Below are 115,343 nucleotides of genomic sequence, written 5' to 3' on the forward strand. Positions count from 1 at the left end.
TGCCATAGAAATATGATCTGTTGTACATTTTCCAAAGGCTTTAATTAATAATTTTGCACCTCTAATCTCATTACCAATTGGTTCAAAAGGAGTTAATAATTGTAATCTTTCTGAAGTAGGACTTACAGAAACTTCTACATTACTACCATCTTTTACAGGCTCTACATAGCCGGAATCTTTAACATCGAAACCTAATGGAGGCAACTCAAGTCCTTTTGGCTCATCTAATTTTACAGCTTCCCCATCTTCATTAATAAGTGTATCATTCATTGGATCAAAATCTAAACGCCCAGAAATTGCAATTGCAGCTACCATTTCTGGAGATCCTACAAACGCATGTGTATTAGGATTTCCATCTGCACGTTTTGAAAAGTTTCTATTAAATGAATGTACTATCGTGTTTTTTTCTTCACCTTTTAAATCACTTCTATCCCATTGTCCAATACAAGGGCCACAAGCGTTTGTAAATATAGTTGCATTTAAATCCTCAAAAACTTTTAAAATTCCATCTCTTTCAGCTGTATAGCGAACTTGTTCTGAACCTGGATTAATTCCAAAATCGGCCTTAGTAACTAATTTTTTATCAACAGCTTGCTTTGCTATTGAAGCTGCACGAGATAAATCTTCGTAAGAAGAATTTGTACAAGAACCTATTAAACCCCAATCTACTTTAATTGGCCAACCATTTGCTTTAGCCTTAGCACCTAATTCTCCTACAGGTGTTGCTAAATCAGGTGTAAATGGTCCATTTAAATATGGGCGTAATGTGTCTAAATTTATTTCTATTACTTGATCAAAATATTTTTCTGGTTCCGCATAAACTTCTGGATCACCAGTTAAATATTCTTTTATTTTATTTGCCTCATCAGCAACTTCATTTCTATCTGTAGCACGTAAATAACGTTCCATTGAAGCGTCATAGCCAAAAGTAGATGTAGTTGCTCCTATTTCAGCTCCCATATTACATATAGTTCCTTTACCTGTACAAGATAAATTTTTTGCTCCATCACCAAAATACTCTACTATAGCACCAGTTCCTCCTTTTACAGTTAAAATTCCAGCTACTTTAAGAATAACATCTTTTGCAGAAGTCCAACCATTTAATTTTCCAGTTAATTTAACACCAATAAGTTTCGGAAATTTAAGCTCCCAAGCCATACCTGCCATTACATCAACTGCATCTGCTCCTCCTACTCCTACAGCTACCATTCCTAATCCACCTGCATTTACAGTATGTGAATCTGTTCCTATCATCATTCCCCCAGGAAAAGCATAATTTTCTAGAACAACTTGATGAATGATACCTGCTCCTGGTTTCCAAAAACCAATTCCATATTTATTAGATACTGACGCTAAAAAGTCAAACACTTCTTTACTTACATCATTGGCGCGTTTTAAATCTAAATTAGCTCCTTGTTTTGCTTGTATTAAATGATCACAATGAACTGTTGTTGGTACTGCTACTTTATTTTTACCAGCTTGCATAAATTGCAATAATGCCATTTGAGCAGTTGCATCTTGACAAGCAATTCGATCAGGAGCAAAATCTACATAATCTTTCCCTCTTATATATCCCTTGGCTGCATTGCCATCCCAAAGGTGATTGTATAATATTTTTTCAGCTAAAGTTAAAGGTTTCCCTACTTTGTTACGCGCAATATCTACACGTTCTGCCATGCGGGCATATACTTCTTTAATCATTTTAATATCAAAAGCCATAATATTTATATAATTTTAATTCAATTTCTAATATACAAAATAATTAGATGATTAAAAAAATATATTTCTTTACTTAATGTTAAAAATAAACAACGAATTTTAACTACATAAAAAAGCCTGAATATTAATTCAGGCTTTTGTAATATAATTAGTTTATATCGAAATTATTTAACGAGTAATTTATGTGAAGGTTTAAACTTAGTTAAATTAATTCCAGCAACTGCAGCTTCATATTCTTCTAAATTAGGAGTTCTTCCTAAAATTGTTGAAATTACTACTACAGGTGTTGATGAAAGTAAAGACTCTCCTTTTTTCTCACCAGAATCTTTAACAACTCTTCCTTGGAAAAGACGTGTTGAAGTAGCCATAACAGTATCACCAGGCTCCGCTTTTTCTTGGTTACCCATACATAAGTTACAACCTGGACGTTCTAGGTATAACATATTCTCATACTTTGTACGAGCTGAAGCTTTTGGATCACTATCATCAAACTCAAATCCAGAATATTTCTGTAAAACTTCCCAATCTCCTTCGGCTTTTAATTCATCTACAATATTATATGTAGGAGGCGCAACCACTAAAGGAGCTTTAAATTCAACTTTTCCTTGTTGCTCTTCAACATTCTTTAACATTTGAGCTAGTATTTTCATATCTCCTTTATGAACCATACAAGAACCTATAAATCCTAAATCCACTGTTTTAGTACCTTTATAATAAGATAGAGGTCTAATAGTATCGTGTGTGTATCTTTTAGATTCATCTTCATTATACACATCTGGATCCGCAATCATTGGTTCAATAATCTTATCAAGATCAACTACAACTTCTGCTGCATATTTAGCATTTGCATCTGGAGTTAATGCAGGTTTTTCACCCGATTTAATCTCTGCAATTCTTTTTTCTGCAATAGCAATTAATCCTTTCAGAACTTCTAATTTATTATCCATTCCTTTATCAATCATAATCTGTATTCTGCTTTTAGCAATCTCTAACGATTCAATTAACGTATCATCTTCAGAAATACAAATAGAGGCTTTTGCTTTCATTTCAGCAGTCCAATCTGTAAATGTAAATGCTTGATCTGCGGTAAGTGTTCCAATATGAACCTCAATAACTCTACCTTGGAAAACATTATCACCTCCAAATTGAGATAACATTTGTTGTTGTGTTGCATGAACAACATCACGGAAGTCCATATAACTTTTCATTTCACCTTTAAAGGTAACTTTTACCGATTGAGGGATTGGCATTGATGCTTCACCAGTTGCAAGTGCTAAGGCTACTGTTCCTGAATCTGCTCCAAAAGCAACACCTTTAGACATTCTTGTATGCGAATCTCCACCAATTATAATTGCCCAATCATCTACTGTAATATCGTTTAAAACCTTATGAATAACATCTGTCATAGGTTTATATTTATTTTCAGGATCTCTAGCTGTAATTAAACCAAAATCGTTCATAAATTTCATCAACCTTGGAATATTTGCTTTGGATTTATTATCCCAAACAGATGCTGTATGGCAACCAGATTGGTATGCTCCATCAACAATTGGAGAGATAATAGTTGCAGCCATCATTTCTAACTCTTGTGAAGTCATTAAACCTGTAGTATCTTGAGAACCTACAATATTAACTTCAACACGGACATCAGAACCTGCATGTAATACTTTTCCTGGAGTTGTACCAACGGCATTTTTATTAAATATTTTTTCTACCGCAGTTAAACCTTGACCTTCAATAGAAATTTCTTTTGAAGTAGCATATACTGGAATAACATCAATTCCTAATACTTTAGAAGCAAATGTTTGTAATTTCTTTCCAAATACAACTGCATAAGAACCACCTGCTTTTATAAATTCTACTTTTTGTGGAGTTAATGAATCAGAAATATCCATTAATTCTTTATCTCCATTATATAATTTTTTTTCTTTAGTATTAACGGTAAGTACAGTTCCTGTTGCAACAGAATAAACTTCTTCTAATATTGGTTCTCCTACTTCATCTCTTAAAGTATTTCCTTCAGCATCTTTTACTTTTACCCAATTTTTTAAATCAATACCAATACCACCAGTTACACCAACTGTTGTTAAAAATATTGGAGAAATTCCATTTGTACCTGCAATAATTGGAGCAATATTAATAAATGGTACATACGGACTCGCTTTAATACCTGTCCACAGTGCTACATTATTTACACCGGACATTCTAGAAGAACCAACTCCCATTGTACCTTTTTCAGCAATAAGCATTACGCGTTTATCTGGATGTTGTTTTTGCAATTCCAATAATTCGTTTTGCTTTTCTTTATTATGTTCAAATATACATTGCCCATGTAATTCTCTATCTGATCTAGAATGTGCATCACCACCAGGTGATAATAAATCTGTAGAAATATCTCCTACTCCAGCAATAAATGTAACCACATCTATTTTTTCAGGAATGTCTGGAAGTTTTGTAAAAAATTCTGCTTTAGCATAACTTTCTATAATTTCTTTAGCTATTTCATTACCATTATTAAATGCTTTTTCTAATCTATCTGTATCTACCTCATAAAGAAAAACTTGTGTTTTTAAAACATCTGCAGCTTGCTTTGCTAAAGAAAGATCTTCACCTAAGGCTATATCTAATAAGACTTCAATAGATGGACCACCTTTCATATGAGATAATTGTTCAAAAGCAAAATCAGGTGTAATTTCTTCAACTACAGCCTCTTCTAATATAATTTCTTTTAAAAATATAGCTTTTACACTTGCAGCACTTGTTGTTCCTGGTAACACGTTATAGATAAAAAAGTTAAGAGAATCTTCCCTATATTTATTATCTACATCTTTTATTTGTTCAATAATTTCGCTTAATAACTCAGCTCCATCAATAGGCTGTGGATGCAGTCCTTGCTCCTTTCTTGCTTCAATCTGCTCAATGTAATCTTTATAAGTGTTCATAATATTTCTATAAATTTGAATGTAATATTTTTGATTTTTTCAATATCAAAACAATATTTTATTAATTTTAGTTTATAATTTTTTAATCAGGCGAAGTTACAAAAAATGATTATTTTAAAAACACGTTTGTAATATCTGCTATATTTTTACATATATGTATTATTAAATCGCTATTTATTTTAAATATAAAAATTAAGTCTCCGAAAACGTTATAGCAATTAAGAATATAATAAAAAAAGTAGGTCTATAAGCCGGATTCTGTTCTTTAAAAAAGCTCTTATCATTTATCTAGACTATAAATTACTTTATAGTTCGAGCTGCCTACCCCTTGAAATAAAGCGAGTAACTTTAAAATTTCAATATACGTGGCATTTCACCGCATAGAGTTTACCTGGTTTCACTACAGCCGAACTGTACTTGCTTTCTGTTGCACTTGTCCTCAACTTACGTTGGACGGATGTTATCCGCTATGCTACTCTATGGTGTCCGGACTTTCCTCTTTAATAAAATTAAAGCGATAAGACGACCTACTTTTTTTGCAAAAATACATTATAAATTGGTATAAAAAAACCCACTCAAAGTTTGAGTGGGAAAATTGCTATGAAAAAGAAAAAGTGTTATTAGGTATTTCACTAATAACACTTCAAATATATTTAAATTTTGTTAGTAATAAAATTATTACTGCTTTTTTTTATGAAAACATATCTTTAACCTTTTCAAAAAATGATTTATCGAATTTAGAAGGGTTTGGTGTAAAGTTTTCATCATCTTTCATTTTACTAAAAAATGCTTTTTGCTCTTTTGTAATATTTTGTGGAGTCCATACATTTACATGTACTAATAAATCTCCGTTTCCATAATGATCTATACTCGGTAATCCCTTACCTCTTAAACGCAATATTTTTCCAGATTGAGTTCCTGGTTCAATTTTAATTTTTACTTTACCAGTAACAGTATCTATAAATTTATCTGCACCTAAAATAGCTTCAGAGAAATTAATATATAAATCGAAATGCAGATTGGTACCTTCACGTTTTAAGGTATCGTGTGTAATTTCTTCAATTACAACTATTAAATCTCCATCTATTGCATTATTTCCAGGAGCCGCATTTCCTTTTCCGTTCACTTTTAATTGAACACCTTCTGTTACACCTGCTGGAATTTTTATTGAAACGGTTTCTTCTTTTTGTTCTAAACCTTGAGCATCTGCATTTTTAGGCCTTTTATCAAGTACTTCTCCTGCTCCTTGACAAGTTGGACAGGTAGAAGCTGATTGCATTCTTCCTAAAATAGTATTAGTAACTCGCATTACTTGTCCAGAACCATTACAAGTTGTACAAGTTTTAAAAGTTACACCGGCTGCTTGTACTTTTCTTCTTACTTTTACTTTCTTTTCTATACCACTGGCTATTTCTTCAAGAGTAAGTTTTACTCTAATTCTTAGGTTACTTCCTTTAACACGTGCTCTGCCTCTAGATCCACCGCCAAAGCCACCGCCGCCGAAACCACCAAAGCCACCGCCTCCAAAAATATCTCCGAACTGACTAAATATGTCATCCATATTCATTCCTCCGCCTCCAAAACCACCGGCACCGCCGCCGTTTTCAAAAGCTGCATGTCCATATTGATCGTAACGAGCTCTTTTATTTTCATCGCTTAAAACTTCATAAGCTTCTGCTGCTTTTTTAAAGTTTTCCTCAGCTTCTTTATCTCCTGGATTTTTATCTGGATGGTATTTAATTGCCATCTTTCTATATCCTTTCTTTATTTCTGCAGAGGTTGCATTTTTTGAAATGCCTAATATTTCGTAATAATCTTGCTTTGCCATATTTTATTAAATCTCAGTTATCAGTTTCAGTTTTAATTTTTAAAGTTTACTGTTACTGTATACTTTTATTGCCCTATTACTACTTTAGGGTATCTTATTATTTTATCTCCTAATTTATAGCCTTGCTCAACAACATCTATTACTTTTCCTTTTAAATCTTCAGAAGGTGCAGGTATTTGAGTAATAGCTTCATGTAAATCAACATCAAAAATAGCTCCTTGTTCAACTTGAATATGGCTTAAACCTTTTTTAGTTAAAGTATCATAAAACTTATTTTTGATAAGTTCCATGCCTTTTAAAAGAGCTTTGTCTTTTGCTTTTTTTATTTCAGATAAACCTCTGTCAAAATCGTCTAAAATAGGCAGTAAAACTGTCATTAAATCTTCATTGGCAGTCTTAAATAATTCTATACGCTCTTTTGATGTACGTTTTTTATAATTTTCAAATTCTGCAAACAATCGTAAAAATTTATCTTTTTCTTCAGTAACTTCAAGTTTTAACTGCTCTTCAACACTTATTTCATTAGTATCTTGGGCTTCTTGAGTTTCTTGTTGAGTTTTCTCTTTATCTAGGATTTCTTTTTCTTCTTTTGAATCTTTCTTTGTGCTCATAATTTCATCTAAAAAATTTATCAACTAAATTATAAGCAAAAGTATTGCCAATTTATAAAATTATGACATTATGACATTTGACTGTATTTGTTATTGAAAAATTTAATAATTAAAAGATTTAAAAAATTGAAGGATTGAATTAAATTAAAAAAAAACTCCGTAAAATATTAAACTTTACGGAGTGGTATTTTTAAATTTTAGCAAGTTATGCTACTCTAGTAATTTTGGCACCAATTGCACGCAAACGTTCATCTATATTTTGGTAACCTCTATCTATTTGTTCAATATTATGTATGGTACTTGTTCCATTAGCAGATAATGCTGCAATTAATAACGAAATTCCGGCTCTAATATCTGGAGAAGTCATAACAGTTCCTTTTAAACTTGATTCATGATTCATACCAATTACGGTAGCTCTATGTGGATCGCATAAAATAACTTTTGCACCCATATCTATTAACTTATCTACAAAAAACAAGCGACTTTCAAACATTTTTTGATGAATTAAGACACTTCCCTTTGCTTGTGTAGCAATAACTAACACAATACTTAATAAATCTGGAGTAAATCCAGGCCAAGGAGCATCAGATATTGTTAAAATAGATCCATCTATAAAGTCTTGAATCTCGTAACTATTTTGTTCTGGAATAAAAATATCGTCTCCTTTTCTTTCTAAATTAATTCCTAATTTTTGAAAAACTCGTGGAATTAATCCTAAATCATCCCAGCTTACATTCTTAATTGTTATTGAAGATTTTGTCATAGCTGCCATACCAATCCAACTACCAATCTCAATCATATCTGGTAAAACTCTATGATTACAGCCATTTAAAGTTGTTACACCTTCAATAGTAAGTAAATTAGAACCAACTCCTGTAATTTTGGCTCCCATACTATTTAACATTTTACAAAGTTGCTGTAAATATGGTTCGCAAGCGGCGTTATAAATTGTAGTAATACCTCTAGCCATTACTGCAGCCATTACAATATTTGCAGTTCCAGTAACTGAAGCTTCATCTAACAGCATATTTGCACCTATTAAAAATTTAGCTTCAACACCATAAAATTTTTCGTCTTTATTATATCTAAATTTGGCTCCTAATTTTATAAAACCGTCAAAATGAGTATCTAAACGTCTTCTTCCAATTTTATCTCCTCCTGGTCTAGGAATATAACCTTTTCCAAAACGAGCTAATAATGGACCAACAATCATAATAGAACCTCTTAAAGAGCTACCATCTTGTTTAAATTTTTCTGATTCTAAATATTCTAAATTTAAATCATCTGCTTGAAAAGTATAGGTGTCACTTGCAATTTTTTCAATTTTCACACCCAATTCTCCAAGAATAAATATTAGTTTGTTAACATCTCTAATATCTGGAATATTACTAATTGTAACTTTTTCTTTAGTTAATAAAACAGCACAAATTACTTGTAATGCTTCATTTTTTGCTCCTTGAGGTGTAATTTCTCCGCTTAACTTATTTCCTCCTTCAATTACAAATGTTGCCATTTTTTACGTGATTATTTATATTTGTAAGATTTTTTTCTAGAATCAGATTGTCTATTTTTAGCTGATGGTTTTCTTTTTCGCATCAAATCTTTAACTTCAGACAATTTCTCATCACTTTCGGTAAGGTCTATTTTATCATGCGATAATTCTTTTAAATGCTTAAATATGACTTTATCTTCAACGGTATCTTTGTTCCAATTTAAGTAGCATTTTTTCATATGATTGGCTATTGCAAAATATAATGCTTCTCTAACTTCATCTTCTTCCCAAGTTAATGCTACATCTATCATAATTTGGATATTATTTCCATAAAATCTGTATTTAGATGCCGCTTTTGGATAGGCTAAAGGTTCTGGTTTTGCTTGTAATTCCTCTTTTAAAGGTTTATCGTAAGGGGAATCTACTTCTAATTTAAAATCTGACATTATAAATAGTTGATCCCAAAGTTTGTGTTTAAAATCTGGTACATCACGTAAATGAGGCTGTAAATTCCCCATAACATCAACTATAGCTTTTGCCATTTTATTACGCTCATCAACATCTTCTAAAGCTACACAATTGTCTACCAATTTTTGAATATGTCTTCCATACTCAGGTATAATTAAATGAGGTCTTTCCCCATTGTATTCTAAATCAAATTCCATCTATCTTTTCTCTTTTTATTTTATGCAAATTACACTATTAATATTGATTTTACAATGTTATTTTAGCTAATAATTGTAAGCTTGGCAAATTGTAATAGTAATTTTTTTACGCCAACAGAGGCAAATCTAATCTCAGCTTTTTGATTTGCACCACTACCTTCTAAACTCAACACTTCTCCTTTACCAAACTTGGTATGATTTACAACGTTTCCAACAACAACATTATTATCGAATAAATTTGCTTTTGATGCAGTTGTTTTAGAAACTTTCTTTAAGTTTTTTGGCGGTTGAAATTCAATTTTAGGTACTGTATTTTTTTTTGCGGGTTTACGTTGTATTGGTTTTTTAAATCTAATTTTATTTTGAGGTACACTTCCAAAAATATCTTCGTTAACAAATTTATTTTGAGAAGGTTTAGTTTCTTTTACCGTTAAATATTCTAAGTATTTATCATCAATCTCTTCTAAAAAACGACTCGGTTCACAATCTACTAATTTACCCCAACGATACCGTGTTTGTGCATATGTTAAATAGGCTTGTTTTTCTGCTCTAGTAAGTGCTACATAAAATAACCTACGTTCTTCTTCAAGTTCGCTACGGGTATTCATACTCATTGCAGAAGGAAATAAATTTTCTTCCAAACCAACTACATATACATACGGAAATTCTAGTCCTTTTGCTAAGTGAATTGTCATTAATGAAACTCTTGGAGTTTCATCTTTTTTATCGCTATCAAAATCAGTTGCAAGTGCTACATCTTCAAGAAAAAACGCTAAAGAATCATCTTCATCCTTTTCTTTTTGAACATCTATAAAATCTTTTATTCCGTTTAATAATTCTTGAACATTTTCTACTCTACTTACTCCTTCTGGTGTACCATCTTTTTCTAAATCACGGATTAAGCGTGTTTGTTTTACAACTAATTCTGCTACTTCAAACGCATTTTTAGTTTGCGCTTCAATTTGAAAATGCTGAATCATTGTTATAAAACCGTCTAATTTATTTTTTACTCCCGAATTTAATTTTAAATCGTAATTATTTAAATTCTTTATTAATTCAAAAATTGAAATTTTATAATGATTTGCAGCTACGGAAAGTTTATCAACTGTACTCGCTCCAATACCTCTAAGTGGATAATTTATAACTCTTTTAAGCGCTTCTTCATCGTTTGGATTGATTAACAAACGTAAATAAGCCAAGGTATCTTTTATTTCTTTGCGTTGATAAAAAGACAATCCTCCATAAATTTTATGCTTAATATCTTTTTTTCTAAGTGCATCTTCAAGCGCTCTAGACTGTGCATTTGTTCTGTAAAGAATCGCAAAATCTGAGCTTTTCAATTGCAAATTCATCATATTCTCAAAAATAGAATCTGCTATAAAACGCCCCTCTTCACCTTCGGTATAAGTACGCATTACTTTTACTTTTGGTCCTTCGCTATTTTCTGTCCAAACTTCCTTATCTAATTTGGTTTTATTTTTTTCTATTACAGAATTTGCAGCTTGTACAATATTATTAGATGAACGATAATTTTGTTCTAATTTAAAAATTTGAACCTTTTCATAATCTCGTTGAAAATTTAAGATATTCTGAATATTTGCACCCCTAAACGCATATATACTTTGAGAGTCGTCTCCAACAACACAAATATTTTGAAAACGATCTGCCAAGGCTCTTACAATTAAATATTGAGAATGGTTGGTATCTTGATACTCATCAACCAAAATATATTTAAATCTATCTTGATATTTAGCTAATACAGCAGGAAAACGTGTTAATAACTCGTTAGTTCTTAACAATAAATCATCAAAATCCATTGCACCAGCTTTAAAACAACGCTCTACATATTGATGGTAAATTTCACCCATTTTAGGACGTTGTGCCATTTTATCAGCTTCAATTAATTCTGGATCGTTATAATACGCTTTAACAGTTATTAGGCTGTTTTTAAAGGATGAAATTCTGCTTAAAACCTGTTTTGGCTTGTATTTATCCCTATCTAACTGCATTTCTTTAATAATAGAAGATAGCAATCTAACAGCGTCTTGTGTATCGTAAATTGTAAAATTTGAAGGATACCCTAAATGCCCACCTTCAGAACGTAAAATACGTGCAAAAACCGAGTGAAATGTACCCATCCACAGGTTTTTAGCTTCTGAAGCGCCAACAACATCGGCAATCCTTTCTTTCATTTCTCGTGCAGCTTTATTAGTAAAAGTTAACGATAAAATATTAAACGAATCAACACCTTGATTCATTAAATGAGCTATTCTATACGTTAACACACGTGTTTTACCAGAGCCTGCTCCGGCAATTATAATCATTGGTCCTTCTTTATGAACAACCGCTGCTCTTTGAGATTCGTTAAGATTTTCTAAGTAATTTATCACAGGAATTCTTTAAAATTCAAAAGTACTATTACATATTTAGTTTAGCAATAAAAGTTATTGACAAAAAATTATTTATTAGAAATTATAGGTTTTGTAAACTGACTTATAAAAATTTGAATGATGCCAATAACAATAAAAAAACTAAAAATAAACATAAAAATTGTGTAATTCGGTATTGTTTTTTGTTTTATCAAAATTAAAAAACCTTGAAGAAATAACAATAATTCAGTAAAAAATACGCCTGTTAAAAAAAATGCTACCCCTATTTTTGAAAAGCTGGATTTTAGCTGCACAACTTTTAACTGTTTCAAAATTAAAAATAACAAAACACTCATAAATGCCAATGTAAAAAGATGTAAATAACCAATAATAAAATATGGTTTTAAAGCAAGTGATTTTTTAACAAAATATGGAAAAGCTGAAACTATTTGTGCTAAAATTTTTAAAGAATATGCCACTAAAGCAAATTTCAATAATAATTTTGAAATAAAACTCCATTTAATTTGTGCTAAAACTTGTTTCAATATTTTAAAAAGAAATAGTAACGAGATTAATTGTAAAATAGCAGCTATAAAACCAATAATATTAAGCATATTGTTTGTTGTACTCCATAAAATAGATAATATATAGGCTGGAATACAAGCGCTATTTAAAAATATAAAAAAGTATTTTATTAAGGAATTTGAAATTTTAATTCCTTGATTTTCAAAGATTTTAAAAAGCACTCCAAATAAGATAAATACAAAAAATCCATTGTATAAAAAATGCATATAAAAATAAACCGAATTATAATACAAATTAGTTTTGCCTTGCGTAACAATTACAAACGCTAAAAACCATGTTGCTAAACTAGAAATTAAGTAGTAATACATTCCAAATTTAACCAGTTTAGTTGAAGTGTTTTGACCATCAATATCTTTTAACATACTAAATAGTAACACATAAGATGTAATGCCAAATATAGAAAGTAACACTATAGAAAACACCTTATAACCAGTTAAAACAAAGCTAAATAGCATTAGAACTATTGTTAAAACAACAATAGATAGACTAATTTTATAAATTGCTGAATTTCTTTTTTGTATAGGAATAAATAATTTGAAAACTGCAAAAATAGTAGCTAAATATCCCCAACCTAAAAATGCTACATGCGAATGCCCTTGCAACAAGTTTTTATATGAAATTAATGCAGAAGGAAAGGCAAAATTCCATCTTAAAATCAATCCATAAAAAGCTGAACATAAAAATAAAAGCAATGCATACACTACAAGCTTTTTATAATTTTTTAATAGCATTATTTAATCAATTTTAATAGCAAATAAACATTAAAAATACTGAACAAAAAAATTAAACTTTCAAATGCATTGCCGGTTATATATTTATTTTAACACATTTGCTCTAAATGAATTCATAATTTCATTATCCTTGCTTTTTGCATATTTAAATCCTGCTTTCCACCATTTAGACATTAAGGTTTTATCAAAAATTAACGAGTTAGTAGTTAAAACAGTTGGTGTATAATATAAATTTAGTTTAACATCTTGGTGTTTTGCAGATAGTTTTCCAATGGTAATATTATGACGTTCTACATGTTCTAACATAAAATCAAACACGCTAAAGAGTAAAGAAAATGCATTTTTAGAATGCAATCTATTAATTTGAGTTACCTCAGTTTCTAAAATAATAGCATCAATTTCTTTTGCTCCTCGTGAAATGGCTTCTTTTATAGGAACCAAACAACCAAAACCTCCATCGGCATACTGACACCCATTTTTAACTAATAAACTCATAAACGGAACATAATTACACGAACCCCAAATCCAATCACAAAAATCGTTATAAGTACAATCTCTAATAGATTTATATTCCATTTGATTTAAAGATAAATTAGAAACTGCAACAACAGCATCTACATCTGTTTTTAGAATTTCATTATATATTTCTTCAGTAATTTCCTTTTTAATTAGTTTTCTTAAATTTTTACTTTCACCAAAGGTTTTTCTTCCATTAATAAAATTCCATAAGGTGTTAAAATGATTAATAGTAATAACTTTTTCTCCGTGTTGTTTTTTTATAACAAACGGATTGTTACTAAAAATTGTATGTTGATTTACAGAAGTGTATACTCTTTTTAAATCATCAACTCTACCAAGAGCTAAATGAGAAACCATTAAACTACCTGTTGAAGATCCAACAAATAAATCGTATTTTTTTTGTTTGTTTTTAAGTAAATATTGAGCAACTCCACCTGCAAATGCACCTTTACTCCCACCTCCTGAAATTACCAACGCTTTTTTCATTAATTTATCATTGTTTTAGTTAATTTAGTCGCATAAAAATATTAAAAATGAAAAGAACTTTGTTGCTAATTCCAATCTTATTTTTTTTAATTTCTTGTAATAATGATTATAAACCTCGTGAAAAGCTTTCTATTTCAATAAATAAATTTAAAATAGACAGTTCTAGTATTCGTGCTATTGAAATTGTTAACGATTCTTCAATTGTATACGCTGGCTCCAATGGAGATTTAGGTGTTTTAACAAATTTAGGAGAAATAGAGGGTAAAATAAAAATAATTACAGATACAATTATTCCGCATTTTAGAGCTTTGTCCTATACTAAAAATGCTGTATTTGCTTTAAGCGTAGGAAATCCGGCATTACTTTACAAATATAAAGATAACCAACTTGAAATTGTTTATAAAGAAGAAAACGAAAAAGTTTTTTACGATTCTATGCATTTTTTTAATGAACTAAATGGAATAGCAATGGGAGATCCAACCGATACTTGTTTGTCTATTATATTAACTAAAGATGGTGGAAATACTTGGAAAAAAATACCGTGTGAAAATTTACCTAAAATTATAGAAGGTGAAGCCGCTTTTGCCGCTAGCAATACCAATATTGCAATTGTTGGTACGCACGCTTGGATTGTAACTGGAGGCTTTAAAGCAAGGGTTTTTCATACTTCAGATATGGGTTTAACTTGGAATGTTTACAATACACCTATTGTTCAAGGAAAAAATACTACAGGAATTTATTCTGTAGATTTTTACAATGAAAAGCAGGGTATTATTTGTGGTGGTAATTATTTAGATAAATTTGGAAATTCTGCAAATAAAGCAATTACTAAAAATGGAGGTAAAACTTGGGAAGTTGTTGCAAAAAATGCTGCCCCAAAATATGTTAGTTGTGTACAATATGTTCCAGAAACAGAAGGAAAAGAAGTGTTTGCTGTTTCTACAAACGGAATCTTTTATTCAAAAAATTACGGTAAAGAATGGGAAAAAGTTAGTGATGAAGGATTTTATTCTATTCGTTTTTACGATAAAAATACTGCTTGGTTATCTGGAAATACTAAAATTGCTAAAATGACAATTGAGTAAAAAATCAATGTCATTCCTATGAAGACAAAATCCATACGCTACAAAAATAGATACATGCCTCGCAGGTATGACAAAATTAAAATATAAAAATTATAACAATAATATAAAATTCCAAAATGAAATATACTTTATATTTTTTCACTTTAGTATTTATTCTTGCAAGTTGTACAAAACAATCAGAATTAAGTAAAAAACTCAACTGTAATGCTTCAAAAACAACTAATTCTGAAGTATATACAGACTTTAAAAACAACTTTAAGATAAGTATTCCAACTAACTGGAAAATAGAATTGTACTATAACGACTATCAATCTGAAATTTTTACAGCCGATACTACAAAACAACTAACTGAAACATTTATTATATATGCTGCTTTTAATTATGGAAATTTAGAATTCACCGAAGATTTTTATAAAAAAACAGATTCTATTTTAGCTATTTCTAATCTAAAAAAAATAAAAGGAGACAGACTTAAATTTAAATCTAAACCAGCATATTACTACCTTGTTACTGGCTCCAAAAATGGTTTTGTTTACAATCAATTAAATTTAATGGTAAAACTTTCACAAGCAACCTATTTTACCGCATATTCAGAAATTTATGGAACACCTACTGTAGAAGAACGTATTTGTGAATCAATTGCATTGCTAAATAGTATTGAATTTTTGCAATAAATTAAGACAATTAGATTGCAAATCCTTAATTGAATACTTACTTTTGATAAAAATTAAATAAAATGCAAAAAATAATAGATAGATTCGTTAAGTATGTTAAAATAGATACTCAATCTGACGAAAATAATCCTGCGTTTCCAAGTACTGAAAAACAATGGGATTTAGCTAAGGTTTTGGTTGAAGAACTAAATGAAATTGGAATGCAAGATGTTACTTTAGATGACAATTGCTATATAATGGCAACTTTGCCTTCAAACGTAGATTTTAAAGTGCCAACTATTGGTTTTATTGCGCATATAGATACCAGTCCAGATTATTCAGGTACAAATGTAAATCCACAATTTCACCCAAATTATGATGGAAAAGATATTGTTTTAAATAAAGAAGAAAACATTGTTTTATCTCCTAGTTATTTTGATGATTTATTACAATATAAAGGTAAAACATTAATTACAACAGACGGTACTACTCTTTTAGGAGCTGACGATAAAGCTGGTGTTACGGAAATAGTTTCTGCAATGGAATTTTTAATTAAAAACCCAGAAATTAAACACGGTAAAATTAGAATTTGTTTTACACCAGATGAAGAAGTTGGTAAAGGTGCACATATGTTCGATGTTGAAAAATTTGGTGCAGAATGGGCTTATACAATGGATGGTAGCCAGGTTGGAGAACTTGAATATGAAAACTTTAACGCTGCTGGTGCAAAAGTAACTATTAATGGTAAAATTGTACACCCAGGTTATGCAAAAGGTAAAATGATAAACTCTATGCTAATTGCAAATGAATTTATAGCTGCTTTACCTAAAAATGAAATTCCACAAGAAACTGAAGGTTACGAAGGTTTTTACCATTTACATACAATGTCTGGTGTAGTTGAAAAAACTACTTTAGAATATATTATTAGAGATCACGATTTTGATTTATTTGAAGCACGAAAAAATACCTTTAAACAGGTTGCAGACTCTTTAAATACAAAATTAGGCAGTGATTTAGTTCAGGTTGAAGTTAAAGATCAGTATTTTAATATGCGTGAAAAAATTGAACCTGTAATGCATATTGTAGATATTGCTGAAGAAGCAATGAAACAATTAAAGATTAAACCATTAATTAAAGCAATACGTGGTGGTACAGATGGCTCGCAATTATCTTATAAAGGCTTACCATGTCCAAATATTTTTGCTGGTGGACATAATTTCCATGGTAGATACGAATATATTGCTGCAGAATCTTTACAATTAGCAACAGATGTTATTATTAAAATTGCTGAACTTACTGCTGAAAGAGAAAAAAATGCTTAAGTTTTTTTCTTTTAATCTATAAAATTAAAAGAGACTGTTTAAAAACTATTTTTAAACTGTCTCTTTTTTATTAAAAAAGGAATTACAAATTATTTATGTCTTCCTTCTAAAACTTTTACAATATCTTTTAGGGTATAACCTTTAGCTTGTAATAAAATTAAAAAGTGAAATAATAAATCAGCTCCTTCATTTAAAAATAAATCATCATTATCATCTTTAGCTTCAATCACAATTTCTACAGCTTCCTCTCCTACTTTTTGAGCAATTTTATTAATTCCTTTTTCAAATAAAGAAGCTACATAACTTTTCTTAGAATCTGCACTTAATCTTCTACCTGCAATTACACTTTCTAATTCAGAAAGAAATCCAAAAGAAGATTCGTTTTTCTCATCCCAACAAGTATCAGTTCCTTTATGACAGGTTGGACCTTCTGGTTTTACTTTTATTAAAAGCGTATCGTCATCACAATCGTTTTTAATAGAAACTAAATTTAAAAAATTACCACTTTCTTCACCTTTAGTCCACAATCTGTTTTTTGTTCTACTAAAAAAAGTAACTTTTCCTGTTTCTACAGTTTTTTCATAAGCTTCTTTGTTCATATAACCCAACATTAAAACTTGTCTTGTAACAAAGTCTTGGATTATAGCTGGTACCAAACCATCGCTGTTTTTATTAAAATCTATATTCATTATAAATGATGTTATTATTATTTAATTTTTTATAAACCTATTTTACTTTGAACAACTAACAACACATAAACTCTAGGTAGCTCCATAAGAATTGGTCTTTTTTTTAAGTTTATCCTTCGTAATTCTGAATTAATTTCAGAGTAAAGTAAATTATAACCTAACAGGTATATTTTGTTGTTTTAATTCGTTTTTTAAATCTACTATTTCAATTTCTTTAAAATGAAAAACACTTGCGGCTAAAGCTGCATCAGCTTTTCCATCAATAAAAGTATCTGCAAAATGTTGCATATTCCCTGCACCACCTGAAGCTATAATAGGAATATTTACCAAGTCACTTAAATAAGCCAATGCTTCGTTTGCAAACCCGTTTTTTGTTCCATCGTGATCCATTGATGTAAATAAAATTTCACCTGCACCACGTTTTTCTACTTCTTTTGCCCATTCAAATAATTTAATTTCGGTTGGTACTTTCCCGCCTACTAAATGCACCATCCATTCTCCATCAATTTGTTTTGCATCTATGGCAACTACAACACACTGACTTCCAAATTTAGCGGCTAAATTATTTATTAATTGTGGATTTTTTACTGCTGAAGAGTTTATAGAAACCTTATCGGCTCCAGAATTTAATAATATTTCAACATCTTCTACCGATGAAATTCCACCACCAACGGTAAACGGGATATTTACTTTTTCGGCCACATGCATTACCAATTCAACCAATGTTTTTCTTTTTTGTTCAGTTGCTGTTATATCTAAAAAAACCAGTTCATCTGCACCTTCATTTGCATATATTGCTGCTAATTCTACTGGATCTCCAGCATCTCGTAAATCTACAAAATTTACACCTTTTACGGTTCTTCCGTCTTTAATATCTAAACAAGGTATTATTCTTTTTGTTAACATTATTATAGCTTTTGGCTCTTGGCTTCTGGCTGTTAGCAAAAGGCTAACTGCTAGAAGCAAATTGCTAATTATTTAAAATAAAATTCTCTAACTGCTTCATACTAATTTTATGTTCGTAAATGGCTTTTCCAACAATAGTACCTTCACAACCCATTTCTGCCAATCGAGGTAATTCTTCAAAGGTAGAAATTCCTCCAGATGCAATTAATTTAATATTTGTTGTTTCATTTAATATCTTTTGGTATAAATCGAACGACGGACCTTGTAACATTCCATCTTTAGAAATATCCGTACAAATAACATAGCTTACACCTTCTTTTTCATAACTTTGAATAAAAGGAATTAATTCTTTATCAGATTCTTCTAACCAACCACCAACAGCAACTTTTTCGTTATTTGCATCAGCTCCTAAAATAATTTTATCTGCTCCAAATTTCTGCAACCAGTTTTTAAATATTTCAGGATTTTTAACAGCAATACTTCCACCAGTAATCTGATTTGCACCACTTTCAAACGCAATTCTCAAATCTTCATCCGATTTTAAACCACCTCCAAAATCAATTGAAAGATTTGTGTTTGATGCAATGGTTTCTAATACTTTATAATTTACAATATGACTTGCTTTTGCCCCATCTAAATCAACCAAATGTAAATGTTGTATTCCGTGTGCTTCAAACATTTTTGCAACCTCTAACGGGTTTTCATTGTACACTTTTTCAGTTGCATAATCGCCTTTTGAAAGACGTACACATTTACCATTGATGATATCTATTGCTGGAATTATTCTCATTTTATTAGTTTAATGTTTAATAGTTATCGTCTTGCTGAATTTATTTCAGCATCTCATCATCTGTGTCTTATTATGATGAGACCCTGAAACAAGTTTAGGGTGACGGCGTTGTAAACTTACAACGCTAAAAAATTCTGTAATATTTGCGCTCCTGCTTTACTACTTTTTTCAGGGTGAAATTGTACTCCGTAAAAGTTTTTTTCTTGTAATGCCGAAGCATATTTAAATCCATAATTAGTAGTTGCAATTGCTTCATTATTCATTGGGACATAAAAACTATGTACCAAATACATATATTCTTTTTCTTTAATTCCTTTGAATAAATTGGATTTTAAATTTTCAATTTGATTCCAACCAATTTGTGGTACTTTCACAGAAGTATCAAATTTTAGCACATCGCAATTAAAAATATTTAATCCTTTCGTATCTCCCTCTTCACAATAAGCACACATCAGCTGCATTCCTAAACAGATACCTAAAACAGGTTTTTTTAACGTTGGAATTACTTTATCTAAACCTGTAGCTCGTAGCTTTTCCATAGCACTACTCGCCTCTCCAACTCCTGGAAAAATAACTTTATCTGCGTTTCTTATTTCTTCTTCATCATCTGTTAAAATCGCTTCAAAACCTAAACGTTTAATGGCGAATTTTATAGATTGAATATTTCCTGCTCCGTAATTTATGATTACTATTTTCATTTAATTTTAGTATTGGGAATTGAGTACAAAGTATTGAGAAAATCTAATATCTCATTTCTAACATCTCCATTCTATTTTAAAGCATCCCTTTTGTACTTGGTAAAATCATTTTTTCTGAATCTCTTTTTACTGCTACTTTTATTGCTTTTGCAAATGCTTTAAAGATCCCTTCAATTTTATGGTGTTCGTTATCTCCTTCTGCTTTTATATTTAAATTACAACGCGCTCCGTCAGTAAACGATTTAAATAAATGATAAAACATTTCTGTTGGCATTTTACCTATCATTTCACGTTTAAAATCGGCATCCCAAATCAGCCAATTTCTTCCACCAAAATCAATTGCTACTTGCGCTAAACAATCGTCCATTGGTAAACAAAAACCGTAACGTTCTATTCCTAATTTATTTCCTAAAGCTTTGGCAAAAACTTCACCCAACGCAATCATTGTATCTTCAATAGTATGGTGCTCATCAACTTCTAAATCTCCTTGAACTTGAATAGTTAAATCCATATTTCCGTGACGCGAAATTTGATCTAGCATATGGTCAAAAAAAGCTATTCCTGTTGAAATTTCACTTTTGCCCGTTCCATCTAAATTTAATTTGATGTAAATTTTAGTTTCGTTGGTATTTCTAGTCAATTCAGCAGTTCTATTTTCAAGTTTTAGAAACTCGTATATTTTTTGCCAATCGTTACTTTCTAAAGCAATAAAAGCATCTAACTCATTTCTTTTTACAGAAATTTCATCCGTTCCTAAATTAGTATTATCGTTGATGAAAATTCCTTTTGCTCCTAAGTTTTTAGCCAACTCTATATCTGTTAATCGGTCACCAATTACAAAAGAATTTTCTAAATCGTATTCTTCAGAAAAATACTTTGTTAACAAACCAGTTTTAGGTTTACGTGTTTCTGCATTTTCATGTGGAAAAGTTTTATCTATAAACACTTCTTCAAATACAATTCCTTCATTTTCAAAAGAATTCATTATAAAATTATGTACAGGCCAAAAAGTATTTTCTGGATATACTTCGGTACCTAAACCATCTTGATTGGTAATCATAGCCAATTCAAAATCTAATTCTTTTGCTATTTTACCTAAATAAGTGAAAACTTTCGGATAAAAAACCAATTTATCAAATGCATCTATTTGTTCATCAGCAGGTTCTTTAATCATAGTTCCATCACGGTCAATAAACAATACTTTTTTCTTCATTTTAAATCGCTTTTAATGCTTCAATTAATTTCTTATTTTCACTTTTTGTTCCAACTGTTAATCGCAAGGTATTTTCACACAAGGGTTGTGTTGTTCTATTTCTTATAACAATTCCTTTTTCAATTAGTTGATTGTATCTTTTTACAGCATTATCTACTTTAACAAGTACAAAATTGGCGTCTGTTGGATATATTTTTTTAATAAATGAAATTGAAGCTAATTTTTTTATCAATTTATTGCGTTGTTCTAAAATTTTCTCAATTTCGTGTTTCACTTTATTTTTATTCAACAATTTTTTTAAAGCTTTTTTCTGCGTTAATTCGTTAATATTATAAGGTGGTTTTATTTTATTTAGAATTGCAATAATTTCTGAAGAGGCATAACAAATACCCAATCTAATTCCTGCCATTCCATAGGCTTTTGATAAGGTTTGAGTTATAATTAAATTTGGAAATTCATTTAATCTTGAAAGCCAACTTTTTTCAGAAGAAAAATCGATATAAGCTTCATCAATAACTACCAATCCTTTAAAATTTAACAATAATTCTTCTACTGTTTTATTTGAAAATGAGTTTCCGGTTGGATTGTTAGGAGAACACAAAAACAATATTTTAGAAAATGTGTCTGTTACATTTAAAATTTGAGCTACAGCAGGTTCAAAATTTTTGGTTAATAAAACCTCTCTTTCTTCAATATTATTAATATTTGCCAATACTTTATACATTCCATATGTTGGTGGTAATGTAATAATATTGTCTTGCTTTGGCTCGCAAAATGCTCTATATATTAAATCTAAAACTTCATCACTTCCATTTCCTAATAAAATTTGATTTTCAGGAATTTCTCTTAAGTTAGATAAAGCTTGTTTTACAGAAATTTGCTGAGGATCTGGATACCTATTTACGCCATTATCAAACGGATTTTCGTTAGCATCTAAAAAAACCATCTCCGTAGTAAATTCTTTAAATTCATCTCTTGCAGATGAATATGGCTTTAAAGATTTTATATTTTCACGAACTAAGTTAGTTATGTTCATTTTTGTTTTTTTTATTTCGTCATTGCGAAGCAAATTTTTCATTTGCTGTGGCAATCTGTATATTTTTATCTTTTGTCATTCCTCTGAAAATAGGAATCCATACGTTGTGAAAATAGATTCCTACCTGCGCAGGAATGACAATACTACTCCTTACTCTAAACTTTTCAACCTTAAAGTTACAGCATTTTTATGCGCATCTAAACCTTCAGCTCCAGCAAGTGTTTCAATAGCTTTTCCAATATTTTTAATTCCTGTTTCAGAAATTTTTTGAAAAGAAATAGCTTTTAAAAACGAATCTAAATTTACCCCAGAATATGCTTTTGTATATCCATTAGTTGGTAAGGTATGATTTGTTCCTGAGGCATAATCTCCAGCACTTTCTGGCGTATAATTTCCTATAAAAACAGAACCTGCATTTTCAATTCCAGATACATAAAAATCGTTATCATTAGTGCATACAATAAAATGCTCTGGACCATATTCATTAATTAAATCTAATGCAATTTCTTTAGTTTCAACAAAAACTAACTTTGAATTTTCTATTGCTTTGGTTGCTATTTTTTTTCTTGGTAACTTTTCTATTTGAATTTCAATTTCTGAAGCAACTTTATTTAAAATTTGCATAGAAGTTGCCACCAAAATAACTTGACTATCGGTACCATGTTCAGCTTGACTTAACAAATCTGAAGCTACAAATGCTGGATTTGCTGTTTCATCTGCAACTACTAATAATTCACTTGGACCTGCTGGCATATCTATTGCAACCCCAAATTTTGTTGCTAATTGTTTTGCTACAGTAACAAATTGATTTCCTGGCCCAAATATTTTATAAACTTTAGGTATTGTTTCTGTACCAAAAGTTAAGCCTGCAATAGCTTGAATTCCTCCAACTTTTATAATTTTTGTTACACCACATTGTTGTGCTGCATAAATTATTGCTGGATTAATTTTTCCTTTTTTATTTGGAGGTGTAGCTAAAATAATTTCTCTACAACCAGCAATTTTAGCAGGAATTGCTAACATTAATACTGTTGAAAATAAAGGAGCTGTTCCTCCTGGAATATACAATCCAACTTTTTGAATTGGTCTTTTTTCTTGCCAACATTCAACTCCATTAGTTGTTTCAATTAAAACTTTTTCGGTTTTTTGAGCAGCATGAAATTTATAAATATTTTCCTTAGAAAGTTTAATAGCCTCTTTTAAATCATTAGAAACTAGACTTTCTGCTTCAACAACTTCTTCATCTGTAACAAAAAGATCATCTAAAATAACACCATCAAAAATAGAAGTATATCGCTTTACAGCATCATTTCCATTTTGTTTTACATCATCAAAAATAGTGTTAACAGTTTCCTCTACATCTTCTATAGTTTGCGTTGGTCTTTGTAAAATATTTAACCAATTTGATTTTGGAGGATTTATAATTGTATTCATTTTTTATCTCGTTTATAATTATGAGATTCCTACCTACGCAGGAATGACAGTTTTTTTGAAAGTTAAAAAGTTTATAGTTAAACAAAATAACTATTCAATATAAATTACAGTACCATTTTTTCAATAGGAACTACTAATAAACCTTCTGCTCCATTTGCTTTTAAAGCATCTACAACTTCCCAAAAAGAATTTTTTTCAACTACAGTGTGTATAGAACTCCATCCTTCTTCTGCTAATGGTAAAACCGTTGGACTACGCATTCCAGGTAATAATTTAATAATGCTTTCTACTTTGTCATTTGGAGCATTCATTAAAATATATTTAGATTTTCTTCCTTTTAAAGCTGCTTGAATTCTAAATTGTAATTTATCTAATATTTGTTTTTTTTCTGAAGAAATTGATGGTGAAACCGCTAAAACTGCTTCACTAGTTAACATTTTTTCAACTTCTTTTAAATTGTTTTTAAACAGTGTGCTTCCACTTGAAACAATATCACAAATTGCATCAGCTAAACCAATATTTGGAGCAATTTCTACAGAACCGTTAATTATATGAATGTTTGGTTTTATGTTAAACTTATTAAAATAATTACGTACGGTATTTGGGTAAGATGTTGCAATACGTTTTCCGTCCAAATCTTTAATACTTGTATAAGTTACATCTTTTGGAACGGCAATAGAAACTCTACATTTAGAGAACCCTAGACGCTCTGCTATACCAATATCTTCACCTTTCTCTATAAGTACATTTTCTCCAATAATAGCAATATCTACTACTCCATCTCTTAAATATTGAGGAATATCACCATTTCTAAGGTATAGAACTTCCATAGGGAAATTACTTGCAGAAGCTTTTAACTGGTCTTTTCCATTGTCTATAGAAATTCCACAGTCTTTTAATAATTTTAGGGAGTCTTCGTTTAACCTTCCTGATTTTTGAATTGCGATTTTAATTTTATTCATTTTTGTTTTTCTTGTGTTTGATAAATTAAAATGAGCTCAATAAAAAACCCGCTTGAATTCATCAAACGGGTTTAAATATATCTATAATTTACTCAATACATCTTCAGCTCGCTTGATTGCAAGTATGTAAATGATGATGATGAAATTGAGTTGTTGTCATTTTTTTAATTTCGATAAGCAAATATATAAATAACTTTATAAAATTATTATGGATTTGTATAAAATTTACAAAAATTTAATATTTGTTAAATTACTTACATTATATTAAAGTTCAAAATTATGTCCCTTAGCTATATAATCCTCAAATTTTTCTTTATTAAATTTATATAAAAATGCTCCTTTTTTAGAACCTGATCTGTCTTTTTCTTCTGTTTTAGTTAAAATATTGAATGATAGAATTTTTTTTCTAAAATTACGATCATCTAATTTTTTTTGATAAATGCATTCGTATAAAATTTGTAACTGAGGAATTGTAAATTTTTCAGGAAGTAATTCAAAAACAATAGGCTCAAAACGCGCTTTTTTTCTTATTTTTAAAGTTGCGTCTTCAACCATTTCTTTATGATCTATTATTAATTCTGGAACTTCATCAATATTAAACCAGCGAGCATCAAATTTTTCAACACTATCTATATCAAAATCATTAATTCTAATTAAGCTGTAATGGGCTACAGAAATAACTCGTTCACCAGGATCCCTATCTACTTTACTATAGGTTTGTAATTCTTCTAAAAAAATATTATCGAGTCCCGTTAAATCAAAAACTATCTCTTTAGCAGCATCACTTAAACTTAAATCTTCATTAACAAATGCACCAATTAAAGACCAAGCACCTTTTAATGGTTCTACTTTTCTTTTAAACAAAAGCAGCTTAAGTTGTTCAGAATCAAAACCAAAAATTACACAATCTACTGCTATTAGTATTTTTTTTTGGTGTTTATAGGCATTTTTATTATTAAGTAATTGCATCTTTTATTTTAAAACAATTTTTATTTATTAACCAAAGATAATAAATGTATTAAATACATTTAGTAATATTTAAAATTATAAATTATTTTTAATGTAAAAATGATTTTAATTTCTCTTAAAACTTATGTTCTTAAACCATTATAATTGTCGATAAAATTTAAATATTTTGTTATTTTTTTTGATTTATTGTATTAAAATTTAGCAATTAATAAAAAAATATCTATTTATTAATAATTACTATTTTAAATAACAGAACTATTATATTAAATAATATTACCTTTATTTTTAAAAATTAATTGAAACTATTAACCATAATAAAATTTCAACCTTATATATTGAGAGAAATTTATTATTTTTACGATAAATAAGCCCCATTAATGAGAAGAAAAATAATTTTATTCCTAATAATTGCAACAATCTCAATTTGCAAAATTAATGCACAATATCAAGTTAGATTTAGCAATAATTACCCACCTTATAATTATTTAAATGAAAATAATGAACTTGTAGGCTTTAATGTTGAAATATTAAATGCAATAAAAGAATTATATAAATCTGACATTCAAGTAGATGGTGATGAATGGGGTGTAATTATTAATGCACTTAAAACCAATAAAATTGATGCCATTGGAGGTTTTCATTTTCCTGGTGGACCCGACCCAGATTATATTTATACTAGAGCTGCAATAAATACCTCACATTGTTTTTTATACAATAAAAATTTTCATAATAAATTTTCTCTTGAGTTTTTAAGAACCTCAAAAGAACCTCTGGTTGCTATGTGGAAGCATGATGTATTAATACATTATATACAATCCATAAATCCTGCCACAAAGTTTTTATTTGTTAAAAGTTATGAAGATCTAATAAAAGCAACGGACAGAGAAGATGTTACTTGTGTTTTTGGACAACGAACTAGTGCAATGTATTATGCAAAAAAACTTAATAGAACAAATGTTAGAGCTTTAGAACATAGAATTCTTGAACGCTCTATGGGGTTTAGAGTTTCAAAAGAAACTCCTGAATTGGCTAAAATTTTAAACAATGGATTAGAAGTTATTTTAGCCAATGGAAAATACCAAGAAATATATGATACTTGGATTGCCGAATACAATAAAAATAATGACGATTGGCACAATTATTTAAAATATTTATTAATCGCAAGTGGAATTATATTTCTATTGTTCCTAATATTACTAATTATAAATTGGATATTACAAACTAAAATTAAAAACAAAACCAAAGATCTTACAGAACAATTAGCTTTGAACTCTAAAATTATGGTTGAGCTTAAAAATGAAAAAGATAAAGCTGAAGAAAGCGATAAAATGAAATCGGCTTTTTTAGCAAATATGAGTCACGAAATAAGAACACCTATGAACGGTATTCTAGGTTTTACAAGTCTTTTAAAAACAGTTGATTATTCTTCTGAAAAACAAGCACAATTTATTGATATTATTCAAAAAAGTGGTCAAAGAATGTTAGAAACTATCAATAATATTATTGAAGTTTCTAAACTTGAATCTGGACTAGAAAAACCAATAATTAAAGAAGTAGATATTGAAAAAAACATAAAAGAACTCTGTGACTTTTTTACTCCAGAAGCAGCAACAAAAGGAATAAACTTATTTTTTAATCAAAAAAACTCAACTATAACAACACCTTTTTTTACCGATGAATATAAACTAAATTCAATACTTACAAATCTAATTAAAAACGCTTTAAAATTTACACATAAAGGATCTATAGAAGTAACTTATAAACTAAGCAATACTACTGCAGAATTTTGGATTAAAGATACAGGAATTGGTATTCCACTAGAAAAACAGCATTTTATTTTTAATGAATTTGTTCAAGCAGATTACTCACATTCTAGTGGTTATGAAGGTTCTGGCTTAGGCTTATCAATTTCTAAAGGTTATGTACATTTATTAAACGGAGAAATTAAATTAACTTCTGCACCAAATGAAGGAACTACGTTTTATGTGAGTATACCAAATACTACTACAACTACAAAAACAACTAAACTAAAAAAAACTGTTATAAAAAAAACAACTTCTGAATTACAAAATTACAAAGTGTTAATTGCAGAAGACGATGAAACATCGTTCTTTTATATAACTAGTGTTTTAGAAAATTTAACAAAACAAATAATACGTGCTAAAAATGGTGCCGAGGCAGTTGAGCTAGTTAAAAATAATAATGATATAGATGTTGTTTTAATGGATATTAAAATGCCTGTTTTAAATGGTTTTGAAGCCACTAAACAAATTAGAAAATTTAATAGTACTATATACATAGTTGCGCAAACTGCTTATATACAAGAAAGCTTTAAACTACAAGCCCAAGAAGCTGGTTGCAATAGTTATATTTCTAAACCTATAGATAAACAACAATTAATTAAGTTATTAACTAAAATTAAGGAATAATAATTAGTTAGTCTTGTAACTCAAAATTATCTTTCAATAACTTATAAATACTTTTTTAAATATATAAGCAATAAAAAAAAATAAAATTTATTCATATTTTTTTTGTCTCATAAATCATTAATCGTAATATTGCAATTAACTAATAAAAGAAAATTATGGGTTTAGCAAAATCAGAAATGTTTACCGATTTACAAAATGAAATTGCATTGTTTGCAAAGGTATTCGGACATCCGGCTAGAGTGGCAATTTTACAACAACTTTTTAAAATAGACGCTTGTTATTGTGGTGATTTGGTAAATGAAATTGGCCTGGCACAACCAACAATTTCTCAGCATTTAAAAGAATTAAAAAATTTAGGTTTAATAAAAGGAAATGTTGAAGGCACAAGCGTTTGTTACTGTATAAATACTGAAAATTGGACAAAAATGAAAGAAACTATGTTACAATTTTTAAATCAAGATATCTCTAAAAACGAAGGTTGCTGCTAAAAATTTCTTCCTAATAAAATTAATAATCTCACATAATTTTAATATGAAACTATCAGAAATAAAAACACATTTAAATAAACTAGAAACTATTTCTTTTAAATTACCAAATGGTGAATTAGTACCTAATCATTTTCATGTAACAGAAGTTGGTAAAATAACTAAACACTTTATAGATTGTGGTGGAACAGTTAGAAATGAAGAAGTTGTAAACTTTCAACTTTGGAACGCAAACGACTACGACCATAGGTTGCATCCAGAAAAATTATTAAATATTATAGAACTTTCAGAAAAAGTTTTAGGCATAGAAAATTTAGAAATTGAAGTGGAATATCAAGCAAGTACTATTGGTAAATTTGGACTTGATTTTGACGGTACAAATTTCTTATTAACAAATAAACAAACAGATTGTTTAGCTAAAGATAAATGCGGAATCCCAGTTGAAAAACAACAAATAAAATTAGCAGATTTTGGTAATAACTCTTGTTGTACACCTGGAAGTAATTGTTGCTAAAAATTTAAAATAAATAAAATACCAATACAAGTTATGCTATTTTCAAAAATAGAACATTTAATTAAAAATTTAAATCCTGAAACAATTTCAGAAGAACGGAAAACAGTTTTACAACCGTTAGCAGATTTTATTCAAACTAAGGTTTCAAATAACCAAGAAATTAGAATAAACTTTATTTGCACACATAACTCTAGAAGAAGTCATTTATCACAAGTTTGGGCTCAAACAATGGCAAATTACTTCAAAATTAAAAATGTATTTTGTTATTCTGGAGGTACAGAAAGCACTGCACTTTTTCCAATGGTTGCAGAAACATTACAAAATTCAGGTTTTGAAGTTAAAACACTTTCTGAAGGAAATAATCCAATTTACAGTATTAAATATGCTGAAAATCAACATCCAATTATCGGGTTTTCAAAAAAATTTGATGATGATTTTAATCCGAAAGCAAAATTTGCAGCAATTTTAACCTGCGATTCTGCTAATGAAGCTTGTCCGTTTGTACCTGGAGCAGAAAAACGTACTCCAATAACTTTTGAAGATCCAAAAGCATTTGATAATACACCAAAACAAGCAGAAAAATACAACGAAAGAAGTATACAAATTGCAACTGAATTATTTTATATTTTTTCACAAATAAACTCATAAAAAATGGCAACAAAAAAATTAAGTTTTCTAGATAGAAACCTAACTCTTTGGATATTTGTAGCAATGGCAATTGGTGTAGGTCTCGGATATTTTATTCCAACATTTCCAAATATTATAAATTCATTTAACAGCGGAACAACAAATATTCCAATAGCAATTGGTTTAATATTAATGATGTATCCACCTTTGGCAAAAGTAAATTATGCCTTATTACCAAAAGTTTTTAAAAACACAAAAATACTTTCTATTTCTCTTGTTCTTAATTGGATAGTAGGTCCTGTTTTAATGTTTATTTTGGCTATTACGTTTTTAAAAGACTATCCAGAATATATGGTAGGACTAATTTTAATTGGTTTGGCACGCTGTATTGCAATGGTTTTAGTTTGGAACGATCTTGCAGATGGAAGTAGTGAATATGGTGCTGGTTTAGTAGCATTAAATAGTATTTTTCAAGTTTTTGCATACAGTTTTTATGCGTGGATTTTTATAACTGTGCTTCCACCCTATTTTGGTTTTGAAGGAGCAATTGTAGATATTTCAATTGCAACAATTGCCGAAAGCGTAGCTATTTACTTAGGTATTCCATTCTTTTTAGGAATTTTAAGTCGACAAATTTTAGTTAAACTTAAAGGTGAAGAATGGTACACTAAAAAGTTTATTCCAACAATTTCACCACTAACATTAATTGCACTGTTATTTACAATTATAGTTATGTTTTCTTTAAAAGGAGAATTAATTGTAGAAATTCCAATGGACGTACTAATTATTGCTGTGCCGTTACTTATTTATTTTTCATTAATGTTTATTATTGGTTTTTTCGTAACAAAAGCTATGGGTGCAACATATGATAAAACTGCAGCAGTAGCATTTACAGCTGCTGGAAATAATTTTGAATTAGCCATTGCAGTTGCAATTGCAGTATTTGGATTAAATTCTGGACAAGCTTTTACTGGTGTAATAGGACCTTTGGTTGAAGTACCAGCATTAATTTTATTAGTAAGAGTTTCATTTTGGTTAAAAAAGAAATATTACGATTCACCTAAAACAGCCACAAAATGAGAATAGCGTTCTTTTCAGATATACATGCTAATTTACCTGCAATTGAAGCTTTTTTTAAAGATGTTGAGTCTAAAAACATAGATATAATCTATTGTTTAGGAGATTTGGTTGGCTATAATGTTTGGCCTAATGAAGTTGTAAATGAAATTAGAAAGAGAGGGATTCAAACCATTATGGGAAATCATGATGAAGCTCTATTAAATCCTATTGTAAAACATACAAAACCAACAAATAAAGAGTTAACTCGTTTATTAATAAATGATGAAAATAGAGATTATTTAATAAACCTACCTAGACATTTAACGCTCTCTTTTGTTACAAATAATGAGCCTTTTAAATTGTTAATGACACACGGAAGTATGAAAGCTATTAATGATTATATGGTGGTTGATTATCCAGAGCAAGAAGTGCTAGATATGTTACATGAACAACAGGCAGATATGCTTTTATGTGGACATACGCATAAGCCTTTTCATAGAATACTTAAAGATGGTGAGGTTTATAAACATGTTGTAAATATTGGTTCAATTGGTAAACCTAAAGATGGTGACACCAGAATTTGCTATGCCATAGTAGAACTTAACCAATCAACAACAACTGCTAAACCCGAAACTATCCAAGTTTCTTTTAAAAGAGCTGAATACAATATTGAAAAAGCAGCAAAAGCGATTGAAGATAGTTCGTTTAATAATGCATTTGCAAAAGCACTAAGAATTGCAAAATAATACAAAATGAGACCTTAAAAAGTCTCATTTTTTTGATTTTATGACTTTCATCATTAATAATTTTAAAATCTATCGTATATTTGCGATAAGAAATATGAAGCGAAGTTTAGAACATATAATTTATAAAGAAGATACCGAAGCACTAGCAAAGTTTGCTAAAGCTTTAGGGCATCCTACTCGTATTGCAATTTTAAAACAATTAGAAGAACAATCTTGTTGTTTTACTGGAGATTTAGTTGAAATTCTTCCTTTAGCACAGTCTACAATTTCGCAACATTTAAAAGAATTAAAAAATGCTGGTTTAATTCAAGGAGAATTAAAACCACCAAAAATAAAATACTGTATCAATCAAAAAAATTGGAAAATTGCTAAAGCTTTATTTCATAATTTTTTTGATTGATATTTTTTTAACAACTATATCGTTTATTGTCGATATACAAATATAAATCTATTATGACAAAAATAATTAAAGTACTAGGAACAGGCTGTCCAAAATGTAAAACTATGACAGGGGTTGTAAATGAAGTAGTTTCAGAAAACAATATTAATGCAACTATTGAAAAAGTTGAAGATATTGTAGAAATTATGAAGTTTAATATAATGATAACACCTGCATTGGTAATTGATAATAAAGTTACAATAAAAGGTAGAGTACCTTCAAAATCAGAAGTTTTGGAACTTTTAAGCTAATAAAAAATACTTATGAATTATGCTATTAAAGCTTATTCTGTTTCAAATCAAGATGCTAAAATTATAATTAAAGAAGCAACAATAAATTTTGGTACAACGGTTAAAACAGCTGAAAAATTACCAAACGCTGCAGAACTATTTTTAAGTTCATTTGCAGCTTGTATGCTTAAAAATGTAGAGCGTTTTTCTACTATTTTAAAATTTAACTATACAAAAGCAACAGTTAGCGTAACAGCTACTCGTCTTGAAAAACCACCAAGAATAGATAATCTAAATTACAATTTGACAATATACAGTAACGACAAAAAAATGAATACACAATTACTGAAAAAAAATATCGAAAAATTTGGTACTATTTACAATACCATACAACAATCTTGTACTATTACTGGAACAATTAAAACTATAGAAAATGTTTGATTGGTTACAAAGTTTTGCAGATTGGCTTATATTCTCCATTTTTAAAATTGGAGCGGAATCTCATTTAGGAAAAGCGCTTAATTTCTTTGTGTACGATACACTTAAAATTTTAATTTTATTATTCTTTATTGTTTTTATAATGGGAATAGTAAATGCATATTTCCCTATAGAACGCTTAAAAGATTATCTAAATAAAAAGAAACTTTACGGTTTAGAATACTTTTTTTCTTCAATTTTTGGAGCAATAACTCCTTTTTGTTCTTGCTCTTCAGTACCTCTTTTTATTGGTTTTGTACAAGGTGGAATCCCTTTAGGTGTAACATTTTCTTTCTTGATTACTTCGCCTTTAGTAAATGAAGTTGCAATAGCAATGTTTTTAGGTATGTTTGGAGTTAAAGCTACTTTAATCTATGCAATTTCGGGTATTTTATTAGGTACCATTGGAGGTTGGATACTCGGTAAATTTAACTTAGAACCTTTACTTTCAGATTGGGTAAAACAGATTCTTAAACTTAAAATGCAACAAGCAACGTTTGAAGAAGAAAAATTAACGTTCTACCAACGATTACCCGAAATTACACAAAGCGCTTGGGACATTGTAAAAGGTGTATTGCTTTACGTAATTATAGGTATTGCTATTGGTGCAGCCATGCACGGCTATGTTCCAGAAAACTTTTTTAGTGAATACTTAGGTGGTGGTGAATGGTGGACTGTTCCACTTGCAGTAATTGTTGCTGTACCAATGTATGCAAATGCAGCAGGAATTGTTCCTGTAATTCAAGTTTTTGTAGCCAAAGGAGTACCTCTTGGTACTGCCATAGCTTTTATGATGGCAACTGTTGGCTTATCAATACCTGAAGCTACACTCCTTAAAAAAGTAATGTCTTTAAAATTAATCGCCATCTTTTTTGGTGTAGTTACCGTAGCAATTATTATTTCAGGATTTCTATTTAATGCAATATTATAAACCATAAAAATTAATAAAAATGAGTAAAACAATTAAATTTCTAACAATTTTAACAATCGGTTTAATATTTACAGCTTGTAATGGCCAAAACAAAAGTAAAGACCAATCTGTAGATCAATCTATTTCAAAAATAGAAGTTATAGACTTCCATTCTACGCATAGATGTATGACGTGTAATGCTATTGAAGCAAATACAAAATATACCTTAGATACATATTTTTCAAACGAATTAAAAGGAAATAAAATCACTTTTCAATCTATTAATGTAGATGAAAAAGCAAATGAGGTAATTGCTGAAAAATTTGAAGCTGCTGGAACATCATTATTCTTAAACGTAATAAAAGACGGAAAAGAAACTCAAATAAATTTAACAGATTTTGCTTTTATGAATGGAACTAATAAAGAAGGTTTTTCTGAGAAATTAAAAGCTAAAATTGACACCGAATTAAAAACACTTTAAATGGAATTTTTACAATCTCTTTTAGAGAACTACAATATTCCAATTCTATCAGCCTTAATACTCGGACTAATGACCGCCATTAGTCCGTGTCCTTTAGCTACTAATATTACTGCAACTGCTTTTATATCTAAAAATATATCGAGCAAACAAAAAGTCTTTTTAAGTGGTATTCTATACTCCTTTGGAAGAAGTTTTAGCTATACTGCAATTGGATTAATATTATATTTTGGAGCTAGTCAATTTCATATTGCACGTTTTTTTAATCAGAACGGTGAAAAATATTTAGGTCCATTATTAATTATAATTGGGTTGATAATGCTAAACATTATCAAACTTAATTTTTTGGGGAAATCTAATTTTCAAGAAAAATTAACCGAGAAATTTAAGGACAAAGGTTTACTAGGTTCTTTTTTAATTGGAGTTATTTTTGCGCTAGCATTTTGCCCGTATAGTGGTGCTTTATTTTTTGGTATGTTAATTCCTATGACAATTGGTTCAGTAGACGGTCTTTATTTACCAATAGTTTTTGCATTTGGAACAGGTTTACCAGTAATTCTTTTCACCTATTTATTAGCATTTACAGCTGGAAAAGTAGGTGTATTCTATAATAGAATTACTAAAATAGAAAAAGTAATGCGTATAGTTGCAGGTGTAGTATTTATAATTACTGGGCTATATTATCTAGCTATTTTTGCTGGTTTATTGTAGAAATTAAATCTAAAAAATATATAGTTTGAACAATTTAGACTATTGCTCGATAAAAAATCGAGAACTGATTTTAAATAAGTTCTCGATTTTTAATTTAAAATTATGAGTAATTAGATTATCATTTATTCACTTGTCATTATAAATAAAGGATTCATTTCAAAACTATTATATGTTGGACAAAGTCTATCTGTATTATAGAATTTTTCAATATTAACAAGTTTAGATTTACCTGTAACAACATCAATAGGGACATTGTCATAACGTCCATTTTTCAATACTACCAATCTACCATGTACTCCTTTTAAAATTAAATCTAAAGCAAGGTTTCCATAAGCCATAGGTACTATAGAATCAATAGCATCAGGATCTCCACCTCTAACTAAGTATCCTAATCTTTGATTGATTACATTTACTCTTTTTCCTTTGTTGTATTTTGGAGATAGTTCTTTCAAACGTTGCGATACTAATTCTCCAATACCACCAAGTTTAGCATGTCCAAATTGATCTTTTTCGCCATCTTTAAAAACCATTTCACCACCTTCAAACATAGCTCCTTCAGAAACTAATACTACAGAATATTTACTCGGATTTTCATTTCTATCTTCCAACAAACGTTCTGTAAGTTTATTTATATTAAATTTATATTCTGGAATTACACAGCGGTTTGCAGCACCAGCCATTGTAGGTAACATAGCGGTAAAACCTGCATACCTTCCAAAAACTTCTAATACTAAAAATCGTTCGTGAGAACCAGCTGAAGTTCTAAGCGTATTGGTCATATTTATTGTTCTTGTTACACAAGTACTAAAACCAATACAATAATCTGTTCCAGGCACATCATTATCCATTGTTTTTGGGATTGCAACAACTTTCACTCCTTCTTTATACAACCGAACTGCATAACTTAGTGTATCGTCACCTCCTATTGGTATTAAATAATCTACACCTAAATAATTTAAATTTTCTAAAACAACTTTAGTTAAATCGTTATATTCTTCTTTATAAGAATCTTGTAAATGTTTTGGAACATTTGCTTTTGGTAAATGACTTGGGCGAGTTCTTGAACTATGCAAAAATGTACCTCCAGTTCTACCTGCTCTATTTACAATAACTTGTGTTAGTTCTACAAAATTATTACTGTTATCGGCTTTTTTATCTTGTATAAGTTCTACAATACCTGCCCAGCCTCTTCTTAAGCCAATAACTCTATAACCTTCTCGTATTGCTCTAATTGTAATTGCTCTAATTGCAGGATTTAAACCTGGAACATCTCCTCCACCTGTTAATATTGCAATTGTACCTTTAATTGTTTTTGCCATAATATTTAAAAATTTAAGTGAACATTATTATCTTAATAAATTAATTTGCAATTGATAAATATTTTACAAATACTAAAAAACACACCATCAAAAGTATTATTCGTAAAAAAACCCTCTCAAATTTACATTTTTATTCAAAAATATCATACTAAATTATCCTAAATTTTATTCAAAAAAACATCTAATTTATTTGTATTTTTTTTCTCTTAAAAAATGTTCAATATTTCTAAAAATCATTAGTAATATTATATTTTTTTATTACTTTAGCTAAAAACATAAGCAAAATAAGCTTACAAATTTAGCGTAATGAATTTCTTATCACAAAACATTAAACATCTTAGAACTTTAAAAGGCTTAACGCAAGAACAATTTGCTGTAACTTTAAATGTTTCACGCTCTAGAATTAGTTCATATGAAGAAAATAGAGCCATCCCTCCTATTGATTTTTTAATGGAACTATCAGATTATTTTGATATTTCCATAGATCTATTAGCTAAAAATGATTTAACAAAAGCAACAGACCTAAATTTTCTTAAAATTGGTAATAAAAGAGTGTTATTTCCTATTATAGTTGATACTAAAAACGAAGATTTAATAGAAGTTATACCCGTAGAAGCATCTGCAGGTTACTTAAGAGGCTATTCGGATCCTGAATATATTGAACATTTAAATAAAATAAAACTACCATTTTTGCCCACCGGAAAACACAGAGCTTTTCCAATTAAAGGAGACTCTATGCTTCCTGTAAAAAGTGGCTCTTATATTGTTGCTCGGTTTATTGAAGATATTAGAGAATTAAAAAATGGTAAAACATACATTGTAATTACTTTAAACGATGGTATTGTATATAAACGTGTTTTTGATAAAATTGAAGAACACAATATGCTTTTATTAGCTTCAGACAATAAAAAGTACGACCCTTATTATGTACACGTAGATGAAGTTTTAGAACTTTGGGAATTTACTTGTAGCATAAATACACAAGAATATGACGAACAAGAATTAAAAATTAGCAGTATTGCAAATATGTTAACACAATTAGGAGTGGAATTAAAAGAACTGAAAAAAACTATAAATTAATGTATGCAATTGTTGATATAGAAACTACTGGACATAGTTCTAAAATTACAGAAATTTCTATTTTTATATTCGATGGTAAAAAAATTATTGATGAATACAGTACCCTTGTAAATCCAGAATGTATAATACCTCCATTTATTACTAATTTAACAGGAATTAGCAATGCAATGGTAGGCGGTGCTCCAAAATTTTATGAAATCGCAAAAAAAATTCAAAAAATTACTGAAGATTGCATTTTTGTAGCACATAATGTTAATTTTGACTACAATATTATTAATCAAGAATTTAAAGACCTTGGTTTTGAATTTAAGCGAAAAAAACTATGTACCGTACGCTTATCTCGTAAATTAATTCCAGGATTAAAATCGTATAGTTTAGGGGCACTTTGTAGTTCTCAAAATATTGTTATTAAAGACAGACACAGAGCTAAAGGAGATGCTGAAGCAACTACAATATTGTTTGAAAAACTTTTAAAATTAGACAGTTCATTAATTACAATAAATTCATTTTTAAACCCTAAATCTAGACAAGCTACTCTGCCACCATTATTACCAAAAGAAATTATTGATAACCTATCAGAAAAAACAGGTGTATATTATTTTAAAAATTCTAATAATGAAATAATTTATATAGGTAAAGCAAACAACATAAAACAACGCGTTATCAGTCATTTTTACGATAAAGCAAAAAAAGAAGTTACAATGTGTTTAGAAATAGCTAATATTACTTTTGAAGAAACCGGAAGTGAATTAGTTGCCTTATTATTAGAATCTTCTGAAATAAAAAAACACTTTCCAAAATTTAACAGAGCACAACGTAGAACCCAAGAAGTTATTGGTTTATTTAGTTATGAAGATAGAAACGGAGTGTTACATTTAGCGTACAACAGATTAAAATTAGTTTCTAATCCGTTATTAAAATTTTACAATCTAACAGAATGTCGCACATTTTTAGAAAAATTATGCGAAACTTTCGGATTATGTCCTAAATATTGCCATTTACAAACCAATGTAACAACCTGCTTTCATTATCAAATAAAAAAATGTAAAGGTATTTGTAAAGATGAAGAAACTGCAAAAAATTACAATAAAAGAGTTTTAAAAGCCATAGAATCTATTAAATATAAATCGGAAAATTTTGTTATAAAAGAAACTGGAAGAACAAAAAAAGAAACTGCATACATCCTTGTTTTAAATGGAATCTATAAAGGTTTTGGATATGCAAATTCAAATGTAGATCCTAAAAATGTAGACGATTATAATAGCATTATTACAAGTCGAAAAGATACGAATGATGTAAAACAAATTTTAAACAATTATCTTAAAAACAATACAGATACTATTTACACTCTAAAAAAAGAACAATTAGTTGAAAACACATTCGATTTATTTGCAAGTTAAAATCTTATAAAAAAAGTCATTTTTAAATTACGAACTACTGTAAATTTAACAAACTGTTAAATAATGTTATTTTGAAGAAATATATTTTAATAACTAAAAGCATTTTCTATTTTTGGCCTTCATAAAAAATATTGAATGGAAACACAGACATTACGATCACTTTCAGAAAAATATGGAAACCCATTATATGTTTACGATTCTGAAAAAATTATTTCTCAGTACAACCGCATGACCAATGCTTTTTCAGCTGTACCAAAATTAAAAATCAATTATGCTGTTAAAGCTAATTCAAATATTAATATTTTAAAGATTTTAAACACTTTAAAATCTGGTGTAGATTGTGTTTCAATTCAGGAAGTAAAACTTGCTTTAGAAGCTGGATTTAATGCAAAAGACATATTTTTTACCCCTAGCGGTATTTCATTTGAAGAAATGGAAACTGCTACAAATTTGGGGATACAAATTACATTAGATAGTTTATCTGTTTTAGAAAAATTTGGTGCTAAATATCCAAATATTCCTGTTTGTTTAAGAATTAACCCTCATGTTATGGCTGGTGGAAATCATAAAATTTCAGTGGGCCATATAGATTCTAAATTTGGTATTTCAATTTATCAAATTGATGGAATTAAAGATATTGTTAATAAAACAGGTTTAAAAATTAATGGTATTCATATGCATACAGGTTCAGATATTTATAATATTGATGCCTTTTTAACTGCAACAGAAATACTATTAAATACAGTAAAAGAATTTGATACTATTGAATTTGTTGACTTTGGAAGTGGATTTAAAGTACCATATAAAGAAGGTGACAATGAAACTAATATTGAAGAAATGGGTGCTACTTTAAGCAACCGCTTTAATGAATTTTGTAAAGAATACGGTAGAGAATTAACCATGATTTTTGAACCTGGTAAATTTTTAGTGAGTTCTGCAGGAAATTTTTTAGTAAAAGTAAATGTAGTAAAACCAACTCCTAACATTGTGTTTATTGGTGTAAATAGTGGTTTAAATCACTTATTGCGACCTATGATGTATGATGCTTACCACCATATAACAAACATTTCTAATCCAAGTGGTGAAGAAAAAATTTATGATGTAGTTGGTTATATTTGCGAAAACGACACTTTTGGCTCTAACAGAAGCATTAGTGAAGTTTCAGAAAACGATATTTTATGCATTCATAATGCTGGAGCATATTGTTTTTCTATGGCTTCTAATTACAATTCTCGCTATAGACCTGCAGAAGTTTTAGTACATAACGGAAAAGATTACCTTATAAGAAAAGAAGAAAATTTTGAAGATTTATTACACAATCAAATTATTTTAGATATCTAAAAACACAAAACTCCGAACATATGTTTGGAGTTTTTATTTTTAGAATAAATTCTAATAACTTAAAGCTGCTATTATTTTAATGAACACATTTAAGAATTCATAAAAAACAACAACAATTTAAGCTAAGAATTTAGATTAACTTGCAATAAAATAAAATTTTATTAAATTTCATGTAAAAGTATTGTGGTATTAAAAATAAAAGTTAATTTTACACTATGCAAACAGCAACTTCATATAAGTTAAAACAAAACGCAACTCAAATGCGCAGCTTAAATATTGCTACAACTACTACAACAACCCTTTAGGGGTTATATTCTATTATACTATCCGTACACATTGGTTTTCATTTTTTGAAAACAAAAACATAATTCAAAAAAAAATATAATTATAAAATATTAATATGAAAGTATTAAAATTTGGAGGCTCATCAGTAGCTTCTTCAGAAAGCATAAAAAAAGTAATTAACATAGTTAAAGAAAGTTCAAATAACAATAAAACTGCTGTAGTTGTATCTGCACTTGGTGGTGTAACAGATTTATTATTAGAAGCAGGAAATTTAGCTTGTAATGGTAATAACAGCTATCTTGACACTTTTAAAACTATTGAAGAAAAACATTTACAAGTTGTTAGAGAATTAATACCAATAAACAATCAGAGTGGTGTTTTAGGTCAGATAAAAAAGATGTTAAACCTATTAGAAAACACTTTAGAGGGTGTATTTTTAATTAATGAATTATCTAATAAAACATCTGATAAAATTGTAAGTTTTGGAGAACTTTTTTCTTCTTTCATTATTGCAAATGCACTACAAAACAACAATTTAGATGCTGTATTAAAAAACTCGCAAGAATTAATTATTACTAATGAAAACTTTTCTAATGCAAGCGTAAAATTTGATAAAACAAATGCTAATATTGAAGCCTTTTTTAAACAAAATACAAACAAAGTAGTAGTATTTCCAGGTTTTGTAGCTAAAACAGAAAACGGAGAAGTTTCTACATTAGGACGTGGTGGTTCAGACTATACAGCAGCAATAATTGCTGCTGCAACTAATGCTTCTGTGTTAGAAATTTGGACAGATGTTAGCGGAATGTACACTGCAAATCCTAAATTTGTTCGTGAGGCATTTCCAATACCAAACATTTCATACCGAGAAGCTATGGAATTATCACATTTTGGAGCAAAGGTATTGTACCCGCCTACAATTCAACCGATACTTAAAAAAGAAATTCCTATCTGCATAAAAAATACTTTTGAACCAAGTGCAGCAGGAACTTTAATCACAAAAACAGCATTAAACAGTAATCCTATTAAAGGAATTAGTCATATAGAAAATATGGCATTAATAACATTAGAAGGTAGTGGAATGGTTGGTATTCCTGGTATTTCTAAACGTTTATTTGGAGCTTTATCTTTAGAAAAAATTAATGTTTCATTAATAACACAAGCATCATCAGAACATTCAATTTGTTTTGCAATAAGCAATAATGATGCTTCAAAAGCTAAAAACGTTATTAACCAAGAGTTTAGTTACGAAATTGAACAGGCAAAAATTGATCCTGTAATTATTGAAGAAAATAATGCAATTATTGCTTTGGTTGGTGATAATATGAAAAGCCATCAAGGTATTAGCGGTAAAATGTTTAGTACTTTAGGTAGAAATAATGTAAATATTAGAGCTATTGCTCAAGGTGCTTCTGAAAAAAATATTTCAGCAGTAATTTTACATAAAGACATAAAAAAAGCACTTAACACTTTACATTCAGAATTTTTTGAAAATCAAACAAGACAATTAAACTTATTTGTTGTAGGTGTTGGAAATGTTGGTGGTAAATTATTAGAGCAAATTAAACAACAACAAGCATACTTATTAAAGAATTTGAGATTGCAAGTACGTGTAATTGCATTAACAAATTCTAAAAAAATGTTTTTTAATGAAGATGGTGTAGATTTAGAAAATTGGAAAACTGCTTTAGGTAATGGTGAAACTTTAGATATGGATTTATTTCATCAAAAAATAGTTGATTTAAACTATAGAAATAGCATTTTTGTAGACAATACTGCTAACGAAAATATCTCTAAATTATATGCAAGTTATTTAAAGGAAAGTGTAGCCGTAGTAACTTGTAATAAAATTGCTTGTTCATCTAACTACACTAACTACTTAAATTTAAAACAATTATCTAGAACATACAACGCTCCTTTCTTATTTGAAACAAATGTTGGTGCTGGTTTACCTATAATTGATACACTTAAAAATTTAATTGCTTCTGGTGATAAAGTTAATAAAATACAAGCAGTACTTTCTGGAAGTTTAAACTTTGTATTTAATAATTTTAATGAAGAAAATTCGTTTTATAATGTTGTAGAACAAGCCGGAGCTCAAGGATATACAGAACCAGATCCTCGTATAGATTTAAGTGGAGTTGATGTAATGCGTAAAATTTTAATTTTAGCGCGTGAAAGTGGTACACAATTAGAGTTAAGTGATATTGAAAATGATTCGTTTTTACCTGAATCTTCTTTGGCCGCTATCACAGTTCCAGAATTTTTAGAAACTTTAAAAGCAGAAGCTACACATTTTAACAAAATCTATAACAAAGCCGCTAAAAATAACTGTAGACTTAAATTTGTTGCAGAATTCGATAACGGAAAAGCCAAAGTTGGTTTACAAGAAATACCTTCAGGTCATCCTTTTTATAATTTAGATGGAAGTGATAATATTGTATTATTTTTTACTGAAAGATATCCTGTACAACCACTAATTATTAAAGGTGCTGGTGCTGGTGCAGATGTTACAGCTTCTGGTTTATTTGCTGATATTATTAAAATTGGTAACAATTAATTTCAAATTAAGAATGTACTATAATACAGAATACTAGATAATGAAAAATGAAGAACTAAAAATATTTGCTCCTGCTACTATTGCCAATGTTTCTTGTGGTTTTGATGTACTTGGATTAGCATTAGACAATGTTGGAGACGAGATGATTATTAGAAAAGTTGCAAAAAAAGGAGTAACTATTACCAAAATTATTGGTCAAGATTTACCTTTAGAAACGCACAAAAATGTTGCTGGTGTAGCAGCTCTAGCTTTATTGGCTGAAACAGAAAGTGAATTCGGTTTTGAAATTGAAATTGACAAACGTATTAAACCAGGAAGTGGTATTGGAAGCAGTGCCGCTAGCTCTGTCGGAGCAGTTTGGGGAATTAATAAATTATTAGGAAACCCTTTTAGCACCAACGATTTAGTGCGTTTTGCTATGGAAGGTGAACGCTTAGCAACTGGTGTTGCTCATGCAGATAATGTTGCTCCTGCCCTTTTTGGTGGATTTACTTTGGTTAGAAGCTACAATCCACTAGATATTATTAGTGTAAATACACCTTCAGAATTATATGCAACAGTTATACATCCACAAATTGAAGTTAAAACTTCTGATGCTCGTGAAATTTTAAAAACAACTATTCCGCTTAAAGAAGCCATTAAACAATGGGGAAATGTAGGTGGTTTAATTAGTGGTTTATATACTGAAGATTACGAATTAATCGGACGTTCATTAGAAGATTATATAATAGAACCAATTCGCTCAATTTTAATTCCTGCTTTTGATGCTGTAAAACAACAATCTCTTAATGCTGGAGCTTTAGGTTGTGGAATTTCTGGTTCTGGACCTTCAATATTTGCTTTAAGTAAAGGTGAAGAAACTGCTTTAAAAGTAGCTGAAGCAATGAAAAATGTCTATCAAAAAGTTGGAATTGAATATGATATTCATGTCTCAAAAATAAATCAACAAGGAATAAAAGAATTATAAAATCAACATAAATACGCAATGCAATACTATAGTTTAAATAAAAAAGCACCAAATGTATCCTTTAAAGATGCTGTTGTTAAAGGACTAGCTCCAGACAAAGGATTATATTTTCCTGAAAGTATCACTCCTTTATCAGAAGATTTTTTCAATAATATAGAAACTTTAAGTACTACAGAAATTGCTTATCAAGTAATTAAACAATTTGTAGGTGATGAAATTCCTGAAAATGATCTAAAATCAATTATTGAAGACACCTTAAGCTTTGATTTCCCTGTGGTTCCAATCAACGAAACTATTTCTACATTAGAACTATTTCACGGACCTACAATGGCTTTTAAAGATGTTGGTGCACGATTTATGGCGCGTTGTTTTGGTTATTTCAATAAAGATAAAGCAACAACAAAAGTAACGGTTTTAGTAGCTACTTCTGGAGATACTGGTGGTGCAGTTGCTAGTGGTTTTTTTGGTGTTGAAGGTATTGATGTTGTAATTTTATACCCAAGTGGTAAAGTTAGTGATGTACAAGAAAAACAATTAACAACCTTAGGAAAGAATATTAAAGCACTTGAAGTTAATGGTACTTTTGACGATTGCCAAACAATGGTTAAAACTGCTTTTTTAGATGAAGAATTAACTTCTCAAAGAAATTTAACTTCAGCAAACTCTATTAATGTTGCACGCTGGTTACCTCAAATGTTTTATTTCTTTTTTGCTTACAAACAATTAAAAGATAAAAATAAAGATCTTGTTTTTTCTATACCAAGCGGTAATTTTGGTAATATTTGCGCTGGTATTATGGCACAACAATTAGGTTTACCGGTAAAACAATTTATTGCTTCAACAAATGCAAATAACATTGTGCCTAATTATTTAGAAACAGGTATTTATACTCCTAAACCTTCAAAACAAACCATTTCAAATGCAATGGATGTTGGTGACCCTAGTAATTTTATTAGAATTCAAGAAATTTATGGTACAGATACCAAATTAAAAAAACACCTTACCTCCTATTCTTTTTCTGATGATGAAACACGAGAAGCCATGCTAGAAATAAAAAACAATTCTGGCTATATTGCTGATCCACATGGTGCTGTAGGTTATTTAGGTTTAAAAAAATATTTAAGCAATCATAAAGCACAAGGTATCTTTTTAGAAACAGCACATCCAGTAAAATTTTTAGATGTAGTAGAACCTGTTTTAAATGAAACTATAAAATACCCACAACAAATTTTAAATGTTATTGATAAAGAAAAAAAATCGATAAATATTTCAACATATCAAGAGCTTAAAGAGTATTTAGTAAGCACTAAATAATTGTTTATATAAATAAAAAGAGTAGTTTAGTCAGGTATTTTAAATTAAAAAAATGAAAAACTACCTGACTTTATTATTGTTTATAGTAACAACTTCAATAATATCACAAAACACTTTAAAATTAGGCGATAAAATAAGTCCGAATGCCTCTATTAATGATGTTTCTTGGATTACTGGTTATTGGGAAGGTGAAGCTTTAGGCGGAATTACCGAAGAAATTTGGACAGCACCACTTGGAAAGTCTATGATGGGATCTTTTAAATTAGTAGTTGAAGATACCGTTCAATTTTATGAATTATGCACAATTACTGAAGAAAACAATAGCCTCCTACTTCGTATCAAACATTTTGATAAAAATTTAAACGGATGGGAAGAAAAAGATACTTCAATAGAATTTCCACTTGTAAAAATTGAAAAGAATAAAGTATATTTTGACGACCTTACTTTTGAAAAAATTTCTGAAAATGAATTAGTCATTTATGTAATTTTTAAAGAAGAAGGAAAAGATGAAATTGAAATGAAATTTAATTACAAATTGGCTAAATAATTTTATGCTTAAAAATCTCTCTATAACTGATTTAGTTGGTGATTATTCTATAATTGGTAGCAATCAAGATGAAACAGACGAAACCTATAAGGGAACATTAAACTTAACAATTGATAATAACAATAGAATAATTGCAAAATGGCTAATACAAAATACTCAAAAACAGTATGGAACTGGCTTTTTTAAGGATAATATACTGGTAATTAACTTTAATTACCTATCAGATGACAATAAAACTTATAAAGGTGTAGTTGTTTACCGCTGTATTTCTAATGAAATTTTAGATGGATTTTGGTCTGAAGAATTTGGTGATCCAGCTTATTTAGGCAAAGAACGTTGCTTTAAAATTAAAGAGAAAACTATAATTAATTAAAGTCTTATTTAACATAAGTTAGAGCGATTTTTAAAAATGAAATAGAAAAAAATTGTATCTAGATCTTTTAATTACAGTTAAAATTCCAGATTCTTTCCAATTTTAAGTATTATTTTTATCCTATGAAAATTTTAATAATTGAAGATGAACTAGAGTTGTGTAAAACATTAGCTACTTCGCTTCAAAAAGAATTGTATTTAGTAGAAATTGCAAATAATTATAATGATGCATTTGAAAAAATTTCAATGTATGAATACGATTGTATTTTATTAGATATTATGTTACCTGATGGTAGCGGATTAGACCTACTAACTGAACTTAAAAACCTTGGTAAATCTGAAAATGTTATTATTATTTCAGCTAAAAATTCAATCGATGATAAGGTAAATGGATTGTCTCTTGGCGCAGATGATTATTTAACCAAACCGTTTCATATTGCAGAATTAAATGCGCGTATTAAGGCTGTTTTTAGAAGAAAAAACTTAAACGGTAAAAACACTATTGAACTTAAAAACATTGTTTTAAATCTTGATGAAAGAACGCTCTTAATCAACAGCAAAAATATACATTTAAACAGAAAGGAATTTGATATTTTAAAATATTTTCTATCAAATAAAAACCGTTTAATAACAAAAACAGCTTTAGCAGAATATGTTTGGGGAGACCATATAGATCAGGTTGATAATTTTGATTTTATCTACTATCAAATTAAAAATCTTAGAAAAAAATTACAAGAAGCAGAAGCGCTTATTGAAATAGAATCGGTTTATGGTGTTGGATATAAACTTATAGAAAAATGAAACTTCTAAACCGTTCTTTATTATACCTTTCAGTTACCTTTTTAATTATTATTGGTGTATGGTCTGTTATCTTTTATTTCAATTTAAAAAATGAAATTAGAGACAGTATAGATGATGGTTTAGATAATAATAGAATTTTAATTATAAAAAAATTAGAGCAAGACACCTCGCTCCTATCACAAAATGAATTTGGTGGAAATAACTTTGAAATTCATCCAACTTCAAAACAAATTGCATTAGAATTTAAAGATATTTATAAAGATACGTTAATGTATCGCATTAATGAAGACGACCTTGAACCAGTACGTATTCTACATTCTGCTTTTAAGCATAAAAACACTTATTATCACCTAAAAGTTATTTCTTCATTAGTAGAAGAAGACGATTTAATTGAAGATTCTTTTTGGAGTGTTGTGTGGTTATTCATAATTTTAATAGCAACTATATTTATTATTAATAACGTTATATTACGTAAAGTTTGGAATCCTTTTTACGATATTTTAAACTTACTAAAAGCTTATAGATTAGATAAAAATGAAGATTTAATAAACGTAAAAACTAAAACCAAAGAATTTATAGAGTTACAAAATGCCTCAAATACGTTAATCAAGCACTCTAAAGATGTATTTTCTTCTCAAAAGCAATTTACTGAAAATGCCTCACATGAATTACAAACACCATTGGCTATTATTACCAATAAATTAGAACTTTTGTTAGAATCTGAAGACCTAACAACATCAAATGCACAAACTATTGCAGATGTAATTGATAGTACACAAAAATTAACACAACTTAATAAATCGCTATTACTTTTAGCTAAAATTGAAAATAAACAATTTGCTAATACAACAGTGCTTTCCGTAAACGATACAGCAAAAGAATTTATTTCTAATTTTCAAGATTTTATAACATTTAAAGAAATTACAATTGAGTTTGTAGAAAAAGCAATATTAACAGTAAATATAGATGCATCTTTATTAGAAATTCTAATTACCAATCTAATAAAAAATGCAGTTTTTCATAACAGCAATAAAGGAAAAATAACTTTAGTTTTTTCAGAAGAAACATTTTCTATTTATAATATAGGAAGTTCAACTGCATTAAATACCAAAACTATTTTCAATAGATTTCAAAAGGAAGCTTCAAGTACCAAAAGTACAGGTATTGGATTGGCAGTTTGTAAAGCAATTTGCAAGTTATACACTACTCCAATCACCTATTCATTTATTAAAAATCAACATTGCTTTACCATTAATTTTAAAAATATTATTGCTGAAAATTAGATTCCAAAATCTTTCCAGAATCTACCAATATATTTGTTTTATAATTTAAAAAAATCATTATAAAATGAAATCAAAAATATTTTTTTTAGCAATTGCACTATGCATGAGTTCAACAATAATAACAGCTCAAGACATACGCCAAGATGAAGTTCCATCATTAATACTCAATAATTTTAAAAAGAAATTTCCAAAAGCAAAAGACATTGAGTGGGAATACAAAAAGAACAATTATAATGTTGAATTTGAAATTGGACTCTTTTCAGAATTTGAAGCTTGGTATGATAAATCTGGAAAATTAATTAAATATTCTGAAGAAATATCAGAAAGAAAATTACCAAAAGTTATAAAAAAAAATATCAAAAAAAATTATACAACTTATAAAATAGATGATATAGAAAAAGTAACTGAAAATAAACAAGTTATTTACCATATAGAATTAGAAAAAGGTAATGATGAAATAGACTTGAAATATTTAGAAAACGGAAAACTAATTTAATAAAATCATAAAAAATGAAAATCTTAAAAATATCAATTATAGCCCTTTTTACAACTTTTTTTGCTTGTAACTCTGATGATGATAACGAAGTAAAATTATCTACTACCGAAATTCCGGTTACAATTACAGACTTTGTAGAAACACACTTTGCTTCTAACACAATTAATAACGTTTATAAAGATATTGATACAAATGAAACTACATATGAAGTACATTTAAGTAATAATTTAGAATTAGAATTTAATAGTAACTTCGAAATTTTAAGTATTGATGGAGCTTCTAAATTACCAGATACAGTTATTCCAGAATCTATATTGAATTATATTACAACTAATTATCCTAATAATTTTATTACCGATTGGGAACTTGAAACTAATTATCAACAAATTGAATTAGACAATAATGTAGAATTAGATTTTACGCTTGAAGGTGATTTTATAAAAATTGATAACGACAAGAACAAAGATGAAATAGTTTTAAATGAAACTGAATTTCCAACCAGTTTAAAAGATTATATTTCAACTTATTTCCCTTCAAATGACATTATTTCGGTTATAAAAGATACGGATGATAATCTAATAACTTATGAAGTATATTTAAAAAATAATTTAGAATTAGAGTTTAATAATGATTTTGAAATTATAAGTATTGATGGAACATCTAAATTACCAGATACTGTTATTCCAGAATCAATATTAACTTATATTACTGCAAATTATCCTAATAATTTTATAACTGACTGGGAACTTGAAACTAATTACCAAGAAGTTGAATTAGACAATAATGTAGAATTAGATTTTACGCTTGAAGGAGACTTTATAAAAATTGATAAGAATTAGTAATTAAGATTCTAATTAAATAAAAAAAGCTTTCAGTTAGATTATTGTAAATAATTAAACTGAAAGCTTCTTATTTTAAATTTTAGTTTACTTTAGATGTTTATAATTCTAACATAAATAAACTAAATTAAGGAAAGCTATGAGCAGAGTCTTTTGATTTAAAATTAAACCCCTCTACTTTTAAATCTTTTAGATTCCCCCCTGAACCCATAGCTTTATTATCATAGTATTTTATATATTTAGACACTAAATAATTTAATCGGTCACATAATGAAACCAAAATTTGAAACTTTAGCTATTAAAAGTACAGAGAACAATTTTTCAGAAGTTAAATCAGTTAGCGTACCTATTTATTTATCAAGCACTTATAAAAGAAATACAGATGGTTCTTATAATAATAATTTTGTGTATTCTAGAAATGATAATCCAAATAGACAAATTATTGAAAAAAGTATTGCTAAATTAGAAAATGCAACTTATGGATTCGCTTTTTCATCAGGAATGGCAGCTGTTAGCACTATTTTACAAAGTTTAAAAACAGGTGATCATGTATTATTACCCGATGATATTTATTTTACAATAAAGAATTTATTTAAAGAAGTTTTTACATCTTGGGGTTTAAGTTACAATCAAATTGATATGAGTAATTTAGAAACCATTAAAAGTGCAATTAAATCAAATACTGCCTTAATTTGGGTTGAAACGCCTTCTAATCCACAATTAAAATTAAGTGATATAAAAGCAATTTCAGAAGTTGCACATAAAAATAACGCTTTATGTGTTGTAGATAACACTTGGTTAACTCCCGTTTTTCAAACTCCTTTAAATTTAGGGGCAGATATTGTAATTCATTCTACAACAAAATATTTTGGAGGACATAGTGATGTTTTAGGTGGTACCGTTGTTTTAAATGATGAAAAAATTGCCTCTAAAATAAAAGCAATTCAACAATTAAATGGAGCTGTACCTTCTCCTTTCGATTGTTGGCTTATTGGTAGAGGAATACAAACATTACATTTAAGAATTTCTAAACAAAGTGAAAATGCATTTAAATTAGCTACCTTTTTAGAAGAACACCCAAAAATTGAACAGGTAAATTACCCTGGTTTAAAAAGTCATCCACAATATAAATTAGCATTAAAACAACAAAATAACGGTTTTGGAGCAATGCTTTCTGTTTTAATAAAAGGTTCTAAAGAACATGCGTTTAAAGTTTCAACAAAATTAAATTATTTTACTTCAGCAACAAGTCTTGGTGGTGTTGAAAGTCTTGTAGAGCATAGAAAATCTGTTGAAGGCCCTAATAGTTCAACACCTAGCAATTTAATTAGAATTTCTGTTGGAATAGAGCATATAGACGATTTAATAGCTGATTGGGAACAAGCATTAAACTAATCGATTTTTATAAAAAACTCTGTATTGCCAAATCATAACTTTTTAAACCAAAACCAGCAATTACACCTTTTGCGTTTGGCGCTATAAACGAAATATGTCTAAAATCTTCTCTAGAATGTACATTTGAAATATGCACTTCAATAACAGAAGTTTCTATACCTTTTATGGCGTCGCCTATTGCAACAGAAGTGTGTGTGTAAGCACCTGCATTTAAAATAACACCGTCAAAACTAAAACCTACTTCGTGTAATTTATCGATTAATTCACCTTCAATATTACTTTGGAAATAATGTAAATCAACTGTTGGAAAATTATTTTTTAAACTTTTAAAATAGGATTCAAAAGTTAAACTTCCATAAATTTCTGGCTCACGTTTTCCTAATAAATTTAGGTTTGGACCATTTAAAATTAATATTTTCATAAGTAGTTTTGCTATAAATAAATTGAAGATTAGACTTCTTACATCAAATTTAAAAATTATTATCTAATTGAAGAATTTAACTAAATTAATTATCAAATTTATAAGTCAAACCTATTTGTATAAAATTTAATTTAGTGTTCTGATGATTGCCACTATCAATATAATTAGAAACTGCTAAATTATAACGTGCATCAATTGCAAATTCATTTGAAATTATAAAACCAACACCTGCAATTGCGGATAAAATAAACTTTTTATATGATTTATCTTTATTAATATCAATTCCATATACCGACAATAAAAACTGAGACTCTGGACCTCCATAGAGTTCAAATCTATTTCCTAATTTATATTTTAAAAGTATTGGGATGTGTAGTAATCCAATATTTTCATCTTTTCTATTTTTGTTTGAAGAATAGTAGATTTCTGGTTGAATAGAAAAGTTTACACTTCTTCTAAATTCCATAAAAGCACCTAAATAAAACCCATTTTTATTTACATGAGTTACACCATCATCGCTAAGCTTATTCCTAATATCAACAAAATTAATTCCTGCTTTTAATCCGAATTCATTTAAACTTTGTGCTTTTCCAAAATTAAAATTCAGAATAAAAATTAAAATAAAAATACTTAAACTATAAGTTTTCATAAATAATAAATTTAAAGCAACTAATATACTTATTTTATATGTAAACTCTAATTTTAAAATTGTTTTAAAATCAGCTTTTTAAAATGATTATATTTACAAAATGAAATGGAATAGCGCATTAACAGACTATATAACCTATTTAAAAATTGAAAAAGGGTTAGCAAAAAACTCTATAGAAAGTTATGCTCGTGATGTAAAAAAATTAATCTTATTCTTAGAAAAAAACGAGCTTATTTATACACCTATAAATATTCATGAAGATTGTATTCAAGAGTTTATTTATACAACTGCAAAGACGATAAATGCACGCTCACAAGCTCGATTAATCTCTGGAATACGTAACTTTTTTGATTATTTAATTTTTGAAGATTATAGAAAAGACAATCCTACAGATTTAATTGAAACACCTAAAATTGGCTTAAAATTACCCGATACTTTATCTATAGAAGATATTGACAAATTAATTAACGCTATTGATTTAAGTGAACCTCAAGGCGAACGCAATAGAACTATAATTGAAACACTGTATAGTTGTGGATTAAGGGTTTCTGAATTAGTTGATTTACAGCTTTCAGATTTATTTTTTGAAGAAGGTTTTATTCGAGTTTTAGGAAAAGGTAACAAGCAACGTTTTGTTCCAATAAATACACAAACTCAAAAATATATTACTAATTATATTAACGATATTAGAGTACATATAGATGTTAAAAAAGGCTTTGAAGATACCGTATTTTTAAACAGAAGAGGTAAAAAATTAACACGTGTAATGATTTTTACCATTGTTAAAAATTTAGCCATTAAAATAGGTTTAAAAAAGAAAATAAGCCCGCATACTTTTAGACATTCTTTTGCCACTCACCTATTAGAACGCGGAGCTGATTTAAGAGCTATTCAACAAATGTTAGGACACGAAAGTATAACTACTACAGAAATTTATATGCATTTAGATAGAAGCTTTTTAAAAGAAGTTGTTAATACATTTCATCCACGAAAATAGAAAAGGATATCTAAATAGTAAATTGTTTAGGTCAACCTGAACTTGTTTCAGGTTCTCTCTATACTAATAATCAATCATTTTGCGATTCTAAATCAAGTTCAGCATTACAAATTTTTATTATTTCAATTAAAAAAAGCATTCATTTTAATTTATAAAACAAAACCTAACAGATTTAAAAAACCTGTTAGGTTTGTAGTATTATTAGTAAAATATTCGTGAACCTAGAGTTAATTAAGATACTCAAATTCACTGATTATCAACTTAATGAGACACTAAATTAAGTTGAGTATGATGAGCTTTTATTACTTTTATAAAATTATAATTATTATTTTCTATACAAAGGATCTGCTCCAATAGTACCTTTTAAACTCTCTATATAATTATCAGAATTTGCTTCGTCTAATAATGTTTTTACATTTTTAAGTTTATTTATTAAATCTAATTCAGTAACAATATCTATATTGTTAGGATTTGCAATAAACGTTTCTAAATATGTAAGTTGTTTTGTATAAAAAACTATATCTTTTTGTTGTTTAATAATTAAACGCTCTTTATACCAATCACTATTTAAAATAGTTTCTCTATCAAAATAAGCTCTTAATTCAGGATTGCTAATATCTTTTCCTTCAAATTCACCATAAGCCATTATATGCAATAATATTTTTAAAGGTGGAATTGCTGCATCAACACTTCCATCTTCAAAATAACGAAGTGCTACTTTTTGTTGTGCTTCAACAATATTATTTATTCCATCTACAAAATCTTCTAAACCTTGTAATTCTGGTTTTAACATTTTTTCATTAAAAACTGCATTTGGCTCATCAAATAATCTGTTTAAACATCTTAAAGAAAAGTTACTTGTAATTCTATATCCTAAACGACTTGCTAAAACTTTTTTCCCTTCGTATTCAAAATCTTCTAATTTTTCTAATGAACCGTTTTCAATTAATTTTTTAGGATCTCTATCATTCGGTTCTAAACGTGCCCAAATCTCAGGAATTAATAAACTTATATCGTGATCTACTTTATTATCCCCACCAACATAACCAGCAGCTGTACTAAATGCATTAGATTCTGTTAAAATATGTGATAACAACGCATTGTTTAAATCGGTTGTTGGAGTTAACATATTAAAAGGTCCTTTGGTTAAAGCTCCTTCTGAACCAGCTCCTGTTGTAGATGGTGATTTTCCTGTAAGACTACAAATAAAATCCATAAACATTTCTGGAGCTTCTTGGTAATGAATTGGATTGTAAACAGCTAACGGACGAATACCTGCTTCTCTTTCGGCTGGATTGTTTCTTCTACCTGGCAATACGGCGTTTACAACGTTGATAACTGGATCTTCAGATTTTATTTTTCGGCACAAACGCACTCCAACATCTCCAAGGTAACTATCTTCTGTTTCATTAATAAAAATATTACGTTCTAAATAACGTGGATTTTTGGTTGGCTCACCATTTACAATACGTGTATGTGATGGTAATGAAAAATATTCTTCTTCATTTGGACTGTTAACAATACTAATAATAAGGTCTTTTACAGGCTGTGTGTATTTGTCAAAATTAATAGTGTCTTCATAAATTTCAATGGCATCTTTTTTAGTTAACAATTCGTAATTTGTTAAGAAAACATTGTTTGAAACTAAATCGCGTTCAGCTCCTTCATCATAACCTCTTACAATTGCTTCATCAGGTCTTTGGAATAAATGACTTTCACAATTGGCAACAACTTTTAAACTCTTATTTTTAAACTCTGGATTTAAATTTTTAAAGTCTCGTCTAGGCAATGTTATTGAAGCTGAAATATCATCTTCTAATTGAATTTTTTGACTTGCAGAAAAATCGGATCTTAATTTATTTAACAACCATCTTCCTTCTTGATTAAATCCAATACGCACATAACTTCCAACAACATCTGTATTAAAGTATTTCAATCCAGTTCCTTTTTGTCCATTTACAATTTCAACAGACATACAATCTTTCCAATTTAAAGATTCGTGATCTTGACGGTATAAACGTTTTACAAATAATACTAAAGAACGAATATGAACAGGGATATTTCTTACAAACTCATTAAATTCATCTGAATTTTTTGATGAAGGTGTTAGTAATTTTACTGCTGAACCTAAAGTTCTTCCTTTATCTAAAAATGATCTAGAAGGTGGTAACGTTGGATCGTAATTTTTCCATCGTTTTGAATAATCGTACTCAATAACTTCATCTGCTTTTTTAAAATCTTCATCAATATCAATAATATTAAATGAACTATACGTAATTGCATTTAACATAGATTTTGAAATTTCAGATTTTCCACCACCAGAAACCGTACAAGGCTTGTGACAAAAAATACCTTCTGGAGCAGTATTTACAATTCTCCATAAAGAAATTGCCTTGTGTTTTTCTAATTTAAATTTATTCCCTGTTGGGTGAATGTATGTTTTAAGTGGAGATAAAATTATTTTTTGTTCCTTATTATTATAGTCCCAAGTAATACTATTTGTATTGGTATTTATATATGCATTTTCAGGAATGTAAACTAAATTTGGATATTTTTTATCTACAGCATAATTTGATTCTTTAATATCAATTCTATCACCTAGTAATTCTTTTACATCATTAAAAGTGAATCTATTTCCATATTTTTCAGAAAAAGCAGCTCCATCAACAATATCCCCCATTACACCTCTAGGAAACGCAATTGCACCACCTGAATGTTCTTCTTCAACTAAACCAAATAAATTAGCTGAATAACTAATTTGTGTTTTAATTTCTTTTTTTGAATATCCAAAATAATTATCTGCAATTATAGTAACTACTACTCCTCTATCATCTCTGCAAGTAATTTTAAAAGCACCACCATCATTATAAAGTTCGTCTGCCATTTTCCAACACATGCCTTCTCTTTTTTGACGTTCAGTTGCATTGTCCCAATGCGGTAAACCAACATCTTTTTTCTTTAAGGTTTTTAATTGAGGTGCTAAAATTATACACCCTGTATGTCCAGTCCAATGTTCTGTATCTAAAGCTGCATCATTATGCGCTAAATTAGGATCACCTGCATTGCCAAAAATAGATTCAACAAAATCTAAATTACTTACCAAACTACCTGGGGCAAAAAAGCGAACTTCCATACTCTTTTCAGTAATTACACCTTTAACTTCTGGGCAAACAATTGGACGTAATAATAAAGAAACTATTACTTTTGCTTTTTCAGATTGATTTGCCGTAAACGGTAATGTTTTTAATTCATCTGAAGGATTAAATGCAGCATTTAAAAAATGTGCAAAGGTAATTTTAGGTACTTCTTTTTTATCTAAAGGAACAGGTAAATCTCCTTCAACAATATGAAAAGTCCCTTTAGTTGTTCTTTTATCGTTAATAGGATTGTTTAAAATACCTTGTTTAATTCTATATGAAGTAATATTTTCACTTACAAAGGAAGTTCCATCAGGTGGTAAACTAATTTCTCTTGCATGACCTTTTTGATTTAACACCAATGTATTGTTTGGTATCGCACATTTTTCTTTAATATCAACTTCTTTTAAATAATCGTTTAAATACTCTTGAATTCTAGAATCTGCTGGTGAAAGGTATTGTGAAAGCAATCTAGATTTTTCTCTAAATCCTTTTGTAAAGGAACTCGTTAACTCCTGAAGTTTTGGATTACAAAATTTTTCTATTGCAGTTTCACTATCCTTAAAAAGTGGCTGCCCTAAAGAAGCTAATTGAAGGTTAATGTATTGTACTATGTCTTTTCTAATTTGACTAATTTTACCCTGATTCAAACTCATTTTTTAGTGTGTTATACTTGTTCTTAAAAGCTATTTTTTAATTAAAATGACTGAAAAAAAATTGTATTTAATCAGTCTTAAAAATTGGTTAACCAATTTTATTTTTCTAAAAATAAGAATTAAATGTGATATATAAACTATAAAATGTTGATAATTAACAATTAATTAAATTATAGATAAAAATTTTAAATTTATAGATAAAAAAAATCCCGTGAAAACGGGATTTATAATTCTATTATTGTTGTAAGTAATCTATTTAGCAATATTTACTGCTCTTGTTTCTCTAATAACAGTTACCCTAACTTGACCTGGATATGTCATATCATTTTGAATTTTTTGTGAAATTGTAAAAGACAATTCAGCGGCTTTAGCATCATTAACTTTTTCACTTTCTACAATAACACGTAATTCTCTACCAGCCTGTATAGCATACGCTTTTTGAACTCCATTAAAGCCAAAGGCAATATCTTCTAAATCTTTTAAACGTTGAATATACGAATCTAAAACCTGACGACGAGCACCTGGCCTTGCCCCTGAAATAGCATCACAAACTTGTACAATTGGTGCAATTAACGATTTCATTTCAATTTCATCGTGGTGTGCTCCAATAGCATTACAAATTTCTGGGTTTTCATTATATTTTTGAGCCCACTCCATACCTAATAAAGCATGTGGTAAATCACTTTCAGTTTCTGGCACTTTACCTATATCGTGTAATAAACCAGCTCTTTTAGCCAATTTAGCATTTAAGCCAAGTTCTGCAGCCATTAAGCCACAAAGGTTTGCAACCTCACGCGAGTGTTGCAATAAATTTTGACCGTAAGAAGAACGATATTTCATTCTACCAATAGTTTTAATAAGTTCTGGATGTAAACCATGTATTCCTAAATCTATAACCGTACGCTTACCAACTTCTATAATTTCTTGTTGAAGTTGTTTTTCTGTTTTCTTTACAATTTCTTCTATACGTGCTGGATGAATTCTTCCATCTGTAACTAATTTATGTAATGATAAACGTGCAATTTCTCTACGTACTGGATCAAAACACGATAGTATTATTGCTTCTGGAGTATCATCAACAATTATTTCTACTCCTGTTGCAGCTTCAATTGCTCTAATATTTCTACCTTCTCTACCAATAATTCTACCTTTTACATCATCAGATTCTATATTAAAAACAGAAACACAATTTTCAACTGTTTGTTCTACTCCAACGCGTTGAATTGTGTTTAAAATAACTTTTCTAGCTTCTTGTTGTGCTGTTAATTTAGCTTCTTCAATCGTGTCTTGAATATGTGCCATTGCATCAGATTTAGCTTGATCTTTTAAAGAACTAACTAATTCTTTTTTAGCATCTTCAGCTGATAAACCTGATATTACTTCTAAATTTTCTACTTGTTTTCTATGCAGTTTTTCTACTTCTTCTGTTCTGCGTTCTAAGAAATTAATTTTTTTATTATAATCTTCTATTTTAGATTTTACTTCAATATTTAATTTTTTGTTTTTATCGAGTTCTTGAGAAACTTGAGATTCTTTATCTCTTACTCTTTTTTCGGTTTCTGCTATTTTTTTATCACGGCCAATAATTACTTTTTCGTGTTCAGATTTTAATTCAATAAATTTCTCTTTTGCTTGAAGAATTTTATCTTTTTTAATAGCAGCTGCTTCTATTTGAGCTTCTCTAATTATAGAAGTTGCTTCTTTTTTTGTGTTTCTTAAAATTTTAGTTGCTTTCTTTTTTTCAAGTGATTTAGCAATTACATAACCTATTGCTAATCCTATTGCTATGCCAATAATAATTGACACTATATTTTCTACCATATTTCAAATTTATATATAAAAAAACCTACACTAGTTGGGTTTTATATTAAACTCCTAAAAAACAAGTTTAGAGCTAACTAACTGGTCGAGGATCCGTTCTAGACGGCTTGCTCTAATAGTATAGACTCACTCTTTTTAAAAATGTGACGTTGAGTTTAACAAACAATAACTAATGTAGGCAGTATTATTAATTAATATTATTTTAAAGAACTTATTTATTTAAATGTTCGTCTAACAAAACATTTAGTTTACTTATTTTTTTTATTGCTTCTGTTAAATCTTCCTCTTTATTAATAGCTTTTATTTCAATTAATGACGCAAATTGTAAAGCACACATTGCTAAAACATCTTGTTTATCACTAACTGCGTAATTTTTTTCAAAATTACTTACCAAATCATTAATTTTAGTTGCTGCCTTACGCATACCTTCTTCTTCATTTGCGTTTTTTACCTTAAGAGGATATACTCTTCCTGCAACTGTTACTTTAATTTTTAATGATTCTGCCATTATTTAAAAGATCTTATTCGCTTAGTTGGGTTATACACGTATCAATTTCGCGAATTAAAGCATTTATTTTGAGTTTCGTATTTCTACTATTTTCCTTACTGCCTTCTATAGTTTTAGCAATTTTTAATGTTTGATATTTTTTTTCAATTTCACTATTAAACTGCTTCTCTTTAGTAACTTGCTGTTCTAAAACTGCTATTTTATTATATAAAACTTCATTTTCTTCTTTTAAGAAATTATAATTTTCTAAAAGAATTCTCAGTTTTTTCTCAAATAAATTAACAACTTCATTTAAACTATTCATATATATCTAAAGAATATAAACTATAAATACAAAGTTAGTGTTAGTCAGCCAATATTACAACTGTTTTTTTTGCATTTTGTAAAAAAATTGTAATAGCTATTAATAATTCATTGAATTTTTAGACTTTACAACAAAAAAAGTTTTAGTATTTTAGCATAAAATAATGAATGTGAAAAAAGCTATTTTAATACTATTTTTATGTACCTACGTTATAAGTTTTAGCCAAGGTAACGCAAATACCGGTAAAAATTACCCTACAGACTATTTTAGCAATCCTCTAAAAGTTCCTTTAATTTTATCTGGTACTTTTGGAGAACTTAGAAGTAATCATTTCCACGCTGGATTGGATCTTAAAACATTAGGAAAAGAAGGTTTAGATGTTGTTGCACCTGCTGATGGTTATGTTTCTAGAATTAAAGTTTCTCATTGGGGATATGGTAAAGCATTGTATATTACACACCCTAATGGCTATACAACTGTATACGGACATTTAAAAAAGTTTAATGCTAAAATTGAAGCTTACGTAAAAAAACAACAATATAATAAAGAGAGTTTTGAAATACATTTATTTCCATCTGCTAGTACTTTACCCGTTTCAAAAAATGAAATTATAGCATATTCTGGGAATACTGGTGGTTCTGGAGGTCCACATTTACATTTTGAAATTAGAGATACTAATACAGCAAAACCAATTAACCCAATGTTATTTGGAATAAAGGTTAACGATTCTAAAAAACCTCGAGTTAATACTTTAATCGGGTATTCTTTAAGTGAAAATTCTCATATTAATTCCATTTCTAAACCAACACAAATCACTTTAGTTCCTCAAAAAAATGGAGATTTACTTGCTAATAAAATTAAAGCTTTTGGCTCAATTGGATTTGGTATTAATGCTTACGATCAACTAGATGGTGCATACAATAAAAATGGTTTGTATAGTTTATCGCTATTAGTTAATGGTAAATTAGCACACCAATTTAATGCAGACTCCTTTTCGTTTGCAGAAAGTAAATACATTAATTTATTAATTGATTATGAAAGATATTCAAATTTAAAACAACGCATTCAAAAATGTTTTATTGAACCTGCTAACAAATTAAGTGTCTATAAAAAAATCAATAATAAAGGTTATTTATCTATTGAAGATGGAATGGATTATACTGTTGAAATTATTGCAAAAGATTTTAAAGGTAATAGTCAAAAAATTATAATTCCAATTACTGGAAGTAACGAGCGTATTTTAGTAAAAGAAACAATAAATACAACGCCTTATAAAATTAAACATAACATTTTTAATGTTTTTAAAAAGGATGGAATTACAGTAGCATTTCCTAAAAATACTTTTTACAACGACTTCTATTTAAATTTTGAAGTTCAGAAAGATTCTTTGGTTAAAGTACATACTCCAACTGTTCCTTTAAATAAAAATTACACTTTAACTTTTGATGTTTCAAAGTACACCGAAAGTCAAAAAAAATTAATGTATATAGCTTCTATAGATGCTAGAGGAAGATCTAATTATCAAACTACAGTTAAAAAAAGCACTACATTTTATACTTCTACAAAAAATTTAGGTAAGTTTACATTATTAACTGATAATAAGAAACCTAACATCTATATAGATAATTTTAAAAATGAACAATGGATAAGTAATCATAAAGAATTAAAGATAAAAATTACAGATAATGAATCTGGTATAAAATCATATAGAGGAGAAATTGACGGCGAATGGATTTTATTAGAATACGAACCAAAAACAGACGTATTAACTTATAATTTAAGCGATAAAAAATTTACAACAGCCAAACACAATCTTAAAATTACAGTAACAGATAATGTTGGAAACACCAATATATTAAACACTACATTTTTTAGAAAAATATAAGCGCTATCGTTTGAAAAATTTTAAATTATTACTTGTTTTTGTATTTACTTCGGTTACTTTAACTGCTCAAAAAGCAACCATTAAAGGTACTGTTAAAAACACTTCAAAAAATCCCATTGAAGGTGTTTCAATTAGGTATGCAAATTACGGAACAACTTCAAATAAAAATGGAGAATACGTTTTGCAAGTATCTGCTGAAAAAGAAATTTCAATTGAATTTAGTCATGTTTCTTATAAAACGCTTATAAAAAAAGTTACAATTCCCAAGAACAAAACATTCCGTTTCTCCCCTACTTTAACTATTAAAATTGAAGAAATTGAAGAAGTACTTGTTGAAGATCGAAAAAAAAATGCTCAGGGAACTTTAACTATTAATACAGAGTCTATTACAAAAATACCAGGTGCAAATCAAGGTGTAGAAAATATTTTAATGACGCTTCCTGGTGTAAATAACAATAACGAATTAAGTACTCAATATAATGTAAGAGGTGGAAATTTTGATGAAAATTTAATTTATGTTAATGGCATTGAAATATACAGGCCTTTTTTAGTAAGATCTGGACAACAAGAAGGTTTAAGTTTTGTAAATAGTGCTATGGTACAAAATGTGAATTTTTCTGCTGGTGGATTTCAAGCTAAATACGGAGATAAATTAGCGTCTGTTTTAGATATAACGTACAAAACACCGAAAGAATTTGGTGCTACTGTAAATGCAAGTCTGTTAGGTGGAAGCATTACCGCTGAAGGAGTTTCAGTTAATAAAAAACTAAGTGCTCTAATTGGAGTGCGTTATAGAGACAACAGTCTTTTTATTAATAGTAAAGATATTGAAACAAATGCTAAACCTAACTTTACCGATGTTCAAGCATTTTTATCATATGTAGTAAATCCTAAATTAAAAATAGACTTTTTAGGTAATTATTCATTAAATAATTATAAATATATACCTACAACTAGAAGAACCAAATTTGGAACTATTACAGATCCTCAAGAATTAATAGTTTATTATAACGGACAAGAAAAAGATAAATTTGAAACCGTATTTGGTGCTTTAAAAGGAAGTTACAAGGTAAATAACAATTTAAATCTCACTCTTACAACATCTACTTATCATACAATTGAAGAAGAATATTATGATATACTTGCAAGTTATAATATTGGAGAAGTAAATAACGATTTTGCTTCAGAAGATTTTGGTGAAGTTGAATTTTCTGAAGGAATTGGCTCACAATTAAATCATGCAAGAAACGCCATAGATGCGCTTATTAGTAATTCAGAATTTAAAGCAAGTTATAAAAAAGATAACTATCAATTAGATGTTGGTTTAAAATATCAATATGAAGACATAAAAGATCGTATTAAAGAATGGGAAGTTATTGACTCTTTAGGTTTTAATGTACGACCACCAAGTTTTACGGGTAATAATCAGCCTTACGAGCCTTTTACAGGAGAATTAACACCTTACCAAGGTATAGATACCGAAAATCATATTAAAATAGATCGGTTAATTTGGTTTGCTCAATACAGCCAAAATAGGGAATGGAACAATCATAAAATATGGTATAATTTAGGGCTACGTTCTCATAATTGGAATGTAAATGGTGAAAACCTTGAAACTTCAAATCAAATTATTTATAGCCTTAGAGGACAGTTTGCAATAAAACCAGATTGGGAAAAAGATATGCTTTTTAGAATTGCTGGTGGAATGTATAACCAACCACCATTTTATAAAGAATTAAGAGATTTTAATGGAGCAATAAATACCTCTGTAAAAACACAAAAATCTACTCAAATTGTTTTAGGAAACGATTATAGCTTTAAACTTTGGAACAGACCTTTTAAATTAATTTCAGAAATATATTATAAAAATTTAACCAATATAAACATTTATACTGTTGATAATGTTAAAATTAGATACAGCGCAGATAATAATGCTAAAGGTTATGCTACCGGTTTAGATTTAAGGTTAAACGGTGAGTTTGTTCCTGGCACAGAAAGTTGGGTAAGCATTGGTTTTTTAAAAACTGAAGAAAATTATAACAATCAAGGCTATATTGCTAGACCTACCGATCAGCGTTTTAAATTTGGAATGTTATTTCAAGATTATGTACCAAACATTCCCAATATTAAAATGTATTTAAATTTAGTTTTCAATTCAGGTTTACCTGGCGGTGCTCCTTCCTATTCAAACCCTTACAACTACCAAAACAGATTAAATGCTTACAAAAGAGCAGATATTGGAATTTCGTATGTTTTTGCAGACACCAACAATATACACACATCTGGTTGGTTAAAAAACATTAAAGAATTAGCTCTAGGTTTTGAAATATTTAATATGTTCGATGTTCAAAACTCAATTACCAATACTTGGGTTAGAGATGTTTATTCTAAGCAATTTTATGGAATTCCAAATTATATGACTCCAAGAGTTTTAAACATTAAAATGGATATAAAATTTTAGTACAACATCTATAATTCCAAAAAACATGTTAAAGCAACACAAAACAGTGTTTACTCTTCTTCGTAACGCTTCATTTCTCTATCGTAAAATTCACTAGCTTGGTCAATAAGCGCAGCAACTTCTAGTTCTAATTCTTCTCTATCAGCGCCTTCAAAATCTTCTAACCATTCAATTTCATCATCAATTAAATTAATGATGAATCTTGGAAATTCTGTATGAATTACAAAAATATCATTTGAACAATCTGTATTATCTCCCATTAAAAATTTAGGTAACTCCATTTTTTTCTTGAATTAGTTTATTTGTTAAATAATTAAACCTTATAAATAATAATATTGCAGATGTAGTAAGCCCGACTAAAAGTCCAATCCATATTCCAAAGGTACCTAAACCTGCTTTAGTACCAAAATAATAACTTATTGGAAAACCTATAATCCAATAGGCAACAAATGTTAACGCAGAAGGTACATTTACATCTTGTAAACCTCTTAAACCTCCTAAAATAACAGCCTGAAGACCATCTGACAATTGAAAAAGTCCTGCAATTATTAATAATGTTGATGCTATTTTAATTACTTCCACATTTTCAGTAAATATTAAAGGTAAAAAATCTTTAAATACCATAAATCCTACTGAAAAGGAAGCCATTAAAATTAAAATCATTAAAAAATTTGAAAAAGCAATACGCCTCAATTCTTTATAATTTTTTAAACCTTTTTGATTTCCAACTCTTATGGTTGCTGCAACGCCTACTCCAACTGCTACCATAAATGTTGACGATGATAATTTTAAAGCAATTTGATTTGCTGCTTGTGGAAATGCGCCTAAAGTACCAGCTAACAAAACAGAAGATGTAAATAAACCTACTTCAAAAAGCATTTGTAAAGCAGTTGGAAAACCTAATTTTAAAATTTTTGAAAAGCGTTCTTTTTTCAACTCATCAAATTTTAGCCTTTTCAGATAAACGACAAATTTTTCTTTTCTCGCTATCATAATGTATATAAAAAACACCATAACAAATCTAGAAATTAGTGTACCTAAAGCTGCACCTACCAATTCTAAACGCGGAAAAATCCAAAAACCATAAATTAGCGTAAAATTTAAAACAACATTTACAACATTGGTTAAAATTGTTGCCCACATTGCATATTTTGTCTGCGATAAACCATCTGCAAATTGTTTAAAACCCTGAAAAAGCATTAATGGAATCATAGAGAAAGCAACAATCTCGTAATAAGGAATTGCTAAAGCAACCACTTCTTCTGGCTGATCAAGATGATATAATATTGGTTTTAAAAACAACAAACCAATAAACATTATAAGTCCAATAATTGCTGTTAAAATAATACCATGTTGAAAAATACTTCTACCTTTTTCTTTATCTCCTTCACCATCAGACTCAGCAATTAATGGAGTTATTGCAAAAGAAAATCCTAAACCTACAGAAAGTGTAATAAAAAAAATACTATTTCCTAAAGATGTTGCAGCCAATTCTACAGCACCTAATCTTCCAACCATAATATCGTCGATTAACCCAACTAATAAATGACCTAAAGAGCCCATCATTATTGGAGTTGCCAACTTAATGTTGTTTTTAAATTCTGAAGTGTATTGTTTTAATTTCAATTCAATTATTTTAGGCTGCGAATATACAAGATTTTATAGCTTTCCACAGTTTTAACTATCAAATAATTAAAATCGTTGAAAAATTATAAATAGCACTAAATAATAAGGTATAAAAGTTGGTTAAAAATTAAATTTTTAAATAGATTCTAAATATTTTCATAAAATACTTTAATTTAATTCATATATTTTAGTTTTTAAACTAACTTTGATTTTTTAACTAAAAAACTATAAATATGAGTAAAATAACATTAAAAGGAAATCCTTTTAAAACTTCAGGAAAATTACCAAAAGTAGGTAAAAATGCACCTAAATTTTCTTTAATTAAAGCAGATTTATCTAAAGCTAAATTAAAAGATTTTAAAGGTTCTAAATTAATTTTAAACATATTTCCTAGTTTAGACACTGGTACTTGTGCTGCTTCGGTAAGAAAATTTAATGAAGAAGCTTCAAAATTAGAAAACACAAAAGTACTTTGTATTTCAAGAGATTTACCATTTGCTCAAGCACGTTTTTGTGGTGCTGAAGGTTTAGAAAATGTAATTACACTTTCAGATTTTGCAAAAGGGAAATTTGGAAAAAATTATGGATTAACAATTAAAAATGGACCTTTAGCTAACTTACATTCTAGAGCAATTGTAGTTATTAACGAAGAAGGTATTGTTACTTATACAGAGCAAGTTCCAGAAATTGCTGACGAACCAAATTATGAAGCTGCTATAAAAGCACTTTAATTTATGAATTCTGAAAGTAATTTTATTTTAAATAGAATTAAGGCTGTAAAATTTGCAGCTAAAGGATTTTGGATTTTAATTACATCAGAAAAAAGTATTATAGCTCAAGTAATTATTGCTGTAATAATGACCATTTTTGGTTTTATTATGCATATTTCTGCTACCGAATGGATGTTCCAAATTTTTGCAATTGGACTTGTTTTGGTAGCAGAATCTTTAAATACAGCTATTGAAAAATTAGCTGACTTTATACATCCAGAATATCATAAAAAAATTGGAACCATTAAAGATATTTCTGCAGGTGCATCTTTTTTTGCTGCAATATTTGCGGTTATTATTGGTTTTATAATCTATATTCCTAAATTATTTTAGTAATACAACTGCAATCACAATAATTTTATATTTTTGCGGCATATAAATTCCTATGGCTAAAAAGAAAGAAACAATGTCTAAAACAAAGCGTAAACCACGTTTTCAAAAAATAAAAACATTTTTTGGAAATAGGCAAACACAAACTTTAATAGGTGCTTTTATAGTATTATTTGCGGTATTTTTAATTATTTCTTTTTTATCCTACCTATTTAATTGGCAAGAAGACCAAAGTCAACTTTCTAGTTTTACGGATAAAAACATTACTGTAAAAAATTTATTAGGCAAAATTGGTGCTAGTATCAGTCATTTTTTTATTTATGATGGTTTTGGAATTGCATCATTGTATATTCCTTTTATTTTATACTTAACCGGAATTGCTATTTTTTTAAAAGGAAGCATTAAACATGTAAGAAAATATTGGGGATGGGGAATTTTAGGTATTATTTGGTTTTCTGTAACTACGGGCTTTTTTAGTTCAAAAAATGCATTGTTACCGGGTATAATAGGTTTCGAATTAAACAATTACTTACAACAATTTTTAGGAAAAACAGGATTACTATTAGTACTACTATTTTTATTAATTTCGTATTTAGTAATACGATTTAAATTAACACCAGAAAAAATTAAAAACCTTTTTCCTGAGAAAAAAGTAATAACTAATTCAGATTCAAAAACTTCACCAGAAAAAATTAAAAAACCTATAGAACCAACTATATCAACACCTACTTCTACAGAAGTTAAAGAAGAAATTATAGAACCAGAAATAACAACCGATTTTGATTTAGAATTAGATACTACAAAACCTACTTTAGAAAAACCTAAATCTAATAAAACTAAAGATCAAGTAACAATTGATGTAGAAAAAGTTGTTGAAGAAAGCCATGTTGAAGAAAATATACCTAATAAATTGGTTGAAGATTATGGCGAATTTGATCCTACATTAGAATTGGGTAGTTACACCTTCCCTACTTTAAATCTTTTAAAAGATTACGACGAAAGTATTTCTATTGACCAAGAAGAATTAGAAAATCATAAAAATAGAATTGTTGAAACATTAAACAACTATAATATTGGTATCGCAAAAATTAAAGCTACTGTTGGTCCAACTGTAACACTTTATGAAATTGTACCAGAAGCAGGTATTCGAATTTCTAAAATTAAAAATTTAGAAGACGATATTGCGCTATCACTTTCTGCAATGGGTATTCGTATAATTGCGCCAATACCTGGTAAAGGAACTATTGGTATTGAAGTTCCAAATAAAAAGGCAACCATGGTTTCAATGAAATCGGTAATATCTTCAGCAAAATTTCAAAACTCTGAAATGGAATTACCAGTAGCAATGGGAAAAACAATTTCTAACGAGACATTTGTTTTTGATTTAGCTAAAATGCCGCATTTATTAATGGCAGGTGCTACAGGACAAGGAAAATCGGTTGGTTTAAATGCTGTATTAACTTCACTTTTATATAAAAAACATCCTGCTGAAGTTAAATTTGTATTGGTAGATCCTAAAAAGGTAGAACTAACATTATTCAATCATATAGAGCGCCATTACCTTGCAAAATTACCAGATACAGAAGACGCAATTATTACAGATACTGCAAAAGTAATTAATACCCTTAATTCTTTATGTATTGAAATGGATAACCGTTACGATTTGCTTAAAAAAGCTATGGTTCGTAACATTAAAGAATACAATACAAAATTTAAAGAACGAAAATTAAATCCAGAAAATGGCCATAAGTTTTTACCATATATAGTATTGGTAATTGATGAGTTTGCAGATTTAATTATGACTGCTGGTAAAGAAGTTGAAACACCTATTGCACGTTTAGCTCAATTAGCACGTGCAATTGGAATACACTTAATTGTTGCAACACAACGTCCGTCTGTAAATGTAATAACAGGTATAATTAAAGCCAATTTCCCTGCAAGAATTGCATTTAGAGTTACTTCAAAAATAGATTCTAGAACTATTCTAGATGGAGCTGGCGCTGATCAATTAATAGGTAAAGGTGATATGTTATTTACTAATGGAAATGACGTAATACGCTTACAATGTGCATTTGTAGACACGCCAGAAGTAGAAAGAATTACTGATTATATAGGTTCTCAAAGAGCATATCCAAGCGCTTATCTATTGCCAGAATACAATGGTGAAGAAGTTGGCACAAGTCTTGATGTGGATATTAGCGAAAGAGATGTTTTATTTAGAGATGCAGCATTGGTTATTGTACATGCGCAACAAGGTTCTGCTTCTTTATTGCAACGTAAACTAAAATTAGGTTACAATAGAGCAGGTAGATTGATAGATCAATTAGAAGCCGCAGGCATCGTTGGTCAATTTGAAGGTAGCAAAGCAAGACAGGTGTTGGTTCCAGATGAAATGGCTCTAAATCAATTATTAGACGGGGAAAAATAATATAAAAAGTTTATTAACAAATCATGAAAAGAATTATACTAGTACTAAGTGTTTTTTTATTATCTATAAACGTATTTAGTCAAGATGCAAGTAAAGCAAAAGCCTTATTAGATCAAGTTGCTCAAAAAGTAGAAGGATACTCTAACATTTATCTTGAATTTAACCATCGCATAGATAACTATGATGCTGATGTACACCAAGAAACCTTAGGAAGCGCTACACTAAAAGGAGACAAATACCATTTAAAATATATGGGCACAGAACAAATTTTTGATGGTAAAAAAACATATATTATTATTCATGAAGATGAAGAAGTAATCATTCAAAAAGCTTCAAACAATAATAATTCTACACTAACTCCTTCAAAAATATTTTCATTTTATAAGAATGGGTTTACGTACGAAATGGGCGATTTAAAAAATCTAAAAGGAATTAAAATTCAATATGTAAAATTAACACCTACAGACAGTAACTCTGAAATTAAAAATGTTATGGTTGGTATTGATAATAGAACAAAACACATTTACAATATTATTGAAACTGGAAAAAACAACACAATAACAACACTTGAAGTAAGAACTTTTAAAACAAATCAACCTATTTCGGAAAAGCTTTTTATCTTTGACGAACAAACTTTCAGAAATAAAAAAAATTACACCATTTCTGAACCAAATTAATAGCGTTGAAAATATTTGATAAATACATTTTAAAAAGCTTTCTACGGCCACTATTAGCCACATTTTTTGTGGTTCTTTTTGTGCTTGTAATGCAAGCACTCTGGTTAGCTTTTGACGAAATTGCAGGTAAAGGAATTGATATTTTCTTTATTTTAAAATTTCTTGGATATTTATCCTTAATACTTACACCTACTGCCCTACCAATTGGTATATTGTTATCATCAATTATGGCTTTAGGCAATTTATCTGAAAATTACGAATTTGCCGCTATAAAATCTTCTGGTATTTCTTTAAAAAGAGTTATTAGACCATTGGTTATATTAACAATTCTTTTAAGTGCCTTAAATTTTGTTTTCTTAAATAATGTATACCCTTGGGCAACATTAAAACAAAAAAACCTGTATTTAAATATGAAAAAAAAGAAACCAGCTTTGGCACTGGTTCCTGGCGCATTTAATACAGAAATACCTGGATTTAACATTAAATTTGATGAAAAATATGGCGAAGAAGAAAATTTGCTTAAAAATGTTCAAATTGCAGATTTAACTCTTAATCAAGGAAAAGTAAAGATAATTACAGCTGAAAAAGGTGAAATCTCTACCGAAGAAGGTAGTAAATACATGACCTTAACATTGCAAAATGGTAATTATTACGAAGAACATAGCAAAAGAGCTATGACTCAAAAAGAACGAAAAAAAATGCCTGCTTCTGCAGCTAAGTTCGATACTTATACCATTAATATAGATATTTCTTCATTTAATGATGATGAAAATCTCGACAATGAAGATGTAACACAACATCACGGAATGTTAAGTATATATCAATTAGATTCTATTTCTAAAATAGAAAAATCTAGTTATGACAAACACTTAGAATTACGTTCAAATAACTTTTATAAAACCATAAAAGCTAATAGACTGTATAAATACCCAGATTCTATTAGAGATACTATTTTAAAACCAGAAATTTTAGATAACTTCTCTACTGCTAATAAAACAATTATCACAAGAGATGCATTACAAAATCTAAAAAGATCAACAGATAGAATTAACAATCAAAAAGAAAAAATTAAAAGAGATAGAAAGCGTCTAAATTTATATGATTACGAATATAATTACCGCTTCTCTTTTTCATTAGCTTGCCTAGTACTCTTTTTTATAGGTGCTCCTTTAGGTTCAATTATTAGAAAAGGAGGTTTTGGATTACCAATGATAATGGCAATTACAATTTTTGTAATTTATTTTTTCATTTCACAATTTGGAAAAAATCTATCAGAGGAAAGTGCAATTACAACTTTATTAGGTGGGTGGATTTCTACACTAATATTATTACCATTTGGTTTATTATTAACCCGAAGAGCTACACAAGGAATGGGAGTATTTAACATAGATTCCGTTTTAGAATCCATAAAAAAGTTTTTCAATAGATTTACTAAAAATTCAACTAAACAACCATGACAATCTTAACAAAAGAAATAAAATTAAACACAATTGAAGAAGCAATTTCAGATATAAAAAATGGAAAAGTAGTAATTGTTGTTGATGATGAAAACAGAGAAAATGAAGGTGATTTTGTAGCTGCTGCAGATAAAGTAACTCCAGAAATGATTAACTTTATGGCTACTAATGGTAGAGGTCTTATCTGTGCTCCTATTACTGAAAAAAGGTGTAAAGAATTAAATTTAGACCTAATGGTTGGACTTAATACCGATCCGTTAGGAACAGCTTTTACAGTTTCTATAGATTATCATGGAAAAGGTGTTACTACCGGAATTTCAGCTCATGACAGAGCTATTACTGTAAAATCTTTAACTGAAAGTGAAACCAGACCACACGATTTAAGTAGACCTGGACATATTTTTCCTTTAAAAGCACGTGAAGGTGGTGTTTTAAGAAGAACTGGGCATACAGAAGCAATTATAGACTTAGCGCGTTTAGCAGGTTTAAATCCAGCTGGTGTTATTGTTGAAATAATGAATGAAGACGGTACGATGGCACGTCTTCCTCAATTAGTAAAAATTGCAAAACAATTTGATCTAAAAATTATTTCTATAGAAAAATTGGTTGAATATAGAATGCAACACGATTCGCTAATAGAATTAACAGAAGACTTTACCATAAATACACGTTTTGGAGATTATAGATTAAGAGCCTACAAACAAACAACTAACAATCAAGTACATTTATCTTTAACAAAAGGAACTTGGACTGAAGGTGAAGAAGTTTTAGTTAAAGTAAATTCTACGTTAGTAAACAATGATATTTTAGGTACATTAACCAAAAACCCTGATGACAAATTAAAAGGTGTTTTTGAGGCCATTAATAAAGCTGGTAAAGGAGCAGTTGTTTTTATTAATCAAGAAAATCAAAATTTTAATTTACTTACTAGATTGGCAATTTTAAAAGAAAGTCAAGCTAACAACCAAACATACACTCCTAATTTAAAAATGGATGAAAAAGATTTTGGAATTGGTGCGCAAATTTTACACGATTTAGGTATTACAAAATTAAAAGTACTTTCAAACGCTACATCTTTTAGAAAAAGAGTTGGTATGACTGGTTATGGAATTGAAATTATTGAATACGTAAATTATTAGATTAATACTAATCTAATATTTTTAAACCCATATTTTAATTGATAATGGGTAGCTGAGCAAGGTAGAAATTGAGTCGGAATTTTTTATCGCTGTCATTTCTGCCAAAGCTGTAATTTAATTTCATATCGTATGGATTCCTACCTTTGCAGGAAAAGACAAATTTAGAGCTAATTTTATGTTCATAAAACAACTATTTTTTTACAACTAACAATGAAAAAAATTAATACAACTCTAATAAAATGCTTAATTTTAGTTTGTAGTTGTTCTTATATTTTAGTTGCTTGTAAAAAAGAACATCTTCAAAAAAAAGAAGCTGTTGCTATAAAAAACGCCTATACAATTAATGGTACTTTAAAGAACTTTCATCCACGAGAAGTTTATTTAAACAAAATAATTGAAAATTCTATATATGTAATTGATTCTTCAAAAGTTGTAAACAATACATTTTCTTTTAAAGTTTTTGTAGAACACCCAGAGCGTTTTGCTATTAGTTTTAAGCAATATTCTTCAACAGTAATATTAATAGTAGAAAATACAGATATATCTATAACAATTGATGCTGAAAATTTTGAAAACACTCAAATAGAAGGTTCGAAATTAAATTCAGAACTTAAAAATTATCAATCTAAATCTAAAAATATATTTAAAAAAATAACCTATCTATTTCCTCAGTTTCAAAAATATAGATTGGAAAATAATGCAAATCAATTGGCTAAAATCAATGCTAAAATGAAAGAAATTGAACAAGAATATATAGATTTTAGCTACAATTATATTGAACAAAATAACAACTCTTATATTGCTGCAATGATTTTAAGAGATCAATTAAAAAATACCGAAATTGACACTCTAAAAATTATAAATTCGTACAATAAATTAACCGACAGCATTAAAAAATCACCTGATGCACATATAATTGCACTAACTTTAAACTTACATTAAAAAATTTAAATCTGAGTTTGGAGGCAACTCTATAGGTTGTTTTCCTTGCTGAAACAAACGCGCAAATAACGGTCCTTTTAAAACAGCTTTACTTCCATTTACATGAATCCAACTCCCCTCTCTTAAACCTAAAACAGGTATTTTATTTAAGGTATGAAACTCATTAATACGTGTTTCTCTAGTTTCTCCCATATGTGTTGAGTTTGGATCAGGATCTAAATAATGAGGGTTAATATTAAAATTAATAAAACCAAAAGATTTAAAACTTGGTGGGTAAATTATTGGCATATCATTGGTGTTTTGAATGGTTAAACCAGTAATATTACTTCCTGCACTAGTTCCAAAATAAGGTGTACCATTTTCTACAACATTTTTTAAACTCGAAATCACTTTAGTATCATACAATTGTTTTAGCAATAAAAACGTATTTCCTCCTCCGGTAAAAACTCCTTTAGCACTATTAATTGCTTCAAACGGGTTTGTAAATTCGTGAATACCTCTAACTCTTATATTAATTTTTTCAAAAGCAGCACTTGCAATTTCAGTATAAGCATCGTGTGAAATTCCTCCAGGTCTTGCATACGGAATAAATAAAATTTCGCTAACACCTTTAAAAAATTCAGACAATTCAGGTAAAATATATTCTAAATATTTTTTACCATGTACTGTAGAAGTACTTGCTATTAGTAATTTTTTCATAAAAAATAAAGTTTTATCAAATATACTATTTTTATTGCTTTTAACATTAATTTACAATAGCCTTAGTACTATTTTAAGATTTCAATTACGTTCTTTGTTATAATGAAATTAAACTTAACCAACTTAACTTTTTTCATTTTAATAACTACAAATGCTTTTTCACAAGAAAAGTCTGCTACAATAATAGGAACCATATATAACGCAAATAAACCTATTGGCAATATTCATATAGTAAACTTAAATAATAAACTTGGTACCATTAGTAATAACGATGGTACATTTAAAATTTTAGCAAAACAAGGAGATATCTTATTATTTTCATCTATTGAATATCAAAATAAAAAAATTACTATTTCAGAGTTTCATCTACTTTCAAATGTATTAATTGTAAAATTAGTACCAACTGTAACTATCTTAGATGAAGTTTTTTTACATGGATTAACAGGTAGTTTAGAGACAGATTTTAAAAAAACACCGAAAGATACAGCTGTAAAGCCTAACTTTGTATACAAATTAAGTGATTTAGATAAAAAATTACCTGGTGATGAATTTGGATATAAAAAAAAGGTAAATGCTGAAACGTTTACAAACCCTTTATATATTGCTGGTGGTGGTCAAGGAAGTAAATATAATAGACAGTTAGAAAACGAAAGAGCATTAAAAAGAAAACTTAAAAAAAAGAAAGATTTCCCTTTTCAACTTAGAAAACGACTGGGTGATGATTTTTTTATAGCAACCTTAAAAATACCCAAAGACAACATTTATTTGTTTATAGATTATTGTGAATCTAAAAATATTTCTAATAAATACTACAATAATAAACTATTAGAAATTATTGAGATTTTAAAAGAAGAAAGTACCAATTATAATGAAATTAAAAATTAAAAAACATCATTTAATTTGTTTTTTTGTTGTGTTTCAACACATAAACACAAATGCTCAAATTAAATATATTACATTTTCTGGAACTGTTTTTGACACAACAGAAACATTAGCAGACGTACATATTGTTAATTTAAACAACAAAATAGGAACAATTAGTAGCGCCACCGGAACTTTTAGTATTACAGCTTCAGTAGGTGATGTTTTATTAATTTCTTCGATTCAATATGAACCTTTAAAAATTAAAATAACCGAAGAACATGCACTCACCAAAAATCTAAGTATTTTATTAGAACCAAATATAAATAAGCTAGATGAAGTTTTTTTAAACGGTTTAACAGGCGATTTAAGTTTTGATTTAGCAAATAAGCCAAAAGAAACACTGCCTAAACATTCATTTTCTTTTGATAGAAGTCAGGTTAATAAATTAGGAGCAGATTATGCTAGCGATTTTTCAAAAGCTCCTGATGCAAGAAAATTAACAGACCCTACAGCTGCGGGCGCCGGTGTTGGTACTGGTTTTTCGTTACCTGACAGAAGACTTGAAGTAGAAAAAAAATTAAAAAGAGAACTAAAAGAAGATCTTAAATTTCCTGATAAACTAAAAAGAAAATTAGGAACATCATTTTTTGTAAACGATTTAAAGATTCCTGAAGATAAAATTTATAACTTTATTAATTATTGTGAGCATAGAGATCTCGTTAAAAAATTCAACGAAAATAAAATGTTTCAAATCATAAAAATTTTACAAGAACAAAGCATCCTATATAATGAAATTCAAAAATAAACTTACAGCATTATTACTATTTCTTTTATGTACAAGTACACAATTATTTGCTCAAAAATCACTTGTAGTAATTGAAGGTATTGTAAAATCTGACTCTACATTTTTAGAGAGTATAAATGTTTTAAACCGCACCCAACAACTTGGCTCTGCCAGTAATGCTAAAGGAGAGTTTACATTACATGCAAAACTTGGAGATTCTATTTTATTTTCTTCTATAAATTATAAAAATAGGGTTATTAAAATTTCAGAAAAACATATTAACGAAAAAAAAATACTTGTTTACTTAGAACAAAATTTTAATGAATTAGATGAAGTTTTATTAAATCAAAAAATAAGATTAAATTTTGGAAACATTGATGTTCAAAAAGGAATGATTTTAAATACCACAGAAAACAGTAAGAAAAAAGGACCGGATTTACGTAGAATGACAGATCCTACTTATGGAAATACTGGCGTTGACTTTATTTCAATTTTAAGTTTAATTACAAAAGGTATACGAAGTAAAAATAAAGCAAGAAAAGCTTCTGAATTAGAAAATCAACGTCTTTTAGAAGAATTTCCAACTAAATTATATACACTTTATAAAGCAGATTTTTTTATTGATGAATTAAAAATCCCAGATCATAAAATTTATTTATTTTTAGAATATTGCCAAGAAAATGGATTAAGCAATCACATAAACAGTACAGAATTTCAAATTAAAAACTTTTTAATAGTACAAAGTAGAAAGTTTAATAAAATAAATGAATAATATATTTTAAAGCTACTTAACCATATTTTTAAATCATTTTTTGTTTCTTGCAACTTATTATTTTTAAAAATAAGTAACTAAAATAAAATCAATGCTTTTTGAAACAGAACGCTTGCTAATTAGAACATTAAAAATAACGGACTCAGACCCTTTTTTTGATATGATGGGAAATCCAAATGTTATGAATCCCATTCCTCTAGAAGCCATGTCTAAAACAGAAAGTGATCTTACTTTAAAAAAATTAATTGCCCTTAAAAAAAACGCTACAAAAAAAATATGGAGCTTAATTGAAAAAGAAAACTCTAATTTTATTGGTATTTGTGGATTATTAAAAAATAACGAAGACGAACCCGAAATTGCCTATCGTTTAAGAGAGCAATACTGGGGAAAAGGTTATGGTACAGAAACAGCAAAAGGTTTAATTAATTTTAGTTTCGAAACTTTAAATTTTAATATAATTACTGCAGACGTAAATATTATAAATACAAAATCTGTAAAAATTTTAGAAAAATTTTTTGATAAAGATCACGATTTTTTTAATAAACGAGACAATTGTACTGATAGAAGATATAAACTTACCAAAGAAAATTGGGTAAAAAGACAAGAAAATAATACTAACTTTAATAATATTTAACCTATGAAATTTAAAAATTATCTATTATTAATACTCATAATCCCCTTATTTTCATTTACAATGCATAAATATTATTTAAGTTTATGTGAAATTGAATACGTAGAAGAGAAACAATCTATACAGATTATTATTGGCTTTTTTATTGATGATATTGAATTAACATTAAATAAAGATAATAACACAAGTCTTAAATTAGCTACAGAAGATGAAGCGCCAAATATTGACCACTATTTTAAAACGTATTTAAATAACAATTTTAAATTAGCAGTAAATAACAATTCGGTTTCTTATACATACATTGGAAAAGAGTATGATGATGATATTGTACGGTTTTATTTAGAAATTACAGATATTGCAACTTTAAATTCAATAGACATTTACAATACCTGTTTAATTAGAGATTTTGAAGATCAACAAAATATTGTTAAAATATACGCAAACAAAACTCAAAAAACATTCTATTTAAACAACAAAACACTTAAAGCTTTGTTAAAATTATAATTTTTATCAAAAAATATTGTTAAAATTATTAATTTACACGCTTAAATTTTATTCATAAAATTTAATATAACTAAGTAGGTTAAAAACTAATCAAATAATTTAGCTATAATCAACTAATAACAAGTGAGCTTAAAAAAAACAATCTATAAAATATGAAACAATTTTACCTATTATTACTTTCTACCGTAATAATCTCTTCTACAACTTTTGCCCAAGAAATACAACAAAAAAATGAACAAAAAGGGCACTATAACATTAGTAAATTTAAACAATTAAATGAAGAATTACCAACACCAAACAAGCAACATACAGCTTCTGGTGCTCCTGGTTATCAATACACACAGCAACAGGTAGATTATAATATGGACATTGTTTTAGATACCGAAAATCATAGAATTTCTGGATATCAAACTATAACATACCACAATAATTCTAAAGATTATTTAGACTATTTATGGGTACAACTAGATCAAAATGTACGTGCAGCAAATTCAAAAACTAAAGATATAAATGGTGATCGTCCAAGAGCAGCATATACGCCTTCAAGTTTTACAAAAAACTTTATGGGAAAACCTTTTGATGGAGGTTTTAAAATTGAAGCCTTAAAAGATGCTGGTGGAAACGATTTAAATTATACAATTAACAATACAATGATGCGTATTGATTTATCAACAGCATTGGCTCCAGGTAACACTTTTACTTTTGATATTAAATGGTGGTATAACATCAATAATTATAAAGAAGATAGAGGAAGATCTGGTTTTGAAATATTTGAAGATGGCAATACCGCTTATGCAATTGCACAATTTTATCCTCGTTTAGCGGTTTACAACAATGTTGAAGGATGGCAAAACCTACAATTTTGGGGATCTAGTGAATTTGCTTTAGAATTTGGTGATTTTGAAGTTTCAATAACTACTCCTAAAAATTATATATTAAATGCAACTGGAGAATTACAAAACCCAAAAGAAGTTCTATCTAAAACTCAATATAAAAGATACGTAGAAGCACAAACCACCTATAATAACCCAATATTTATTGTTACCCCAGAAGATGCTTTAAAAGCTTCAAAAGAAAAAAGCAACAAAACAAAAACGTGGAAATTTAGTGCCAAAAATGTTCGTGACTTTGCATTTGCAACTTCAAATAAATACATATGGGATGCTATGGCCGTTAAATTAAACAACAAAACTGTAATGGCATACTCTTTATACCCAGAAGAAGGAAAAGCACTTTGGCAAGAACATTCTACCAGAGTTGTTGCAAATACATTAGAGGTTTATTCTAAACATACTTTTGATTATCCTTATCCGCATGCTTCATCTATAAATGTTGAAATGGGAATGGAATATCCAATGATCAGTTTTAATTTTGGTAGAGGCGATAAAAACGGAAACTTTACGGAAAGAACAAAAAAAGGAATGATTGGTGTTATTACACACGAAATCGGACATAATTTTTTCCCTATGATAGTGAATTCTGATGAACGTCAGTGGACTTGGATGGATGAAGGTATTAATTCTTTTGTTGAAATTTTAGCAGAATATAAATACGATTCTATTATGTTTCCTATGACAAAATATCCAAAAAATATTGTTGGTTATATGAAAGGAGATCAAAGTAGATTGGCTCCAATTATGACACAAGGAGATAATACTTTTAATTTTGGTGCGAACGCATATTCAAAACCAGCAGCAGGTCTTTTTATTTTACGCCAAACTATAATGGGACCAGAATTATTTGACCATGCTTTTAAAACATATGCAACCCGTTGGAAATTTAAACACCCTACTCCTGCTGACTTCTTTAGATCTATGGAAGATGCTTCGGCAATGGATTTAGATTGGTTTTGGAGAGGTTGGTTTTACACAACAGGTAATAACGACATTGGTATAAAAGAAGTAAAAAAATACCACATAACAGACAAACCAACAGAACAAGCAATAAAAAGATACGCTCGTTTTGGAATTAGTAAAGATGACATGCCACCATCATTATATTTAGTTTCTGAAGACAGTGACGAATTTACAGCTGATTTAAAAAATAATAAGGCCGAAGATTTTAGCACTTTAAGCAATTATATTGATGAAAACTTTTCTTCAGAAGAAAAAGCAACACTAAAATCTCCTAAATATTTTTATGAATTAAAATTTGAAAAACCAGGTGATTTGGTAATGCCAATTATTGTTGAATTTGAATATGAAGATGCAACCAAAGAACGCAAACAATATCCAGCGCAAATTTGGAGAAAAAACGATGCAGAAGTAACCAAAGTTTTCCCTACAAGTAAAGCTATTAAAAAAATTACTGTAGATCCAGATCAACAAACAGCTGATGTAGATTTAAGCAATAACAGTTGGCCTAAAACAACCGAAACTAAATTCGAAAAATTTAAAAAGAAACAAATTAAAAGTTAACTATACTTCTACGCTATTTAGTAACCATATTTACTAAATGAAGTATCGTAAATTATTAACTAACAAACTCAATTTTAAAAAATCGTAAATCTCTAAAATGAAAAAAGCATTTTTACTCTTTCTAACAATTTTACTAATTTCACCCGTTGTTTTAGCGCAAGAAATTGAAAAAAAAGAAGCACAAAAAGGACACTATAATATAAGTAAGTTTAAACAACTTAATGAAGAATTGCCAACACCAAACAACCAGCACACTGCGTCTGGAGCGCCCGGTTACGAATATTCTCAACAAAAAGTGGACTATAAAATGGACATTGTTTTAGATGATGAAAATCAGCGTATTTATGGCGAAGAAATAATTACTTACCACAATAACTCTCAAGATTATTTAGAATATTTATGGATTCAATTAGATCAAAATGTACGAGCTGCAGATTCTAAATCACCTGAAATTCAATCTCGTGGCTTAAATACATTATATACACCATCTCAATTTTCAAAAACTTTTATGGAAGACAAATTTGATGGTGGTTTTAAAATTGATTTTGTAAAAAACATGGACAATAGCGATGCTTCTTACCTTATCAACCAAACAATGATGCGTTTAAATTTAGAAAAACCGTTAGCTCCTGGTCAAACACATACGTTTAAAATAAAATGGTGGTATAATATTAACAATCACGTAACACAAGGTGGTAGATCTGGTTTTGAACATTTTCCTAAAGACAATAATAATAGCTACGTAATAGCACAGTTTTTTCCAAGATTGTGTGTTTATAACAATGTAGAAGGTTGGCAAAACGATCAATTTTGGGGGCGCAGTGAATTTGCTTTAGAATTTGGTGATTATGATGTCTCTATAACAACTCCAGCAGATCACATTCTTGGTGCTACAGGAGTTCTAATGAATGAAAGTGAGGTACTTACTAAAACACAACAAAATAGATTAGCAAAGGCACGAACAACTTTTGACAATCCTGTGTTAATTGTTACCCAAGAAGAAGCAACAAAAGCTGAAAAACAAAAATCTAAAAAAACAAAAACCTGGAGATTTTTCGCAGAAAATGTTAGAGATTATGCATTTGCAACTTCAAGAAAATTTATTTGGGATGCTATGGCGGTAGATATTAATGGTAGAACTGTAATGGCTTATTCTTATTATTCTAAAGAAGCAAATCCTTTATATGGAGACCATTCCACCAGAGCAACTGCACAAACTTTAATCACATATTCTAGACATACTTTTGATTACCCTTACCACAAAGCAATTTCTGTTGATGGACAAATGGGTATGGAATATCCTCAAATTTGTTTCAATCCAGGAAGACCAAATCCAGATGGAACCTATAACGACCGTACAAAATACAGAATGATTGGTGTTACAATTCACGAGGTAGGTCATAACTTTTTTCCAATGATTGTAAACTCAGACGAGCGTCAATGGACTTGGATGGATGAAGGTTTAAATTCTTTTGTACAAATGTTAGCTATGATGGATTATGAAGAAGGCTATCCATTAAACAGAGGTTTACCAAAAAACATTGTTGGTTATATGAAAGGTGATCAATCTAAATTAGCACCTATTATGTCTAAAGGAGATGATGTGTATCAATTTGGAAATAATGCCTATGCAAAACCTGCAACCGCGCTTTGGATTCTAAGACATACAATTATGGGGCCAGAATTATTTGACCATGCTTTTAAAACATACGCAACGCGTTGGAAATTTAAACACCCTACTCCTGCTGACTTTTTTAGAACTATGGAAGATGCTTCTGCAATGGATTTAGATTGGTTTTGGAGAGGTTGGTTTTATACCACCGGAAACACAGATATTGGAATAAAAGAAGTGAAAAAATACCATATAACAGATAAACCAACAGAACAAGCAATTAAAAGGTATGAACGTTTTGGTATTAGTAAAAACGATATTCCACCATCATTATATTTAGTTTCTGAAGACAGTGATGAGTTTACTGAAGATTTAAAAAATAATACTGCTAAAGATTTTAGTTCTTTAAGTACCTATATTGATGAAAACTTTTCTTCAGAAGAAAAAGCAACACTAAAATCTCCTAAATATTTTTATGAAGTAAAATTTGAAAAACCAGGAGATTTAGTTATGCCAATTATTGTTGAATTTGAATATGAAGATGGTACTAAAGAACGCAAACAATACCCAGCACAAATTTGGAGAAAAAACGATGCAGAAGTAACCAAAATTTTTCCAACAAGCAAAGCAATTAAAAAAATTACAATAGATCCAGATGAAGAAACTGCCGATGTTGATTTAAGCAACAACAATTGGCCAAAAACAACCGAAAATAAATTCGATAAATTCAAAAAAAAACAAATTAAAAGCTAAAATTCAACTTATTTTAAAAGGTTTTCTTAGTGTAAATAGGTGCTACCATAACTATTTGAATAATAAGTAGTTTTATTTAGGTTATCTCATAACTTGGGGCTATATTTGCCACAATAATATAATAATATAAAATTTTTTAAGATGAGTAAAGGAACAGTAAAATTCTTCAATGAAACTAAAGGTTTCGGATTTATTACAGAAGAAGGTTCAAACAAAGAACATTTTGTTCACATTTCTGGATTAATTGACGAGATTCGTGAAGGCGATGAAGTTGAATTTGATTTACAGGAAGGTAAAAAAGGATTAAACGCAGTAAATGTAAAAGTAATTTAATATATACTTCTTAATTTTTTACAAAAGCTCATCTAAACAGATGGGCTTTTTTTTGTGGTTATATTTAAAATGTTTTATGTAATTTTAAAAAATGAATGACAACTACATAGATAGTAAAACTTTTAAAGGAAAAAATTATTCGCTAAATAAATTTATAAAAGGAGAATATGATAATTGTACTTTTATTAATTGTAATTTTTCTAACCTATACTTTTCAAATACTGAATTTATAGAGTGTGAATTTAAAGATTGCAATTTTAGTAATTCTAATGTAAAAAACACTTCATTTAAAGATGTTATTTTTAATACATGTAAATTAGTTGGTTTAAATTTTAATGAGTGTAATCCCTTTTTATTAAGTTTTACTTTTAATAATTGTCAGTTAAACTTAGCTTCATTCTATCAATTAAAACTTAAAAACACTACGTTTAAAAATTGTAATTTGCAAGAAACTGATTTTGTAGAGGCAGAAGTTTCAAATTCTATCTTTGAAAATTGTGATTTAAATAAAGCCATTTTTGAAGATACCGATTTACAAAAAACAGATTTTAGATCCTCATACAGCTACTCTATCAACCCTGAAATAAACAATATAAAAAATGCTAAATTTTCTTTAAATAGCATTGCTGGCTTATTAGAAAAATACAACCTTACAATTGAATAATAATGATAACATCTCACTTCGATAAAAAAGCAAAAAATTGGGACAATAATATTGAAAAAATAGAAAGAGCTTCTGCTTTTGCAAAAGAAATAATTAACTTTATTAAACCTTTAAAAACAACAAAAGCATTAGAATTTGGCTGTGGAACTGGTTTATTAAGTTTTCAATTACAAAATTATTTTAAAGAAATTACGCTTATTGATACTTCGGAAGGAATGATAAACGTATTAAAAGAAAAAATTGAAACACTTAAAATAAATAATTTTAAACCAATATTAATTGATATTTTAAAAGACTCTAAAAACATTTCTAAAACAGATGTAATTTACACATTAATGACCATGCATCATATAGAAAAAATTGATAAAGCCTTAGAAAAATTTAGTTTATTACTAAATGAAAACGGCTATTTATGTATAGCCGATTTGGTTGAAGAAGATGGCTCTTTTCATAATACAACACCTAATTTTACTGGACATAATGGATTTAATAAAGAAACAATAATAAATATGCTTTCTATAAATGGATTTAAAACAGTCCATTACACAATTTGTTATCAAATAAAAAAGAATGCAAAAGAATACCCATTATTTTTATTAATTGCTAAAAAAATATAGCTTTAATCAACCTCAATAACAAGTTCATCATAGGCTAAAAAAACATTTTCAGGTAAGTTTTTTTCAACGTCGGCATGAAAACCTAAATCTTGACTTATATGTGTTAAAAATGTTTTTTTAGGTTTTAATTCTTCAATTAAAGCTAAAGCTTCATCTAAATTTAAATGAGAATGATGTGGTTTATGGCGAATAGCATTAATAATTAATACTTCTAAATTTTTAAGTTTTTCTTTTTCAGCATCTTCAATTGTCTTAACATCGGTTAAATAAGCTATATTTTTAAACCTATATCCATAAATTTTCAATTTTCCGTGATAAACTTCAACTGGAATTACTTCCAAACCACCTAATAAAAAAGGTTTATTTTCAACTACATTTTGATGTACACTTGGCGCCCCAGGATATTTATTTTCATCAATAAAAATATAATCAAACCGTTTTGCTAAATTAGTTAGAACACGTTGTTTTGCATAAATTGGTACGCCTCCCATTTGAAAACTATATGGGCGTATATCGTCTAAACCAGCTGTATGATCTGAGTGTTCATGTGTAAACAATACACCATTAATAGCATTTACATTTGCACGTAACATTTGATATCTAAAATCTGGACCACAATCTACTATATATTTATAATTATTCCATTCTACAATAATAGAAACACGCAAACGCTTATCTCTTTTATCTTTTGAAAAACATACTGGGTGCTTAGAATTTATTACTGGAATTCCTTGTGATGTACCTGTTCCTAAAAAAGTAACTTTCAATTTTATTTTTTTATTAAAAGTACATTTAATATTTAAAAAAACAAGAAATCCTAAAAAAAGATAGCCAAAATTTAAAGAAATAACTTAATTAATAAAAAATGTTATTTATGTTACTTTTTTATAAAATAAAAAACATTAATGGTTTCTTTGTACTGTAAAAAAACAGATATACATAAATGTGATTTTTATCAACCTTTTATAATTCTTAAAAAATTACTTTTATGCCACTGTAAAATTATGAAAAACGTAAATATTTAGTAAATGAATTGCACATGTTAAAAATCTACTATCCAATGTAATTACCAACTTCCTTTTGGTAAGTATAAGCATGTAAACTTTAAAATTAATTTAAACATGAAAATAGGCATATTAAAAGAGACTCCAAAAAGTGAAAAAAGAGTATCTATTTCACCAAATATTGCTAAACAACTTATTGGCCTAGGCTTTGAAGTTTTAATGGAAAAAGATGCTGGTTTTGCATCTGCTTACAAAAATTCGGACTACAAAGAGATCGGCGTTAAAATTGAAACTAAAGAAGTTGTTTTTAAAGAAGCTAAAATTTTAATTAAAATTAATCCTTTTACTCAAGAAGATTTAAAACTAATTAATCCATCTCATATTTTAATGAGTCAATTATACCATAAATCTAATGAGGAACTAATAAAAGCCATTGCCGCTACTGGTGCAACAGCTTTTTCTATGGATGCAATGCCTCGAATATCTAGAGCCCAAGATATGGACGTTTTAAGTTCTCAAAGCAATCTTGCAGGCTACAAAGCAGTTATTTTAGGAGCAAATGAAATGACTAAGATTTTTCCATTAATGATGACTGCAGCAGGTACAATTACGCCTTCAAAAGTATTAATTTATGGTGTTGGTGTTGCTGGTTTACAAGCAATTGCAACGGCAAAAAGGTTAGGCGCTGTTGTAGAAGCCACAGATATTAGATTAGAAACTAAAGAGCAAACAGAATCTTTAGGAGCAAAATTTATTTCTGTTGACAATTCAAATGAAGAAAAATCTGAAGGCGGTTACGCAAAAGCTGCTTCAGAAGACTATGCACGTAGACAAAAAGAAGCGGTAAATAAATCATTATTTCAAGCAGATTTAGTAATTACAACTGCTATGGTTCCAGGTAGAAAATCGCCTGTATTAATTACTGAAGAACAAGTAAAACAAATGAAAAATGGTGCTGTTATAATAGATTTAGCTGCTGCTCAAGGTGGTAATTGCGAAATTAGCGAAATGGATAAAACAGTAATTAAACACGGTGTAAAAATTATTGGTACTTCTATAGCTCCAGAAAGCGTTTCTACAAATGCAAGCGAATTATATGCTAAAAATATGTTTAATTTTTTGAAGCATTTAACTGATGATAAAAATGAATTTAAATGGGAGTTAGAAGAAGAAATAACTGACGAAACATTAATAGTTCAAGAAGGAAAAATAAGAAAAAACTAAAAACAAAATAATATGGATAATTTTATTGAATTTATAAATAGTAACCTACAGCTAATATACATTTTAATACTTGCTATATTTATTGGGGTTGAATTAATTAAAAATGTTCCAACAGTTTTACATACACCTTTAATGTCTGGCGCTAATGCCCTTTCTGGGGTTGTAATAGTTGGGGCTATTTTAGTAATGTTACAAGCTGATCCAACAAACTATGTAGCTTTAGCTTTTGGATTTGTTGCCATAGTATTAGGAATTATAAATGTTGTTGGTGGTTTTGCAGTTACCGACAGAATGTTACAAATGTTTAAAAAGAGAAAATAATGAATATCGCTTTAGGAATTATATATTTAATAACAACAGTAACTTTTGTTATTGGTTTAAAAATGTTAGGTCATCCAGAAACTGCCAAAAAAGGAAACCTTTTATCTGGTGGTGGTATGGTTTTAGCAATTCTTGCTACATTATATTTACACGATTTTGAAGTTCCTGCTTTAAACTATATTTTAATATGGACAGCTTTAATTATTGGTGCAGTAATAGGATACCTTATTGCTATAAAAGTAGAAATGACTAAAATGCCAGAACTTGTTTCTTTATTTAATGGTTTTGGTGGTGCTAGTGCAACTTTAATAGGATTGGTAGAATTTAGTAAAAATATTGGTGTAGAAAACACTGCAAAAGTTTCTTCTGAAATTGCAACTACAATTATTGCTGCAATAATAATAGGAAGCATTACTTTTACCGGAAGTTTAGTTGCTTGGGCAAAATTAAACGGATCAATAAAAGACATACGTTTACCAAAATACAACCTTATAAATAATGTATTGTTTTTAGTTTTAGTTGCTTTTGGAGCATATATAGTATTATTAAATACAGATAGTTATGCTTTAATGTATATTTTATTACTTGCTTCATTAGTTTATGGATTCTTATTTGTAATCCCAATTGGAGGTGCAGATATGCCAGTTGTAATTTCTTTGTTAAACTCTTTAACAGGTATTGCTGCCGCAATTACAGGTATTTTATATGGTAATATGGTAATGTTAGTTGGTGGTATTTTAGTTGGTTCTGCCGGTTTAATATTAACATTTGCAATGTGTAAAGCTATGAATAGATCTTTAGCAAGCGTTATTTTTGGTGCCTTTGGTGCTGGGGCTGCAGCTATTGCAGGTACTAGTAAAACGGGAGGTAGTATTAAAAAAACAAGCGCAAGTGATTCTGCAGTAATGTTAAATTATTCATCAAATGTAGTAATTGTACCTGGTTATGGTTTAGCTGTAGCGCAAGCACAACATGTAATTCACGAATTAGAAGAAATATTAACTGAAAAAGGAGTCAACGTAAAATACGCAATTCACCCAGTTGCAGGAAGAATGCCCGGACATATGAATGTACTTTTAGCTGAAAGTAACGTAGAATACGATAAATTAGTTGAAATGGATGACATTAATCCTCAATTTCCAAATACAGACGTAGTATTAGTTGTTGGTGCAAATGATGTTGTAAATCCAGCAGCACATAACGACCCTTCAAGTCCAATATACGGAATGCCAATTCTAGATGTTGAAAATGCAAAACACATAATTGTCAACAAAAGAAGTATGAATGCAGGTTATGCTGGAATTGAAAATGAACTCTTTTTTAATCAAAAGACTTCAATGTTATTTGGTGATGCAAAAGCAGCTTTAACAGAGTTAGTTGCAGAATTAAAAAATATGTAAAACACTTTTTTACCAGTTACCTCGATTTATTACAAATTAAATACTAAAATTTTAACTTAAATAAATAAATCGAGGTAATTTTATATACTATTTTTACAAATATGCTAAAAATTTAAAGTAACATTTAACATAGTTTTTTTCAAGAAATTATTTTACTATTTTTGTGAAAACTAAAAAAATGGCTTTAATATTAAAAGGAGATAGAGAGATTAATGAAGTAAAATCCAGTAAAGCAAAAGCTTTAAAAGTTAATCTAAATAAACATACTTATGGTACTTTTGCTGAAATAGGTGCAGGTCAAGAAACCGTTCGTCATTTTTTTAGAGCTGGAGGAGCTTCAGGTACAATAGCAAAAGCCATGAGCGCTTACGATAAAGATTTCTCTGATGCCATTTATGGTGTAGAAGAAGATGGTCGTTACGTTACTGAAAACAGGCTTAAAAAAATGCTTACCTATGAGGTTGAAATTATTGAAGACCGATTAAGCCGAAAAACTCACCCTAATAATATATTTTTCACCTATGCAAATACAGTAACAACCATAGATTTTGTTAAAAAATTTAAAGGACATGGTTGGGTAGGTATTAGATTTCAGTTATCTCCATTAGAAGATTATAGTGAAATAATCTTACACATCCGATTTAAAGAAACAGATGCTAAATTACAACAAGAAACCCTAGGGGTATTGGGTGTTAATTTAATTTATGGAGCATTTTATTTAAACGATAAGCCTAAAGAATTATTAAAATCATTATACGATAATTTACACGAAGTACAGTTAGAAATTGATATGATTAATTTCTCTGGCCCTCGATTTTCTTACGTAGATAATAGGTTAATGAGTTTGCTGCTGGTAAAAAATGGCATGACAAATGCAGTAATGTTTGGCCCAGATGGTAACAACTTACTACCGGCACAACAATTATACAAAGCCAATATTTTAGCTTTAAGAGGTAGTTTTAGACCTGTTACAAAAGTAAACATGGATATGTTTAAACTTGCCGAGCAAATGTTTTTAAACGAAAGCAAGGTAAAAGCTGAAAACACTAAAATTATTTTTGAAATCACCTTAACAAATTTAAGTTCTGATGGAGAAATTGATGAAAGAGATTTCTTAGATAGAGCGGAATTATTATGTTCTCTAGGACAAAATGTAATGATTACCAATTATCAAGAATACTATAAATTAGTTGAATACTTTTCAGAATTCACCAAAGAAAGAATTGCTTTAGCAATGGGTGTTCAAAGTTTTGTTCAAATATTTAACGAAAAATATTACCGTAATTTAAGCGGTGGAATTTTAGAAGCTTTTGGTAAATTATTCTTTAAAGATTTAAAAGTTTACCTATACCCTCTTAAAGATGAACGCACTGGAGAAATTAAAACTAGCGAAAATTTAAAAGTGCATCCTCGTATGAAAGAATTGTATAAATTCTTTAAATACAATGGTAAAGTTATTGACATTAAAGATTTTGACCCAGAAATTTTAGATGTCTTCTCTAGAAAAGTATTAGACATGATTGCTAATGGAGAACATGGTTGGGAAGAAATGCTTCCTGTTGGTATTGCTGAAACTATTAAAAGTGAGCGTTTATTTGGTTACTCCAAAAGAAAATTTTTGAAAAAAAACTAATTTTTCATCATCAATTAAACCTTTATTAATTTTAAGTGTCTTATAATAAATATTGATAAGTGGATAATGATGCATTATTAGTAGCGCAGCTAAAAGATAAAAAAACACAAGAACAAGCTTTTAGAAAATTAATGTCTTTATACAAAGAACGTTTGTATTGGCATATACGTAAAATTGTATATGTACATGATGATGCAGATGATGTTCTACAAAATACTTTTATAAAAATTTTCAGAAATATTCATTCATTTAAAGAACAAAGCAAATTATATTCTTGGATGTATAGAATTGCTACTAATGAAGCAATTACATTTATCAATAAAAAAGCCACTAAACAACAAATAGATTTAAGTGAATTACAATTAAAATCTGTTGAAAATTTAAGTAACGACATCGATTTTACAGGTGACGAAATTCAATTGTTGCTTCAAAAAGCAATTATTACATTACCGCATAAACAGCAATTGGTATTTAATATGAAATATTTTGATGAAATGAAATATAAAGAGATGTCAGAAATTTTAGATACTTCTGTTGGCGCTTTAAAAGCATCGTATTTTCATGCAGTAAAAAAAATTGAAGATTTCTTAAAAAACCATTAAACCTTAAAACTTTAAGTAAGTCTAACTAATAAAAAATGAACAAAGAAGAAGTACATAAAATGGCACCAACATTAAGGAAAATAGCATCTAAAAACCACGGTTTTAATGTACCTAAAGCGTATTTTAATACTGTTGAAGATGGTGTTATGGCTCAACTATATGCTTCTAAAATTAAAGTAAATAAAACAATTTATAAAACACCTAATGGTTATTTTAATACTATAGAAAATGTTACAGTTGCTAAACTTAAAGCTCAAACTCTAAAAAATAATGCAACAGAAACTATTCCAAAAGATTATTTTGAAACTATTGAAGACCAAGTTTTAAGTAAAATTAAAACAACTTCTAAAGTAAGAACACTTAAAAAGGTTTCAAAATTTGCAATTCCAATTGCAATTGCAGCTTCGTTTTTACTAATATTTATATTAAGAAATACAGAAAACACAATTACTTTTGACAATTTAGCTACTTCAGAAATAGAAGAATTTATAAATAATGATATGCTTCATTATGATGCAGAAAGTTTAGCTGCTATTTTTCCAGAAGTATCTTTAGATGATATTAATTATACAGAAACCATATCCGATACAGATGTTGTAGACTATTTAAGTGAAAACGATATAGATGCATTACTATTAGAAAATTAAACCTATTTAAAATGAAAAAATTAATATATATATTACTAATTTTATTAATTGCTACAAATACTGTAGTTGGTCAAAAAAAGAATAGACAAAATATAAAATTATTAAAAACTGCATTTATTACAGATGCTATTGCTTTAAAACCAGTTGAAGCTGAAAAATTTTGGCCAATTTACAACCTATACACAAATAAAATTCAAGAGTTAAAATTTAATCTTGAAAATAGCAAAACTCAAGAGTTTAAAAATTCTGGAGGAATTAATAATATGTCTGAAACCAATGCTCAAGAAGTTTTAAATCAATATTTACTTTATGAAAAAGAAGTTTATGAAGCTAAAATTAATATGATTAAAGAACTTTCTACTATAATTTCTGCTCATCAAATTGTAAAACTACAAAAAGCCGAACGCGACTTTAATAAACGAATGCTACAAGAATACGGCAGAAGAAAAAGAATGGGACAATAGTATTTTAAACCCTACAACTCCTACTCTACTCACAATTTTACTTTGGTAGCTTCACTTTTAAAGCTTCAACAATATTATATGCAGCCGGACAAATTCCTGTGTTTTTTATAGTTAAATCCGTAATTTGAATAAATTTTCTTCTATCTGTATGTGGGTATTCACTACAAGCTTTTGGTCGTACATCGTAAATCATACACATATTATCATTTAAGTCTAAAAACGAACAAGGAGCTGTTTTTAACACATAAAAATCATCCGAATCAAGTTCTAAATACTGATTTATAAAATCTAAAACTTTCATTCTAAAATGTTTAGAAATTCGTTCAATATCTTTATTTGTAAATATTGGACTTGTAGTTTTACAACAGTTACCACAAGTTAAACAGTCTGTTTTATTAAACTCTTTTTCATGCAAATCTTGCATTATTAAGTCTAAATTTTTAGGGGTACGTTTTTTTAACTTTTGAAAATACTTTTTATTTTCAACAAGTTTATCTTGAGCTAATTTTGGCAATTCTTTTAAAAATTCTTCCATTTTACAAATATATAAATCTTATTACTACAAGCACTAATTAGAATTGCTATAAAATTTATGTTTCTTTTTATGCAATTTGATTTTATAAAATCGTATAAATTATTTCAAATTTAGTACTTTTGCACCTTAAAATAATTTAGCAAAAATATGCACAATAATTTAGAATTAGCTGTAAAAAATGCGTTTAAAGAAATTTACAACGCAGAAATACAGTCAGTTGAATTTCAAGCAACTAAAAAAGATTTTAAAGGAGATATTACAATTGTTATTTTCACCTTTTTACGTTTTGTTAAAGGAAACCCTGTTGAAATTGGAACAAAGATTGGTACTTATTTAGCAGAAAATGTAGAAGAAGTTGCCAATTTTAACGTTGTAAAGGGGTTTTTAAACTTAGAAATTTCTGATTCGTTTTTTATAAAAAGTTTTAATACAATATATAAAACCAATAATTACGGTAAAGTTGCTACAAACAAAAATGAAAAAGCTGTTATGGTTGAATATTCTTCGCCAAACACTAACAAACCGCTTCATTTAGGGCATATTAGAAATAATTTATTAGGGTATTCTGTTTCAGAAATTATAAAAGCTTCGGGTAAGCAAGTTTATAAAACTCAAATTATTAACGATCGTGGTATTCATATTTGCAAAAGTATGGTTGCTTGGTTACATTTTGGAAATGGAGAAACTCCAGAAAGTACAGGTTTAAAAGGCGATAAATTAGTTGGTAATTATTATGTTGCTTTTGACAAAGCTTATAAAGAAGAAATTGCAAAACTTATTGCTGAAGGAAAAACTGAAGAGGAAGCTAAAAAAGAAGCTCCTATTTTAATTGAAGCTCAACAAATGTTATTAAAATGGGAAGCTGGAGATAAAGAAGTAGTTAATTTATGGAAAACTATGAATCAATGGGTTTATGATGGTTTTGATATAACCTATAAAGAATTAGGTGTAGATTTTGATAAAAACTATTTTGAAAGTAATACTTACTTATTAGGTAAAGATATTGTTGCAGAAGGTTTAGAAAAAGGAATCTTTCATAAAAAAGAAGACGGATCTGTTTGGATAGATTTAACCGATGAAGGTTTAGATGAAAAAATTGTACTACGCGCTGATGGAACTGCTGTTTATATGACACAAGATATTGGTACTGCTATTGAGCGTTTTAAAGATTTTGATCTTCAAGAGTTAGTTTACACAGTTGGAAATGAACAAGATTACCATTTTAAAGTTTTATTTCTAATTTTAGATAAATTAGGTTTCAATTGGGCTAAAAACTTATATCACTTATCATACGGAATGGTAGATTTACCTAGTGGAAAAATGAAATCTAGAGAAGGAACTGTGGTAGATGCAGATGACTTAATGATTGAAATGACTGATACAGCAAGAACAATCTCTCAAGAATTAGGTAAATTAGAAGGCTATTCTAACGAAGAAAAAGAAGCGCTTTATAAAACTATAGGTTTGGGCGCTCTAAAATATTTTATTTTAAAAGTAGATCCTAAAAAACGTATTTTATTCGACCCTGAAGAATCTGTAGATTTTGCTGGAAATACAGGTCCTTTTATTCAATATACTTATGCTAGAATACAATCTATTTTAAGAAAAGCTAAATTTGATTATACACAAGAAATAACCACCATTAATTTAGATCCAAAAGAACGAGAATTAATTAAGCAGATACAGTTATTCCCTGAAATTATACAAAATGCAGCTCAAAATCATAGTCCTGCAATAATTGCAAATTACACCTACGAATTGGTAAAAGTTTACAATTCATTCTACCAAACAGTTCCAATTTTAGGCTGTGAAAATGAAGACGAAAAAATATTTAGAACACAATTATCATTTAAAGTTGCAGAAATAACCAAAACAGCATTTACTTTATTAGGTATAAATGTGCCCGAAAGAATGTAAATAAATTATAATTTAAAAAAAATAATTTCTATTAAGTAATTATTAAATTTTATTATAGCATAAAACAAATAATAAATTAAAGCAAAAAATAACTAAATTTGCTGTGTAAAACCAGTAAGTACTCATAAAAAAGAAAAATAAAAAATATGAAATACGATATATTAATAATTGGAAGTGGTCCTGGAGGATATGTTACAGCTATTAGAGCATCACAACTTGGGTTTAAAGTTGGAGTTGTAGAAAAAGAAAACCTTGGTGGAATTTGCTTAAATTGGGGTTGTATTCCAACAAAAGCATTGTTAAAAAGCGCACAAGTTTACGATTATTTAAAACATGTAGATCAATATGGTTTAAAAGCCGAAGCAATTGATAAAGATTTTGATGCGGTAATAAAACGCAGTAGAAATGTTGCTGAAGGAATGAGTAAAGGTGTTCAATTTTTAATGAAAAAAAATAAAATTGACGTTATTGATGGTTTTGGAAAAATTAAAACTAGTAAAAAAGTTGATGTAACAGATGCAGATGGTAAAGTAACTGAATATAGTGCAGATCATATTATTATTGCAACTGGAGCACGCTCACGTGAGTTACCAAATCTACCACAAGATGGTAAAAAAGTAATTGGATATAGACAAGCAATGACCTTACCAAAACAACCTAAAAAAATGATTGTTGTTGGTTCAGGAGCTATTGGAGTTGAATTTGCACACTTTTACAATTCTATGGGAACTAATGTTACAATTGTAGAGTTTATGCCAAACGTAGTGCCTGTAGAAGATATAGAAATTTCTAAACAATTTGAACGCTCACTAAAAAAATCTGGAATAAAAGTTATGACAAATTCTTCTGTAGAATCTGTTGATACTTCTGGTAAAGGTGTAAAAGCTGTCGTTAAAACTAAAAAAGGAGAAGAAATTTTAGAAGCTGATATTGTTTTATCTGCTGTTGGAATTAAATCTAACATAGAAAATATTGGTTTAGAAGATGTTGGAATTATTGTTGATCGCGATAAAATTTTGGTAAACGATTTTTACCAAACTAACATTCCTGGTTATTATGCAATTGGTGATGTTGTTCCTGGTCAAGCTTTAGCACACGTTGCTTCTGCTGAAGGAATTACTTGTGTTGAAAAAATTGCAGGTTTACATACTGAAAAAATTGACTATGGAAATGTTCCTGGTTGTACATATGCAACTCCTGAAATTGCAAGTGTTGGTTTAACTGAAGCTAAAGCAATAGAACAAGGTTACGAAATTAAAGTTGGTAAATTTCCTTTCTCTGCATCTGGAAAAGCAAAAGCCGCTGGTAATCCAGAAGGATTTGTAAAAGTTATTTTTGATGCAAAATATGGAGAATGGTTAGGTTGCCATATGATTGGTGCTGGTGTAACTGATATGATTGCTGAAGCTGTTTTAGGTAGAAAATTAGAAACTACTGGTCACGAAGTTTTAAAAACTATTCACCCTCACCCAACTATGAGTGAAGCTGTTATGGAAGCTGTTGCTGCAGCTTACGACGAAGTAATACACTTATAAAATATAATTTAGATACCACAAAAAGAGGTTTTCTAAAACGTTTAAAATTTGTTATATTGAATTTATTTCAAAAAACATTAAATAAACGTTCTAGAAACCTCTTTTTTTAATTAGAAAAGTTAAATTTTATTTAGAGAAATTATATTTTAGTATCTTTGATTTTTAACTTTAAAATTTTAAAACAACTATATGAAAGCATTAAAATTACTAGTACTACTTATTTTTGTTACTACAATTTCTTGTAAAGAAGAAAAACCTAAAACAAACATTAATGACAAAGTAGCAGTTAAACATTATATTTGTTTAAATAAATGTGAAAATAGTGGTTCTGATGTGCAAGGTGTTTGTCCAACGTGTAATACACCATATACGCATAATGATGCATTTCATAATGATGATTTTTTAAAGAATGGTCCTTTAACAGTACCATCAAACATTCCAACAAATACAGTTAATACAACTGCTCCATCACCTGCTCAAAATGCTTCAGGAGTATACCATTACACCTGTGCAAACGGCTGTCCTGGAGGTGCCGGTTCTGCTTCTAATTGTAAATCTTGTGGTAGTACACTTGAACATAATCAAGCATATCATAACATATAATTTTCAACATTAAAATATGGCCTTTTCATTTTCCAAACTTTTTAATAATAAACCTAAAGAAGTACCATCTATTTCAGAAATTATAGAAAAAATAGATTTTAAAGGAGGTACTAAATATGCTAAAAATAAAACAAATATTGTTTATGCAGATGTTGAAGAATTAGGTGGTTTTCCGTATCTAAAAACTGTTATTATTGGAGACACTTCGGTAAATATAAAAAGAGTAGGCTGTACAGTTAAATTTAACTTTAACAACGAATCTGTTGAGTTAAACTCTGATAATACAACTATAGAATCTAACAAAATAAAAAATACAAACGTTTATTTTACTGAAATAGATTTTGAATTAAATGAACAAGAAGCTACTAAAATTAAAGACCTTAAAGTAGTTACTATGGAATATGGTTTTAAAAATAAAGTAATTACTTTTACTCCTTTTTAATATTCTATTACAGAAAATTCTAATTTTAAAGGCTGTAATGCCTCTATTAGCATAGGTATTAAACTAGAACCTAAATCTAAATATATTTCAGAAAAATTACGTGTGCGCTCTTCTAAACTTTTATTAGGAAATAATTCATTTTGTAATATCTCGATTCTATTTACTACATCAGACAATTTTCTTTTTTGAGCTTTTAACAATCGTTTTTCTAAGGTGTCCAATCCGTTTAATTGTTTTTTCTCTTGCGCATTAACAGCACCAATAAAAGAAGTATCTGTTTGCTCTGCTAATTCTTTTAATGCTAAAAATTGCTCTTGTAAAAAATGCTTTTGTTGTGAAAAATCTATTGAAATATCGGAAATTTCTTTTACCTTTTTATTTATTAAAACTTCTTGCTTATTAAAAATTTCTTTTAAAGTTACATTTAATTTACCCAACTTAATCAATTGTTTTTCAGTAATTAACAATGCTGAATTACGTAATAATAAAATTGGAAATGGTGTAGCAACTTTTGAAAAATAATCTTTCAACTGAAACCAATACGCTAGTTCGCCTCCTCCACCAATATAACATAAATTTGGTAAAATTGTTTCTTGATATAAGGGTCTCATAATTACGTTAGGACTAAAACGATCTGGAAAATTAGTTAGCTCTTTTAAAATATCTTGTTCAGAAAAAACAATAGATGTATTATTAATTTTATAAACATTATCTTCAAAAATAATACGTTCTCTTAAATCATCTTTTAAATAAAAAAGGTTAATTTCTCTTGGGTTTACCTGAATATTATAATTTTCGGCTAATTTTTCACTTGTTTTTGAAACTGCTTTAAAAGAAGTAGCATTTAATAATTCGTCTTTAACAATTGAAGAAAATTCATGTTTAAGTTCAATAGCATCTCCATCAATAATAACCAAACCATATTCACCAAATAATTCATTTACTAAATAGCGAGTTGCATCTGTTAAATTGTGATGCTTTAAATATGCATTCTCAAATAATGATTTTATATAATTTTCATTAATAGAATTTCCTAATTGTTTGGAAAATACATTAAAAATATCTTCAAAACCTTTGGTATTAAGTCTTCCAACAGCACCGCTACTTTCTCTATCCCAAACTACTTTTTTACCTTTAAAATTAAAATAATTAATTTCTTCAAAATCGTGATCTTCTGTTGCCATCCAATAAACTGGCACAAAATTATGTTGAGGAAATTGAGTTTTTAATTGCTTTGTTAAATTTATAGTAGATACAATTTTGTACAAAAAATACAAAGGCCCTGTAAAAATATTTAACTGATGCCCTGTTGTTATTGTAAATGTGTTATCCTTTTCTAATAATTTAATATTATTTAACGTTAAATCATTTATATCTAACTTATTGTATTGTTTAAAAAGTGATTCGGCTAAAATTGCTCTAGATTTAGATTTAAATGAAGCTTGCTTAAGCGCTATCTGATTTTTAAATCCCTCTAAATTAGGGAAGTTACCATAAAATTGAGTTAGTTTAGAATTTTTATCTAAATAATCTCCTATTAAACTTGAAAAATATCCGGTTTCTTGAAATGGAATATGATGTACTTTCATTAAATCTTAATATCTACTTTTAAAATAAGGTGTGTATTTTCTTACTATAATTTAATCTAAAATTTCATTTTAGAAACTTCAGCTTTCACAAAAATTTTTATAAAAATACACAATTAATATAGTTTGTCGTTAGTACTTTAAATATCTAACATTTTTTTAACTTATTTTAAAAAAGAAAAACTGTCTGAAAAACTTATAAACCTTTCAAACAGTTTTTTTAAAAGTTATGTTATCCCTAAATTACTCAGTTTTATCTATTCTTTGTACTGTTTTTAATAGCTCAATTGAAATAGGATCATATTTTTCTATACTATACACAACAGCATCTTTATTTTTAGATGTTATTGTATTTTTATCAACTTTTTTACCATCTTTATCTCGTGCAATAACCTCTAAATATCCAAATCTTATTTGTGTATCCATAGCCAATTGTAAATCGTCTAAATCAGCAACTCTTTGCATCTCCTCCCTAAACATCTCTTTTTCAGTGTCATAAAAATTTTTCTGAAATTCTTTATTTTCCATTGAAAGTAATCTTTTATAAAATTCTTCTTTATCTTCTAAATTATGTTCTTTTATTGTCTCGATAAATAAATTCAACTTTTCTAACCGATACTTTTTATCATTTTCATAATTTTCATTAAAATGGGGAAGTGCTTTTTCAATATTAGACATAATTTCAGAATGATTCAACCCGTCTAAATTAATATTCTCAGCTTCAACTTTAAAATATGTTGTGTTTTTTATACCACTTTTTAAAAGTTCATTTTTTAAATAATCAATATAGTATTGATCTGTTTTTTTTAATGTTAAATTTTCATTTTTATCTGACTCACAAGATGCTAAAACAAGGAGTAACCCACCCAATAATAGTGTTATATTTTTCATGATTTATATTTAAATGTTTATTCCATTTCCTTTATAATAATATTTTGTTCCAGAGGCAATTCCTGTTCCATTAGTCAAAAAGAATTTAATTACTGGAGTCCCATAAATAATCGTTTGTTTTTTAATTTCAAGCCAATACTTTGCACTATATTCAGCCTTACTTGCCCAATCAGGAGTTTTACTATGTAATGGATTTGTACAGGGTTTATTATTACTAATTGGACAAACATATATTACCTTAGGACTATCTGTCATTGTTAAAACCTTTCTTTTCTCATTATATGTATAATCAGTCCCCATCATTGTTACACCTTCTCTATAGGTATAGTCATAAATAGTGGCATATGGACCAAAGTACATAACATTACAATTTATTCTAAATTCCCCAACCCATGGGTTAAAATTAAAATCTGCAAATACATTACCTATTGCATAACCATCATAAGGCGTAGGATTATAAGTTTGACAAAAAATAGAATTACTAAAAAACACTAATAAGAATAAGAAAAAAAACCTTTAATTGATTGTTTTTAACTAATTAATGTGTGTGTGTTCGTAAGATATTTATTTTAATTCACATAAAATTACAAAAAAAAAAATTATATAAAAAAATCATTTATTTTAGCAAAATATAATAATATAATGTGGTTTAAAATAACATCTTATTTTTTATTCTTATTAAAATCTACAAACAAACATGGGGTCCATTCCCCTTATGTGTACAATTTAGTAACTAATTGTTTTAACATAAAAACAGCAACTTCAAAAAAACAAAAACTGGTTACTATTATAAATTATTTCAAAAAAAACAATTCTGAAATTACAGATATTTCAAAAAAACAAGCTCTTTTATTAATACGTATTGTAAGCTATTTTAAACCTAAATCCATTCTAGAATTGGAAACTTCTTTTGGGTTTAATACTGTGTTATTAAGTATTGGAAACCCAAAAGCAGCTATTACAACTATAAAAAACAGCAATACTTCTCTTAAAAAGATTGAAGCTCTTTTTTATAACTTCAAACTTTCAAATATTACATTATTAAATGACTGTTTAAAAAATGTACTAATTAATAATTCACAATTCGATTTAGTTTTATTTGACAAAAATCATCAAAAAACAATACTGCTAAACAATTTTAATGAATGTTTGGCTGCTTCACATAATGATTCAGTTTTTATTTTTAAGGCAATTAATTCTTCAAAAGGAATGCAAAAAGCTTGGGAAGAAATAAAAAACAACCCAAAAGTTACTATTACAATAAATACTTATTTTTATGGTATTGTTTTTTTTAGAACTGAACAAGCAAAACAACATTTTACCATACGTGTTTAAATTTAATTTTATATAAAATTAAAACCATAGTTAATAGATAACTCAATACCAACTCACAACTAATATTTGTACATTTGCAATCATTTAATTTAATGCAGCATTATGAAAATATATACCAAAACTGGAGATAAAGGAAAAACATCGTTATTTGGTGGAACTAGAGTTCCTAAATACGATTTACGTATTGAGGCTTATGGAACTGTTGATGAATTAAACTCTTACATTGGATTAATTCGCGATCAAAAAATTGATGATTATACTTCTCATGTACTGATAAAAATTCAGAATGAATTATTTACTCTTGGCGCAATGTTGGCAACACCTGCAGAGAAAAAGATTTTAAAAAATGGAAAAGAACGTCTTAATATTAATAAAATTGATGTTAAATCTGTAGAGTTGTTAGAAATTGAAATTGACAATATGAACGGAACAATACCTCCAATGACAAATTTCGTTTTGCCAGGCGGACATACAACCGTGTCATTTTGTCATATATCTCGCTGTATTTGTAGAAGAGCCGAGCGAATAGCCACACAATTAAGTGACGAAACTAGCATAGATGAACTAATAATAGTGTATTTAAATAGACTTTCTGACTATCTTTTTGTACTGGCACGAAAATTGACTATTGATAACAAAGCTCAAGAAATTCCTTGGATTCCTGAGAAATTATAATAAGTTCTTTTTATTAATGAAAAAAATTAAGAAATAACTTGTTTCTTTGAGTAAAAAAATTACATTTGCAAAAATATTTAATACAAAAAAGTTATGTATTGGACACTAGAATTAGCATCATATTTATCAGATGCACCATGGCCTGCTACAAAAGATGAGTTGATTGATTATGCAATTAGAACAGGAGCACCTTTAGAGGTTGTTGAAAATCTTCAAGAAATTGAAGATGCTGATGAAAATTTTGAATCTATTCTTGAAATTTGGCCAGATTATCCTTCCGAAGATGATTATCTCTGGAATGAAGATGAATATTAAAAATATTAAAATTCAAAAAAAGTCTCGGTTGAGGCTTTTTTTTGTTTTTAAACCATAATTTAAACATAATTTTAAGCTTTTTAAAATATAAATATTTTAAATTCGCTTACTAAATAATAATAAAATAATACCTTATTTACAAGGTTAATAAATATAAATTCATACACAAAACATGAGTATTATAAATTCCGTACTAAAAATATTTGTTGGAGATAAGAAAAAAAGCGATTTAAAATTACTACAACCTATTGTAAAAAAAGTTGCCGCTTTTGAGAGTGAAATGTCAAATCTAACAAACGACGAATTAAGAGCAAAAACAGCTTATTTTAAAGACATTATAGCTAAAGCAACTAACGAATATACTTCAAAAATTGAAGAGTTAAAAAAAGAAGCTCACGATGCAAATGTTGATAGAAAAGAAGAAATATATACAGAAATTGATCAACTAGAAGAAAGCTCGTACGAAGCTTTAGAAAAAACACTAAAAGAAATTACTGCCGAAGCATTTGCCGTTGTTAAAGAAACTGCAAAACGCTTTAAAGAAAACAAAACTATTACAGTTACTGCAACTCCATTCGACAGAGAACTTTCTGCAACAAGAGACAATATTACACTTGAAGACGACCAAGCATTTTGGTCAAATACCTGGGATGCACAAGGTAAACAAGTAACTTGGGATATGGTACATTACGATGTACAGCTTATAGGTGGTGCCGTTTTACATCAAGGTAAAATTGCTGAAATGATGACTGGTGAAGGTAAAACACTCGTATCTACATTACCCGTTTATTTAAATGCATTATCTGGAAAAGGTGTTCATGTAGTAACCGTAAACGACTATTTGGCAAAACGTGATGCCGCTTGGATGGGGCCTATTTTTGAATTTCATGGTTTAAGTGTAGATTGTATCGATCATCATCAACCAAATTCAGATGCACGTAGAAAAGCCTATAATTCTGATATTACTTATGGTACTAATAACGAATTTGGTTTCGATTATTTACGTGATAACATGGCACACTCACCGAGCGAACTAGTACAACGCCCACACAATTTTGCCATTGTAGATGAGGTCGATTCTGTATTAATTGATGACGCTCGTACTCCTTTAATTATATCTGGAGCCACTGCAAATGCCGATAGACACGAATTTAACGAATTAAAACCAAGTGTAGATAAAATTGTATCCATTCAAAAAAATTATCTAACTGGAGTTTTAGCAGAAGTAAAAAAATTAATTGCTGAAGGAAACACAAAAGATGGTGGATTTTTACTATTACGTGTATTTAGAGGTTTACCTAAAAGTAAAGCTCTTATTAAGTTTTTAAGTCAAGAAGGTATTAAACAACTCTTGCAAAAAACTGAAAACCATTATATGCAAGACAACAATCGTGAAATGCCAAAAATTGACGAGGAATTGTATTTTGTAATTGATGAAAAAAATAATTCAATAGAACTAACAGATAAAGGAATCTCTTATTTATCTGGAGATGATGGAGATGAAAGTTTCTTTATTTTACCTGATTTAAGTACAGAACTTGGCGCCATAGATAACAGCGACCTATCTACTGAAGAAATTACTGCTAAAAAAGAAGAATTATACAGAGATTTTAGCATTAAAAGTGAGCGAATTCATACAATGAATCAATTATTAAAAGCATATACCCTATTCGAAAAAGATGTGGAATATGTAATAATGGATGATAAAATTAAAATTGTAGATGAACAAACCGGTCGTATTATGGATGGCCGTCGTTATTCAGACGGATTACACCAAGCTATTGAAGCTAAAGAAAATGTAAAAATTGAAGCTGCAACACAAACATATGCTACTGTAACGCTTCAAAATTACTTTAGAATGTACCGCAAATTAAGTGGTATGACAGGTACTGCAATTACAGAAGCTGGTGAATTTTGGGACATTTATAAATTAGATGTTGTTGAAGTACCAACAAATGTACCTTTAGTTAGAGATGATAAAGAAGATTTAATTTTTAAAACAAAAAGAGAAAAATACAATGCTGTTATTAATGAAATTGAAAAATTAGTTAATAATGGACAACCAGTTTTAGTTGGTACAACCTCGGTTGAAATTTCTGAATTATTAGGAAGAATGCTTTCTATTAGAAAAATTAAACACAATGTATTAAATGCAAAACTACACAAAAAAGAAGCAGATATTGTTGCTGAAGCTGGTAACCCAGGAGTTGTAACTATTGCAACAAATATGGCTGGACGTGGTACAGATATTAAGTTATCTGAAGCTGTAAAAAAAGCCGGTGGTTTAGCTATTATTGGTACAGAACGTCACGATTCTAGACGTGTAGACCGTCAGTTACGTGGACGTGCTGGTCGTCAAGGAGATCCAGGTTCTTCTCAATTTTACGTATCTTTAGAAGATAACTTAATGCGTTTGTTCGGTTCTGAACGAATTGCAAAAATGATGGATAGAATGGGACTTCAAGAAGGTGAAGTCATTCAACATTCTATGATTACTAAATCTATTGAACGTGCACAACGCAAAGTAGAAGAAAACAACTTTGGTGTTCGTAAAAGATTATTAGAATATGATGATGTTATGAACTCACAACGTGAAGTTATATACAAACGTCGTCGTCACGCTCTTTACGGAGAACGTTTACAAGTAGATATTGTAAATATGGTTTATGATACCTGTAACGCTATTGTTAGAGAAAGTAAACTAGCAAACGATTATCAAAATTTTGAATTTGAATTAATTCGTTTCTCTTCTACATCCTCTCCTTTTACCGAAGAAGAATTTAAAAAACTATCTGAACAAGAATTAACAGATCAACTTTTTGACATAGTTTATAAACATTATAGAGAAAAATTAGAAAGAAGTGCAAAAGCAGCTTATCCGGTTATTAAAGATGTTTATGAAAATCAAGGAGATAAATACGAGCGTATTGTTGTGCCTTTTACTGATGGAACTAAAGAATTAAAAGTTGTTACTAATTTAAAAGAAGCCTATGAAAGTGAAGGAAAAGGCTTAGTAACAGACTTTGAAAAGAATATTACTTTAGCCATTATTGACGATACTTGGAAAGATCACTTACGTCAAATGGATGAACTAAAGCAATCGGTTCAAAATGCAACATACGAACAAAAAGATCCATTATTAATTTATAAATTTGAATCTTTTGAGTTGTTTAATGAAATGCTTGACAAAATAAATAAAGAAGTTCTTTCTTTCTTATTTAAAGGTGAATTACCATCTCAAGATGCAAATCAGGTTTCTCAAGCAAGAGAACAAAAAAGAGAAAAAGTGCAATTAAGCAAAGAAGATTATAAAAATACTTCTGAGCAAACACAAACAAATCAAACGCAACAACCACAAGTAGTTGAAACTATTGTACGTACTGAACGTAAAATTGGTAGAAACGAAAAAGTGACAATTAAAAATGTAATGAGCGGCGAAAATAAATCAGTGAAATACAAACAAGCCATTCCTCTAATTCAAAAAGGAGAATGGGTATTAGTTGATGAAGCTTAATTATTCATTATTTAAATAATTTACCACCAAACGCAAATCGGTATAAGAATACTTATCATCTATTTGGTGTTTTAGGTCCGAAAGATTTTCAAAAGTCATTGTAGGAATTAACTCTTTTAATTCTTTATAATGACTTTTTGATATTAAATCTGTTATTTCAACTTCTTTTGAAGGAATAAAAGAAGCTAAATGTGTTGTTATTGTTTCTGAACTAAGCCCTCTTTCTTCGGCAATTTCTTCAATGGTTTTTCCAGATTTAAATAATTTTAAAGATATTTTTTTACTACTTCCTTTCTTTTTTCTTAAAGGCTTTTCTTCAAAAAACATGTTATCTTTAACAACTTCAATATCATTTTCAATCCAATAATCTGTAATAACTTTTAAAATAGCTTCTCCATATTTTTTTATACGTATTTTACCAAAACCATTTATACTTAATAGCTCTTTAGAAGTTGTTGGTAATATTTCACATAAACTATACAAGGCTTTTTGAGAAAAAACTTGATAATGTTTTATATCATTTTTCTTAGCAATGGTATCTCTTAATTTATGTAAACGTTCAAACAATTCTTTATTTACAGTACCATCAACAACAATAACTTTAGCTTTTTTAGGCGTTTGTTTAGCTAAAAAGACTGCATTAGCTCTTAATTCTAAAAATTTTAGTGTACTAAATCCTACTGTTAAATTTTTAAAATAACTTAATTTGGTTATTAAAAACGCTTCAATTATATCTAATTGTTTATCAATATCTGTTTCTACTGTTTTATTATCTGTTGTATAATTAAACTTTTTATACGGAGTTTCTATAAAATTTATAGTCTGTTCATTAAAGTATTCAATTGCTTTAATAAATCGATCTTGAATTGTTTTATCTACTTCGGGTTCTGTAGTTGTTTTAGCTAAAGTATGCAATTGTATTCTAAAAGAATTTCCAACTTTTAATAAGTTTGCAATTGTATCTTTTATAGCTACAAATGTTGGTTCTAAATTACCGTTAATTGTAGTTTTATTTTTATAAAAAATATCTAAAACGCGATTAATTGGATGTAAAACATTAAAAAAATCAAATACTTCTGAAATTAAATTTAGTTGAAATTCTGACTTCGATTGCTGTAAATCATTTTCATCTGGTTGATTTTTAGCTGCATTTTTATTAAATGTAATTACATTATTATCGCTAATGATTTGCCTTGAATCAATTGGGCTTTTAAGCACCAAACCTTCTAAAGATTTGCATCTACTAAGTGCTACATAGGTTTGCCCATGCGCAAAAGCACCTTGTGCATCTATAATTGCTTTTTCAAACGTTAAACCTTGACTTTTATGAATTGTTATTGCCCAAGCTAAGCGCAAAGGAATTTGTTTAAAAGATCCAATGCAATTCTCAATAATTTCTTTAGTTTCTGGATTTACCGTATAATTAATATTTTCCCAAATTTCTGGTGTAACAATAATATTAGCATCATCATCTTTGCATTTAACAATTACTTCATTTTCATCTAAAAAAATAATTTTTCCAATTTTACCATTAAAATAGCGTTTTTCATATGAGCTATCATTTTTTATAAATAATACTTGTGCTCCTACTTTTAAAATTAATTCTTCTTTGTTAGGATATGCGTATTCTGGAAATTTTCCTTCTATAGTAGCTGTATAACTTTGGGTTTTTGTAGTTAATTTATCTAACGCTGCTCTATTTACACTTTCTGCTTTATTATTATGTGTTGTTAAATCTATATAACCATCATCTTCATTTGGAATAAAGTCTGGTATATATCGTTTATTTAACTCATTAGCTGATGCTTGTGAAAGTGCATTATTTCTAATTTCATTTAAAATTTGAATAAACGTTTCATTGTTTTGTCTATAAACGTGTTTTAATTCTACAGTTATAGCATTGCTTTGTTGGTATGCATAACTACTAAAAAAGAAGCCATTTTTATAATAGGGTTTCAATAATTCCCATTCGTTTTCTTTAATTACAGGAGATAATTGTTGTAAATCTCCAATCATTAACAATTGAACTCCACCAAAAACTTTATTTCTATTTCTAAAACGTCTTAAAGTTTTATCTATTGCATCTAACAAGTCTGCTCTAACCATACTAATTTCATCAATAACTAATAAATCCATAGATTTAATAATATTGATTTTAGTTTTGCTAAATTTTCTATTAAAACTAGTAGAAGAATCCAACTCAGAATCTGGCACTAAAGGACCAAAAGGAAGTTGAAAGAACGAATGTATGGTTACACCCTTTGCATTTATTGCAGCAACTCCTGTAGGAGCAACTACTACCATTCTTTTTAAAGAATTAAGTTTTAATTTATGTAAAAAAGTTGTTTTACCTGTACCTGCTTTTCCTGTTAAAAAAATAGTTCTATCAGTGTTATTTACAAAATTCCAAACTAATTCTAATTCTTTATTAGTTTCCATATAACAAAGCTAGATTTAAAAGTTTTAACTATAAATGTAGGAATTTTTTTACAACTTTTAAATTTCTAAATTTTTATCGTAAGGAATACTTTTTAAAATATGATTAATAGCATTAACTCTGGCAATTGTTTTTTTATTGGCTTTAATTATTTTCCAACTGACAGTATTTTTTGCTGTTTTTTTAAACATTTTATTTTTATACTCTGTATACACATCCCATAATTCTTGTGCTTTTTCATCTACAGGAGTCATTTTCCATTGTTTTAAAGGGTTATTTTTAATTTCTTCAAAACGTTTAGCTTGCTCTTTTTTAGAAATTGACATATAAATTTTTACCAATCTAATTCCAGATTCGGTAATCATACGTTCAAAATCATTAACTTGATTCATAAATGTTTCATATTGCTCTTGCGTACAAAATCCATTTACAGGTTCAACTACTGCCCTATTATACCAACTTCTATCGAAAAATATAATTTCTCCTGCCTTTGGAAATTGATTTACATAGCGTTGAAAATACCATTGCGTTTTTTCATCTTCTGTTGGTTTTGGCAAAGCAACTTTTCTTATAAGTCTTGGGTTCATTCTTTCGGTTGCACGTCTAATTGCACCACCTTTACCTGCAGCATCACGACCCTCAAAAATTATAATAATACGTTCATTTTCTTTAATTGCCCAAGTTTGCATTCTAATCAATTCTATTTGAAGCTTTTTTAGGCGTTTTTCATACTTAACATACCTTACAGCTCTTTCTAAATTATAAGGTTCTCTAGATAATAATGCTGTAAGTCCTTTATTGGTATTCAGATGATCTATATTTTCTGGTGTTAATTTAAACTCGTGCATAATTAATCTAATTGTTTTGATGAACGATGGTATCGCATAATAATATTAGGATCTGGCAATAACGTAGTTAATGCTTTGTTTTTCCCTTCGTAATTAAACTGAGATAATACATATCTAATACATTCTAAACGTGCTACTTTTTTATCGTTAGCTCTAACTATTATCCAAGGGCTATAACTTGTGTGGGTTTTACTAAACATTTGTTCTTTATAATGCGTGTAATCATCCCAAAGTTCTTGTCCTTTTCTATCAACAGGACTAAATTTCCAACGTTTTAAAGGGGTTCCAATTCTGGCATTAAATCTAGATAATTGTTCATCTTTAGAAATTGAAAACCAAAATTTTATCAACACTAAATTATCTTCACAAAGCATATGTTCAAACTCTGGTACTTGTACCATAAATTTTTCATATTGTGTTTCATTACAAAACCCCATAACTGGCTCTACCACTGCTCTATTGTACCAACTTCTATCAAAAAATACTATTTCTCCAGAGTTTGGTAATTCTTTAATATAGCGTCTAAAATACCATTGACCGCGTTCAACTTCCGTAGGCTTAGTAAGTGCTACTAAACGCGTAGATCTAGGGTTTAAATGTTCTGTAAACCTTCTAATATTACCTCCTTTACCAGCAGCATCTCTTCCTTCAAAAATAATTGCTACTCTTTTATTATTTTTAGATATCCATTGTTGTAGTTTAACTAATTCTATTTGTAACTTTTTAAGCTCATCATCATAGAATAATCTTTTTTTAACTTTATCTATGTTTATATTTTTATCATTAATGATATCTAATATTTCTTTACCCGAAGAAGCTTTTTCAAAATCTTCTTTAGTAAGTTTTGGATGTATTGCCATATTATTCTGACTTTTCAATAGTTATACAATCTGCAGGATTATTGGATATTTGTAATTTTGCATCTGAAGGTGAGATATAAGGTATCCCCAATCCTAATCCACGCAATATAAATAATAATCCAATAATAACAACAAATACTGGAATTGCTTTTTGAATTTTATTTCTAATAGATAAATTTACAAAATTCCCTAAAAATATTGCACCAGTCATTAAAGGAATTGTACCAATTCCAAAAACTGCCATATATAACGCTCCATTAACAGCATTACCTGTTGATATTGAACCAAGTAAAGCCATATAAACAAGTCCACAAGGTAAAAACCCATTAAAAAACCCAATTAAAAATAATGCTTTATTAGATTTTTTTGTTAGATATGAACCCAACTTTTGTTTAACTTTTCCTATAATTTGATATAAAGGTTTAGAAAAATTGTATTTATTAAAAATTGCTACAGGTATTAATACTATGGCAATCATTACAACCCCCATTAAAATGGACAAACGTTGCTGAAAACCAGCCAAATACAATCCTTTACCTATAAAACCAAAAAGTAATCCAATAAGAGAATAACTAATTATACGCCCTAAGTGGTATAAAATTGTTTGAAATATTAATTTTGATTTAGAAGATCTATCTACAGGCAATACAAAAGCTATTGGCCCACACATACCTATACAATGGAAACTTCCAGCTAAACCTAAAACCAACGCAGTCCATAGCATATTAATACATTATTTTTTCTTTGAATAAATATTCACTTTCAGCTTGTTTCCACTCAATTTTAATATCCCACCTACCTTCAACCAATGTTTCATTTTTTATTAAAAACTCATTTGTTTCTAATTTAATTGGTAAGTCAAAATCAATTTTATCATTAGATAACCTTTGAAAATAGATTGTACCAGAAATAGTTGATGGATCAAATTCTTTTGGAAATACAATTAATAAACCTTCACTTGTTTTTTTTATTGAAACATTTTCTTTTAAAGCAATCCCTTTATTTTGTTGATCTATTTCTGTTTGATAATTAAGCTCATCTTTATAATAATCTTCAGATACCAAATGATGGTCATATTTATTAACAAAATGTGCTTTATACACAAAAGATAATATAAATACCATAAACGATACCAATGCGATAACAATACCCATTGGCCAAGTAAATTTAATTTTCATGTGTTTATTTTTATTGTTTCGTATAAATTACGTGCTACTTACCACATCCTTATTGAATGATTTATACATAACCATTCAACCGGTTAAAAGACACTTAGCTCGCTTATTTTTATGTTATTTAATAATTAAAGGACCCGTAAAATTAGTAGTTGTAGATTCAATTAATTTACCATTTGAATACACTCCTACTTTTAATTTTTCTTTAGACGAATTTAGGTCTTTTTTATCAATTTCTATAAATAAAGTCCCTTCTTTTAACCCTTGTTTCACAAGATTAATTTTACCTCCAATTAGGTCTATTTTTCCTGGATGAGAAATTAATTTAAGATCTAAATTTTCTAAATCTTCGGTTGTTTTATTTATTAACTTAACGGTATACACATTTTTAATGGTAGTTTCGGTACTTTGGAAAGTTTGCCCTGGCAAACGCAAAATTGTAGCTTCAATATCATTTCTTAAAAATAACATTGTTATTAAAACCCCAATTAATATGGTTAATATTGTAGAATAAGCAATTAAACGCGCGTTAAATTTAAATTTTTCTTTTTTATCGATATTATCTTCAGAAGCATAACGTATAAGACCTTTATCAAATCCAGATCTATCCATAATAGCATCACAAGCATCTATACACGCTGTACAGTTAATACATTCTAATTGCGTACCATTTCTAATATCAATACCTGTTGGACAAACTTGTACACATTGTTTACAATCTATACAATCTCCATGCCCAAGTTCATCTCTATTTTCATCTTTACGTAATTTTTTTCTACCAGAAGTTCCCTCTCCTCTAACATAATCATATGCAACATTAATAGATTTATTATCTAATAATACTCCTTGCAATCTACCATAAGGACAAACAATAATACAAACTTGTTCTCTAAACCAAGCAAATACAAAATAAAAAACACCGGTAAAAGCTAATAGATAAGCTAATGTACTAAGATGCTCTAATGGACCATCAGTTATATAAGATAAAACCTTATCAGAACCAATAATATACGCTAAAAATACATTTGAAATTACAAACGATATTATAAAAAACATAAACCATTTAAAAACACGTTTTCTAATTTTTTCAGCATTCCATTCTTGTTTATCTAATTTTATTTGTTTGGATCTATCTCCTTCAATTAAGTATTCTACTTTTCTAAAAACCATTTCCATAAAAATAGTTTGAGGACAAACCCACCCACAAAATATTCTTCCAAATACTACTGTAAATAAAATTACAAAAACAACACTAACAAGCATTGAAATTACTAACAAATGAAAATCTTGTGGCCAAAAAGGGAAACCGAAAATATGAAATTTACGTTCTAAAATATTAAATAGTAAAAATTGGTTTCCTTTAATTTTAATAAAAGGAGCAGCTAATAAAAAGCCTAATAAAAACCAACTAACAATCGTTCGATAATTATAAAGTTTACCTTTTGGTTTTTTAGGAAAAATAAAATTTCTTTTTCCACTTTTATCAATTGTTGCTATTGAATCTCTAAATACTTCTTTATTATCTTTATCCATTGTAAACTTTATTCTGAATTAAAAAGTTAAGCAAAATTATAGTTTATTGTTGTCTTATTAAGAAACAAAAGTGACAAAAAAAGGGTAAAGAAACAGATTTAATTATTAGAATATTATAAATCTGTTACTTTACCCCAACTTTTCTACTAACTTTAAAAATAAAAACTTGATGTTTTTTTGTAGAAATTAACATTTATAATACTGTTAAACCAACTAAGCTAGCAAGTTGTTAAATATTAATAATGCCTAACTACTTTTTATTCTTCTGGCCAAATAATATCTCCTTCAGCTGCTTTTGGATTTGCTGGTTGTGTTCCTTGCATAGAAACAATATAACTTGCCAACTGAATTCTTTCATCTCTACTAATAGTACTTTCCCAAGCAATCATACCTTTACCTGGTCTACCACCTTTTGAAATAGTATTATAAATACTTTTAACATCACCACCTAAAATCCAATGATTGTCTGTTAAATTAGGTCCAATACTACCACCTAAATCAGCTAAATGACAAGCCGTACAAGTTTTAGATGCAAACAATTCTTTTCCTTTTGAAATACTTTCAGCATCTGTTAAGGCTACAATATTAGAATCATCGAATAATTCCGGATTAGCAGCTTTGTACGCTTCAACTTGCGCTTTACCTTCTGCTATTTCAGTTGCAAATTCTTTTTCTTGACTATATTCTTCAGAATTATAAAATACTTGAACATAGTAAAAGATACTAATTGCTATGGTAATATAAAAACCGTATAACCACCATGGTGGTAATACATTATCTAGTTCTTTAATACCATCATAATCATGTTCTAACATTATGTCTTCTTCCGTTCCTAAATCGTGGGCCTTAGTCATGGATTTCATAAACTTTTTCCAACCCGATATGTTTTCTGAATTTTTATTCATCTGTATTTTCTTTTGTATTAGTATCGTTATCGAAAGGTAAATTACTTAAATTATCAATTCTTCTTTTAGGAAGTCTAAAAACAAATATGATCATTGTTGAAAAAACTAAGAAGAATAAGATTAGTGAAATTATTGGATAAATTTCAACACCTTCAATACTCTCTAAATTATGTTTTATAAATTTTAACATAGGTTTATTATTTTAAGGCTGTTTGATTTGCTTTAATATCTGTACCCAAACGTTGTAAATAAGCAATTAAAGCTACTATTTCTTTATTTTGAATATTACTTGAGCCATAATTTTTAACAAATTCAGGATCTTGTCTTAGATTATTCTCAATTTCTTTAGCTTGAGTTAATAAAGCTTGTTTAGCTCCTTTAATTTCTTCTTCTGTATAAGGAACACCAAGACTAACTAGCCCTTCCATTTTACTTTCTAAATTAGAAGCATTCATATCATTTTTAATCAACCAAGAATATCGTGGCATAATAGAGCCTGGAGATGTAGATCTAGGATCTAACATATGGTTAAAGTGCCAATTGTCGTTGTATTTTCCACCAACTCTATGTACATCTGGTCCGGTTCTACGTGATCCCCATAAGAATGGATAATCGTAAACATACTCACCAGCTTTAGAATATTCTCCATAACGTTCAACTTCAGAACGGAAAGGACGAATCATTTGAGAGTGACAGTTATTACAACCTTCTCTAATATAAATATCTCTTCCTTCTAATTCTAGTGGTGTATATGGTTTAACACTTTCTATTGTAGGGATGTTAGATTTTACCAATATTAACGGAACAATTTCTACCAATCCACCTATTAAAATAGCTACAGTTGTTAAAATTGTAAATAATACTGTTTTTCTTTCTAACCAAGTATGCAAACCTTCTCCTGCAATTCGTCTACCACTAATTTTTTTCAATGGAGCAGCTTCAGCTAATTCATCTTCAACTGTAGATCCTGCTTTTGCTGTTTTAATAACATTTATTGCTAATAAAACAAAACCTGTTAAATATAAAGTACCTCCTATTGCACGCATTGCATACATTGGAATTACTTGTGTAACAGTTTCTAGGAAGTTACCATACACCAATGTTCCATCTGGATTGAATTGTTTCCACATAAATGCTTGTGTAAACCCTGCAACATATAATGGTATTGCGTAAAATAAAATTCCTAAAGTACCTAACCAAAAATGTGTATTTGCCAATTTTCTAGAATACAATGGTGTTTTCCATAATTTTTCTGCTAACCAATATACAATACCAGCAATCATAAATCCGTTCCAAGCTAAAGCTCCAATATGTACGTGACCGACAATCCAATCAGTATAATGTCCAATTGCATTTAAATTTTTAAACGATAACATAGGTCCTTCAAAAGTAGCCATACCATAACCAGTAATAGCTACTACAAAGAATTTTAATACTGGGTTTTCACGAACTTTATCCCAAGCTCCACGCAAGGTTAACAATCCGTTTATCATACCACCCCAAGATGGGAAAATAAGCATTACAGAAAATACAGTACCTAAATTTTGTGCCCATTCTGGTAATGCTGTATATAATAAATGGTGAGGTCCAGCCCAAATGTATAAAAATATTAATGTCCAGAAGTGAATAATAGAAAGTCTATAAGAATAAACTGGTCTATTAGCAACTTTAGGAACAAAGTAATACATTAAACCTAGAATTGGTGTTGTTAAGAAAAACGCCACCGCATTATGTCCGTACCACCATTGTACCAATGCATCTTGTACTCCAGAGTAAACTGAATAACTTTTAAATGCAGACACAGGCATTTCTAAATTGTTAAATATGTATAGAACAGCAATAGTTACTAATGTTGCAATATAAAACCATATTGCTACATAAATATGTCTTTGTCTTCTTTTTAAAATGGTTCCAATAAGGTTTATTCCAAAAACTACCCAGATTAAAACAACGGCAATATCTATTGGCCATTCTAATTCGGCATATTCTTTAGATGATGATAACCCTAAAGGTAATGTAATTGCAGCTGCTACTATAATTGATTGCCAGCCCCAAAAATGAATTCTACTTAAAACGTCATTAAACATTCTTGTTTTAAGTAATCTCTGAGTTGAGTAGTAAACCCCTAAGAAAATACCGTTCCCTACAAAGGCAAAAATAACTGCGTTGGTATGTAAAGGACGTAAACGACCAAAACTTAACCAAGAAATAGCACTATCTGAACCTGTAAACTCTAATAATCCTGGGAAAACAAAAAGAAGTGCTACTAAAAGCCCTACTAACATTCCTACAACTCCCCATAGAATTGTAGCCCAAAGAAACATTTTAACTATTTTATTATCATAATAAAACTGTTCTTTTTCCATACTTGTTTGATTAATTTAAATGATTATATAATTATTCTTGTTGATTTTCTAATTGTTCTTTTTGAACTAATTTTTCTTTTTTCTTTGTAACCAATTCATCATCAAATAACATTCTTACAGACGGCGTGTAGGTATCCTCATACTGTCCCGATTTTACAGACTTTATAAATACTATAAAAAAAAACACGGCAACAATAATACTTACACCTATAGTTATGTAAACTACCTCCATTTTTAATTTAATTAGTTATTTTTTGGAATAAATGACAAAAATATTATTTAATTTGTAAAATAGTATGATAAATATCATACTATTTTAATTAGATTTTATCTAATGTACGAAATTATAACTTTTTTGAAACCCAATTTGTAAGAATAGTTACAAACACTACAATTGAAATTGAACTTAAAGGCATTAAAATTGCTGCTACAACAGGAGTTAACATTCCTGTCAAAGCAAAATATAAACCAATTACATTATAACAAAACGATAAGACAAAACTAGCTTTTATTATAGCTATAGTTTTTTTAGAAAGCTCTAAAAACTCTGGTAATTTATTAAAGAGTTTAGCATCTAAAATGGCATCACAAGCTGGAGAAAATACATTTACGTCTTCAGAAATAGCAATACCAACATTACTTTGAGCCAATGCACCTGCATCATTTAGTCCATCTCCAATCATCATAACTTTCTTATTATTTTCTTGCATGTTTTTTATAAACTCTAACTTATCTTCTGGTTTTTGATTAAATTTAAACAATGTGTTTTTAGGTAATAGCGTTTGTAAATACTGCTTTTCTCCATCATTATCTCCAGACAGTATTACCAAATTGTAATTTACACCTAACTTTTCAAAAACTTCTTTTGTTCCTTCTCTATAACTGTTTTTAAATAAATAATATCCTTTAA

Annotated in this window: 106 protein-coding genes, 2 other RNA genes and 1 pseudogene (2 of these 109 only partly in view); 63 read left to right on the forward strand and 46 right to left on the reverse strand. The window is 28.5% G+C overall.

Features of this window, described 5'->3' with window-relative positions; all coding sequences use genetic code 11:
- The 10 genes from MKD41_RS04335 to MKD41_RS04380 all read right to left on the reverse strand — a co-directional run.
- Positions 1 to 1,719 carry the 5' portion of an aconitate hydratase gene (locus tag MKD41_RS04335; RefSeq protein ID WP_240244214.1) on the reverse strand. The gene continues 546 nt to the left of window position 1, outside the view, so only the first 1,719 of its 2,265 coding nucleotides appear in the window; its start codon is at positions 1,717 to 1,719; the stop codon falls past the left edge of the window.
- Positions 1,720 to 1,883: 164 nt separating this feature from the next.
- Positions 1,884 to 4,661 (reverse strand): bifunctional aconitate hydratase 2/2-methylisocitrate dehydratase, encoded by a 2,778-nt coding sequence (locus MKD41_RS04340; protein WP_240244215.1) that lies wholly within the window; start codon positions 4,659 to 4,661, stop codon positions 1,884 to 1,886.
- A gap of 231 nt (positions 4,662 to 4,892) precedes the next feature.
- An RNA gene (gene rnpB, locus MKD41_RS04345) (RNase P RNA component class A) lies at positions 4,893 to 5,195 on the reverse strand.
- A 157-nt stretch (positions 5,196 to 5,352) separates the two neighbouring features.
- Entirely contained in the window at positions 5,353 to 6,489 is a 1,137-nt protein-coding gene (gene dnaJ, locus MKD41_RS04350) for a molecular chaperone DnaJ (protein WP_240244216.1), read from the reverse strand.
- Between the two features lie 65 nt (positions 6,490 to 6,554).
- A complete protein-coding gene (locus MKD41_RS04355) occupies positions 6,555 to 7,100 on the reverse strand; it encodes a nucleotide exchange factor GrpE (RefSeq protein ID WP_240244217.1) in 546 nt (181 codons plus the stop codon).
- Between the two features lie 205 nt (positions 7,101 to 7,305).
- A complete protein-coding gene (murA, locus tag MKD41_RS04360; RefSeq protein WP_240244218.1) occupies positions 7,306 to 8,613 on the reverse strand; it encodes a UDP-N-acetylglucosamine 1-carboxyvinyltransferase in 1,308 nt (435 codons plus the stop codon).
- Positions 8,614 to 8,624: 11 nt separating this feature from the next.
- Entirely contained in the window at positions 8,625 to 9,257 is a 633-nt protein-coding gene (locus tag MKD41_RS04365; RefSeq protein WP_240244219.1) for a DUF4290 domain-containing protein, read from the reverse strand.
- Positions 9,258 to 9,319: 62 nt separating this feature from the next.
- Positions 9,320 to 11,647, reverse strand: coding sequence for an ATP-dependent helicase (locus tag MKD41_RS04370; protein ID WP_240244220.1), 2,328 nt, complete (start codon positions 11,645 to 11,647; stop codon positions 9,320 to 9,322).
- A 68-nt stretch (positions 11,648 to 11,715) separates the two neighbouring features.
- Positions 11,716 to 12,942, reverse strand: a complete 1,227-nt coding sequence (locus MKD41_RS04375) for a hypothetical protein (RefSeq protein ID WP_240244221.1) — start codon at positions 12,940 to 12,942, stop codon at positions 11,716 to 11,718.
- Between the two features lie 84 nt (positions 12,943 to 13,026).
- Positions 13,027 to 13,947, reverse strand: coding sequence for a patatin-like phospholipase family protein (locus tag MKD41_RS04380; RefSeq protein WP_240244222.1), 921 nt, complete (start codon positions 13,945 to 13,947; stop codon positions 13,027 to 13,029).
- 47 nt (positions 13,948 to 13,994) lie between these two features.
- Here MKD41_RS04380 and MKD41_RS04385 point away from each other — a divergent pair, with 47 nt between their 5' ends.
- The 3 genes from MKD41_RS04385 (at position 13,995) to pepT (ending at position 17,007) form a co-directional block, all read left to right on the forward strand.
- Positions 13,995 to 15,032, forward strand: a complete 1,038-nt coding sequence (locus MKD41_RS04385; RefSeq protein ID WP_240244223.1) for a sialidase family protein — start codon at positions 13,995 to 13,997, stop codon at positions 15,030 to 15,032.
- Between the two features lie 116 nt (positions 15,033 to 15,148).
- The gene (locus tag MKD41_RS04390) at positions 15,149 to 15,706 is read left to right on the forward strand and encodes a hypothetical protein (protein WP_240244224.1); all 558 of its coding nucleotides are present in this window, start codon (positions 15,149 to 15,151) and stop codon (positions 15,704 to 15,706) included.
- Between the two features lie 62 nt (positions 15,707 to 15,768).
- A complete protein-coding gene (pepT, locus tag MKD41_RS04395) occupies positions 15,769 to 17,007 on the forward strand; it encodes a peptidase T (protein WP_240244225.1) in 1,239 nt (412 codons plus the stop codon).
- Between the two features lie 89 nt (positions 17,008 to 17,096).
- Here the strand turns inward: pepT and hisIE are convergent, their stop codons facing one another.
- From hisIE to MKD41_RS04440, 9 genes are all read right to left on the reverse strand, one after another.
- Positions 17,097 to 17,696, reverse strand: coding sequence for a bifunctional phosphoribosyl-AMP cyclohydrolase/phosphoribosyl-ATP diphosphatase HisIE (hisIE, locus tag MKD41_RS04400; protein ID WP_240244226.1), 600 nt, complete (start codon positions 17,694 to 17,696; stop codon positions 17,097 to 17,099).
- Between the two features lie 150 nt (positions 17,697 to 17,846).
- Positions 17,847 to 18,602, reverse strand: coding sequence for an imidazole glycerol phosphate synthase subunit HisF (hisF, locus tag MKD41_RS04405; protein WP_240244227.1), 756 nt, complete (start codon positions 18,600 to 18,602; stop codon positions 17,847 to 17,849).
- Positions 18,603 to 18,666: 64 nt separating this feature from the next.
- Positions 18,667 to 19,392, reverse strand: coding sequence for a 1-(5-phosphoribosyl)-5-[(5-phosphoribosylamino)methylideneamino]imidazole-4-carboxamide isomerase (gene hisA, locus MKD41_RS04410; protein ID WP_240244228.1), 726 nt, complete (start codon positions 19,390 to 19,392; stop codon positions 18,667 to 18,669).
- A gap of 116 nt (positions 19,393 to 19,508) precedes the next feature.
- On the reverse strand, positions 19,509 to 20,090 hold the full coding sequence (hisH, locus tag MKD41_RS04415) for an imidazole glycerol phosphate synthase subunit HisH (protein WP_240244229.1): 582 nt from the start codon (positions 20,088 to 20,090) through the stop codon (positions 19,509 to 19,511).
- A gap of 76 nt (positions 20,091 to 20,166) precedes the next feature.
- A complete protein-coding gene (gene hisB, locus MKD41_RS04420) occupies positions 20,167 to 21,303 on the reverse strand; it encodes a bifunctional histidinol-phosphatase/imidazoleglycerol-phosphate dehydratase HisB (RefSeq protein ID WP_240244230.1) in 1,137 nt (378 codons plus the stop codon).
- A gap of 1 nt (position 21,304) precedes the next feature.
- Positions 21,305 to 22,339 (reverse strand): histidinol-phosphate transaminase, encoded by a 1,035-nt coding sequence (gene hisC, locus MKD41_RS04425; protein WP_240244231.1) that lies wholly within the window; start codon positions 22,337 to 22,339, stop codon positions 21,305 to 21,307.
- Positions 22,340 to 22,489: 150 nt separating this feature from the next.
- On the reverse strand, positions 22,490 to 23,773 hold the full coding sequence (gene hisD / locus MKD41_RS04430) for a histidinol dehydrogenase (protein WP_240244232.1): 1,284 nt from the start codon (positions 23,771 to 23,773) through the stop codon (positions 22,490 to 22,492).
- A 104-nt stretch (positions 23,774 to 23,877) separates the two neighbouring features.
- Entirely contained in the window at positions 23,878 to 24,735 is an 858-nt protein-coding gene (gene hisG / locus MKD41_RS04435) for an ATP phosphoribosyltransferase (RefSeq protein WP_240244233.1), read from the reverse strand.
- Positions 24,736 to 24,999: 264 nt separating this feature from the next.
- On the reverse strand, positions 25,000 to 25,704 hold the full coding sequence (locus MKD41_RS04440; protein ID WP_240244234.1) for an NUDIX hydrolase: 705 nt from the start codon (positions 25,702 to 25,704) through the stop codon (positions 25,000 to 25,002).
- A gap of 377 nt (positions 25,705 to 26,081) precedes the next feature.
- Here MKD41_RS04440 and MKD41_RS04445 point away from each other — a divergent pair, with 377 nt between their 5' ends.
- The 12 genes from MKD41_RS04445 to MKD41_RS04500 all read left to right on the forward strand — a co-directional run bounded on the left by MKD41_RS04445 (position 26,082) and on the right by MKD41_RS04500 (position 34,809).
- Entirely contained in the window at positions 26,082 to 28,133 is a 2,052-nt protein-coding gene (locus MKD41_RS04445; protein WP_240244235.1) for a response regulator, read from the forward strand.
- Positions 28,134 to 28,288: 155 nt separating this feature from the next.
- The gene (locus MKD41_RS04450) at positions 28,289 to 28,621 is read left to right on the forward strand and encodes an ArsR/SmtB family transcription factor (RefSeq protein WP_240244236.1); all 333 of its coding nucleotides are present in this window, start codon (positions 28,289 to 28,291) and stop codon (positions 28,619 to 28,621) included.
- A 43-nt stretch (positions 28,622 to 28,664) separates the two neighbouring features.
- Positions 28,665 to 29,132, forward strand: a complete 468-nt coding sequence (locus MKD41_RS04455) for a DUF6428 family protein (RefSeq protein WP_240244237.1) — start codon at positions 28,665 to 28,667, stop codon at positions 29,130 to 29,132.
- Positions 29,133 to 29,165: 33 nt separating this feature from the next.
- Positions 29,166 to 29,780 carry an arsenate-mycothiol transferase ArsC gene (locus MKD41_RS04460; protein WP_240244238.1) on the forward strand — a complete coding sequence of 205 codons (615 nt, stop codon included), beginning with the start codon at positions 29,166 to 29,168 and terminating at the stop codon, positions 29,778 to 29,780.
- Between the two features lie 3 nt (positions 29,781 to 29,783).
- The gene (gene arsB / locus MKD41_RS04465) at positions 29,784 to 30,839 is read left to right on the forward strand and encodes an ACR3 family arsenite efflux transporter (protein ID WP_240244239.1); all 1,056 of its coding nucleotides are present in this window, start codon (positions 29,784 to 29,786) and stop codon (positions 30,837 to 30,839) included.
- The gene (locus MKD41_RS04470; protein WP_240244240.1) at positions 30,836 to 31,564 is read left to right on the forward strand and encodes a metallophosphoesterase family protein; all 729 of its coding nucleotides are present in this window, start codon (positions 30,836 to 30,838) and stop codon (positions 31,562 to 31,564) included. Before arsB ends, MKD41_RS04470 begins: the two co-directional genes overlap by 4 nt.
- A gap of 94 nt (positions 31,565 to 31,658) precedes the next feature.
- Complete coding sequence (locus MKD41_RS04475) at positions 31,659 to 31,964, forward strand: ArsR/SmtB family transcription factor (RefSeq protein WP_240244241.1); 306 nt, start codon at positions 31,659 to 31,661, stop codon at positions 31,962 to 31,964.
- A gap of 53 nt (positions 31,965 to 32,017) precedes the next feature.
- Positions 32,018 to 32,254, forward strand: coding sequence for a thioredoxin family protein (locus tag MKD41_RS04480; RefSeq protein WP_240244242.1), 237 nt, complete (start codon positions 32,018 to 32,020; stop codon positions 32,252 to 32,254).
- A gap of 12 nt (positions 32,255 to 32,266) precedes the next feature.
- Positions 32,267 to 32,674: an OsmC family protein gene (locus MKD41_RS04485; protein WP_240244243.1), complete on the forward strand. Its 408-nt coding sequence runs from the start codon at positions 32,267 to 32,269 to the stop codon at positions 32,672 to 32,674.
- Entirely contained in the window at positions 32,667 to 33,641 is a 975-nt protein-coding gene (locus MKD41_RS04490) for a permease (protein WP_240244244.1), read from the forward strand. The genes MKD41_RS04485 and MKD41_RS04490 overlap by 8 nt, the downstream gene beginning before the upstream one ends.
- Before the next feature lie 19 nt (positions 33,642 to 33,660).
- A complete protein-coding gene (locus MKD41_RS04495) occupies positions 33,661 to 34,101 on the forward strand; it encodes a nitrophenyl compound nitroreductase subunit ArsF family protein (RefSeq protein ID WP_240244245.1) in 441 nt (146 codons plus the stop codon).
- On the forward strand, positions 34,102 to 34,809 hold the full coding sequence (locus MKD41_RS04500) for an aromatic aminobenezylarsenical efflux permease ArsG family transporter (RefSeq protein WP_240244246.1): 708 nt from the start codon (positions 34,102 to 34,104) through the stop codon (positions 34,807 to 34,809). It begins immediately after the preceding gene.
- Between the two features lie 122 nt (positions 34,810 to 34,931).
- On the opposite strand, the gene MKD41_RS04505 is transcribed toward MKD41_RS04500, so the two are convergent.
- A complete protein-coding gene (locus tag MKD41_RS04505; RefSeq protein WP_240244247.1) occupies positions 34,932 to 36,128 on the reverse strand; it encodes a 6-phosphofructokinase in 1,197 nt (398 codons plus the stop codon).
- Between the two features lie 306 nt (positions 36,129 to 36,434).
- Here MKD41_RS04505 and MKD41_RS04510 point away from each other — a divergent pair, with 306 nt between their 5' ends.
- From MKD41_RS04510 to MKD41_RS04570, 13 genes are all read left to right on the forward strand, one after another.
- Positions 36,435 to 37,208 carry an XRE family transcriptional regulator gene (locus tag MKD41_RS04510; protein ID WP_240244248.1) on the forward strand — a complete coding sequence of 258 codons (774 nt, stop codon included), beginning with the start codon at positions 36,435 to 36,437 and terminating at the stop codon, positions 37,206 to 37,208.
- Positions 37,208 to 38,608 carry an exonuclease domain-containing protein gene (locus tag MKD41_RS04515; RefSeq protein ID WP_240244249.1) on the forward strand — a complete coding sequence of 467 codons (1,401 nt, stop codon included), beginning with the start codon at positions 37,208 to 37,210 and terminating at the stop codon, positions 38,606 to 38,608. The genes MKD41_RS04510 and MKD41_RS04515 overlap by 1 nt, the downstream gene beginning before the upstream one ends.
- Positions 38,609 to 38,743: 135 nt before the next feature.
- Positions 38,744 to 39,949 (forward strand): diaminopimelate decarboxylase, encoded by a 1,206-nt coding sequence (lysA, locus tag MKD41_RS04520; RefSeq protein ID WP_240244250.1) that lies wholly within the window; start codon positions 38,744 to 38,746, stop codon positions 39,947 to 39,949.
- Positions 39,950 to 40,349: 400 nt separating this feature from the next.
- Positions 40,350 to 42,794, forward strand: a complete 2,445-nt coding sequence (gene thrA, locus MKD41_RS04525; RefSeq protein WP_240244251.1) for a bifunctional aspartate kinase/homoserine dehydrogenase I — start codon at positions 40,350 to 40,352, stop codon at positions 42,792 to 42,794.
- Between the two features lie 40 nt (positions 42,795 to 42,834).
- Positions 42,835 to 43,761, forward strand: coding sequence for a homoserine kinase (locus MKD41_RS04530; RefSeq protein ID WP_240244252.1), 927 nt, complete (start codon positions 42,835 to 42,837; stop codon positions 43,759 to 43,761).
- 18 nt (positions 43,762 to 43,779) lie between these two features.
- The gene (thrC, locus tag MKD41_RS04535; RefSeq protein WP_240244253.1) at positions 43,780 to 45,075 is read left to right on the forward strand and encodes a threonine synthase; all 1,296 of its coding nucleotides are present in this window, start codon (positions 43,780 to 43,782) and stop codon (positions 45,073 to 45,075) included.
- A gap of 52 nt (positions 45,076 to 45,127) precedes the next feature.
- The gene (locus tag MKD41_RS04540) at positions 45,128 to 45,622 is read left to right on the forward strand and encodes a DUF6265 family protein (RefSeq protein WP_240244254.1); all 495 of its coding nucleotides are present in this window, start codon (positions 45,128 to 45,130) and stop codon (positions 45,620 to 45,622) included.
- A gap of 4 nt (positions 45,623 to 45,626) precedes the next feature.
- Positions 45,627 to 45,995 (forward strand): hypothetical protein, encoded by a 369-nt coding sequence (locus tag MKD41_RS04545; protein ID WP_240244255.1) that lies wholly within the window; start codon positions 45,627 to 45,629, stop codon positions 45,993 to 45,995.
- Positions 45,996 to 46,117: 122 nt separating this feature from the next.
- Positions 46,118 to 46,795 (forward strand): response regulator transcription factor, encoded by a 678-nt coding sequence (locus tag MKD41_RS04550; protein WP_240244256.1) that lies wholly within the window; start codon positions 46,118 to 46,120, stop codon positions 46,793 to 46,795.
- Positions 46,792 to 48,078: a type IX secretion system histidine kinase PorY gene (locus MKD41_RS04555; protein ID WP_240244257.1), complete on the forward strand. Its 1,287-nt coding sequence runs from the start codon at positions 46,792 to 46,794 to the stop codon at positions 48,076 to 48,078. The genes MKD41_RS04550 and MKD41_RS04555 overlap by 4 nt, the downstream gene beginning before the upstream one ends.
- Positions 48,079 to 48,142: 64 nt before the next feature.
- Positions 48,143 to 48,574 (forward strand): PepSY-like domain-containing protein, encoded by a 432-nt coding sequence (locus MKD41_RS04560; RefSeq protein ID WP_240244258.1) that lies wholly within the window; start codon positions 48,143 to 48,145, stop codon positions 48,572 to 48,574.
- Between the two features lie 14 nt (positions 48,575 to 48,588).
- Complete coding sequence (locus MKD41_RS04565) at positions 48,589 to 49,413, forward strand: PepSY-like domain-containing protein (protein WP_240244259.1); 825 nt, start codon at positions 48,589 to 48,591, stop codon at positions 49,411 to 49,413.
- A 270-nt stretch (positions 49,414 to 49,683) separates the two neighbouring features.
- Positions 49,684 to 50,808, forward strand: a complete 1,125-nt coding sequence (locus MKD41_RS04570) for a trans-sulfuration enzyme family protein (protein WP_240244260.1) — start codon at positions 49,684 to 49,686, stop codon at positions 50,806 to 50,808.
- A 7-nt stretch (positions 50,809 to 50,815) separates the two neighbouring features.
- Here the strand turns inward: MKD41_RS04570 and aroQ are convergent, their stop codons facing one another.
- Together aroQ and MKD41_RS04580 are read right to left on the reverse strand one after the other, a co-directional pair.
- Positions 50,816 to 51,229, reverse strand: a complete 414-nt coding sequence (aroQ, locus tag MKD41_RS04575; RefSeq protein WP_240244261.1) for a type II 3-dehydroquinate dehydratase — start codon at positions 51,227 to 51,229, stop codon at positions 50,816 to 50,818.
- Positions 51,230 to 51,314: 85 nt separating this feature from the next.
- Positions 51,315 to 51,878, reverse strand: a complete 564-nt coding sequence (locus tag MKD41_RS04580) for a porin family protein (RefSeq protein WP_240244262.1) — start codon at positions 51,876 to 51,878, stop codon at positions 51,315 to 51,317.
- A gap of 100 nt (positions 51,879 to 51,978) precedes the next feature.
- Here MKD41_RS04580 and xerD point away from each other — a divergent pair, with 100 nt between their 5' ends.
- Positions 51,979 to 52,875: a site-specific tyrosine recombinase XerD gene (gene xerD / locus MKD41_RS04585; protein WP_240244263.1), complete on the forward strand. Its 897-nt coding sequence runs from the start codon at positions 51,979 to 51,981 to the stop codon at positions 52,873 to 52,875.
- A gap of 325 nt (positions 52,876 to 53,200) precedes the next feature.
- Here xerD and MKD41_RS04590 read toward each other — a convergent pair whose 3' ends face one another.
- From MKD41_RS04590 to MKD41_RS04610, 5 genes are all read right to left on the reverse strand, one after another.
- Entirely contained in the window at positions 53,201 to 56,668 is a 3,468-nt protein-coding gene (locus MKD41_RS04590; RefSeq protein ID WP_240244264.1) for a hypothetical protein, read from the reverse strand.
- 252 nt (positions 56,669 to 56,920) lie between these two features.
- The gene (rny, locus tag MKD41_RS04595) at positions 56,921 to 58,489 is read right to left on the reverse strand and encodes a ribonuclease Y (RefSeq protein ID WP_240244265.1); all 1,569 of its coding nucleotides are present in this window, start codon (positions 58,487 to 58,489) and stop codon (positions 56,921 to 56,923) included.
- Between the two features lie 48 nt (positions 58,490 to 58,537).
- Positions 58,538 to 58,644, reverse strand: a non-coding RNA gene (gene ssrS / locus MKD41_RS04600) — 6S RNA.
- Between the two features lie 56 nt (positions 58,645 to 58,700).
- The gene (locus MKD41_RS04605) at positions 58,701 to 58,997 is read right to left on the reverse strand and encodes a cell division protein ZapA (RefSeq protein WP_240244266.1); all 297 of its coding nucleotides are present in this window, start codon (positions 58,995 to 58,997) and stop codon (positions 58,701 to 58,703) included.
- 13 nt (positions 58,998 to 59,010) lie between these two features.
- A complete protein-coding gene (locus MKD41_RS04610) occupies positions 59,011 to 59,301 on the reverse strand; it encodes a hypothetical protein (protein ID WP_240244267.1) in 291 nt (96 codons plus the stop codon).
- A gap of 163 nt (positions 59,302 to 59,464) precedes the next feature.
- Here MKD41_RS04610 and MKD41_RS04615 point away from each other — a divergent pair, with 163 nt between their 5' ends.
- Positions 59,465 to 61,186, forward strand: coding sequence for a M23 family metallopeptidase (locus tag MKD41_RS04615; RefSeq protein ID WP_240244268.1), 1,722 nt, complete (start codon positions 59,465 to 59,467; stop codon positions 61,184 to 61,186).
- Between the two features lie 10 nt (positions 61,187 to 61,196).
- Positions 61,197 to 63,647 carry a TonB-dependent receptor gene (locus MKD41_RS04620; protein ID WP_240244269.1) on the forward strand — a complete coding sequence of 817 codons (2,451 nt, stop codon included), beginning with the start codon at positions 61,197 to 61,199 and terminating at the stop codon, positions 63,645 to 63,647.
- A gap of 50 nt (positions 63,648 to 63,697) precedes the next feature.
- Here the strand turns inward: MKD41_RS04620 and MKD41_RS04625 are convergent, their stop codons facing one another.
- Together MKD41_RS04625 and MKD41_RS04630 are read right to left on the reverse strand one after the other, a co-directional pair.
- Positions 63,698 to 63,928 (reverse strand): hypothetical protein, encoded by a 231-nt coding sequence (locus MKD41_RS04625; protein ID WP_240244270.1) that lies wholly within the window; start codon positions 63,926 to 63,928, stop codon positions 63,698 to 63,700.
- Positions 63,915 to 65,273 (reverse strand): MATE family efflux transporter, encoded by a 1,359-nt coding sequence (locus MKD41_RS04630; RefSeq protein WP_240244271.1) that lies wholly within the window; start codon positions 65,271 to 65,273, stop codon positions 63,915 to 63,917. The genes MKD41_RS04625 and MKD41_RS04630 overlap by 14 nt, the downstream gene beginning before the upstream one ends.
- A 233-nt stretch (positions 65,274 to 65,506) precedes the next feature.
- Between MKD41_RS04630 and tpx the strand changes: the two genes are divergently transcribed.
- The 7 genes from tpx (at position 65,507) to MKD41_RS04665 (ending at position 73,016) form a co-directional block, all read left to right on the forward strand.
- Positions 65,507 to 66,004: a thiol peroxidase gene (gene tpx / locus MKD41_RS04635; RefSeq protein ID WP_240244272.1), complete on the forward strand. Its 498-nt coding sequence runs from the start codon at positions 65,507 to 65,509 to the stop codon at positions 66,002 to 66,004.
- Positions 66,005 to 66,007: 3 nt separating this feature from the next.
- Complete coding sequence (locus tag MKD41_RS04640; RefSeq protein WP_240244273.1) at positions 66,008 to 66,376, forward strand: diacylglycerol kinase; 369 nt, start codon at positions 66,008 to 66,010, stop codon at positions 66,374 to 66,376.
- Between the two features lie 52 nt (positions 66,377 to 66,428).
- Positions 66,429 to 68,801, forward strand: a complete 2,373-nt coding sequence (locus MKD41_RS04645; protein ID WP_240244274.1) for an FtsK/SpoIIIE family DNA translocase — start codon at positions 66,429 to 66,431, stop codon at positions 68,799 to 68,801.
- Positions 68,802 to 68,824: 23 nt separating this feature from the next.
- Positions 68,825 to 69,478 (forward strand): LolA family protein, encoded by a 654-nt coding sequence (locus tag MKD41_RS04650; RefSeq protein WP_240244275.1) that lies wholly within the window; start codon positions 68,825 to 68,827, stop codon positions 69,476 to 69,478.
- A gap of 5 nt (positions 69,479 to 69,483) precedes the next feature.
- A complete protein-coding gene (locus MKD41_RS04655) occupies positions 69,484 to 70,935 on the forward strand; it encodes an LptF/LptG family permease (RefSeq protein WP_240244276.1) in 1,452 nt (483 codons plus the stop codon).
- Entirely contained in the window at positions 70,932 to 72,074 is a 1,143-nt protein-coding gene (ribB, locus tag MKD41_RS04660; RefSeq protein ID WP_240244277.1) for a 3,4-dihydroxy-2-butanone-4-phosphate synthase, read from the forward strand. Before MKD41_RS04655 ends, ribB begins: the two co-directional genes overlap by 4 nt.
- Before the next feature lie 210 nt (positions 72,075 to 72,284).
- Entirely contained in the window at positions 72,285 to 73,016 is a 732-nt protein-coding gene (locus MKD41_RS04665) for a DUF4369 domain-containing protein (RefSeq protein WP_240244278.1), read from the forward strand.
- Here MKD41_RS04665 and pepE read toward each other — a convergent pair.
- On the reverse strand, positions 73,008 to 73,715 hold the full coding sequence (gene pepE / locus MKD41_RS04670) for a dipeptidase PepE (RefSeq protein ID WP_240244279.1): 708 nt from the start codon (positions 73,713 to 73,715) through the stop codon (positions 73,008 to 73,010). The two genes, MKD41_RS04665 and pepE, sit on opposite strands and share 9 nt — an antisense overlap.
- A 102-nt stretch (positions 73,716 to 73,817) precedes the next feature.
- Here pepE and MKD41_RS04675 point away from each other — a divergent pair, with 102 nt between their 5' ends.
- From MKD41_RS04675 to MKD41_RS04720, 10 genes are all read left to right on the forward strand, one after another.
- Positions 73,818 to 74,600, forward strand: coding sequence for a hypothetical protein (locus tag MKD41_RS04675; RefSeq protein WP_240244280.1), 783 nt, complete (start codon positions 73,818 to 73,820; stop codon positions 74,598 to 74,600).
- Positions 74,584 to 75,384 carry a carboxypeptidase-like regulatory domain-containing protein gene (locus tag MKD41_RS04680; RefSeq protein WP_240244281.1) on the forward strand — a complete coding sequence of 267 codons (801 nt, stop codon included), beginning with the start codon at positions 74,584 to 74,586 and terminating at the stop codon, positions 75,382 to 75,384. The genes MKD41_RS04675 and MKD41_RS04680 overlap by 17 nt, the downstream gene beginning before the upstream one ends.
- Positions 75,368 to 76,135, forward strand: a complete 768-nt coding sequence (locus MKD41_RS04685; RefSeq protein ID WP_240244282.1) for a carboxypeptidase-like regulatory domain-containing protein — start codon at positions 75,368 to 75,370, stop codon at positions 76,133 to 76,135. The genes MKD41_RS04680 and MKD41_RS04685 overlap by 17 nt, the downstream gene beginning before the upstream one ends.
- A 91-nt stretch (positions 76,136 to 76,226) precedes the next feature.
- On the forward strand, positions 76,227 to 76,769 hold the full coding sequence (locus tag MKD41_RS04690) for a GNAT family N-acetyltransferase (RefSeq protein ID WP_240244283.1): 543 nt from the start codon (positions 76,227 to 76,229) through the stop codon (positions 76,767 to 76,769).
- A 60-nt stretch (positions 76,770 to 76,829) separates the two neighbouring features.
- Positions 76,830 to 77,270, forward strand: coding sequence for a DUF6702 family protein (locus MKD41_RS04695; RefSeq protein WP_240244284.1), 441 nt, complete (start codon positions 76,830 to 76,832; stop codon positions 77,268 to 77,270).
- Between the two features lie 152 nt (positions 77,271 to 77,422).
- Positions 77,423 to 79,687, forward strand: coding sequence for a M1 family metallopeptidase (locus MKD41_RS04700; RefSeq protein ID WP_240244285.1), 2,265 nt, complete (start codon positions 77,423 to 77,425; stop codon positions 79,685 to 79,687).
- Positions 79,688 to 79,784: 97 nt separating this feature from the next.
- Positions 79,785 to 82,052: a M1 family metallopeptidase gene (locus MKD41_RS04705; RefSeq protein ID WP_240244286.1), complete on the forward strand. Its 2,268-nt coding sequence runs from the start codon at positions 79,785 to 79,787 to the stop codon at positions 82,050 to 82,052.
- 141 nt (positions 82,053 to 82,193) lie between these two features.
- The gene (locus MKD41_RS04710; protein ID WP_115882354.1) at positions 82,194 to 82,385 is read left to right on the forward strand and encodes a cold-shock protein; all 192 of its coding nucleotides are present in this window, start codon (positions 82,194 to 82,196) and stop codon (positions 82,383 to 82,385) included.
- A 91-nt stretch (positions 82,386 to 82,476) separates the two neighbouring features.
- On the forward strand, positions 82,477 to 83,049 hold the full coding sequence (locus MKD41_RS04715) for a pentapeptide repeat-containing protein (RefSeq protein WP_240244287.1): 573 nt from the start codon (positions 82,477 to 82,479) through the stop codon (positions 83,047 to 83,049).
- A 2-nt stretch (positions 83,050 to 83,051) separates the two neighbouring features.
- Positions 83,052 to 83,666, forward strand: coding sequence for a class I SAM-dependent DNA methyltransferase (locus MKD41_RS04720; protein ID WP_240244288.1), 615 nt, complete (start codon positions 83,052 to 83,054; stop codon positions 83,664 to 83,666).
- Between the two features lie 2 nt (positions 83,667 to 83,668).
- Here MKD41_RS04720 and MKD41_RS04725 read toward each other — a convergent pair whose 3' ends face one another.
- Positions 83,669 to 84,433, reverse strand: coding sequence for an MBL fold metallo-hydrolase (locus MKD41_RS04725; protein WP_240244289.1), 765 nt, complete (start codon positions 84,431 to 84,433; stop codon positions 83,669 to 83,671).
- Between the two features lie 354 nt (positions 84,434 to 84,787).
- On the opposite strand from MKD41_RS04725, the gene MKD41_RS04730 reads away from it, so the two are divergent.
- The 7 genes from MKD41_RS04730 to MKD41_RS04760 all read left to right on the forward strand — a co-directional run bounded on the left by MKD41_RS04730 (position 84,788) and on the right by MKD41_RS04760 (position 90,961).
- Positions 84,788 to 85,894, forward strand: a complete 1,107-nt coding sequence (locus MKD41_RS04730) for a Re/Si-specific NAD(P)(+) transhydrogenase subunit alpha (RefSeq protein WP_240244290.1) — start codon at positions 84,788 to 84,790, stop codon at positions 85,892 to 85,894.
- A 12-nt stretch (positions 85,895 to 85,906) separates the two neighbouring features.
- The gene (locus MKD41_RS04735; protein ID WP_240244291.1) at positions 85,907 to 86,215 is read left to right on the forward strand and encodes an NAD(P) transhydrogenase subunit alpha; all 309 of its coding nucleotides are present in this window, start codon (positions 85,907 to 85,909) and stop codon (positions 86,213 to 86,215) included.
- A complete protein-coding gene (locus tag MKD41_RS04740; protein WP_240244292.1) occupies positions 86,215 to 87,615 on the forward strand; it encodes an NAD(P)(+) transhydrogenase (Re/Si-specific) subunit beta in 1,401 nt (466 codons plus the stop codon). Before MKD41_RS04735 ends, MKD41_RS04740 begins: the two co-directional genes overlap by 1 nt.
- A gap of 178 nt (positions 87,616 to 87,793) precedes the next feature.
- Positions 87,794 to 89,248: a TonB-dependent receptor gene (locus MKD41_RS04745; protein WP_240244293.1), complete on the forward strand. Its 1,455-nt coding sequence runs from the start codon at positions 87,794 to 87,796 to the stop codon at positions 89,246 to 89,248.
- Between the two features lie 59 nt (positions 89,249 to 89,307).
- Positions 89,308 to 89,850 (forward strand): RNA polymerase sigma factor, encoded by a 543-nt coding sequence (locus MKD41_RS04750; RefSeq protein WP_240244294.1) that lies wholly within the window; start codon positions 89,308 to 89,310, stop codon positions 89,848 to 89,850.
- 35 nt (positions 89,851 to 89,885) lie between these two features.
- Positions 89,886 to 90,497, forward strand: a complete 612-nt coding sequence (locus tag MKD41_RS04755; RefSeq protein ID WP_240244295.1) for a hypothetical protein — start codon at positions 89,886 to 89,888, stop codon at positions 90,495 to 90,497.
- Positions 90,498 to 90,508: 11 nt separating this feature from the next.
- Positions 90,509 to 90,961 carry a hypothetical protein gene (locus MKD41_RS04760; protein ID WP_240244296.1) on the forward strand — a complete coding sequence of 151 codons (453 nt, stop codon included), beginning with the start codon at positions 90,509 to 90,511 and terminating at the stop codon, positions 90,959 to 90,961.
- Positions 90,962 to 90,998: 37 nt separating this feature from the next.
- On the opposite strand, the gene MKD41_RS04765 is transcribed toward MKD41_RS04760, so the two are convergent.
- Positions 90,999 to 91,496, reverse strand: coding sequence for a YkgJ family cysteine cluster protein (locus MKD41_RS04765; RefSeq protein ID WP_240244297.1), 498 nt, complete (start codon positions 91,494 to 91,496; stop codon positions 90,999 to 91,001).
- Between the two features lie 207 nt (positions 91,497 to 91,703).
- Between MKD41_RS04765 and argS the strand changes: the two are divergent.
- The 4 genes and pseudogenes from argS to MKD41_RS04785 form a co-directional block, all read left to right on the forward strand.
- Positions 91,704 to 93,413 (forward strand): annotated as a pseudogene (gene argS / locus MKD41_RS04770) (arginine--tRNA ligase); the annotation flags it as partial.
- A 146-nt stretch (positions 93,414 to 93,559) separates the two neighbouring features.
- Entirely contained in the window at positions 93,560 to 94,948 is a 1,389-nt protein-coding gene (gene lpdA, locus MKD41_RS04775; protein WP_240244299.1) for a dihydrolipoyl dehydrogenase, read from the forward strand.
- A 189-nt stretch (positions 94,949 to 95,137) separates the two neighbouring features.
- On the forward strand, positions 95,138 to 95,551 hold the full coding sequence (locus MKD41_RS04780) for a hypothetical protein (protein ID WP_240244300.1): 414 nt from the start codon (positions 95,138 to 95,140) through the stop codon (positions 95,549 to 95,551).
- 16 nt (positions 95,552 to 95,567) lie between these two features.
- A complete protein-coding gene (locus MKD41_RS04785; protein ID WP_240244301.1) occupies positions 95,568 to 95,993 on the forward strand; it encodes a hypothetical protein in 426 nt (141 codons plus the stop codon).
- Here MKD41_RS04785 and bshC read toward each other — a convergent pair.
- From bshC to MKD41_RS04800, 3 genes are all read right to left on the reverse strand, one after another.
- Entirely contained in the window at positions 95,990 to 97,582 is a 1,593-nt protein-coding gene (gene bshC, locus MKD41_RS04790) for a bacillithiol biosynthesis cysteine-adding enzyme BshC (RefSeq protein WP_240244302.1), read from the reverse strand. The genes MKD41_RS04785 and bshC overlap by 4 nt on opposite strands.
- A 240-nt stretch (positions 97,583 to 97,822) precedes the next feature.
- Positions 97,823 to 98,470: a hypothetical protein gene (locus tag MKD41_RS04795; protein ID WP_240244303.1), complete on the reverse strand. Its 648-nt coding sequence runs from the start codon at positions 98,468 to 98,470 to the stop codon at positions 97,823 to 97,825.
- A 9-nt stretch (positions 98,471 to 98,479) separates the two neighbouring features.
- Entirely contained in the window at positions 98,480 to 98,962 is a 483-nt protein-coding gene (locus MKD41_RS04800) for a hypothetical protein (protein ID WP_240244304.1), read from the reverse strand.
- 150 nt (positions 98,963 to 99,112) lie between these two features.
- Between MKD41_RS04800 and MKD41_RS04805 the strand changes: the two genes are divergently transcribed.
- The 4 genes from MKD41_RS04805 (at position 99,113) to secA (ending at position 104,309) form a co-directional block, all read left to right on the forward strand.
- Complete coding sequence (locus MKD41_RS04805) at positions 99,113 to 99,805, forward strand: class I SAM-dependent methyltransferase (RefSeq protein ID WP_240244305.1); 693 nt, start codon at positions 99,113 to 99,115, stop codon at positions 99,803 to 99,805.
- Positions 99,806 to 99,907: 102 nt separating this feature from the next.
- Positions 99,908 to 100,480 (forward strand): cob(I)yrinic acid a,c-diamide adenosyltransferase, encoded by a 573-nt coding sequence (locus MKD41_RS04810; RefSeq protein ID WP_240244306.1) that lies wholly within the window; start codon positions 99,908 to 99,910, stop codon positions 100,478 to 100,480.
- A 93-nt stretch (positions 100,481 to 100,573) separates the two neighbouring features.
- The gene (locus MKD41_RS04815; RefSeq protein WP_089376785.1) at positions 100,574 to 100,795 is read left to right on the forward strand and encodes a DUF2795 domain-containing protein; all 222 of its coding nucleotides are present in this window, start codon (positions 100,574 to 100,576) and stop codon (positions 100,793 to 100,795) included.
- Between the two features lie 172 nt (positions 100,796 to 100,967).
- A complete protein-coding gene (gene secA, locus MKD41_RS04820) occupies positions 100,968 to 104,309 on the forward strand; it encodes a preprotein translocase subunit SecA (RefSeq protein ID WP_240244307.1) in 3,342 nt (1,113 codons plus the stop codon).
- Here the strand turns inward: secA and MKD41_RS04825 are convergent, their stop codons facing one another.
- The 11 genes from MKD41_RS04825 to MKD41_RS04875 form a co-directional block, all read right to left on the reverse strand.
- On the reverse strand, positions 104,310 to 106,748 hold the full coding sequence (locus tag MKD41_RS04825) for a helix-turn-helix domain-containing protein (protein WP_240244308.1): 2,439 nt from the start codon (positions 106,746 to 106,748) through the stop codon (positions 104,310 to 104,312).
- 57 nt (positions 106,749 to 106,805) lie between these two features.
- Positions 106,806 to 107,594 carry a polyphosphate kinase 2 gene (gene ppk2, locus MKD41_RS04830; protein WP_240244309.1) on the reverse strand — a complete coding sequence of 263 codons (789 nt, stop codon included), beginning with the start codon at positions 107,592 to 107,594 and terminating at the stop codon, positions 106,806 to 106,808.
- A 2-nt stretch (positions 107,595 to 107,596) separates the two neighbouring features.
- Entirely contained in the window at positions 107,597 to 108,454 is an 858-nt protein-coding gene (gene ppk2 / locus MKD41_RS04835; protein WP_240244310.1) for a polyphosphate kinase 2, read from the reverse strand.
- Between the two features lies 1 nt (position 108,455).
- Positions 108,456 to 109,178: a sulfite exporter TauE/SafE family protein gene (locus MKD41_RS04840; protein WP_240244311.1), complete on the reverse strand. Its 723-nt coding sequence runs from the start codon at positions 109,176 to 109,178 to the stop codon at positions 108,456 to 108,458.
- 1 nt (position 109,179) lies between these two features.
- Positions 109,180 to 109,632, reverse strand: a complete 453-nt coding sequence (locus MKD41_RS04845; protein ID WP_240244312.1) for a FixH family protein — start codon at positions 109,630 to 109,632, stop codon at positions 109,180 to 109,182.
- Positions 109,633 to 109,746: 114 nt separating this feature from the next.
- A complete protein-coding gene (gene ccoG / locus MKD41_RS04850) occupies positions 109,747 to 111,162 on the reverse strand; it encodes a cytochrome c oxidase accessory protein CcoG (RefSeq protein ID WP_240244313.1) in 1,416 nt (471 codons plus the stop codon).
- Between the two features lie 257 nt (positions 111,163 to 111,419).
- Positions 111,420 to 112,067: a cbb3-type cytochrome c oxidase N-terminal domain-containing protein gene (locus MKD41_RS04855; RefSeq protein WP_240244314.1), complete on the reverse strand. Its 648-nt coding sequence runs from the start codon at positions 112,065 to 112,067 to the stop codon at positions 111,420 to 111,422.
- Positions 112,060 to 112,257, reverse strand: a complete 198-nt coding sequence (locus tag MKD41_RS04860; protein WP_240244315.1) for a cbb3-type cytochrome c oxidase subunit 3 — start codon at positions 112,255 to 112,257, stop codon at positions 112,060 to 112,062. Before MKD41_RS04860 ends, MKD41_RS04855 begins: the two co-directional genes overlap by 8 nt.
- A 7-nt stretch (positions 112,258 to 112,264) precedes the next feature.
- The gene (ccoN, locus tag MKD41_RS04865) at positions 112,265 to 114,433 is read right to left on the reverse strand and encodes a cytochrome-c oxidase, cbb3-type subunit I (RefSeq protein WP_240244316.1); all 2,169 of its coding nucleotides are present in this window, start codon (positions 114,431 to 114,433) and stop codon (positions 112,265 to 112,267) included.
- Positions 114,434 to 114,464: 31 nt separating this feature from the next.
- A complete protein-coding gene (gene ccoS, locus MKD41_RS04870; RefSeq protein ID WP_240244317.1) occupies positions 114,465 to 114,665 on the reverse strand; it encodes a cbb3-type cytochrome oxidase assembly protein CcoS in 201 nt (66 codons plus the stop codon).
- 112 nt (positions 114,666 to 114,777) lie between these two features.
- Positions 114,778 to 115,343: the 3' portion of a heavy metal translocating P-type ATPase gene (locus tag MKD41_RS04875; protein ID WP_240244318.1), read on the reverse strand. The gene runs 1,804 nt beyond the window's last position; the window shows 566 of its 2,370 coding nt (coding positions 1,805-2,370); the start codon falls outside the window, past its right edge — the gene reads right to left on this strand; it ends in the stop codon at positions 114,778 to 114,780.

Origin of the sequence: Lutibacter sp. A64 (assembly GCF_022429565.1) — a bacterium.
Lineage (GTDB): Bacteria > Bacteroidota > Bacteroidia > Flavobacteriales > Flavobacteriaceae > Lutibacter.

Coding starts and splice junctions, on each gene's coding strand:
- MKD41_RS04690 (WP_240244283.1), top strand. CDS start 76,227: ATGCTTTTTGAAACAGAACGCTTGCTAATTAGAACATTAAAAATAACG.
- MKD41_RS04450 (WP_240244236.1), top strand. CDS start 28,289: ATGGGTTTAGCAAAATCAGAAATGTTTACCGATTTACAAAATGAAATT.
- thrC (WP_240244253.1), top strand. CDS start 43,780: ATGCAATACTATAGTTTAAATAAAAAAGCACCAAATGTATCCTTTAAA.
- MKD41_RS04390 (WP_240244224.1), top strand. CDS start 15,149: ATGAAATATACTTTATATTTTTTCACTTTAGTATTTATTCTTGCAAGT.
- MKD41_RS04745 (WP_240244293.1), top strand. CDS start 87,794: ATGGCTTTAATATTAAAAGGAGATAGAGAGATTAATGAAGTAAAATCC.
- lysA (WP_240244250.1), top strand. CDS start 38,744: ATGGAAACACAGACATTACGATCACTTTCAGAAAAATATGGAAACCCA.
- hisG (WP_240244233.1), bottom strand. CDS start 24,735: ATGAATAAAATTAAAATCGCAATTCAAAAATCAGGAAGGTTAAACGAA.
- murA (WP_240244218.1), bottom strand. CDS start 8,613: ATGGCAACATTTGTAATTGAAGGAGGAAATAAGTTAAGCGGAGAAATT.
- MKD41_RS04815 (WP_089376785.1), top strand. CDS start 100,574: ATGTATTGGACACTAGAATTAGCATCATATTTATCAGATGCACCATGG.
- hisC (WP_240244231.1), bottom strand. CDS start 22,339: ATGAACATAACTAACTTAGTTCGTGAAAATATAAAATCTTTAAAGCCA.
- MKD41_RS04650 (WP_240244275.1), top strand. CDS start 68,825: ATGAAAAGAATTATACTAGTACTAAGTGTTTTTTTATTATCTATAAAC.
- MKD41_RS04510 (WP_240244248.1), top strand. CDS start 36,435: ATGAATTTCTTATCACAAAACATTAAACATCTTAGAACTTTAAAAGGC.
- MKD41_RS04485 (WP_240244243.1), top strand. CDS start 32,267: ATGAATTATGCTATTAAAGCTTATTCTGTTTCAAATCAAGATGCTAAA.
- ccoS (WP_240244317.1), bottom strand. CDS start 114,665: ATGGAGGTAGTTTACATAACTATAGGTGTAAGTATTATTGTTGCCGTG.
- MKD41_RS04625 (WP_240244270.1), bottom strand. CDS start 63,928: ATGGAGTTACCTAAATTTTTAATGGGAGATAATACAGATTGTTCAAAT.
- arsB (WP_240244239.1), top strand. CDS start 29,784: ATGGCAACAAAAAAATTAAGTTTTCTAGATAGAAACCTAACTCTTTGG.
- MKD41_RS04755 (WP_240244295.1), top strand. CDS start 89,886: ATGAACAAAGAAGAAGTACATAAAATGGCACCAACATTAAGGAAAATA.
- MKD41_RS04475 (WP_240244241.1), top strand. CDS start 31,659: ATGAAGCGAAGTTTAGAACATATAATTTATAAAGAAGATACCGAAGCA.
- MKD41_RS04715 (WP_240244287.1), top strand. CDS start 82,477: ATGAATGACAACTACATAGATAGTAAAACTTTTAAAGGAAAAAATTAT.
- MKD41_RS04555 (WP_240244257.1), top strand. CDS start 46,792: ATGAAACTTCTAAACCGTTCTTTATTATACCTTTCAGTTACCTTTTTA.
- MKD41_RS04695 (WP_240244284.1), top strand. CDS start 76,830: ATGCATAAATATTATTTAAGTTTATGTGAAATTGAATACGTAGAAGAG.
- ccoG (WP_240244313.1), bottom strand. CDS start 111,162: ATGGATAAAGATAATAAAGAAGTATTTAGAGATTCAATAGCAACAATT.
- MKD41_RS04735 (WP_240244291.1), top strand. CDS start 85,907: ATGGATAATTTTATTGAATTTATAAATAGTAACCTACAGCTAATATAC.
- pepT (WP_240244225.1), top strand. CDS start 15,769: ATGCAAAAAATAATAGATAGATTCGTTAAGTATGTTAAAATAGATACT.
- hisF (WP_240244227.1), bottom strand. CDS start 18,602: ATGTTAACAAAAAGAATAATACCTTGTTTAGATATTAAAGACGGAAGA.
- ppk2 (WP_240244309.1), bottom strand. CDS start 107,594: ATGCACGAGTTTAAATTAACACCAGAAAATATAGATCATCTGAATACC.
- rny (WP_240244265.1), bottom strand. CDS start 58,489: ATGGTAGAAAATATAGTGTCAATTATTATTGGCATAGCAATAGGATTA.
- MKD41_RS04490 (WP_240244244.1), top strand. CDS start 32,667: ATGTTTGATTGGTTACAAAGTTTTGCAGATTGGCTTATATTCTCCATT.
- MKD41_RS04710 (WP_115882354.1), top strand. CDS start 82,194: ATGAGTAAAGGAACAGTAAAATTCTTCAATGAAACTAAAGGTTTCGGA.
- MKD41_RS04365 (WP_240244219.1), bottom strand. CDS start 9,257: ATGGAATTTGATTTAGAATACAATGGGGAAAGACCTCATTTAATTATA.
- hisIE (WP_240244226.1), bottom strand. CDS start 17,696: ATGAATATAGATTTTAATAAAAACAGCGATGGTTTGGTACCAGCTATA.
- MKD41_RS04470 (WP_240244240.1), top strand. CDS start 30,836: ATGAGAATAGCGTTCTTTTCAGATATACATGCTAATTTACCTGCAATT.
- tpx (WP_240244272.1), top strand. CDS start 65,507: ATGAGTAAAATAACATTAAAAGGAAATCCTTTTAAAACTTCAGGAAAA.
- hisB (WP_240244230.1), bottom strand. CDS start 21,303: ATGAAGAAAAAAGTATTGTTTATTGACCGTGATGGAACTATGATTAAA.
- MKD41_RS04685 (WP_240244282.1), top strand. CDS start 75,368: ATGAAATTCAAAAATAAACTTACAGCATTATTACTATTTCTTTTATGT.
- hisA (WP_240244228.1), bottom strand. CDS start 19,392: ATGAGAATAATTCCAGCAATAGATATCATCAATGGTAAATGTGTACGT.
- MKD41_RS04500 (WP_240244246.1), top strand. CDS start 34,102: ATGGAATTTTTACAATCTCTTTTAGAGAACTACAATATTCCAATTCTA.
- MKD41_RS04560 (WP_240244258.1), top strand. CDS start 48,143: ATGAAATCAAAAATATTTTTTTTAGCAATTGCACTATGCATGAGTTCA.
- MKD41_RS04460 (WP_240244238.1), top strand. CDS start 29,166: ATGCTATTTTCAAAAATAGAACATTTAATTAAAAATTTAAATCCTGAA.
- MKD41_RS04605 (WP_240244266.1), bottom strand. CDS start 58,997: ATGGCAGAATCATTAAAAATTAAAGTAACAGTTGCAGGAAGAGTATAT.
- MKD41_RS04705 (WP_240244286.1), top strand. CDS start 79,785: ATGAAAAAAGCATTTTTACTCTTTCTAACAATTTTACTAATTTCACCC.
- ppk2 (WP_240244310.1), bottom strand. CDS start 108,454: ATGGCAATACATCCAAAACTTACTAAAGAAGATTTTGAAAAAGCTTCT.
- MKD41_RS04740 (WP_240244292.1), top strand. CDS start 86,215: ATGAATATCGCTTTAGGAATTATATATTTAATAACAACAGTAACTTTT.
- hisD (WP_240244232.1), bottom strand. CDS start 23,773: ATGAATACAATTATAAATCCTCCAAAATCAAATTGGTTAAATATTTTA.
- MKD41_RS04860 (WP_240244315.1), bottom strand. CDS start 112,257: ATGTTAAAATTTATAAAACATAATTTAGAGAGTATTGAAGGTGTTGAA.
- MKD41_RS04825 (WP_240244308.1), bottom strand. CDS start 106,748: ATGGAAACTAATAAAGAATTAGAATTAGTTTGGAATTTTGTAAATAAC.
- MKD41_RS04700 (WP_240244285.1), top strand. CDS start 77,423: ATGAAACAATTTTACCTATTATTACTTTCTACCGTAATAATCTCTTCT.
- MKD41_RS04810 (WP_240244306.1), top strand. CDS start 99,908: ATGAAAATATATACCAAAACTGGAGATAAAGGAAAAACATCGTTATTT.
- MKD41_RS04505 (WP_240244247.1), bottom strand. CDS start 36,128: ATGGCAAAAACAATTAAAGGTACAATTGCAATATTAACAGGTGGAGGA.
- thrA (WP_240244251.1), top strand. CDS start 40,350: ATGAAAGTATTAAAATTTGGAGGCTCATCAGTAGCTTCTTCAGAAAGC.
- MKD41_RS04565 (WP_240244259.1), top strand. CDS start 48,589: ATGAAAATCTTAAAAATATCAATTATAGCCCTTTTTACAACTTTTTTT.
- ribB (WP_240244277.1), top strand. CDS start 70,932: ATGACAATCTTAACAAAAGAAATAAAATTAAACACAATTGAAGAAGCA.
- MKD41_RS04455 (WP_240244237.1), top strand. CDS start 28,665: ATGAAACTATCAGAAATAAAAACACATTTAAATAAACTAGAAACTATT.
- MKD41_RS04380 (WP_240244222.1), bottom strand. CDS start 13,947: ATGAAAAAAGCGTTGGTAATTTCAGGAGGTGGGAGTAAAGGTGCATTT.
- pepE (WP_240244279.1), bottom strand. CDS start 73,715: ATGAAAAAATTACTAATAGCAAGTACTTCTACAGTACATGGTAAAAAA.
- MKD41_RS04530 (WP_240244252.1), top strand. CDS start 42,835: ATGAAAAATGAAGAACTAAAAATATTTGCTCCTGCTACTATTGCCAAT.
- dnaJ (WP_240244216.1), bottom strand. CDS start 6,489: ATGGCAAAGCAAGATTATTACGAAATATTAGGCATTTCAAAAAATGCA.
- MKD41_RS04640 (WP_240244273.1), top strand. CDS start 66,008: ATGAATTCTGAAAGTAATTTTATTTTAAATAGAATTAAGGCTGTAAAA.
- xerD (WP_240244263.1), top strand. CDS start 51,979: ATGAAATGGAATAGCGCATTAACAGACTATATAACCTATTTAAAAATT.
- MKD41_RS04615 (WP_240244268.1), top strand. CDS start 59,465: ATGAATGTGAAAAAAGCTATTTTAATACTATTTTTATGTACCTACGTT.
- hisH (WP_240244229.1), bottom strand. CDS start 20,090: ATGAAAATAGTAATCATAAATTACGGAGCAGGAAATATTCAATCTATA.
- MKD41_RS04840 (WP_240244311.1), bottom strand. CDS start 109,178: ATGCTATGGACTGCGTTGGTTTTAGGTTTAGCTGGAAGTTTCCATTGT.
- MKD41_RS04440 (WP_240244234.1), bottom strand. CDS start 25,704: ATGCAATTACTTAATAATAAAAATGCCTATAAACACCAAAAAAAAATA.
- MKD41_RS04780 (WP_240244300.1), top strand. CDS start 95,138: ATGAAAGCATTAAAATTACTAGTACTACTTATTTTTGTTACTACAATT.
- MKD41_RS04805 (WP_240244305.1), top strand. CDS start 99,113: ATGTGGTTTAAAATAACATCTTATTTTTTATTCTTATTAAAATCTACA.
- MKD41_RS04590 (WP_240244264.1), bottom strand. CDS start 56,668: ATGAGTTTGAATCAGGGTAAAATTAGTCAAATTAGAAAAGACATAGTA.
- MKD41_RS04580 (WP_240244262.1), bottom strand. CDS start 51,878: ATGAAAACTTATAGTTTAAGTATTTTTATTTTAATTTTTATTCTGAAT.
- MKD41_RS04445 (WP_240244235.1), top strand. CDS start 26,082: ATGAGAAGAAAAATAATTTTATTCCTAATAATTGCAACAATCTCAATT.
- ccoN (WP_240244316.1), bottom strand. CDS start 114,433: ATGGAAAAAGAACAGTTTTATTATGATAATAAAATAGTTAAAATGTTT.
- MKD41_RS04610 (WP_240244267.1), bottom strand. CDS start 59,301: ATGAATAGTTTAAATGAAGTTGTTAATTTATTTGAGAAAAAACTGAGA.
- MKD41_RS04375 (WP_240244221.1), bottom strand. CDS start 12,942: ATGCTATTAAAAAATTATAAAAAGCTTGTAGTGTATGCATTGCTTTTA.
- aroQ (WP_240244261.1), bottom strand. CDS start 51,229: ATGAAAATATTAATTTTAAATGGTCCAAACCTAAATTTATTAGGAAAA.
- MKD41_RS04540 (WP_240244254.1), top strand. CDS start 45,128: ATGAAAAACTACCTGACTTTATTATTGTTTATAGTAACAACTTCAATA.
- secA (WP_240244307.1), top strand. CDS start 100,968: ATGAGTATTATAAATTCCGTACTAAAAATATTTGTTGGAGATAAGAAA.
- MKD41_RS04730 (WP_240244290.1), top strand. CDS start 84,788: ATGAAAATAGGCATATTAAAAGAGACTCCAAAAAGTGAAAAAAGAGTA.
- MKD41_RS04550 (WP_240244256.1), top strand. CDS start 46,118: ATGAAAATTTTAATAATTGAAGATGAACTAGAGTTGTGTAAAACATTA.
- MKD41_RS04785 (WP_240244301.1), top strand. CDS start 95,568: ATGGCCTTTTCATTTTCCAAACTTTTTAATAATAAACCTAAAGAAGTA.
- MKD41_RS04665 (WP_240244278.1), top strand. CDS start 72,285: ATGAAAAAAATTAATACAACTCTAATAAAATGCTTAATTTTAGTTTGT.
- MKD41_RS04760 (WP_240244296.1), top strand. CDS start 90,509: ATGAAAAAATTAATATATATATTACTAATTTTATTAATTGCTACAAAT.
- MKD41_RS04385 (WP_240244223.1), top strand. CDS start 13,995: ATGAAAAGAACTTTGTTGCTAATTCCAATCTTATTTTTTTTAATTTCT.
- MKD41_RS04845 (WP_240244312.1), bottom strand. CDS start 109,632: ATGAAAATTAAATTTACTTGGCCAATGGGTATTGTTATCGCATTGGTA.
- MKD41_RS04515 (WP_240244249.1), top strand. CDS start 37,208: ATGTATGCAATTGTTGATATAGAAACTACTGGACATAGTTCTAAAATT.
- MKD41_RS04355 (WP_240244217.1), bottom strand. CDS start 7,100: ATGAGCACAAAGAAAGATTCAAAAGAAGAAAAAGAAATCCTAGATAAA.
- MKD41_RS04855 (WP_240244314.1), bottom strand. CDS start 112,067: ATGAATAAAAATTCAGAAAACATATCGGGTTGGAAAAAGTTTATGAAA.
- MKD41_RS04495 (WP_240244245.1), top strand. CDS start 33,661: ATGAGTAAAACAATTAAATTTCTAACAATTTTAACAATCGGTTTAATA.
- MKD41_RS04765 (WP_240244297.1), bottom strand. CDS start 91,496: ATGGAAGAATTTTTAAAAGAATTGCCAAAATTAGCTCAAGATAAACTT.
- MKD41_RS04570 (WP_240244260.1), top strand. CDS start 49,684: ATGAAACCAAAATTTGAAACTTTAGCTATTAAAAGTACAGAGAACAAT.
- MKD41_RS04340 (WP_240244215.1), bottom strand. CDS start 4,661: ATGAACACTTATAAAGATTACATTGAGCAGATTGAAGCAAGAAAGGAG.
- MKD41_RS04720 (WP_240244288.1), top strand. CDS start 83,052: ATGATAACATCTCACTTCGATAAAAAAGCAAAAAATTGGGACAATAAT.
- MKD41_RS04680 (WP_240244281.1), top strand. CDS start 74,584: ATGAAATTAAAAATTAAAAAACATCATTTAATTTGTTTTTTTGTTGTG.
- MKD41_RS04645 (WP_240244274.1), top strand. CDS start 66,429: ATGGCTAAAAAGAAAGAAACAATGTCTAAAACAAAGCGTAAACCACGT.
- MKD41_RS04545 (WP_240244255.1), top strand. CDS start 45,627: ATGCTTAAAAATCTCTCTATAACTGATTTAGTTGGTGATTATTCTATA.
- MKD41_RS04795 (WP_240244303.1), bottom strand. CDS start 98,470: ATGAAAAATATAACACTATTATTGGGTGGGTTACTCCTTGTTTTAGCA.
- MKD41_RS04480 (WP_240244242.1), top strand. CDS start 32,018: ATGACAAAAATAATTAAAGTACTAGGAACAGGCTGTCCAAAATGTAAA.
- MKD41_RS04675 (WP_240244280.1), top strand. CDS start 73,818: ATGAAATTAAACTTAACCAACTTAACTTTTTTCATTTTAATAACTACA.
- bshC (WP_240244302.1), bottom strand. CDS start 97,582: ATGAAAGTACATCATATTCCATTTCAAGAAACCGGATATTTTTCAAGT.
- lpdA (WP_240244299.1), top strand. CDS start 93,560: ATGAAATACGATATATTAATAATTGGAAGTGGTCCTGGAGGATATGTT.